The sequence below is a fragment of the Vogesella indigofera genome, from assembly GCF_028548395.1.
GTDB lineage: Bacteria > Pseudomonadota > Gammaproteobacteria > Burkholderiales > Chromobacteriaceae > Vogesella > Vogesella indigofera_A.
Map to the genome: position 1 here is coordinate 170,322 of NZ_JAQQLA010000007.1, position 84,511 is coordinate 254,832.

Annotated in this window: 77 protein-coding genes and 4 tRNA genes (1 of these 81 running past the window's edge); 26 read left to right on the forward strand and 55 right to left on the reverse strand. The window is 64.7% G+C overall.

Annotated features, from left to right (window positions below):
* From PQU89_RS12960 to gspG, 11 genes are all read right to left on the reverse strand, one after another.
* Positions 1–76 carry the 5' portion of a type II secretion system protein gene (locus PQU89_RS12960; protein ID WP_272766206.1) on the reverse strand. The gene continues 527 nt to the left of window position 1, outside the view, so the window shows 76 of its 603 coding nt (coding positions 1–76); the start codon lies at positions 74–76; its stop codon lies beyond the left edge, outside the window.
* On the reverse strand, positions 51–431 hold the full coding sequence (locus PQU89_RS12965; protein ID WP_202902741.1) for a type II secretion system protein: 381 nt from the start codon (positions 429–431) through the stop codon (positions 51–53). Before PQU89_RS12965 ends, PQU89_RS12960 begins: the two co-directional genes overlap by 26 nt.
* Before the next feature lie 52 nt (positions 432–483).
* A complete protein-coding gene (locus tag PQU89_RS12970; RefSeq protein ID WP_272766207.1) occupies positions 484–984 on the reverse strand; it encodes a type II secretion system protein in 501 nt (166 codons plus the stop codon).
* Between the two features lie 17 nt (positions 985–1,001).
* A complete protein-coding gene (locus PQU89_RS12975; protein ID WP_272766208.1) occupies positions 1,002–2,918 on the reverse strand; it encodes a secretin GspD/PilQ domain-containing protein in 1,917 nt (638 codons plus the stop codon).
* 65 nt (positions 2,919–2,983) lie between these two features.
* Positions 2,984–3,478, reverse strand: coding sequence for a hypothetical protein (locus PQU89_RS12980; RefSeq protein ID WP_272766209.1), 495 nt, complete (start codon positions 3,476–3,478; stop codon positions 2,984–2,986).
* 2 nt (positions 3,479–3,480) lie between these two features.
* Positions 3,481–4,029 carry a type 4a pilus biogenesis protein PilO gene (locus tag PQU89_RS12985; protein ID WP_272758262.1) on the reverse strand — a complete coding sequence of 183 codons (549 nt, stop codon included), beginning with the start codon at positions 4,027–4,029 and terminating at the stop codon, positions 3,481–3,483.
* Positions 4,026–4,550, reverse strand: a complete 525-nt coding sequence (locus PQU89_RS12990; protein ID WP_272766210.1) for a hypothetical protein — start codon at positions 4,548–4,550, stop codon at positions 4,026–4,028. The genes PQU89_RS12985 and PQU89_RS12990 overlap by 4 nt, the downstream gene beginning before the upstream one ends.
* A 1-nt stretch (position 4,551) precedes the next feature.
* Entirely contained in the window at positions 4,552–5,385 is an 834-nt protein-coding gene (locus PQU89_RS12995; RefSeq protein WP_272766211.1) for a hypothetical protein, read from the reverse strand.
* Positions 5,366–7,060, reverse strand: coding sequence for a GspE/PulE family protein (locus PQU89_RS13000; RefSeq protein WP_272766212.1), 1,695 nt, complete (start codon positions 7,058–7,060; stop codon positions 5,366–5,368). The genes PQU89_RS12995 and PQU89_RS13000 overlap by 20 nt, the downstream gene beginning before the upstream one ends.
* On the reverse strand, positions 7,057–8,238 hold the full coding sequence (locus tag PQU89_RS13005; RefSeq protein WP_272766213.1) for a type II secretion system F family protein: 1,182 nt from the start codon (positions 8,236–8,238) through the stop codon (positions 7,057–7,059). Before PQU89_RS13005 ends, PQU89_RS13000 begins: the two co-directional genes overlap by 4 nt.
* Positions 8,239–8,250: 12 nt before the next feature.
* Positions 8,251–8,676 (reverse strand): type II secretion system major pseudopilin GspG, encoded by a 426-nt coding sequence (gene gspG, locus PQU89_RS13010; RefSeq protein ID WP_272758257.1) that lies wholly within the window; start codon positions 8,674–8,676, stop codon positions 8,251–8,253.
* Positions 8,677–9,118: 442 nt separating this feature from the next.
* Here gspG and PQU89_RS13015 point away from each other — a divergent pair, with 442 nt between their 5' ends.
* The 4 genes from PQU89_RS13015 (at position 9,119) to PQU89_RS13030 (ending at position 15,569) form a co-directional block, all read left to right on the forward strand.
* Positions 9,119–10,774, forward strand: coding sequence for an AAA family ATPase (locus PQU89_RS13015; protein ID WP_272766214.1), 1,656 nt, complete (start codon positions 9,119–9,121; stop codon positions 10,772–10,774).
* A 2-nt stretch (positions 10,775–10,776) separates the two neighbouring features.
* Entirely contained in the window at positions 10,777–11,493 is a 717-nt protein-coding gene (locus PQU89_RS13020) for a general secretion pathway protein GspB (RefSeq protein ID WP_272766215.1), read from the forward strand.
* 98 nt (positions 11,494–11,591) lie between these two features.
* Positions 11,592–12,191, forward strand: a complete 600-nt coding sequence (locus PQU89_RS13025) for a lytic transglycosylase domain-containing protein (RefSeq protein ID WP_272766216.1) — start codon at positions 11,592–11,594, stop codon at positions 12,189–12,191.
* A gap of 348 nt (positions 12,192–12,539) precedes the next feature.
* Entirely contained in the window at positions 12,540–15,569 is a 3,030-nt protein-coding gene (locus PQU89_RS13030; protein ID WP_272766218.1) for a hypothetical protein, read from the forward strand.
* 69 nt (positions 15,570–15,638) lie between these two features.
* Here the strand turns inward: PQU89_RS13030 and PQU89_RS13035 are convergent, their stop codons facing one another.
* The gene (locus PQU89_RS13035) at positions 15,639–17,651 is read right to left on the reverse strand and encodes an Ig-like domain-containing protein (RefSeq protein ID WP_272766219.1); all 2,013 of its coding nucleotides are present in this window, start codon (positions 17,649–17,651) and stop codon (positions 15,639–15,641) included.
* A gap of 506 nt (positions 17,652–18,157) precedes the next feature.
* Positions 18,158–18,475, reverse strand: coding sequence for a hypothetical protein (locus PQU89_RS13040; protein WP_272766220.1), 318 nt, complete (start codon positions 18,473–18,475; stop codon positions 18,158–18,160).
* A 322-nt stretch (positions 18,476–18,797) separates the two neighbouring features.
* Between PQU89_RS13040 and PQU89_RS13045 the strand changes: the two genes are divergently transcribed.
* From PQU89_RS13045 to gltX, 3 genes are all read left to right on the forward strand, one after another.
* A tRNA-Ala gene (locus PQU89_RS13045) sits at positions 18,798–18,873 on the forward strand.
* A 5-nt stretch (positions 18,874–18,878) separates the two neighbouring features.
* Positions 18,879–18,953 (forward strand) — tRNA-Glu (locus tag PQU89_RS13050).
* 187 nt (positions 18,954–19,140) lie between these two features.
* The gene (gene gltX / locus PQU89_RS13055) at positions 19,141–20,526 is read left to right on the forward strand and encodes a glutamate--tRNA ligase (protein WP_272766221.1); all 1,386 of its coding nucleotides are present in this window, start codon (positions 19,141–19,143) and stop codon (positions 20,524–20,526) included.
* 233 nt (positions 20,527–20,759) lie between these two features.
* On the opposite strand, the gene PQU89_RS13060 is transcribed toward gltX, so the two are convergent.
* The 6 genes from PQU89_RS13060 to PQU89_RS13085 all read right to left on the reverse strand — a co-directional run bounded on the left by PQU89_RS13060 (position 20,760) and on the right by PQU89_RS13085 (position 26,398).
* Entirely contained in the window at positions 20,760–21,095 is a 336-nt protein-coding gene (locus PQU89_RS13060) for a hypothetical protein (RefSeq protein ID WP_272766222.1), read from the reverse strand.
* 208 nt (positions 21,096–21,303) lie between these two features.
* On the reverse strand, positions 21,304–22,113 hold the full coding sequence (locus tag PQU89_RS13065) for a MetQ/NlpA family ABC transporter substrate-binding protein (protein WP_272766223.1): 810 nt from the start codon (positions 22,111–22,113) through the stop codon (positions 21,304–21,306).
* A gap of 75 nt (positions 22,114–22,188) precedes the next feature.
* Positions 22,189–22,878: a methionine ABC transporter permease gene (locus PQU89_RS13070; RefSeq protein WP_272766224.1), complete on the reverse strand. Its 690-nt coding sequence runs from the start codon at positions 22,876–22,878 to the stop codon at positions 22,189–22,191.
* Entirely contained in the window at positions 22,879–23,616 is a 738-nt protein-coding gene (locus PQU89_RS13075) for a methionine ABC transporter ATP-binding protein (protein ID WP_272766225.1), read from the reverse strand. It lies immediately after the preceding gene.
* A gap of 340 nt (positions 23,617–23,956) precedes the next feature.
* The gene (locus PQU89_RS13080) at positions 23,957–24,733 is read right to left on the reverse strand and encodes a 2-keto-4-pentenoate hydratase (protein WP_272766226.1); all 777 of its coding nucleotides are present in this window, start codon (positions 24,731–24,733) and stop codon (positions 23,957–23,959) included.
* A gap of 78 nt (positions 24,734–24,811) precedes the next feature.
* Complete coding sequence (locus PQU89_RS13085) at positions 24,812–26,398, reverse strand: sensor domain-containing diguanylate cyclase (RefSeq protein WP_272766227.1); 1,587 nt, start codon at positions 26,396–26,398, stop codon at positions 24,812–24,814.
* Between the two features lie 252 nt (positions 26,399–26,650).
* Between PQU89_RS13085 and PQU89_RS13090 the strand changes: the two genes are divergently transcribed.
* The 5 genes from PQU89_RS13090 to PQU89_RS13110 all read left to right on the forward strand — a co-directional run bounded on the left by PQU89_RS13090 (position 26,651) and on the right by PQU89_RS13110 (position 31,197).
* Positions 26,651–28,078: a circularly permuted type 2 ATP-grasp protein gene (locus PQU89_RS13090; protein WP_272766228.1), complete on the forward strand. Its 1,428-nt coding sequence runs from the start codon at positions 26,651–26,653 to the stop codon at positions 28,076–28,078.
* 2 nt (positions 28,079–28,080) lie between these two features.
* Positions 28,081–29,004 (forward strand): alpha-E domain-containing protein, encoded by a 924-nt coding sequence (locus tag PQU89_RS13095; RefSeq protein ID WP_272766229.1) that lies wholly within the window; start codon positions 28,081–28,083, stop codon positions 29,002–29,004.
* On the forward strand, positions 29,001–29,507 hold the full coding sequence (locus PQU89_RS13100) for an arsinothricin resistance N-acetyltransferase ArsN1 family B (protein ID WP_272766230.1): 507 nt from the start codon (positions 29,001–29,003) through the stop codon (positions 29,505–29,507). Before PQU89_RS13095 ends, PQU89_RS13100 begins: the two co-directional genes overlap by 4 nt.
* A 152-nt stretch (positions 29,508–29,659) precedes the next feature.
* Positions 29,660–30,454: a transglutaminase family protein gene (locus PQU89_RS13105; RefSeq protein WP_272766231.1), complete on the forward strand. Its 795-nt coding sequence runs from the start codon at positions 29,660–29,662 to the stop codon at positions 30,452–30,454.
* Complete coding sequence (locus PQU89_RS13110) at positions 30,451–31,197, forward strand: proteasome-type protease (RefSeq protein ID WP_272766232.1); 747 nt, start codon at positions 30,451–30,453, stop codon at positions 31,195–31,197. The genes PQU89_RS13105 and PQU89_RS13110 overlap by 4 nt, the downstream gene beginning before the upstream one ends.
* Positions 31,198–31,212: 15 nt before the next feature.
* Here the strand turns inward: PQU89_RS13110 and PQU89_RS13115 are convergent, their stop codons facing one another.
* From PQU89_RS13115 to PQU89_RS13160, 10 genes are all read right to left on the reverse strand, one after another.
* Positions 31,213–31,962 (reverse strand): endonuclease/exonuclease/phosphatase family protein, encoded by a 750-nt coding sequence (locus PQU89_RS13115; RefSeq protein WP_272766233.1) that lies wholly within the window; start codon positions 31,960–31,962, stop codon positions 31,213–31,215.
* Positions 31,944–36,206, reverse strand: coding sequence for an ATP-binding protein (locus PQU89_RS13120; protein WP_272766234.1), 4,263 nt, complete (start codon positions 36,204–36,206; stop codon positions 31,944–31,946). Before PQU89_RS13120 ends, PQU89_RS13115 begins: the two co-directional genes overlap by 19 nt.
* A gap of 17 nt (positions 36,207–36,223) precedes the next feature.
* A complete protein-coding gene (locus tag PQU89_RS13125; RefSeq protein WP_272766235.1) occupies positions 36,224–36,958 on the reverse strand; it encodes a response regulator in 735 nt (244 codons plus the stop codon).
* Positions 36,959–37,062: 104 nt separating this feature from the next.
* Positions 37,063–37,524, reverse strand: coding sequence for a dihydroneopterin triphosphate diphosphatase (gene nudB / locus PQU89_RS13130; protein ID WP_272766236.1), 462 nt, complete (start codon positions 37,522–37,524; stop codon positions 37,063–37,065).
* A complete protein-coding gene (locus PQU89_RS13135) occupies positions 37,521–38,141 on the reverse strand; it encodes a response regulator transcription factor (protein WP_272766237.1) in 621 nt (206 codons plus the stop codon). Before PQU89_RS13135 ends, nudB begins: the two co-directional genes overlap by 4 nt.
* On the reverse strand, positions 38,138–39,466 hold the full coding sequence (locus PQU89_RS13140) for a mechanosensitive ion channel family protein (protein ID WP_272766238.1): 1,329 nt from the start codon (positions 39,464–39,466) through the stop codon (positions 38,138–38,140). The genes PQU89_RS13135 and PQU89_RS13140 overlap by 4 nt, the downstream gene beginning before the upstream one ends.
* A complete protein-coding gene (lolD, locus tag PQU89_RS13145; protein WP_272766239.1) occupies positions 39,463–40,161 on the reverse strand; it encodes a lipoprotein-releasing ABC transporter ATP-binding protein LolD in 699 nt (232 codons plus the stop codon). The genes PQU89_RS13140 and lolD overlap by 4 nt, the downstream gene beginning before the upstream one ends.
* Positions 40,154–41,401, reverse strand: a complete 1,248-nt coding sequence (locus PQU89_RS13150) for a lipoprotein-releasing ABC transporter permease subunit (RefSeq protein WP_272766240.1) — start codon at positions 41,399–41,401, stop codon at positions 40,154–40,156. The genes lolD and PQU89_RS13150 overlap by 8 nt, the downstream gene beginning before the upstream one ends.
* Positions 41,402–41,412: 11 nt before the next feature.
* Positions 41,413–41,625 (reverse strand): hypothetical protein, encoded by a 213-nt coding sequence (locus tag PQU89_RS13155; protein ID WP_047967896.1) that lies wholly within the window; start codon positions 41,623–41,625, stop codon positions 41,413–41,415.
* Between the two features lie 96 nt (positions 41,626–41,721).
* Positions 41,722–42,489 carry a C40 family peptidase gene (locus PQU89_RS13160; protein ID WP_272766241.1) on the reverse strand — a complete coding sequence of 256 codons (768 nt, stop codon included), beginning with the start codon at positions 42,487–42,489 and terminating at the stop codon, positions 41,722–41,724.
* A gap of 84 nt (positions 42,490–42,573) precedes the next feature.
* Here PQU89_RS13160 and PQU89_RS13165 point away from each other — a divergent pair, with 84 nt between their 5' ends.
* A complete protein-coding gene (locus PQU89_RS13165) occupies positions 42,574–44,232 on the forward strand; it encodes an ABC1 kinase family protein (RefSeq protein WP_308446597.1) in 1,659 nt (552 codons plus the stop codon).
* Between the two features lie 108 nt (positions 44,233–44,340).
* Positions 44,341–44,673 (forward strand): DUF2325 domain-containing protein, encoded by a 333-nt coding sequence (locus PQU89_RS13170; protein WP_047967893.1) that lies wholly within the window; start codon positions 44,341–44,343, stop codon positions 44,671–44,673.
* A 68-nt stretch (positions 44,674–44,741) separates the two neighbouring features.
* Here the strand turns inward: PQU89_RS13170 and PQU89_RS13175 are convergent, their stop codons facing one another.
* The 13 genes from PQU89_RS13175 to PQU89_RS13235 all read right to left on the reverse strand — a co-directional run bounded on the left by PQU89_RS13175 (position 44,742) and on the right by PQU89_RS13235 (position 55,539).
* Positions 44,742–46,541, reverse strand: coding sequence for a methyl-accepting chemotaxis protein (locus PQU89_RS13175; protein WP_272766243.1), 1,800 nt, complete (start codon positions 46,539–46,541; stop codon positions 44,742–44,744).
* A gap of 97 nt (positions 46,542–46,638) precedes the next feature.
* Positions 46,639–47,232: a methyltransferase domain-containing protein gene (locus PQU89_RS13180; protein WP_272766244.1), complete on the reverse strand. Its 594-nt coding sequence runs from the start codon at positions 47,230–47,232 to the stop codon at positions 46,639–46,641.
* 85 nt (positions 47,233–47,317) lie between these two features.
* On the reverse strand, positions 47,318–47,722 hold the full coding sequence (locus PQU89_RS13185) for a DUF1289 domain-containing protein (protein WP_272766245.1): 405 nt from the start codon (positions 47,720–47,722) through the stop codon (positions 47,318–47,320).
* A gap of 95 nt (positions 47,723–47,817) precedes the next feature.
* A tRNA-Pro gene (locus tag PQU89_RS13190) sits at positions 47,818–47,894 on the reverse strand.
* Between the two features lie 28 nt (positions 47,895–47,922).
* The gene (locus PQU89_RS13195; RefSeq protein ID WP_047967889.1) at positions 47,923–48,270 is read right to left on the reverse strand and encodes a MerR family transcriptional regulator; all 348 of its coding nucleotides are present in this window, start codon (positions 48,268–48,270) and stop codon (positions 47,923–47,925) included.
* Entirely contained in the window at positions 48,251–48,553 is a 303-nt protein-coding gene (locus PQU89_RS13200) for an integration host factor subunit alpha (RefSeq protein WP_047967888.1), read from the reverse strand. The genes PQU89_RS13195 and PQU89_RS13200 overlap by 20 nt, the downstream gene beginning before the upstream one ends.
* 63 nt (positions 48,554–48,616) lie before the next feature.
* Positions 48,617–50,977, reverse strand: a complete 2,361-nt coding sequence (pheT, locus tag PQU89_RS13205) for a phenylalanine--tRNA ligase subunit beta (RefSeq protein ID WP_272766246.1) — start codon at positions 50,975–50,977, stop codon at positions 48,617–48,619.
* A gap of 18 nt (positions 50,978–50,995) precedes the next feature.
* Positions 50,996–51,982 carry a phenylalanine--tRNA ligase subunit alpha gene (gene pheS / locus PQU89_RS13210; RefSeq protein ID WP_120811479.1) on the reverse strand — a complete coding sequence of 329 codons (987 nt, stop codon included), beginning with the start codon at positions 51,980–51,982 and terminating at the stop codon, positions 50,996–50,998.
* Positions 51,983–52,098: 116 nt separating this feature from the next.
* Positions 52,099–52,455 (reverse strand): 50S ribosomal protein L20, encoded by a 357-nt coding sequence (rplT, locus tag PQU89_RS13215; protein ID WP_047967885.1) that lies wholly within the window; start codon positions 52,453–52,455, stop codon positions 52,099–52,101.
* 11 nt (positions 52,456–52,466) lie between these two features.
* Entirely contained in the window at positions 52,467–52,664 is a 198-nt protein-coding gene (gene rpmI / locus PQU89_RS13220; protein ID WP_047967884.1) for a 50S ribosomal protein L35, read from the reverse strand.
* A 152-nt stretch (positions 52,665–52,816) separates the two neighbouring features.
* Positions 52,817–53,341 (reverse strand): translation initiation factor IF-3, encoded by a 525-nt coding sequence (gene infC / locus PQU89_RS13225; RefSeq protein WP_082133798.1) that lies wholly within the window; start codon positions 53,339–53,341, stop codon positions 52,817–52,819.
* Between the two features lie 35 nt (positions 53,342–53,376).
* Positions 53,377–55,278, reverse strand: coding sequence for a threonine--tRNA ligase (gene thrS, locus PQU89_RS13230; protein WP_272766247.1), 1,902 nt, complete (start codon positions 55,276–55,278; stop codon positions 53,377–53,379).
* A 184-nt stretch (positions 55,279–55,462) separates the two neighbouring features.
* A tRNA-Val gene (locus PQU89_RS13235) sits at positions 55,463–55,539 on the reverse strand.
* A 135-nt stretch (positions 55,540–55,674) separates the two neighbouring features.
* Between PQU89_RS13235 and tgt the strand changes: the two genes are divergently transcribed.
* From tgt to PQU89_RS13270, 7 genes are all read left to right on the forward strand, one after another.
* Entirely contained in the window at positions 55,675–56,790 is a 1,116-nt protein-coding gene (gene tgt, locus PQU89_RS13240; protein ID WP_272758217.1) for a tRNA guanosine(34) transglycosylase Tgt, read from the forward strand.
* 163 nt (positions 56,791–56,953) lie between these two features.
* Positions 56,954–57,256, forward strand: coding sequence for a preprotein translocase subunit YajC (yajC, locus tag PQU89_RS13245; RefSeq protein ID WP_120811475.1), 303 nt, complete (start codon positions 56,954–56,956; stop codon positions 57,254–57,256).
* Between the two features lie 45 nt (positions 57,257–57,301).
* Positions 57,302–59,149, forward strand: a complete 1,848-nt coding sequence (gene secD, locus PQU89_RS13250) for a protein translocase subunit SecD (protein WP_272766248.1) — start codon at positions 57,302–57,304, stop codon at positions 59,147–59,149.
* A 12-nt stretch (positions 59,150–59,161) separates the two neighbouring features.
* Positions 59,162–60,097, forward strand: coding sequence for a protein translocase subunit SecF (secF, locus tag PQU89_RS13255; protein ID WP_272766249.1), 936 nt, complete (start codon positions 59,162–59,164; stop codon positions 60,095–60,097).
* Positions 60,098–60,185: 88 nt separating this feature from the next.
* Entirely contained in the window at positions 60,186–60,824 is a 639-nt protein-coding gene (locus PQU89_RS13260) for a DedA family protein (protein ID WP_272766269.1), read from the forward strand.
* Positions 60,825–60,909: 85 nt separating this feature from the next.
* Positions 60,910–62,850 carry a DNA mismatch repair endonuclease MutL gene (gene mutL, locus PQU89_RS13265; RefSeq protein WP_272766250.1) on the forward strand — a complete coding sequence of 647 codons (1,941 nt, stop codon included), beginning with the start codon at positions 60,910–60,912 and terminating at the stop codon, positions 62,848–62,850.
* A 21-nt stretch (positions 62,851–62,871) separates the two neighbouring features.
* Positions 62,872–64,035 (forward strand): benzoate/H(+) symporter BenE family transporter, encoded by a 1,164-nt coding sequence (locus PQU89_RS13270; RefSeq protein ID WP_272766251.1) that lies wholly within the window; start codon positions 62,872–62,874, stop codon positions 64,033–64,035.
* 159 nt (positions 64,036–64,194) lie between these two features.
* On the opposite strand, the gene PQU89_RS13275 is transcribed toward PQU89_RS13270, so the two are convergent.
* The 3 genes from PQU89_RS13275 to PQU89_RS13285 form a co-directional block, all read right to left on the reverse strand.
* A complete protein-coding gene (locus tag PQU89_RS13275; protein ID WP_272766252.1) occupies positions 64,195–64,950 on the reverse strand; it encodes a substrate-binding periplasmic protein in 756 nt (251 codons plus the stop codon).
* Between the two features lie 90 nt (positions 64,951–65,040).
* Positions 65,041–65,754 carry an aspartate/glutamate racemase family protein gene (locus tag PQU89_RS13280; RefSeq protein ID WP_272766253.1) on the reverse strand — a complete coding sequence of 238 codons (714 nt, stop codon included), beginning with the start codon at positions 65,752–65,754 and terminating at the stop codon, positions 65,041–65,043.
* A gap of 1 nt (position 65,755) precedes the next feature.
* Positions 65,756–66,364: a LysE family translocator gene (locus PQU89_RS13285; RefSeq protein ID WP_272766254.1), complete on the reverse strand. Its 609-nt coding sequence runs from the start codon at positions 66,362–66,364 to the stop codon at positions 65,756–65,758.
* 165 nt (positions 66,365–66,529) lie between these two features.
* On the opposite strand from PQU89_RS13285, the gene PQU89_RS13290 reads away from it, so the two are divergent.
* A complete protein-coding gene (locus PQU89_RS13290; protein WP_272766255.1) occupies positions 66,530–67,957 on the forward strand; it encodes an aminotransferase-like domain-containing protein in 1,428 nt (475 codons plus the stop codon).
* A gap of 74 nt (positions 67,958–68,031) precedes the next feature.
* A complete protein-coding gene (locus PQU89_RS13295; RefSeq protein ID WP_272766256.1) occupies positions 68,032–68,613 on the forward strand; it encodes a cold shock domain-containing protein in 582 nt (193 codons plus the stop codon).
* A gap of 85 nt (positions 68,614–68,698) precedes the next feature.
* On the opposite strand, the gene PQU89_RS13300 is transcribed toward PQU89_RS13295, so the two are convergent.
* From PQU89_RS13300 to PQU89_RS13335, 8 genes are all read right to left on the reverse strand, one after another.
* A complete protein-coding gene (locus tag PQU89_RS13300) occupies positions 68,699–70,183 on the reverse strand; it encodes a carboxypeptidase M32 (RefSeq protein WP_272766257.1) in 1,485 nt (494 codons plus the stop codon).
* A 98-nt stretch (positions 70,184–70,281) separates the two neighbouring features.
* Positions 70,282–70,932, reverse strand: coding sequence for a hypothetical protein (locus PQU89_RS13305; protein ID WP_272766258.1), 651 nt, complete (start codon positions 70,930–70,932; stop codon positions 70,282–70,284).
* Between the two features lie 109 nt (positions 70,933–71,041).
* The gene (locus PQU89_RS13310) at positions 71,042–72,097 is read right to left on the reverse strand and encodes a malate/lactate/ureidoglycolate dehydrogenase (protein WP_272766259.1); all 1,056 of its coding nucleotides are present in this window, start codon (positions 72,095–72,097) and stop codon (positions 71,042–71,044) included.
* Between the two features lie 190 nt (positions 72,098–72,287).
* Positions 72,288–73,400 carry a bifunctional diaminohydroxyphosphoribosylaminopyrimidine deaminase/5-amino-6-(5-phosphoribosylamino)uracil reductase RibD gene (ribD, locus tag PQU89_RS13315; RefSeq protein ID WP_272766260.1) on the reverse strand — a complete coding sequence of 371 codons (1,113 nt, stop codon included), beginning with the start codon at positions 73,398–73,400 and terminating at the stop codon, positions 72,288–72,290.
* A gap of 40 nt (positions 73,401–73,440) precedes the next feature.
* Positions 73,441–73,896: a transcriptional regulator NrdR gene (gene nrdR, locus PQU89_RS13320; RefSeq protein WP_189373734.1), complete on the reverse strand. Its 456-nt coding sequence runs from the start codon at positions 73,894–73,896 to the stop codon at positions 73,441–73,443.
* 246 nt (positions 73,897–74,142) lie between these two features.
* Entirely contained in the window at positions 74,143–75,390 is a 1,248-nt protein-coding gene (glyA, locus tag PQU89_RS13325) for a serine hydroxymethyltransferase (protein ID WP_272766261.1), read from the reverse strand.
* A 188-nt stretch (positions 75,391–75,578) separates the two neighbouring features.
* Positions 75,579–76,688, reverse strand: coding sequence for a hypothetical protein (locus PQU89_RS13330; RefSeq protein WP_272766262.1), 1,110 nt, complete (start codon positions 76,686–76,688; stop codon positions 75,579–75,581).
* A 617-nt stretch (positions 76,689–77,305) separates the two neighbouring features.
* Positions 77,306–78,217: a LysR family transcriptional regulator gene (locus tag PQU89_RS13335; protein ID WP_272766263.1), complete on the reverse strand. Its 912-nt coding sequence runs from the start codon at positions 78,215–78,217 to the stop codon at positions 77,306–77,308.
* A 104-nt stretch (positions 78,218–78,321) separates the two neighbouring features.
* Between PQU89_RS13335 and PQU89_RS13340 the strand changes: the two genes are divergently transcribed.
* The 3 genes from PQU89_RS13340 to PQU89_RS13350 all read left to right on the forward strand — a co-directional run bounded on the left by PQU89_RS13340 (position 78,322) and on the right by PQU89_RS13350 (position 80,848).
* Positions 78,322–79,077, forward strand: coding sequence for a sulfite exporter TauE/SafE family protein (locus PQU89_RS13340; protein WP_272766264.1), 756 nt, complete (start codon positions 78,322–78,324; stop codon positions 79,075–79,077).
* Between the two features lie 114 nt (positions 79,078–79,191).
* Positions 79,192–79,962 (forward strand): sulfite exporter TauE/SafE family protein, encoded by a 771-nt coding sequence (locus PQU89_RS13345; RefSeq protein WP_272766265.1) that lies wholly within the window; start codon positions 79,192–79,194, stop codon positions 79,960–79,962.
* A 184-nt stretch (positions 79,963–80,146) separates the two neighbouring features.
* Complete coding sequence (locus PQU89_RS13350; protein ID WP_272766266.1) at positions 80,147–80,848, forward strand: substrate-binding periplasmic protein; 702 nt, start codon at positions 80,147–80,149, stop codon at positions 80,846–80,848.
* A 166-nt stretch (positions 80,849–81,014) separates the two neighbouring features.
* Here PQU89_RS13350 and PQU89_RS13355 read toward each other — a convergent pair whose 3' ends face one another.
* Positions 81,015–82,277, reverse strand: coding sequence for an MFS transporter (locus PQU89_RS13355; RefSeq protein WP_272766267.1), 1,263 nt, complete (start codon positions 82,275–82,277; stop codon positions 81,015–81,017).
* Between the two features lie 322 nt (positions 82,278–82,599).
* Positions 82,600–84,511 (reverse strand): VCBS domain-containing protein (locus tag PQU89_RS13360; RefSeq protein ID WP_272766268.1); only part of this gene is annotated, 1,912 nt, incomplete at its 5' end.

Consider the following 84,511-nt stretch of genomic DNA (forward strand, 5'->3'; position numbering starts at 1 on the left):
TGAAGCCGCGCTGGCCGGCAGCCGGCGCCGGCCGAGCGCGACGGCGCGCGCTACCACTCCTGATAGCGGCTGCCATCCTGTGCCTCGCCTTCGGCGCCGCTCTTGACGTCGAACACCCCGCCCTTGGCCGGATCGTCCGGCGGCACCACCACCCAGGTCGTGCTGCTCTCGGTAAACGGGTCTTGCGGCAGGCTGCGCAGGTACTTGTCGGTCACCAGCTGTTCCAGCGCGTCCGGATACCTGGCGCGGTCGCCATAGTACTTGTCGATGGCCTCGCGCATGATGAACAGGTCGCTGTGCAACACCGCTTCCTTGGAACGCTCGACGCTGCTGAGATAGCGCGGCACGGCGATAGTCAGCAACAGGGCGATGATGCTCATCACCACCATCAGCTCGATCAGTGTAAAGCCACGCGCTTGGTGCATTTTCATAGACACGCCCGATCTTCCCTGCCGCACGCGGCACACCACGGCGGCCGCGTTATCACCATTGCCGGTACGGGATGCCGTTCAACCCGTTGCCATCCGCCTTGGAATAGACATCAAACACATCCTCGCCCTCTTCCGGGGCGTCGGCCTCGCTGTCATAGCTGCGCAGTCCCCAGGTCTCGGCGGCGTCCTGCTGCGGGTCGGCCGCCAGCGGATCGCGTGGTAGCCGGCGCAGGAAGTAGATCTTCTTCTGCTTGTCCGGGTCCTTGGGATCGAGCACGCCCTCCACCAGCACCGCCAGCGTCTTCGGGTAGCCGCTTTCGTCGGCCGCCTTCAGGATGCGGCCGTCGTCGACCGCCTTCTTGTAGGCGTCGATGCCGTCGCGGATCTGGCGCAGCGCCACGCGCAGCTCCTGCTCCTTGCCGCGCTGCACCGTCAGCTCCGCCAGCGGCAGCGCGATGCTGGCCAGCAGCGCCACGATCGCCACGGTGACCACCAGCTCGATGAGGGTGAAGCCGCGGGCGCGGTGGCTGCCGGTTTGCGCTGGCGCCTTCATCTGTCCTCCTCGTCCGGCTACTGCGCCGGGGCCGGTGCGGCCGGTTGTGGTGTAGGTACAGGAGCCGGTGCAGTGATCGGTGCCGGTGTCGGCTGGAACGGCACGATGCCCGGTAACGGGATCATGCCCGGCACCGCCGGCGCGGCCGGTGGCACGCTGCGACTGCTCGCGCCCGAAGACGGGATCGGCGACGGCGCGCCGCCGACCGCGCCCATGCCGCCGATGCTGCTTTCGGTACCGGCGCGGAATTCGGAAATATTGCGTGCCGGCAGCGCCAGGTTGTGCACGATGTGCGGCGTGATCAGCAGCACGATTTCCGACTTGGAGCGGTTGTCGTTATTGGTGGAGAACAGGCGACCGAGCAGCGGCAGGTCACCCAGCCCCGGAATCTTGGTCACCGAGCTGCGGTCCTCGTCCTGGATCAGGCCGGCCAGTACCTGGGTTTCGCCGTTGCGCAGGCGCAGCATGGTGTCCACCGCGCGCGAGCCGATCTGGTAGGCGATGCTGTCGCCGAAGTTCACCTGCTTGACGATGCTGCTGACTTCCAGCCCGACGTCGATGGTGACGTCCTCGTCCAGGCCTATGGTGGGCTGTACCTCCAGCTTGACGCCGACGTCGAGGTAGGACACCGACTGCGCGATGCCGGCATTGACCACCGCGGTGCTGGTAAAGACCGGCACCTTGTCGCCGATGTGGATCTTGGCCTTCTCGTGGTTCTTCACGCGGATGCGCGGGTTGGCCAGCACGTTGGCGTTGGTGTCCTGCGCGCGCAGGTTGACCAGCAGCGCCGGGTTGGCGATGAAGGTGGTCAGCCGGCTGGGGTGGGCACGCAGGTCAATCACGCCCTGGGCCACGGTATTGCCCGGGGTGGTGACCTCGGAGATGGTGTTGCCACCGGTGCCCAGCACCGCGGTGGTGGTGCCGCCCTGCAGCAGGCCGTAGCCAATCTGACCCGGCCATTCGATGCCCAGGTTCTGCAGCCGGGCACGGTTGACCTCCAGCACTTCCACTTCCAGGATCGCTTCCGGCTCCGCCAGATCCTGCGACGCGATCAGTTTTTCCGCCAGCCGCACCGCCTCGGGGGTGTCACGCATCACCACCAGATTGCGCTTGTCGTCGACAAAGATGTCGCGCGTCTTCAGCAGGGTGCGGATCAGGTTGGCCGCATCCTTGGCCTCGGCATTGGCCAGGTAGAAGCTTTTCACCACCAGTTCCTGGTAGTCCTTCTGCTTCGCCGGGTTGTTGGGGTAGATCATGATGGTGCGGTCGTTGAGCACGCGGCGGTCGAGCTGGTTGGACACCAGCAGCAACTGCACCGCCTCCTCGATGGTGGTGTTGCGCACGAAGATGGTGGCCTTCAGGTCGGCGCGCACGTCCTTGTCGTAGACGAAGTTGACGCCGGCGGTGCGCGAGATGATCTCGAATACCGCCTTCAGCGACGCGTCGCGAAACTCCAGCGTGATCGGGCGGGCCAGTGCCGATTTCAGCTGCGGGCTGACGATGCTGTCGCCGACGCTCGACTCTTCCAGCCGCCGCAGCATGATCCGGGCGTCGCGATGGCGCGGGTTGTCGGCCAGCACCTGTCGTACCGTGGCCAGCGCCGGGGCCACCTCGCCTTTTTGCTGCTGCGCCTGCGCCTCGTCCAGCATCAGCCGGTGGCGCCGGTCCTGCACCAGGCCATCCAGCCCCGCCTGTGCGCGCTGGTTTTGCGGATCGAGGTTCAGCACGCGGCGGTACAGGATCTCCGCCTCGTCGAACTGGTTGTTAAGCTGCACGCTGTTGGCCTGCGCCAGCCACTGGTTGATGAAACGCTCGCGCTGGTTGTACAGGTAGCTCTTGTACTCGACATTGTCCGGAGACTGCTTGACGACCTCTTCCAGGCGGGCAAAGCCCTCTTCCGCCCGGCCGTCCAGCAGCAGCTGTTTGCCTTCCATGAAAGCCTTGTTGCTGGCACACCCCGCGAACACGGACAGGATGAGCAGCCGAAAGAGTAAGCGTTTCAATTTGCCACTCCGATCTCTAAGGTCTGTTGCATTTGCAGCGGCAAGTAGGTGAACGTCATCACCGGCGGCAGGATGCTGTCTGCCCGGTACACCCCGTCGATGACATCGCCCGTTTTCACCACCAGATTACGATCCCCTTGTGCCACGAACACGCTCACCTGGCCGTCGTCGACCGCCTTGCCCAGATAGGTGAACGGCAAGGGCGGTGGCTTCGGCGGTGCCGGTTTCGGTGGCGGCGGCGGCACATACCAGCTCTGCACCGGGAACAGGTCACGGACCTTGCCCGCGCCCAGGTCGCGCGGCAAGCTGGCCAGGCTGCCGACCTGCAGCTCGGCCGGCGGTGCGACACGGCTGCCGCGCGGACGCACCACCGCCGGCTCGACTACCGCCACCCCGGTCTCGCTCTCCGGCTGTCCGATGCCGGCAGCCAGCAGCAGGGTCAGCAGCAGTGCGCCCCCCAGCAGCAGCCAGCGTTGTCGTTGTGCAAGCATGGTCAGCTCTCCCTCAGCAGCAGCACCAGGTGGATGGCGGCATCCAGCTGCGGCTGACCGATGCTGTCACGCTTGAAGCGCAGATTGGCCAGCAACAGCGTCGGGTTCTCGGCCAGCAGCTGCGCCACAAAGGCACGCAGTTGCCGGTAACTGCCGCGCACCGGCAGCTGCACCTCGTAGCGCAGCAGCTGGCCGCTGCGGTCCGGCAGCACCTTGTAGTCGCCGCGCGGCAGCGCCAGCTGCTGCGCCTCGGCGGCGGCGTAGATCTTCTCCAGCCACAGCGGCGCGGTCTCCTGGTGCGGGAAGGCGCGATAGAAGCGCTGCAGCCGCAGTTGCGGGCTGGCCACCGGGTGGCTGCGCTGGTAGCGCAGGTGCACGATGTCGCGCTGCTGCTGCTGTGCCTGCTGTTGCAGCTGCGCCAGCTGGCCCTGCAACGGCCGCGTCAGCATGGTGTGGAACAGCAGCATGCCGATCACCAGCAACACCAGCAGCAGCAAGGGCCAGCCCGCGCGCTGGCGCAGGTAGTTCAGCCGGGGCCAGAACGTGTTCATGAGCCGGCCCTCCACTGTGCCGACAGCGAAAAGCGGATCGGCAGCTCCTTGTCCTGCTGGTTGACGTGGTGTTCCAGCAGGGTGATGTCGCCGAGCGCCGGCTGCTGGCCGAGACGCTCGATATAGGCCAGCATCGCCGGGCGCCGTTTCACCTCCGCGGTGATGCGCACCGTCTGCCGCAGGCTGTCCGGCTCCACTTCCAGCAAGGCGACCTCGTTGTTCTTGGCCGCCTCCAGCGCGTCGAACAGCTGCGGCCACGACTGGTTCAGCCGCGCCCACACCTCGTTGGCGCGGGCGATCTCGCGTTGCAGCGCCGGTGCCACGGCGGGGGCGGCGCGCGGTTGCAGCCGCTGCAACGCCGTCTCGTTGCGCGCGATCATCTGCTGCTGGCTGGCGACCTCCTGCTGCAGGGCCGCGTAGTAGCCGCCCTGCAGCAGCAACACCACCAGCGCGAGCAGCAACAGCAGGCCGCGGCCGTAGTGGTGGCGGGTTTTGACGTAGTCGAGATCGATCGCGCGCATTTCAGTCTCCCAGCAGCGCCATGCTGCAGGCAGCCCGGTCCGGTACGGACAAGGCCGCCAGTGCCGACGGCAGCGCCAGCGGGCGCAGGCGCAAGGTCTGCGGCTCGGGCCACACCACCGCGCTGCCGTCGCCGGCAAAGGCGTACACGTCCAGCGGCAGGGAGCTGCGCTGCAGGCGCAACAGCATGCGCGGCAACACCGTCGGCAAAGCGGTGGCGATGTCGCCGTCCAGCGGCTCGAACACCAGGTCGCTCCAGCCGCGCTCGTCAAAGCAGGCCAACCCCACCCGCCCCGGCTCCGCCAGCAGGAACGCGCCGCGGCCAACCTTGATCTGGCTGCGCCAATGGTTGCAGGCCGCCATCAGGTAGGGCTGCACCGACGCGAGCCGCAGGCCGGCCTCCTGCGCCAGCGCAGCGGCTTCCTGCAACAGTTCGCTGTCGATGGCGCTGGCCAGCAGCGGCCCGCCGTAGCCGCTGCCGCTCCAGCGGTACAGCCACTGCGCGGCGGCATCGCCGTACACCTGCTGGAAGGCGTGCTGCACCAGCGCCTGCCACTCTTCCGGGGTGTCCAGCCCCTCGCGCCACGGGATCAGCTGGTAGCGCACGAAGTGGTTGGACAGCACCAGCGTTGTCGCGCGCGGCGGCAGGCGCTGTTCCTGCAGCAGATCGCGCAGAGCAGCCAGTGCCGGGCGCCACGCCGGCCCCTGCTCTGCCGGCGGGCAAGCGGCCACCGCGCGCTCGACCAACCGTGGCCGCAGGCCACGCGACAGCCGCAGCCAGACCGCGCGTTCCGGCGCCAGCGACAAGCTGATTCGCTCATGCAACGAAAGTGACACGATTGATTTCCTGTAGTGTGGTTTCACCGCGCTTGACCATGTCGACCGCGGCCTCGCGCAGAAAACGGGTGCCGTTGCGACGCGCGGCTTCCTTGATGTGGCGGATCGGCTCGCGCGCCACGATCAGCTCGCGGATCTCGTCGGTCAGGCGCAGCATTTCGCCGATCGCCTTGCGTCCCTTGTAGCCGGTGCCGCGACAGTGGCCGCAGCCGCGCCCGCTGCGAAAGCCGTCGTGCGTGGCCAGCTCGGCCGGCAGGCCGGCGGCCAGCAGCTGCGCCACCGTCGGCTGTTCCGGCTGCGAGCAGAACGGGCAGTTCAGCCGCACCAGGCGCTGCGCGAAGATGCAGTTCAGCGCCGAGACAAAGCTGTACGGCTCGATGTCCATGTGGATGAAGCGGCCGATGACATCGAACACGTTGTTGGCGTGCACGGTGGTGAACACCAGGTGGCCGGTCAGCGCCGCCTGCACCGCGATCTGCGCCGTCTCGGTATCGCGGATCTCGCCAACCAGGATCTTGTCCGGGTCGTGGCGCAGGATGGAGCGCAGGCCGCGCACGAAGGTCAGCCCCTTCTTCTCGTTGACCTGGATCTGCAGCACCCCCGGCAGCTGGTACTCGACCGGGTCCTCGATGGTGATGATCTTGTCGCTGCCGGAGTTGATCTCGGTCACCGCCGCGTACAGGGTGGTGGTCTTGCCGCTGCCGGTCGGGCCGGTGACCAGCACCATGCCGTACGGCTCGCTGATGTAGCGGCGGATCTCGCCGATCAGCTGGCTGTCGAAGCCGAGGCTGTCCAGGCGCAGCTCCTGCTGGCTGTCGGTCAGCGTGCGCCGGTCGAGGATGCGCAGCACCGCGTCCTCGCCGAGGATGTTGGGCATGATGGAGACGCGGAAATCGACTTCGCGCCCCTGCATCGCAATCTTGAAGCGCCCGTCCTGCGGGATGCGCCGCTCGGCGATATCCAGCTCCGACATCACCTTCACCCGCGACACCATCTGCTCGGCCAGATCGGCGCCGTTGAGGCTGCCCACGGTCAGCAGCACGCCGTCGATGCGGTACTTCATCACCAGCCCGTTGCCTCCCGACTCCAGGTGGATGTCGCTGGCGCCCATCTTCAGCGCGTCGTAAATCACCGAGTGCACCAGCTTCACCACCTGGCTGGTGTCCTCGCTGATCGACTTGTAGGAAATGTCCTCCAGCGTCTGCGTGGTTTCGACATGGTTGGCCGCAGAGCCCAGCAGCACGTCGATGGCGCGCCAGGACTCCTCATAGCGGGTGAGGAAGGCGGCCAGATCGCCGCGGTGCACCAGATACCAGCTGGCGGCCGGCTGCACCGCGCAATGCACCCACTCCTGCAGCGCGGCATCGAACGGGTTGCTGAACAGGATGCGCAGCTCGCCATCGGCGCTACGGCAGGCCATGCACTCCTGGCGCACCGCGTCGGGATAGGCGATCACGTCGAAGGCCGGTTGCAGCTGCTCGATGTCGGCCATCGCCAGCGCCGGGTAGTGCGCGGTGGCGGCGAGGTGGCGCACGAAGGCATCCGGCGCCAGGCCGCTGCCCTCTTCCAGCACCGCCAGCAGCGGCCGCTGGTAGCGCTGCGCGTCATCGCGCGCCTGCTGCACTTGCCGGGCACTGAACGCCACCGGCTCGGGGATGGAAAGATCGCGGCTCATTGGATGCTCCCGGCCAGCTCGAAGATGGGGAGGTACATCAGCACCACCACGATGCCGATGACCAGCCCGATAAATACCATCAGCACCGGCTCGAACATGCGCATGAAGCGCTCCACCGCCAGTGCCATTTCTTCCTCATAAAAGCCGGCGATGCGGCCCATCATGCTGCCCATCTGCCCGCTACGTTCACCGACGCGCAGCATGCGCAGCGCCACCGGCGTGGTCAGCCCGTGGCTGTGCAGCGCGCCGGAAATCGGCTTGCCGTCGCTGATGTCGCGCGCCGCCTGCTGCAGCCGCAGCCGCAGCGAGGCCTGCAGCACGCCGGACACCATCGCCAGCGCCGGCACCACCGGCGTGCCGCCGACCAGCAGCATGCCCAGCATGCGGTACAGCCGCGCCAGCTGGTACAGCCGCATGCGCTCGCCCAGCGACGGGATCTTCCACAGCAACTCGCCCAGCCAGCGGATGACCTCGGGACGGGTCAGCAGGTAGCCGGCCGCGAGCAGCGACAGCAACAGTGCCGGCAGCAGGAACACGGCATAGGCCTGGAACAAATTGCCCCAGGCCAGCAGCAGCCGCGAGAACAGCGGCAGGTCGCTGCCCATCGTTTCGTAGACCTGGGCGAAGCGCGGCACCACGTAGCCAATCAGGAACAGCAGCACCGCGCCGCCGGCCAGAATCAGCAGCGCCGGATAGATGGAGGCGCTGATCACTTTCTTGCGCACCGCATCGACCTGGGTCTGGTAGGCCAGGTAGCGGCCGAGCGCATTCTGCAGGTCACCGGTTTTCTCGCTGGCGCGCACGGTGGCGACATACAGCGAAGGAAATGTCTCCGGGAACTGCTGCAGCGCCACCGACAGCGACAGGCCCTCGTGCAGGCGCTGGATGATCTGGCTCAGGATGCGGCGCGACTCCGGGCGCGACTCTTTCTCGTTCAGCGCCTCAATGGCCTCCACCAGCGCCAGCCCGGCCTCCAGCAGCGCCAGCAGTTCCTGGGTAAACAGCGCCAGCTGGAAACCGGAACGCGACCATGTCCACGAGAAGCTGCGCTGCCTGACCGCCAGCACGGCATAGCCCTGATCCTGCGCCTGGCTGACGGCTTCGCCATCGCTGCCGGCTTCCAGCACCAGTACCGCTACCTCGCCATCAGGGTTGATGGCCTTGATCTCGAAATACATGATGTTCCTGACCTAGCTGCCGATATCGGCATCCTCGCCCGAGCCACCGGACTGACCGTCCTTGCCGTAGCTGTACAAGTCATATTCGCCGCGCTCTCCCGGCTGGCGATACTGGTAGGGCCGTCCCCACGGGTCCGGCGGTGGCGCCTTCTTCAGATACGGCCCCTGCCACTTCGGCTCGTCGGCCGGGCGCGCATACAGCACCGCCAGACCCTGTTCGGTGGTCGGATAGTGGCCGGTATCCAGCCGGTACTGGTCGAGCGACTTTTCCAGCGCATCCACCTGGGCCTGCGCCGTCTTCACCTCTGCCTTGCCGACCTGCGCGAAATAGCGTGGCGCCACATAGCCGGCCAGCAGGCCGATGATCACCAGCACCACCAGCAATTCCAGCAAGGTGAACCCCGCGCTGCCGAATCGCTTCCGAGAAAGGCTATACATAGATTCACGCCTCGATCCGCCGGCCTGCCCTGCCCTGACGGTGGCCTGCCACGCAGTAAGCTACTTGACCCAGTTGTCAATTATGCTTACAACAGAATTTAGATAAATACATTTATAGAAGGACACGCCGGCTTTCGCCATCCATTCTTTAGTGCTAGATGCAATGCAAAGACAACGCATATGGCTTTCGCTAGCGAAAACGGATGGGAGGCCGACAGGGACAGGCCGGAAGCGCCGGGGATCAGTCCGCATGACGCGAGACCGGGGAAAAAAGCACTGCCGGCAGCTGTAACCGGAAACACGGCGGCAGCAGTGGCACACTTTAAGAAAAGTGCGGCAACCGGGGCGGCGGCGACAGGCAATTCGCGGCAAATGCCGGGCGGCAAACTATACTTTTTTTCAACCGTACTGAATCGGATAGCACATCACAACAGGTCGCGCCATGTACACCAGCCACTATGGCCTTGCCGACTCTCCGTTCTCGATTGCGCCCGATCCGCGCTATCTGTTCATGAGTCAGCAGCACCGCGAAGCGCTAGCCCACCTGATGTACAGCATCAGGGGTGAAGGCGGCTTCGTATTGCTGACCGGCGAAGTCGGCGCCGGCAAGACCACGCTGTGCCGCTGCTTTCTGGAACAGCTGCCCGCGCACTGCGATGTCGCCTTCGTCATCAATCCCAAACTCACGGTGCCAGAGCTGCTGGCCACTCTCTGCGAGGAGCTGCAGATCACGCTGCCCGCCGAGCACGGCAACAAGGCCTGCATCGACCTCATCAACAAGCACCTGCTGGCTGCACACGCGCAAGGGCGCACCACGCTGCTGATCATCGACGAAGCGCAGAACCTGAGCGACGAGGTGCTGGAGCAGGTGCGGCTGCTGACCAATCTGGAAACGCACGAGTGCAAGCTGCTGCACATCATCCTGCTGGGGCAGCCGGAACTGCGCGACAAGCTGGCACGGCCGGAATTGCGGCAACTGTCGCAGCGCATCGTCGCCCGCTACCACCTCGGCCCGTTACAGCGCGACGAAATCGCGCCCTATATCCAGCACCGGCTGAGCGTGGCCGGCAGCCATCTCGACCTGTTCCCGCCGGCGGTGATGCGGCTGCTGTTTGCCTGTACCGGCGGCGTACCGCGCAAGCTGAACGTGCTGTGCGACCGCGCCCTGCTCGGCAGCTACGCCCAGGGCAAGCCCCGCGTCGACCGTGCCACGGTGCGGCAGGCGGCACGGGAGGTGTTCAACAGCAGCCCGATCCGCCCGTGGCACAGGCTGGCCCTCGCCAGCGGCGCCCTGCTCAGCACCGTTGCGGTCGCCACCGCGCTGTTCTATGGCGCGCAACCGGCCGGCCAGCGCCCGATCCCCTCAGCTGCAAACAACGCCGCCCGTACCACGGCAACCCTTGCCACCGCACCGGCACAGCCAGCCGCCTCCGCCGTCGCTCCCCGCCCCACCGCCGCACTGGCGCGCCTGCCATCGCCGCTGCCGGCCGCCGGCCTCGCGCAGGCACTGGCGTACCGCACACTGCTGGGGCAATGGCGGATTCCGGCACCGGTCAGCGATGAAGCCGGTGCCTGCCAGCAGGCCGAACTGTTCGGCGCCCGCTGCCTGAGCGGCAGCGGCGATCTGGACAGCCTGCGCCGCCTCAATCTGCCGGCGGTGTTGCAGCTGCACCAGCCCGCTGGCCAATTGCAGCACCTGACCTTGCTGGCACTACAAGGCGAGCAGGCGCGGGTGACCATCGGCCAACAGGCGCACGTGCTGACGCGACAGGCGCTGGCACAGGCATGGAACGGACGCTACACCGTGCTATGGATGCCACCGCCGCACTATCAGCAGCCGCTGGCACCCGGCAGCCGCAGCCTGGCGGTCGCCTGGTTGCGGCAACAGCTCGGTCAGCTACCGGCGGCCGGCGGCAACACGTTAGCCGCAAGCTACGATGCCGGGCTGGCTGAGCGGGTACGCCACTTCCAGCTGCAGCACGATCTGCCCGGCGACGGCATCGCCGGGCCGCTGACCCTGATACGGCTGGCTCAGGCCGGCAATCCTGACTCGCCACACCTGAGCGCCACCGCGCCCGTCACCATCCGGAGGGAGTGATCATGTCCTACATACTCGACGCCTTGCTCAAGGCCGATCAGGAACGACAACGCCACAGCACGCCGACCGTGCACTCCATCCACGCCGCGCAGAGCATCCAGCCGACGCAGGGCAAACCGCGCTGGCGCTACCTGCTGCTGATCCTGCTGCTGGGCAGCGGCATCGCCGCGGCCGGCATGCTGTTCGGCTGGCAGGCGCTGGCGACGATCCGGCCGGCCACGCCCCATGCAGCCGACAGCAACAACCTTGCCCTTAACAGCAATACACCGCCGCCGGCCGAAGCGAAGGTGGCTTACCTGCCGCCAGCGGACAGCCTGCCGCCGGCCAGGCAAAGTGATGCCGAGTCGGAGCCGGCGTTGCCAGCCCCCCCCGCCCCGGCGCCCAGTCGCAAGGAAAACCGTGTCGCGGCGGCAAGCAAGCCGGCCACGCAAACGACAGTGGCCCCGGCGCCAGCGGCCGAAGCCACCATCAGCCGCATCGACAACCGCGTCTTCAACCTGCGCGAGCTGCCGGCAGCACTACAAAAAGAGATTGGTGACAGTGTCGTGATCTCCGGCTTCTCCTCCTCCGCCGAAGACTCGGAACGACTGGTAATCATCAACGACCGGGTACGGCGCGCCGGTGACGACGTCGTGGCCGGCATGACACTGGAAAGCATCCAGGCCGATGGCGTGATCTTGAACTACAAGGGCTATCGCTTCCGTAGCGGAAGTTTCTGACGTTTCACCCACCAGAGGAAACCATCATGGCACTCCTTGCTTGCTTGCCCCGGGCAGGGCCGGTTCGCTGCCGGCAAAGACCGGCGCTGCTGACCGTATTGCTGCTGCTCCTGGCGCCCATCGTCGACGCCAACATCTATGCCTTTACTGATGCCGATGGCACCACGCACTTCAGCAACGTGCCGCAGGACAAGCGTTACCGGCTGGCACTGAGCACGCCGCGCGACAACGGCGAAGTCACTGCCGGCAAGCGCGTGGCGGGTGCGCAGTATCGCGCCAGCCAGCGCGCGCGCTGGAGCCAGCTGATCGACAGCACCGCACAGAACCTGAACCTGGACGCCGCCCTGCTGCACGCGGTCATCGCCACCGAATCCGGTTACAACTGGCGCGCGGTGTCGCCCAAAGGTGCGATTGGCTTGATGCAGTTGATGCCGGCCACCGCCGGACGCTATGGCGTGACCAACCTGTACGACCCGGGACAGAACGTCCGTGCCGGCGCGCAATACCTGCGCGAGCTGATGGGCCGCTTCGACAACGACCTACGGCTGGTGCTGGCGGCCTACAATGCCGGCGAACAGGCGGTGGCACGTTACGGCAACCGCGTGCCGCCCTATCAGGAGACCATGCAGTATGTACCGCGCGTGCTAGGCAACTACGCACGCAATCAACAGCGACCCCAAGCCGCTCCCGAGTACTGATCAAACCCGGAAAATGCTGATGGCGGCAGGAAATTCTTGCCATTTTGCTGTCGCCATATTTTAAATATTTCGTTGAATCTATTATCACAATGACCTACGATACAGCGTACCAATCCGCCAAAGAAAGGAAGGAGGCAAACCACGGTTAGCGCGTTCTGTAATCGCACCGGCCACTCGCGGCAGACCCTGCCGGAGGGGGTCGAATCTGGCTGGCAAACTGCAGCCACTGGCATCGAACAAAAGCGGCAGAACAGTACTGGCGGTATTTTTTCTATATGTACGCAGGAGGGGATCTCGCGCGATTCCTAGGCAAGGAACCGCCTTTGATAGCTTCAAAGGAGGTGTAACATGAGTCCCAACGGCCTCGGGAAGCTGCATCAGGCTTCCGGAATACACATACCCGCCACCTGTAGTACGGCGGGCTTCAAACAACCCCTATTCAGGTTTTTCGCCCTGCTGTTCAGCACGCTGTTCCTGCTGCTGACCGCCAATCCGGCCTCCGCCGTGGCTCCCGACAGCATACAAAATACGCTGGAAGGCTGCCGCAACAATGGCGACATCACGCTGCCCAATGGCAGCGGCCAGTTCATCTGTCCCGATGCGGCCTACACTACCGGCAACCTCGGCAAGGGCTGGAACGAGCTGGATCTGGTGCCCTACCGGCTGACCGTCGATGCCGGCAACTCTGCACCGGCAACCCAGCAATACACCATCGCGGTGGTAGTCGATCATGAAGATGCCGGCAAACCCGGCTACGACGTGCTGTCGACACTGACCAAGAACGTGGCACTCTCCAGCGGCACCTGCTCGATTCAAAGCGTCGGCGCCCAGACAGTACTCAGCCCCGGCATCGGTGGTACCGACAAGTCGCTGTACCGGCTGGTCACCATCAACCAGAACAAGAACAGCACTTGCGTGTTTGACTACTATGCGCGGCTGGCACTGGGTTCGCACCTGTACCCGGGATCGTCGTTGCACGCCAACCTGACCAACGAGGCCTTCGGCACTGCCGGTATCGGCGCGCGTGACGTGTCCATCCCGGTGAAAGAAATCCTGCCGCAAGAGCTGCGCAAGGACATGACTGCCAGTCAGGACACCGACTACACCTGGAACATCACCAAACAGGCCAACCCGACCGATGTCTCCTTCGGCAACGTCTGCGCGGAAGGTTTTGATGACCAGCTACCGGTGGAAATCACCATCCAGTGGACGCGCTCGGCCGCCATCAACGGCATGATCACCGTCACCACCAACGTCTACGCCAAGAACCCGGCATCGCGCACCATCACCGTCAGTGTCTCCGACAAGATCTACAAGGGCCTGACCCCAACCACCCAGGTCGGCAGTACCGCGAACTCGGGCGAGGTTGATGTTGCTGCCAAGACCGAAGTACTGGTGCTCACCAACCAGCAGACTCTGCCAGCCAGTGATGGCGATCAGGGCGCCTTCAACGATGTGGCCACCGCGACCTACATCGACAAGGCTACCGGTATAGCGGTACCGGGTAACACCACCGCCACCGCCAGTGCCGCCATCAGCACCGGCACCACCACCAACGCCACCGCGGTCATCACCGACACCGAGTCGATCACTGGCAATTTCCTGCAGTTCTCGGTCGATAGCCTGGGCGGCAGCGTCGCCGGCAGCTTCAATCCGGCTTATGTACTGGGTACCAAAACTGTCGGTCCGGTTAACTGGACATCCGGTGAACAAAGCAGCAGCGGTTCGGTTGTGTTCAACAAGACCATTCACCTGAATGGCCAGAAAATCACTTCCGGCACCCTGACTGACACTGCGACACTGACACCGAAAGATGGCAGCCCGCAGGTCTCCGGCCCAGTCAATGTGGCCATCGTGTCGAGTTCGGCTGCAGAGCTGAAGATCGACAAGAGCATCGACGCGGAATCGATGTCGTTCCTGGCAGCGGGTGAGAAATACGTGATCCGCTTCACCATTACCCGCCTGGGTGATGCGACCTACCAGGACCACAAAGAGCTGACCTTCAACTTCGGCGATAGTGGTGCCACCAAATCGGTCTCCCTGACCGGACTGGTACCGGATACCTATCAAGTGGTTGAGGAAACCGTGTTCGTCAATGCGGCCAACGTTGAAGCGATCGGCGTGCTTGCCGATGCGACCAGCAACTCGCGCAGTGTCGACCTGACTGTCACCGACAGCACACCGATCTGCCTGGGCACTGCCGTGTTCGCCAACAAGCGGGCATTTGGTCCGGCCACCGCCGAAGTGCAGAAAGTCACCGATCCGGTGTTGCAGTCTGGTGATCCCGACTTCAAGTGGAGCTTTACCCTGACTGGCCCTGGCGCAGGCATTGGTGTAGTTGCCGAAGCTGATGCCGGTGGTGCTGCCGTCGCATTCGAAGCCGGCGGCCAGCCGTTCTCGCTTTCCGAAGGTGTCTACACCGTGACCGAAACGCTGAAGAGTGGCTGGGACTTGAACAGTGTCAACAGTAACCCTGCTGCCACCACCTGCACCTTTACCGTCAATTACCCAGCCGATGCCGGCAAAGTGTTCTCCTGCCTGTTCAAGAACACCAAGCGGGCCGAGGTCGAGGTAATCAAGACCTTCAAAGGCGCACCCATCACTGGTAGTGAAGTGTTCACCTTCAGCCTGCGTACCGGCGCATCGGCCGCAGCGGATGGCACCATCCTGCAAACCCTGCAGGCCAATGCCGGCAACGGTGGCACCATTACCTTTGACAAGGTGGTTCCCGGCAACTACCAACTGTGCGAACAGGGTATTCCGGTTGGCTGGACAACTTCTCTGTCCTCCATGCCAGGCGCCTTCTCGCCACCAAATGGCGGTGACAACAGCACCACTTGCGTCGGCTTTAGCGCCGCTGCCGGTCAGTCTGTGAGCTTCACCATCGACAACGTACCACCGCCGGAAGGCCAAGCCCGCACCATCGGCTACTGGAAAAACTGGGCTTCCTGCAAACAAAGTGGCGGCAAGCAAGCGCCTGTTCTCGACCGTACCATGGCCCTGGCTGAACCTACCGGTATCCAGGTAAACAGCTTCTACCTGCACGGTGATGTGGCCAACCCTGACGTGGCACCGGATTGCAGCAAGGCAGTCAACTTGCTCAACAAGTCCACCTTTGGCGGTACCAAGAAAGCCAGCGACCCGCTATTCAACATGGCGGCACAACTGGTAGCGGCTGAACTGAACTACGCGGCAGGGGCAGGTACCTGCGCCAAAGTCAGCACTGCCATTACACAGGCCAACGCACTGCTGACCAAGTACCAGTTCACTGGTTACGGCTACACCGGCAAGGTCAGCGCCACTGACGCCAGCCTGGCCAATAGCCTGGCCACTCGACTGGACAACTACAACAACAACCTGCCAAGCGCCTGCCTGTAACCCAGACTGGCGTATCAAAAAAAGCCCGGCGCAAGCCGGGCTTTTTGTTGCTGGTGCTGGGGCTCCGCCTTATCTGGCAACCTGCACCGATACCACTGCACTGGCGGTGGCGGCACCGTCGCTGATGCTGTAGCTGAAGCTGTCACTGCCCTTGAACTTGCCGTTCGGGGTGTAGGTGATGCTGCCGTCGCTATTGAGCACCGCCTTGCCACGCGCCGGCACGCCCACGGTCTTGACCTGCAGCGGCTTGCCCTCCGGATCGTAGTCATTGCCCAGTACGACTACCCTGATGGCGATACCAACCTTGGTCGCACCGCTGTCATTGACCGCTACCGGCGGCTTGTTGCTGGTGCTGGTCGTGCCGCTGGCCACCACATACGTGGCGCTGGCCGTGGCGCGATAGCTGCTGCTGCCAACGTTGGCCGCAAGCACGCTGAAGCCGTAAGAGCCGGCAGCCGCCGTCGCCGCCGAGCTGACGCTCAGCGTGGTGCTGGTGCTGGCACCCGGCGCCAGTGTCAGCGTCGACAGAGGCAGGCTGCTGCTCCAGCCGGCCGGCACCGTGGCCGCCAGGCTGAACTGAGAACTGCTGCAGGCACTGGAATCGGTATTGGTCACGCTCAGGCTGAAGCTTGCCGCCGTGCCGGCAGCCACCGACGGGCTTTGCCCCGGCGTCAACACCACACTCGGATTGCCACGGGTGCACACCGGCTGCACCGGCGTTTGCCCGCCGGTCGCCACACTCACCGTGGCACCGCTGCTGCTCAGCGACAGCAGCGAAATGCTCACCCCGCTACCGCTATCAGTGAAGGTCTTGCCCACCGCCAGCGGCGAATCGCTGATGTCATCGGTGGCCGAGCTGTTCGGCGTCAGGTCGAGCAGGTCGCTGGTGTCACCGCTGTTGTCGGTACCGGTACGCACCAGCACGCCATTGACCGCCTGCGGGAAGCGCGAGATGTCGCTGTCGAAGCCCAACGGCTGGCGGAACTCGACGTAGTACCAGCTCTTCTGCCCGGTTGTCGCATCCACCCCCTTCAGCACCTTCAGCGCCTTGATGCCACTGCCGGCTGCCGCGTACGGCGCCAGCGTGACGGTGGTGCTACCGCTTTCCACGGTGGCGATGGCGGGCGACAGATTGTAGTTCAGCCAGCCCAGACGCTCTTTCTGGAACGCGTTGTAATGCACGCCGCCATTACCCATGGTATCGAAGGCGTCGCCGTACTCGCTGCGGCTGCAGCTGCTGCCCAGCGTGGTCGCGCCGCAATCCAGCGAGTGCGAGTGCCACAGGCCCAGGTTGTGTCCCATCTCGTGCGTCACCACCCCGCGATACAGCGCGCCGTTCAGCCACGACGACGACGGCGAGCCGCCGACGGTCCCCATGCCGGACCAGGTGCAGGCACTGTTTTTCGGCATCACGTAGATGCGGCGCGGATACAGCGTCAGGTCGATGCCGGCGGCCTTGGCGGCCTGGTTGGCGTAGGCGGCCACGTTGTCCGGGCTGCAGGTCTGGTTGATCGGCAGCGTCAGCCAGCCGAAGACATTGCCGTTCAGCCACGTCTGCTGCGACGAGTTTTCCTTGATGAAATCGCTGCTGCTGCCAAACACGGTGGTGTTGGCCTGGCTCGCGGTATACGGCTGCGTCTGGTTGTCCTGGAAGTTGACCAGCAGCACCGCGGTTTTCTGTTCGCCAAAGGTATTCGGCGCGGCAAGTGCCAGCACCTGGTAGCTGGTGCTGCCGGTGCTGTCCAGCGCCAGCACATTATTGCTGAGCGAACCCTTCACCCGCACCTTGGTACCGCTCGGCTGGCGCGGGCCCTTGCCCTTGAACTTCAGCTCGACGCGGCCCTCTTCCGTCTTCAGGTAGTAGCGGTTGCCGGTGGTCTTGTCGAAGTAGTGAACGTGGATCACCTCCAGCTCACCCTCGCGCTCCACTGCAGCCGCTGCCGTCGCGGTGCCCTGGTTCTGCGGCAGGGCCTTGCTGCTCTGGGCCATGCCAGGGGCGGCAAACAGGGTCAAGACAAGTGACAACATGGTGCCGGTGCGTGCCATCAGGCGCGGCCAACCTGGCGCTGCTGCAATAGACATAATTTCCTTTCGTGTAACCCGGGCTTGTTGCCGACCGGCGGCGCCTAGCACCCTGCCCGATCCGGCAATACCCTTTTCCTGCGTGGCGGCGGCAGCCGGAAACGGCACCGCATCGTGTCCGCTCCCGGCCGCAGGCAACACGCCACAACCAAGCCTTGCTTCGTATCCGCCGATGGATCCGGCGTGCTGTCTTGATGACACCCACTACCCGCACAACAGGACGCGCCCCCTTTTTGGCATCCCGTCGCCAGGCGCTGGCGCCGGCCATTTACCTTGCTGACATCTGTTGCTTTACTTGCAACTGGTTCTTTTAAAAACAATAACCGAAAGATGTCAGATACAAACAGTCAAGTCAGTTCACATAGTCTGGCCACAAGGCCGACACCGTGATTCCACGTCCGAACCTATCGGATGACGTCGCTACTATACATAGTTGCTGAGGAGTTACCGCCCCGTTTTTCGGCTGATTCAAAAAATAGCACGCACGATATATGTCTTTGTTTTAATTAAACAAACATCATTTCATCAATCAGATAAATGACGGCTTTACCGGCGATATCTTTGGAAATTTTGCAACGGGTCATTCCGTTCATCTTTATCCCGTTCGAACGGCTAGCTGCGCTGAAAACCGGGCGCAAAATACCCGCCAGCACGGCGCCAAAGCACAGCACTGCCGCCAGCCATCGGCACGGTAAAAAGCCGTGCCGGCGGCAGCGCAAGCAGATAAACAGGGGAATGAAAACGGAGAACAGATGAAGGCGTAACCTGCATTGCCAGCGCGCGCCAGGGCCAGCGCGCAAGGCGCACACCACGATAAGCAGCAAGCAGAGCAACAGTGCCGGTGGCAAGCGCGCCACTGGCGGGGGGCAGCGAAACATCGGCGCCGGCGGCAAAGCGACAGCAATTTAACGATCCGCCGCGTTTTACACGCTTTCGCCACCGGCAACCACGCGCAAACCCCCATGGCACGGTCATCACCAATCGGCGCGTCGCAATGCGAATAGCAAAAACAACATTAAAATCAATAAGCTGTCATTTCAAACATGCCAAAAGCGCATATTTTTTTAAAAACAGGCTTGACGCGGTCAAAAGCAGACGTTAAAGTGCACGCCAATTCGTGATGCAGCACTGTGACACGAAGCCAGTGGGGGTATAGCTCAGCTGGGAGAGCGCTTGCATGGCATGCAAGAGGTCAGCGGTTCGATCCCGCTTATCTCCACCACTTCAGTCCCTATAGTTTAGCGGTTAGAACACTGCCCTTTCACGGCGGCGGCCGGGGTTCGATTCCCCGTGGGGACGCCAGAATATGAAAAGCCCGTTACCTCGGTAACGGGCTTTTTGCATTGGCGGCCAACCTTGGCCGTACCCCGCCCTCCTGCTCCAGGTACGAATCACGCGGCAAAAACGGCATCGGCTGTGGCGATGGTTTGCCCGCCATTTTGCCGGCAGCGTACAATAGCCGTTTTTCCGTATTCGCTGGCCAGCCAACATGATCCGCACTCGCTTTGCCCCCAGCCCGACCGGCTTCCTGCACATCGGCGGTGTCCGCACCGCGCTGTTCTCCTGGGCGTTTGCCCGCAAACACGGCGGCACCTTCGTGCTGCGCATCGAAGACACTGACCTAGAGCGCTCGACCCCGGAATCGGTCAAAGCCATCCTCGACGGCATGCACTGGGTCGGCCTCGACTACGACGAAGGCCCGTTCTACCAGACGCAGCGCTTTGACCGTTACAAGGAAGTGATCCAGCAACTGCTGGCATCTGGCCACGCCTACCCGTGCTACTGCAGCAAGGACGAGCTGGAAGCGCTGCGTGCGCAGCAGGAAGCCAACGGCGAGAAGCCGCGCTATGACCGCCGCTGGCGCCCGGAAGCCGGCAAGACCCTGCCGCCGCCACCGGCCGGCGTGCAGCCGGTGATCCGCTTCAAGAACCCGCTGGATGGCGTGGTGGCGTGGGATGACGCGGTCAAGGGCCGTATCGAATTCGCCAACACCGAACTGGACGACCTGATCATCGCCCGTCCGGACGGCAGCCCGACCTACAACTTCTGCGTGGTGGTCGACGACTGGGACATGAACATCACCCACGTGATCCGCGGCGACGACCACGTCAACAACACCCCGCGCCAGATCAACATCCTCAAGGCGCTGAACGCACCGCTGCCGGTGTACGGCCACCTGCCGATGATCCTCAACGAGGACGGCCAGAAGATGTCCAAGCGCCGCGACGCGGTGAGCGTGGTGGACTACGCAGACAAGGGCATCCTGCCAGAAGCGCTGCTGAACTACCTGGCGCGCCTGGGCTGGGGCCACGGCGACGACGAACTGTTCGACATGACCCAGTTCGTGGAATGGTTCACGCTGGAAGCGGTCAGCGGCTCGCCTAGCCGCTTCAACCACGAGAAATTCCTGTGGCTGAACGCGCAGTACATCAAGGCCGCCGACAACGCGCGCCTGGCCGAGCTGATCGCCGGCCGCCTGGCTGCGGCCAACGTTGACACCACCGCCGGCCCGGCGCTGGCTGACGTGATCGCACTGGTGAAAGAGCGGGTGCAGGATCTCAACGCGCTGGCCGTGGAAGTGGACTACTTCTACGCCAAGCGCGAGCCTGCCGCCGCCGACATCGACAAGCACCTGTCCGCCGACAGCCACGCGCGCATGCTGCGCTTTGCCGAGCGTCTGGCAGCACTGGACAGCTGGACCGCCGAGAGCATCCACGAGCTGTTCAAGCCGTTCTGCGCCGACGAGGGCATCAAGATGGGCCAGCTGGGCATGCCGCTGCGCGTGCTGGTGTGCGGCACCGCGCAAACGCCATCGGTGGACGCCGTGCTGGCGCTGATCGGCAAGGACGAGGTGCTGCGCCGCATGCGCGGCTAAGCCAGCGCCCCGCCGCTGACGCGCAACACAAAGCCCCGCCAGTGCGGGGCTTTTTTGCGGCTGCGGCCAAGGTTGGCCGCAACAAGTTTAGGGCGCCTCGAAAAGCCCTGGTTTCCAAGCGAGACAAGGTGCGAGCGAAAAATTCTGACGTTGCATATGGTTGATATGTAAGGAGGAATTTTACGTGAGCAACGCCATATCGCAACGAAAGCAGGGGTTTTTCGAGGTGCCCTTTATTCTTCCACCGTTACCACCGCGTCGTGATTCATGCGCGCCAGCATCGCCCACGCCGCCGCCAGCTCGCCGGCGCCGACGTGCGACACATCCAGCACGTATTCCTTGTGACTGCTGAGCAGCACCACGCAGGCACTGCCCCACACTACCGACAGCAGCCGCTCGTTGGGATCATCATCGTCCGAACTCACCACGATGCCGTGCTCGTCCGCCGACAGCCGGTCATCGACATGGCGCGACAGCACCAGACTGTTGCTGGCATACCGGCCGAGGGAAAAATCGAGACTAAGGCCATCGCCGTCATCGGCGGCAATGGAAGAAACAAACTGGCTCATGGCGGGGTCCTGCGGGCATTGACGATGATAGACATCATAGCGCGGGCCGCAGCGTACTGCAGCCGCGCGACCTGCGGCCAACCTTGACCTCAGGCGAAAAAAAATGGCGGATCGCAGGATCCGCCGAGCAGCCTTGAATGCCAGGAGTGTTTCAAGGAAATCCGCCGCGCCGCATGGCCCACAGGCCACCACGGCGCGGATAAAACGCTTACTTCCAGTTGGCCGGGAACTTGTAGCCGGCAAACTTCTGTTTCGCCCAGGCACGGAAGGCCGGCGAGTTGTAGGCGGCGATCACGTCCTTGGCCCACGGCTTGTTGACGTCAGCCGCACGCACCACACCCCAGTTGACGTAGGCATAGCTCTTTTCCTGGTACACGGCTTCGGTCAGCTTGATGCCGGAGCTCACGGCGTAGTTGCCGTTCACCACCGCGAAGTCAACATCGGCACGCGAGCGCGGCAGTTGCGCGGCTTCCAGCGGCACGATCTTGATCTTCTTGACGTTGACTTCGATGTCCTTTTCCGACGCGGTCAGCGGGTTGATGCCCTTCTTCAGCTTGACCCAGCCCAGATCGTTCAGCATCACCAGCGCGCGGGCGAAGTTGGACGGATCGTTCGGTGCTGCCAGGGTGCTGCCGACTTTCACGTCCTTCAGCGACTTCAGCTTGCCGGCGTAGATGCCCAGTGGCGCGGTCGGCACCTGGAACACTTCTTTCAGCTGCAGCTTGTTTTCGCGGGCGAAATTGTCGAGGTAAGGCTTGTGCTGGAACACGTTGACGTCCAGCGAGCCTTCCTGCAGCGCCAGGTTAGGACGCACGTAGTCGGTGAATTCCACCAGTTTCACGCTGTAGCCCTGCTTTTCCAGCAGCGGCTTGATCTGTTGTTTCACCTGGTCGCCGAAGTCGCCAACGGTGGTACCGATGACGATTTCCTTTTTCGCCGGGTCGGCAGCGTAAACGTTGGCCGCAGCGGTCAGGCCGATGGCGGCAACAGCGATGGATTTCAGTACGAGTCTGCGCATGGTGTTCTCCTTGTGAGAGGCTTTGTCCAATGGCGTGGCGTCTGCGTGAACGCCCGCCGCTTTAAATTAGGGTGCTTAACGTTTGTCGAGGCGGGCCGCGAGGTGGTTGCCGGCAAACTGGATGATCTGCACGATCACCACCAGCAGCAGCACCATCGCTACCATCACTTCGGTCTGGAAGCGGTAGTAGCCGTAACGGATGGCCAGGTCACCGATGCCGCCGCCGCCAACCACGCCGGCCACCGCCGAGTAGCTGAGGAAGCTGATGGTGAGGATGGTCAGGCTGGAGATCAGGCCGGCACGGGCCTCGCCCAGCAACACCTTCCAGATGATCTGTGCCGGGCTGGCGCCCATCGCCTCGGCGGCCTCGATCACGCCGCGCGGGATCTCGCGCAGCGTCTGCTCCACCAGCCGCGCAAAGTACGGGATGGCGGCAAACGACAGCGGCACCGCAGCAGCGATCGGGCCGATGGTGGAGCCGACCAGCACACGCGTCAGCGGCACCAGCGACACCATCAGGATGATGAACGGGAAGGAGCGCACCAGGTTGACGAACCAGCCGACCACGCCGTTAACGAAGCGATTGGCGAACAGCTGCCCCGGCTGGGTCAGGTACAGCAGGATGCCGAGCGGGCCGCCGACCACGATGGCGACGGTCAGGCCGATGGCCAGCATCAGCCCGGTTTCCGCGCTGGCTTGCCAGATTTCCGGCGCCAGATCTGACAGGTTGGCCAGTGCCTGGGCAAAAGTCAGTTGTTCATCCATTTATGCGGCCTCCAGCAGCGATTTGGCCAGCGCCGAGCGCGCCGCGACCTGTTTGTCGGTGACTTCCAGCAGCTCGACCACTTCGCCGGCGTCGAGCAGCGCGGCACGGTGGCAGATGGAGCGGATGACGTGCATTTCGTGGGTCACGATCACCACGGTGACGCCGAAGCGGGCATTGATGCCCTGCAGGCAGTCGAGAATCGACTGCGTGGTCTTCGGATCCAGCGCCGAGGTCGGCTCGTCGGCCAGGATCACATGCGGACGCGGCGCCAGCGCACGGGCGATGCCGACACGCTGCTTCTGGCCGCCGGACAGCTGTGCCGGATAGTGGCCGGCACGGTCGGCGAGGCCGACGATGTCCAGGCACTCCGCCACGCGCTGATCAATATCCGCGCGGCTCCAGCCGGCGATCTCCAGCGGAAAAGCAATGTTGGCCGCCACGGTGCGGTTGGCCATCAGGTTGAACTGCTGGAACACCATGCCGATATTCTGGCGCGCGCGGCGCAGCTCGGCGGCAGACAGGCCGGTCAGATCACGGCCGTCAACATTGACGCTGCCGTGGTCGGGGCGTTCCAGCAGGTTGATCAGTCGCAGCAGCGTCGATTTGCCGGCGCCGGAAAACCCGATCAGGCCGAAAATCTCGCCCGCCTTGATATGGAGGGTGGTGTCGCGCACGGCGTCAAACCAGCCGCCTTCAGGGCGACGGAAGCGCTTGTGTACGTTTTTGAGGTGAATCATCCTGGACTCCGAAGCAATAAAGCCCGCCGGGTTTGCGCTGGCGGGCTTTATCACGTGGAATCTTCGGTATCGAAAATTGGGAGAATCGTTTGATAAAACAATCCCCACGCTTTAGCTGTTTTACGCCCGCAAGCTGTGTTCAAATCGGCGTTAATCAAGTTGTTGTACACAATTGAACAATATACATTCGTTTGTGTCAATCGCTGCGATGCACCATATTACTCTTATGTCGCAAAATTGCAAACATTAGTTTTAATATAACTTTCAGCAATTTAAATATTGTATCCAGTGCCAGACACTGGCAGTGGCCGCCGACACGCGATCACGCTGCCATCTGCCCTTATCTCGCGCTAAAACAGGCGCTTAGCTGGCCCAGCTCGCCGTAGCGCAGGGTCGCCTCGCTGTCCGTCGCCAGCGTCAGTACGCCGGCATAGGAGCCGGTAATCACCACCTGCCCCGGCAGGATCGCCTCGCCGCGCGCGGCGAGGAAGCCCTGCAGCCAGTACAGCGGCGCCAGCGGATCGCCGGCCGGGTGCACGCCGGCCAGTGTTTCCTCGCGCTCTCCCTGGTTCAGCACCAGCGGCAACGTCGTGGCCGCAAAGGCGGCGTCGCGCTCGACCTGCGGCCCCAGCAGCAGGCCCTGGTTGACCAGACCGTCGGCCAGCGACTGCAGGAACGACGGCTTCGGCGCCGGCTGGTAGCGGCTGTCGATCAGCTCCAGCGCCAGATGCACGCGGGTGATGGCGGCGCGGATCTCGGCCTCGGTGTAGGGTTCGGCGCGCAGCGGCAGGCCGCCGTCGAAGACGAAGGCCAGTTCCGGCTCGACGCGCACCGCGCCGTCGCGCAGCCACACCGGGCACGGCGCGGTGCTGTGTATGCTGCTGGCGTGGATAGTGGTCGCGTAGATCGGCGCGGCAACGGTCTTGTCGCTGTCCGGCAGGCCGCACTTCCAGCCGCCGATGGCGTCGTTGAGCAGGCCGGAGACGGCCTGCTGGATCGCCAGCGCGTCGGCCAGCGTCTGCGGCGCCTGGACGTCGGCCAGCAGCGGGCCCTGGCTGCCGCTGAGGCGGCGCGCCGCGAGGGTGATGGCGGCGGCGCGGATATCGGATGGATTCATGAGCGAATGAAAACGGGTGGCAAAGCGCCGTTGTACCTGTCCGCGCGCGCGGCGGCAAGTCCGCCGCGCAGCCGGGGTTCACCCGCGATAGCGCACGCAGTTGCGGCCGGCGGCCTTGGCCTGGTACAGCGCGGCGTCGGCCTCGCGCAGCAGCGCTTCCTCGTCGCTGCCGTGCGCCGGATAGCTGGCGATGCCGGCGGAGAACTGCAGCCCCTGCAATGCGCTGCTGTCGCCGGCCACGCGGCAGCCGGCGTAGGCCTGCTGCAGCTCGGCGACGCAGGCGGCGGCGCCGACGATGTCGCAGCCGGGCAGCACCAGGCAGAACTCCTCGCCACCGTAGCGCACCGCGAAATCGGCGGCGCGCAGGCGGCCGGCAAACAGCGTCGCCAGCGCCTTCAGCACCGCGTCGCCCATGGCGTGGCCGTACTGGTCGTTGACCGCTTTGAAGTGGTCGAGGTCGATCAGCACCAGGCACAGTGACTGCCCGAGATGGCTGGCATGCTGCAGTTCGACCGGCAGCCGCTCGTGCAGATAGCGACGGTTATACAGTTTGGTCAGCGGATCGCGCCGCGCCTGTTCCTGCAGCTGTTGCTGCAGCTGCTCCACTTCGGCCATGCGTACCGCCAGCTCGCGATTCAGCGTCTGCAGCGCCTGATGCGCACGTTCCGCTTCCTGCTGCCGCTGCAGCGCCCAGTCGCGCTCGAAGGCCACGCTTTGCGCCGCCTGCTGCAGCTGCAGCGTGCGCTGGCGGAAGAAGCGGTAGCCGAGGAACACCAGCGCCAGCATCAGCACCGACAGCACCCAGTACACCGCCATCGCCGAATCGCGATACAGCATCGCACGCTGTTGCCACGCCTGCGCGCTGTCGCCGACCTGCGCCGCCACGCTGCGGTCCGCCAGCCAGAACGACAGCCACAGGAAGCCCAGCACGCCACACAACGCAAACACCGCCACCAGCCCCACCCAGCGCTGCGCCGGTGCCGCGGCGGCGCGCTGCGGCCAACGTTGCTCGCGCCAACGCAGCACCGCGGGCGTGCCCAGCAGCAACAACGGGCCGCAGGTCAGCACCGTCTGCAGGAAATTGCCCGACCACCAGCCCTGCCACACCGCGAAGGCGCCCATCGCCGACAGCTTGTTGCTGTAGCTCCAGATGAAGGAGCCGGTGGCGCTGGACACGGCGGAGATGAAGCAGATGGTGACGAAGAACAGCGTGGCCGGCAGCGACGACGGCACATAGCGCACCTTGACGTGACGGTACACCAGCGACATCACCAGCAGCCCCAGCGGATTGGAACAGGCAAACAGCAAGGCCCAGCCCAGTGGCAGCCCGGACAGGTAGGCGACCAGCAAGGTGGACAGATAGGCGAGGCTGGCACCCCAGGCGTAACCGAACCACAACACCCACAGGGTGGCGATGGTCAGCGGCGGGTAGATGCTGATCACGAAATCCAGCTCGCCAAAATGCACGCTGTAGCCGTACCAGCCGGCGTACAGTTCGACCACGCCCAGCCACAGAGACAGCGCCAGCGACAGCAGCCAGGCCAGCATCAGCTGCCAGCGGGCCGGCGAGCGCTGCAACAGCACCGCAAGCGGCAAGGCGTGGTCGCAGGCGGCCAGCGGATCGGCCGGCGTGGCAAGGTTGGCCGCAACAGGGGAAGCGTGCATGGCATGGCACTATCTTAATGTCGTGAGCAGCAGCATAAGAGCATGCCAGCAACGTTTCAAGCGCTGTCGTTGCGGCCGGCGCGGCACGCGAACGGGGCATGGCGCACCACCATGACACATGATTTGCGGCGCCACCGATGCCTGCATCATTGCGGTGCAGGCTGCCGTGGCGTAATGCACGTTTCGATAGGGCAAACACTGGCACGCGGCTTGCTGAACTGCTCATGACGATGAACAGCAGGAGACCGCGCCATGCATGCACTGACCTTGCCCGAAGCGCACCACTATGACGAAATGCTGCTCGCCAGCGGGGGTATCCGCCCGCACTACCGCGACTTTGCCCACTGGCTGCACTCGCAGTCGCCGCAGACCCTGGCCCGCAAGCGCGCCGAAGCCGACCTGATGTTCCACCGCGTCGGCATCACCTTCGCCGTGTACGGCGACGATTCCGGCGCCGAGCGGCTGATCCCGTTCGACAGCGTGCCGCGCATCATCCCCGCCAGCGACTGGCGCACGCTGGAAGCCGGCATGCGCCAGCGCGTCACCGCGTTGAACGCCTTCCTGCACGACATCTACCATGAGCAGCACATCGTGAAGGCCGGCATCATCCCGGCCGAGCAGGTGTTCTCCAACAGCCAGTACCAGCCGGCGATGCAGGGGCTGGACCTGCCGCACCGCATCTATGCGCACATCACCGGCGTGGACGTGATCCGCCACAACGACGGCAACTTCTACGTGCTGGAAGACAATCTGCGCGTGCCCTCCGGCGTGTCCTACATGCTGGAAAACCGCAAGATGATGATGCGGCTGTTCCCCGAGCTGTTCGCCAGCCACGCGGTGGCGCCGGTGCAGCACTACCCCACCCTGCTGCTGAACACCCTGCGCCACGCCAGCCTGGCGGAAAACCCCACCGTGGTGGTGCTCACCCCCGGCCACCACAACAGCGCCTACTTCGAGCACGCCTTCCTGGCGCAGCAGATGGGTGTGGAGCTGGTGGAAGGCCAGGACCTGTTCGTGAAGCACAACCGCGTGTACATGCGCACCACCGCCGGCCACAAGCAGGTGGACGTGATCTACCGCCGCATCGACGACGCCTTCCTCGACCCGCTGGCCTTCCGCGCCGACAGCATGCTGGGCGTGCCGGGGCTGCTGTCGGTATACCGCAGCGGCGGCGTGATCCTGGCCAATGCCATCGGCACCGGCGTGGCGGACGACAAGTCCATCTACCCCTATGTGCCGGACATGATCCGCTTCTATCTGAGCGAGGAGCCGCTGCTGCAGAACGTGCCCACCTGGATGTGCCGCCGCCCGGCGGAGCTGGACCACGTACTCAACAACCTGGCCGAGCTGGTGGTGAAGGAGGTCCACGGTGCCGGCGGCTACGGCATGCTGATCGGCCCGGCCGCCAGCAGCGCCGAGATCGAGGACTTCCGCCAGCGCATCCTCGCCGACCCGAGCAACTACATTGCGCAGCCGACGCTGTGCCTGTCGTCCTGCCCCACCTTCGTGGAGGCCGGCATCGCGCCGCGCCACATCGACCTGCGCCCCTTTGTACTCTCCGGCCGCGAGATAAGCATGGTGGCCGGCGGGCTGACGCGGGTGGCACTCAAGGAAGGCTCGCTGGTGGTGAATTCGTCGCAGGGCGGCGGCACCAAGGACACCTGGATTCTGGAGGACTGATCATGATGCTCTCGCGCACTGCTTCCCAGCTGTACTGGATGAGCCGCTACATGGAGCGCGCCGAAAACCTGGCGCGCCTGCTGGACGTGACCCACAGCCTGTCGCTGCTGCCGCAATCCCGCGGCGGCGCCGACATTGCCGCCGCGCTGGCCACCACCGGCGCGCTGGACGCCTGCCGCGCCCGCCACCCGCAACTTGCCGCTGCCGACGTGCTGCACTTCATGACCTTCGATGCGGCCAACCCGGCCAGCATCATCAGCTGCCTGAAATACGCCCGCGAAAACGCCCACGCCGTGCGCGGCAAGATCACCGGCGAGATGTGGGAGAACATCAACGCCAGCTGGCTGGAAGCGCGGCAGATGGCGGCCGAAGGCCGACCGCTGGCCGGCTTCTTCGACTGGGTGAAGGAGCGCTCGCACCTGTTCCGCGGCACCACCTACGGCACCATCCAGCGCAACGACGCGTTTTCCTTCATCCGCCTTGGCACCTTCCTGGAACGCGCCGACAACACCGCGCGGCTGATCGACGTGAAGTCGCACCTGGTGGGCCATGAGCTGGACGACAGCGCAGCGGATTTCTACCTGTGGGGCGCGCTGCTGCGCTCGCTGGGCGCCTTCGAGGCCTACCACGAGCTGTACCGCGACAGCCTCAGCGCGCGGCGCGTGGCCGAGCTGCTGATCCTGCGCCCGGACGTGCCGCGCTCGCTGCGCGCCTGCGTCGACGAGATCGCCGAGCTGCTGCCGCGCATCCAGGGCGACACCGGCCACCGTGCCAAAAGGTTGGCCGCCACGCTGCATGCCGAGCTGAGCTACGACCAGATCGACAGCATTCTTGGCGCCGGCCTGCACGCCTACCTGACACAGTTCCTCAGCCAGATCCACGCGCTGGGCGCGGCGGTGCACGGCGCCTACCTGGAGGCAGCATGAGCGAGCTGATCATCCGCGAGGCAAGCCCGGCCGACGCCGCCGCCATCTGCGCCATCTACAACCCGTACATCGAGTACACCACCATCTCGTTCGAGGAAAAACCGGTGAGTGTCAGCGACATGGCCGAGCGTATCGCCGGCACCCAGGCGCAGGGCCTGCCGTGGCTGGTGGCCGAGACCGAGGACGGCGAGCTGTTCGGCTACGCCTACGCCAGCCGCTGGCGCGCGCGCCCAGCCTACCGCCACAGCGTGGAGGCCAGCGTCTACCTGCGCCAGGCCACCGTCGGCCAGGGGCTGGGCAAGCTGCTGTACCGCGAGCTGCTGCAACGGCTGACTGCCTTGGGCCTGCGCACGGTAATCGGCGGCGTGGCGCAGCCCAACCCGGCCAGCGACGCACTGCACCGCGCGCTGGGCTTCAAGCAGGTAGCACTGTTCGAACAGGTTGGCCGCAAGTTCGGCCGCTGGCTGGACGTGGCCTACTGGCAACTCTCCCTTGGAACCTGACTTACGATCTCGCGAGCTAAAGCGAGACAAGGCGAAAGCAGCTGAGGAAGCGGAATTGACAAATCGTCAATGAGCATTTCGAAGATGCTTTCAACGCCGTATCGCTGACGCGCAGCAGATCGTAAACCGCTTAGCACTTCGCAGGAGGCTTTATGCAACTGACCATCGATCACGAAACCGTCTACCACTACGACGCCACCGTCAGCCACAGCACCCAGTACCTGCGGCTGACGCCGCCGCAAACAGCGCATCAGCGCATCATCAGCTGGCAGCTGGAGCTGCCGGTGGCGGCCAGCGAAAGCACCGATGCCTACGGCAACATCCTGCACGTGCTCACCCTGGACACCCCGCACAGCGAGATCCGCCTGCGCGCCCACGGTGTGGTGGAAACCAGCGACCACTGGGCGGACGAGGCCGAGGCACTGCCGCCACCGGTGTTCCTGCGCGGCAGCGCGCTGACCGAGCCGGACGACGCCATCCACGCGCTGGCGGCCGGCCACGCCGCCGTCATTGCGGCCACCCCTGAAACTGGGCTTGCCGCGCTGATGCAGGCGGTGGCCGACGCCATGCCCTACACCAGCGGCGTCACCCATGCGGAAACCACCGCGTCGCAGGCCCTGGCGCTGGGCGCCGGCGTGTGCCAGGACCACAGCCACGTGTTCATCGCCGCCTGCCGCAGCCTGGGGCTGCCGGCGCGTTATGTCAGCGGCTATCTGCTGACCGATCGCGACGCCCACGTCGCCAGCCATGCCTGGGCCGAGGTGTACGCCGCCGGCCGCTGGCAGGGCTTCGACATCAGCAACCGCCAGCAGCCGGACCGCCACCACCTGAAGCTGGCGGTGGGGCTGGATTACACCGACGCCAGCCCGGTACGCGGCGTGCGCCGTGGCGGCGGCAGCGAGGCGCTGCAGGCGCATGCACGGGTAACGGAGGCGGATCAGCAATGACTTACTGTGTCGGCATGGTGCTGGACGAGGGGCTGATCTTTGCCTCCGATTCGCGCACCAACGCGGGGGTGGACCACGTGGCCACCTTCCGCAAGATGAACGTGATCGCGGTACCGGGCGAGCGACAGATCGTGCTGCTGAACGCCGGCAACCTGGCCACCACCCAGAGCGTGGTCAGCCTGCTGAAAAGCCGGCTCAGTCACGATGCGGCCAACCTGCACACGGTCAGCAGCCTGTACCAGGCGGCGGAGCTGGTTGGCAGCACGGTGCGCGAGGTGATCGCCCGCGATGGCGACGGCCAGACCCAGTCGCAAGGCGTGGACTACGGCTGCAGCTTCCTGGTCGGCGGCCAGATCAGGGGCGAGCCACCGCGGCTGTTCCAGATCTACCCGCAGGGCAATTTCATCGAGGCCACGTTGGATACGCCCTATCTGCAGATCGGCGAGGCCAAGTACGGCAAGCCGATTCTCGACCGGGTGATCCACCACGACACGCCGCTGGCACAGGCGATCAAGTGCACGCTGATCTCGTTCGATTCCACCATCCGTTCCAACCTGTCGGTGGGGCTGCCCATCGACCTGCTGTGGCAGCAGCGCGACGACTTCGACTTCGCGCCGCGCCACCGCGTCACCGAGGACGACCCGTACTTTCTGGCGCTGCGCCAGGGCTGGGGCGAGGGGCTACGCAGCGTGTTCGGCCAGCTGCCGGACGCACTGTGGTTCAAGGGGGGTGACGCCGGGTGAGGTCGTACCGCCGGCTCAGGACGCCAGCGACAGGCTGGCAAACAGCGGCAGGTGATCGGACAGGTGCGACCAGGGTTGGCCGCGACACACCGCCACCTGGTGGACGCGCAGGCCGCGCACGTAGATGCGATCCAGCGGCAGCAGCGGCAGCCGTGCCGGGAAGCTGCGCGCGTGCTGGCCCTGCTGCTGCACGAACACTTCCTGCAGGCCGCAGCCGCGCCCCAGCCAGCTGTCGGCCTCGCCGCGCCAGTCGTTGAAATCGCCGGCCAGGATCAGCGGCATGCCAGCCGGAATGTGATGTTGGATGTAGTGCTGCAGCGTCAGGTACTGGCGGCGGCGGTCGCGCGCCAGCAGGTTGAGGTGGGCACAGAGGCAGGCCACCGCTTGCGGCCAACCTTGCGGCTGGATCACGGTGTGCAGGATGCCGCGCCGCTCCAGACGGTTGACCGAGATGTCGTGATTGGCGGCCAGCTGCTGCGGAAAACGTGACAACACCGCATTGCCGTGGTGGCCGTGATCGTAGCGCGCATTCATGCCATAGCTGGCGGAATGGGTCAGCGCCGCGGCCAGGAAGTCATGCTGCGGCCAGCCGGCATGGTGCTGCTCGCGCCCGGCATGACGGCCCTGCACCTCCTGCAGGAACAGCACGTCGGCGGACAGCTGCTGCAGTGCGCTGGCGATCTCCTGCATGTGGGAACGGCGGTTGAACGGCGACATCCCCTTGTGCAGGTTGAAGGTCACCACGCTCAGGCGCTTGCTTGGCACGAGGCCTGCTCCTCCAGCCAGGCGGCCACCGCCGCCTGCGCTGCATTGAACTGCTGCCATAGGGCCGGGATCGCCGCCAGTTCGGCGGCGCGTCCCGCTTTTTCCAGTGCTTCTGCCGCATCGCCCAGCGCCATGGCACCGACCATGCGGCTGGCGCCCTTGATCCGGTGCGCCGACCAGGCGATCTGCCCGGCGTCGCCGGCAGCCACCGCCCGCGCCAGGGCGGCGACATCCTCGTCGTTACCCTGCATGAACTCGTCCAGAATCGCCTGCTCCACCGACCAGTCTCCTGAGCTGTACATCGCCAGCGCCTGACGGTCGACCGCCGCCGGTGTGGCCGCAACCACCGCCGTTGCCAGCGACGCGGATGGCAGGGCAACGTCGCCCAGCCACTTGTGCAGCATGTCCTTCAGTGCCACCAGCCCCAGCGGCTTGCTGAGGAAATCGTCCATTCCGGCGGCACGGGTCTTGTCCAGTTCTTCCTTCGCCACGTTGGCGGTGCAGGCGATGATCGGCACCGGCGCGCGGCCCTGGGCCACCTCCTGGCTGCGGATCGCCTGTGCCAGCGCGTAACCGTCCATCTGCGGCATGTGGCAGTCGGTCAGCACCAGCGAGAAGGTGTGCTGCTGCCACAGGCTCAGCGCCATCAGCCCGTCCACCGCCGTCACCACCGGGTAGCCCAGCAGCTCGAACTGTTTGACGGTCAACTTGCGGTTGATTGAATTGTCTTCCACAAACAGCACCGGCGCCATGTCGCGCATCAAACCCGCAGTCGCGGCCACGATGGCGGCATGGTCCAGCTCGCTCGCCTGCGGCAGCTCGGCGGCGTCGCACAAGGGGAAGCGGATCTCCAGCGAAGCGACGGTGCCGCTGCCCGGCTCACTGTCCATCGCCACCACCCCGCCCATCAGCTCGGACAGGCGCCGACAGATGGTCAGCCCGAGACCGGTGCCGCCAAAGCGGCGTGCGGTGCTGCTTTCCGCCTGGGTGAACGGCTCGAACAGCCGTGCCAGCTGCTGGCGGTCGATGCCGATGCCGGTATCGGCCACCTCGAAGCGCAGCCACTGCTCGCTGGCGCTGCTCTGCAGGCAGCGCACACGCAACGTCACCTGCCCCTGCTGCGTGAACTTCAGCGCATTGCTGCAGAAGTTCTGCAGGATCTGGCGCAGGCGCAGCGGATCGAAGCGCAGCGCCGGCGCCACCTGCTCGTCGATGTCGAGCAGGAACCACAGCTGCTTGCGCTGCGCCAGCTCCGCGTACAGGTGATGCACGCGCTGCATCAGCGCGCTCACCGACGCCGGCTCGGGGATGATCTCCAACTTGCCGGCCTCGATCTTGGAAAAGTCCAGAATGTCGTCGATCAGGCGCAGCAGGGTGTGCGCCGACTCCTGTACCGTGTCCACCGCATCGCGCTGCGCTTCATCCAGCGTCGTCAGCGACAACAGCTCCAGCATGCCCAGCACGCCGTTCATCGGGGTGCGGATCTCGTGGCTCATCGCGGCAAGGAAGGCGCTCTTGGCGCGGCTGGCGGCGTTGGCCGCATCGCGTGCCAGCAGCAGATCGGCCTGCTGCTGTTTCAGCGCGCTGATGTCGGTCAGCACGCACACCGCGCCGCCGTCCGGCACCCGCCGCGACGCCTGCTGCAGCCAGCGCTCGTTCCAGCGCAGCTCGAACGACGACGCCTCGCGGCCGTAGCGCGCCAGCCGCTCCACGAACCAGCTGTGCTCCTCGTAGCCCGGCTCCGGCTGCTCGCCGGCGATCAGGCTGGCGCGCAGCACGCCGGCAAAGGACTGCCCCTTCAGCGTTTCCGGCGTGCTGCCGGCACCGGCGAGGCGGGCAAAGTGGCTGTTGCAGCGCACCAGCCGGTCGCCGGCGTCGAACAGCGCGAAGGCGTCATCCAGCGAGTCGATCGCCAGCTCCAGCTGCTGGCGCGACTCGGCGGCGGCGTCGCGCGCGCGCAGCACGCCCTCCTCCGCTTCGCGCCGGCCGGTGATGTCGAAACAGGCGAGGATCACGCCGTCCTCGGCCATGCCCGGGAACAGCAGCTGGCCGGCGAACAGCACCCAGATCGGCTTGCCGCTGACCTGTACGCATTCGATCTCGATATTGAGGTGGCGGTCGTGGTGGCGCACCTCTTCCAGCCGGCCCTGCAGCTGCTGCCACGCTTCGTCGCTGCCCAGCAGCTCGCGCAAGGGCACGCCCTGCAGCCCATCCTCGCGGGTGCCGAACAGTGCTTCGCCGGCGCGGTTGGCGCGCACGATGTGGTAGTTGTTGTCCAGTCGCACCAGCCCGACCGGCGACGCGCTGTAGATCGCCTCCTCCAGCTGCAGCACTTCGCGCAGGTTGCGTTCGCTGGCACGACGGCGGTCTTCCTCGGCATAGAAGCTGACGATGCTGCCGCAGGCGCCGAGCAGCGGCTGCAGCGCCTGGTAGTGGGCGTCGGCAATCGAGTCGATGGCAATGCCGGCCACCATCACCGTGCGGCTGTCGATCTGGATCGGCAGGAAAGTCCAGCCATCCTCGGAGATGGTTTGCTGCAGCTGCCCCTGTTGCAGGGCAATCGCCAGCGGCAGCTGACGGAAGCGCTCCACCCACGGCGGTTCCTTGCTGTTGCCCAGCCGCGCCTGGATGCGGAACGACGCCGACTTGTCGCGCGATGCCTCCAGCGACAGCACCAGACCCTCGGCGACGCCGAAGTAGTCCAGCAGGATGCGCAGCACCTCGCGGAATACCGTCTGCCGCGGGCTGCGGGCAAACAGCAGGCTCTCCACGCGCTGGATAGCAGATAGCAGCTGCATGCTGCGCGCCAGCGACTGCTCGGCGATGGTACGCTGGTGCTCGTCGCGGATGATCAGCAGCCGGCGGCTGTGGCGGCCGTCGCGGCCGTCCACCAGCGGGCTGACGGTAATTGCGGCAAAGAAACGGCTGCCATCGTGCCGGCGGCCGCTGCCGGCGCGCGACACGTCGAAGCGGCCCTCGTCGTCCAGCCAGTCGGCATCGGCGCCGTCGACGCTGAGGATGTCGTCCAGCGACAGCCCCTGCAACGCCGCCAGCGGCAAGCCGAACATCTTCTCGGCGCCGTAGTTGGCCACCTCGATGCGGTGGCTGGCATTGACGGTCAGGATCGCGTCTGCCGCCGCATCCAGCACCCGCTGCATGCGCTGCAGCGGGCGCAGGATGCGGTAGCGCATGCGCAGCAGCAAGTAGGCGTACAGCAGCAAGGCCAGCACGGCGAAGGAGATGTTCAGCGCCAGGCTTTGCGCGTAGCGCTGCTGCTGCTCGTCGACACGGTTGGCCGCGGCACGGGTCAGCTCGGCAAAGAAGACGCCCAGATTGCGGTTGACCTGTTGCGCGGCCGTCTTGTACTCGTGCACCGTGGCCGGCGCGGCACCGCCCTGCTCCAGCGCCAGCAGCTGCCGGTCGGCACTCTGGTGCAGCTGCCAGGTCTGGGTCGCCAGCGCTGCCAGTTGCCGGCGCAGCACGGCATCGCCGAGATAGCCGGTGTTGTAGCGCAACGACTCCAGCAGCAGCAAGGCGCGCTCGCGGCTGCGCAGCAGTTCGTATTCGTCGGTGGAATTGAGCTTGCGCGCCAGCTGCGCGCGGAGGATCAGCGCGTTGCCTTCCTGTTCCAGCGAACGGCTCAGCTGCCACAACTGGTACTTGGTTTCCGCCAGCCGGTTGAGGCGGTCGTCGGCGCCGTCAGACAGCAGGAAGGCGTCCAGGCGCAACACCTTGTCGATGGCATCCTGCCAGGTGCCGACCGACAGTTTCCAGCCGAAGATGGCATTCTCGTCGAACAGCACCGGCCGCCGCGCCAGCACCTTGTCCACCTCCTGTCGCCGCTGGCGCAGGTGCGGCTGCCGCTCCTGCAATTGCAGCAGCGCGGCATTGCTGTCATCGGTCAGCGGCCGCGCCAGGCGCCGCAGCGCGATCTGCAGGCGCTGGTCGGTGGCAGTGCGCGCCTGCTGCAGCTCGGCGCTTTCGCGGCCGCTGGCCGGTCGCGTCAGCGCCAGCAAACCGAGCTGCAACTGGTTTTCGCGGTTGATGGCCGAGGCCAGCAGGAAGACGTCAAGGTTGGCCGCATTGAGCGTGGCGTGCTGGCTGGCCTGACGGTAGTTGTACACGCCGGAGCGGATCAGCAGGCCGGAGGCCACCAGCTGCAATGAGCCAAGGATCACCACGATCAGGATCACCGCCTGGCCGATACCGGCGGTTTGCTGCTGCAGCTGGCCTTGCTTGCTCATGGCGGACCTCGCGTGGCTCAGGCGGTCGGGGGCGGTGGCGTGATGTCGCTGTCCGGTTCGCAGCTGATCTCGATATCGTCGACGCCGAAGCGCTCCGGAAACTGCCGCAGCACGCGCAGCTGCGTCTTGGTGATCTCGCTGCCGCGCAGCAACAGCAGCTGCCCGGTCTTGTTGTATAGATCACGCGCCAGCCGGCTTCCCGGTTTCACCGCGCCCACTCCGAGGCGTTGTACCGGCTTGTCATCCTCGTCCAGCAGCAGCGACGCCTGCGTCACCAGCTCGCCGAACACGTGGCGATCGAAGGCGGTGCCGGTGGCCACCTTGTAGTAGGAGAACGGGTCGATGTCCGGGCGCGGCCGCGTCAGCGCCAGGCGCAGGGTTTTTTCCATGTCGGCCGGCTTGGGCGGCTTGATGATGAAACCGTCGGCGTGCAGCTGCGCGGCGATGACGATATTGTTCTTTTCCGGATGGCCGGACAGGAACACGAACGGCAGGTTGGGCGGATTGTTGGTCCGGCCGCAGCGCAGGTCTTTCAGCACGTCGAGGCCGTTCATCGGCTCCATCTGCACATCGCACAGCACGATGTCGATCGGTTTGGCTTCCAGCGTGCGCTTGGCAAAGGAGCCGTCCACCGCCTGCGACAGGTTTTCCGGCGCAAAGCCCATGGTACGCAGTGCCTGTGCCACCAGCGTGCGCACCAGCATCTGGTCGTCGACGATCAGCGCCCGCAGCCGGGAGAAGTCAACAGTCATGACTTGGCCTTGCCTTTATGTTGGTTGGTACCATTCATGATGGCGAGTGGCGGCAAGGCCGGCAAGGCTTTAATGCAAAAAACTTGAAAATGGCATAGCCATTTTCAGTATTTGCCAGTGGTGGCCAGCCGTTGTCCCAGCGCGCGGATCGCCGCGGCATTGGAGGGCGAGAACACCTTGTCGGCCGCCTGCGGCCACGGCAGCCAGCACCAGGCCAGATGCTCGGCATCGGCCAGCCGCACCGCGCACGGTGCCGGCAACTGCAGGCTGAACACGTGCTCGGTGTTGTGCGTCACCCCCGGCGCGTAGCGGTGGCGCCAGTGCGGGTAGATCTCATACACGTTCTGCTGCTGCCAGTCGCTCAGCGCAAGGTTGGCCGCATCGATACCGGTTTCTTCGAACACCTCGCGTCGCGCGGTGTCGCACAGGTGCTCGTCGCCTTCGCGGCTGCCGGTCACCGATTGCCAGAAGCCGGGACGGTCGGCACGTTCGATCAGCAGCACCTGGCCGTCGGCGCTGTGGATCACCACCAGCACCGATACCGGCTGCTTCGGCGCCTTGCTCATGGCTTGCCCGCCGTGCCGGCAAGGCTGGCGATCAGGCCGGCCAGCTCCACCGCCGACTTGACACCCATCTTGTCGAACACCCGCGCGCGGTGCACTTCCACCGTCTTCATGCTGATGTGCAGCGCCTCGGCGATCTGCTTGTTGAGCAGGCCGGCCAGCACCAGCTGCATCACTTCCTTTTCGCGTTCGGTCAGCGTCGCCAGCGTCTGGTGCAGCCGCGATTCGCGCTGGTGCTGCTCGCGCGCGACGCGGTCCTGCTGCAGGCAGTGCTCGACCTGCGCCAGCAGGCGCTGGTCGTCGAACGGTTTCTCCAGGAAATCGACCACTCCCAGCTTGAACGCCGCCACTGCGTGCGGCACGTCGCCGTGCCCGGTCAGCATCACCACCGGCGGGCAGTACGCCCATGCGGCCAACGTTTGCAGCAGCACGATACCGCTCATGCCGGACAGGCGCAGGTCGACGATCAGGCAGTTGAAGGCGGCGTTGTCCGGCGCGGCGAGAAAGGCCTCGGCGCTGTCAAAACCGGTGACACGTAGCGTGTCGCTTTCCAGCAGCCACAGCAACGATTGCCGTACTGCGGCATCGTCATCAATGACGGCAAGTGTCTGACAGCTCATGCGTTGGCCTCGACCGGTGTTGCCACCACCGCCTGGTTGACCACCCGCAGCTCGCGTTGCGGGTACGGGATCTGCACATGGTGCTGCTTGAACAGCTGCCAGATGCGCAGGTTGATGTCGGAGCGTAGGCCGGCGATGCCGTTTTCCGGATCCTTCACCCACAGCCCGATTTCCAGATTGATGCCGGACTCGGCAAAGGCGGTGACAAAGGCGTTCGGTGCCGGCTCGGTCATCACCCGCGGGTGCTCGGCGGCCTCGCGCAGCAGGCGCTGCGCCAGTTCCAGATCGGTGTCGTAGGCGACCTGGATCGGCATGCTGATCCAGATCTGCTTGTCGGTATAGGACTGGTTGATCACGGTGTTGGCGATCAGCGCCTCGTTCGGCACCAGCACCTCGCTGCCGTCCAGCCCCTTCAGCACCACGTAGCGCGCGGTGATCTTGCTGACGTAGCCGACGCGGCCGTCGACCATCAACCGGTCGCCGATGCGGATGGAGCGGTCGAGCAGGATGATGAAGCCGGACACGTAGTTGCTGGCGATCTTCTGCAAGCCGAAACCGAGGCCGACACCCAGCGCGCCGCCGAATACCGACAGCACGGTGAGGTCGATGCCGACGATCGGCAGCGCCACCATCACCGCACCGATGATCAGCAGCGTGCGCGCCAGCTTGCTGATCACGAAGCGCAGGTTCATGTCGATGTCGCCGAGCTTCATCACCCGCTTCTCGATCAGCTTGCTGACCCACAGCGCACCGACCAGGATCACCGACACCCACAGCAGCGCCGACAGGATCATCAGCAGGTTCAGCTCGTTCTTGCCGACGCGGAAGCGCACCGACTCCAGCCAGCTCAGCGCCAGCGTATCGATGCCGGTCACCCACGCGGCAAAGGCCAGCCACAGCAGCATCGCCAGCAGGTGCTCCGAGTGGCGCTCCACTTTGCCCTCCGGCAGCGCGTGGCGCACGATGGCGGTCAGCACCCGGATCAGCGACAGCCAGAACAGCAGCGTCGCCGACAGCATCAGGATCACCGACGACTGTCCCTGCAGCAGCTGCCAGCCCAGCGCCAGCGCCTGGGTCAGCAACTGCGCCGACAGCGGATACACCAGCCGGTACAGCAGGTATTTGCCGAACGGCCACTCCTGCGCCTGCGCGGTCTGGAAATAGCGGCGGTACAGCTGCCGCGCCCACAGCCAGGCGCACAGCAAGGCGGCGACGCCGACCAGCAGTTCCTGCCAGCCGGTTTCGCCCTGGATCACCTGGCCCAGCCGGTGCAGGGTGACCCCCGGCGTCCAGCCGTCCAGCATGTCATTCACGGTATTGATCATGTTTCGTGCTCAAGGTTGGCCGCAACGCTCAGGCCTTGCGGCGTCAGGGTCAGCACCTTGCCGACGCGGTGTGCCAGCGCGTGATCATGGGTGACGATGATCAGGCTGGTACCCAGCGTGCGGTTCAGTTCCAGCATCAGCTCGAACACCGCCTCGGCATTGGCGCGGTCAAGGTTGCCGGTCGGCTCGTCGGCCAGCAGGCAGGCCGGATTGGTCACCAGCGCGCGCGCCATCGCCGCACGCTGCCGCTCGCCGCCGGACAGCTCGCCCGGTTTGTGCTGCAACCGCGCGCCGAGTCCGACGCGCTCCAGCATCGCCTGCGCCGCCAGCGCCGCTTCGTGACGCGGCGTGCGCCGGATCAACAGCGGCATCATCACGTTTTCCAGCGCGCTGAATTCCGGCAGCAGGTGGTGGAACTGGTAGACAAAGCCGAGGCTGCGGTTGCGCAGCTCGCCCAGCTTCTGCTCGGACAGGCTGCCGATCGCCTGCCCCATCAGCAGCACCTCGCCGCTGGTGGGGCGGTCCAGCCCGCCAAGCAGGTGCAGCAGCGTGCTCTTGCCCGAGCCGGAAGCGCCGACGATGGCCAGGCGTTCGCCTTGCTGCACCGACAGGTTGATACCGGCGAGCACGCTGACGTCGAGCTCGCCCTCACGATAGACACGCCCCAGATCGCGGCAGGACAGGACTTCACTCATAACGCAGTGCCTCCGCCGGGCGGGTACGCGCCGCGCGCCAGCTTGGATACAGGGTCGCCAGCAGCGACAACACCAGGGAAATGACGGCAATGGTGACCACGTCCGACAGCTGTACCTGCGACGGCAGGTAGTCGATCAGGTACACCTCGCTGGACAGCAGGCGCATGCCGAGCACGCTTTCGATCGCTGGCAGGATCACGTCCAGGTTGAAAGCCAGCAGCAGGCCGCCGGCGACGCCGCTGAGGGTGCCAAGCACGCCGGCCACCGAGCCCTGGATCATGAAGATCTGCATGATGCTGGCCGGGCTGGCACCCAGGGTGCGCAGGATGGCGATGTCGGCCTGCTTGTCGGTGACCACCATCACCAGCGTCGACACCAAGTTGAACGCCGCCACCGCCACGATCAGCGTCAGGATGATGAACATCATCCGTTTCTCGATCTGCACCGCGCGGAAGTAGTTGCTGTTCATGTCGGTCCAGTCGCTGGCCACCTGGTTGGCCGCCAGCTGGCCGTTCAACACCGCCTTGACCTGCGGCGCCTGCAGTGGGTCGTCCAGCTTCAGCCGCACGCCGGACACGTCTTGCCCCATGCGAAACAGCACCTGCGCGTCGCGCAGGTGGATCATCGCCAGCGACGAGTCGTACTCGAACATGCCGATCTTGAACACGCCGGTGACGGTGAACTGCTTCAGGCGCGGCATCATGCCGGCGGGAGTGACATTACCCTGCGGCGTGATCAGCGTCACCTTGTCGCCCACCTCCACTCCCAGCGCCCGCGCCAGCTCGTAGCCGAGCAGGATGCCAAACTTGCCCGGCTGCAGGTCGGTCAGCTTGCCGCGCTGCATCTGCTGGCCGAGGTCGATGACCTTGTCTTCCTGCTGCGGCACGATGCCGCGCACCATGGCGCCGCGTACCGCGCCGCCGCTGGACAGCAGGCCCTGGGCGTTGACGTAGGGTGCGGCGGCCAGCACGTGCGGCTGCCGTGTGAGCGTTGCGGCCAACGTTGGCCAGCCGGCGACGCGGCCGTCATAGCTGCCGACCTCGACATGCGACACCACCGACAGCATGCGACCGCGGATTTCCTGCTGGAAGCCGTTCATCACTGACAGCACCACGATCAGCGCGGCCACCCCCAGCGCGATGCCCAGCACCGACATCAGAGAGATGAAGGAAATAAAACCGTTACGACGCCGCGCGCGCAGGTAGCGCAGCCCGACAAACATCTCGAAAGGAAAAGACATCGATACCTTGCTCAGGATTGGTAGGGGTTTTCCAGGCGCTGCATCATGTCCACCAGGAACGCGCGCACCTGCTGTTCATCGCAGCCCATCAGGATGGCGTCCTCGAACGCGTCCTGCGCCATCTGGCCCAGTTCCTGCAGATTTTCCGTCATCACCTTGATCTTCTCGGTGCAGGACACCACGCTGCCGTCCGGGGCATACCAGGTGGGAAGTTGCAAACTCATGACCGTTTTACCTTGCTGAAAAAGCCTGCAGCCCGCAATCCGGGCTGCAATCTAGAAAGGGGATGGATAGTTGCCATCCCGAAATGTTCCGTCCGTTCAGTCCGGTTTTTTCTTTTTGCGCGTGTTCTGCTCGCTTTTCTTGCGACTGGCGGGCTTGCGCTCCGCTTCCTGCTCGCGCGCCGCCTTGCGCCGTTCGGCGCGGGTGCTGCTCCTGCCCTTCTTCTCCGCGGCCGGTTTGTCGGCCGATTTCTTGTCGGCAGCCTTCTTCTCGGCCACTTTTTTCTCTGCTGGCGGCCTGTCGTTCGCCGCGCGCGCCGGCACCGGTTCTTTCCACTCGCTACCGCCACGGTTCACCCGCCGGGCGCCATTGAAGCGTTGCGACCAGTAGCTGTTGGCCATGTTGACTACCTCCACCGACTTGCCGGTGCGGGGCGAATGAATGAACTTGTTGCCGCCCAGATAGAGGCCGACGTGGGAATACTGGAAACCGCGCGTGTTGTAAAACACCAGATCACCCGGCGCCAGCTCGTCGCGCTCGATCACGCGACCGGCGCGCGCCATCTCGGCCGAGGTGCGCGGCAGGTTGACGCGCAGGGACTTGCGGAATACGTACTGGATGAAACCGGAGCAGTCGAGGCCGGTTTCCGGACTGCTGCCGCCAAAACGGTAGGCCACACCCATCAGGCTCATTGCCTGCAGCAGCAGGTCACCCACGGCTTCTTCGCCCGGCGCGGCAAACTGGGCAATCGGATCGGCGAAAATACCCAGATTCGGCTTGTTGCCCGCCCCGGACTCCGGTTCGGCATGGGCAAACGACATAAATCCGGCCAAAATGATGGCAAACAGGTGAAGATGCAATTTCATAGGCTTGCACTGTAACGAAGCGATGCGGCACTGTAAAGCCGCCATAACGGGTCAGAAAAAATGCTCAGAGAAACATTGATAGCCATGCGCGACTTGCCCCGCCTGCGCGAAATCAGCGCGGTGCTGTTCAAGCACGGACTGGGTGAATTCGTGCAGCGCTTGCGGCTGCCGGCGGCGGTGGAAAAGGCCGGCGAGTGGTTCAACCTGCGCCTTCCGGACAGCGCCGACGCCATCCCCGCCCCCATCCGCGTCCGCCTCGCCTTCGAGGAGCTGGGCCCCACCTTCATCAAGCTGGGCCAGATCCTGTCTACCCGCGTTGACCTGTTCGCGCCGGAATGGATCAATGAATTCGAAAAGCTGCAAAATACCGTGCCGCCAATACCGGAGGCACTGCTGGCGCCCTACCTGCAACAAGTGCTGGGCGAGGCGCCGGAGACACTGTTCGCCAGCTTCGACATGGTGCCGATCGGTTCGGCCTCCATCGCGCAGGTGCACCGCGCCACGCTGCACGACGGCAGCGAGGTGGTGGTCAAGCTGCGCCGCCCCGGCATCGTGCAGAAAGTCGATGCCGACTTGCGCATCCTGGAGCATCTGGCCCACCTGATCGAGCTGGAGTTCCCCGACGCACGCCGTTTCATGCCGTCCGACATCGTGGCGCAGTTTGCCCGTTCGCTGAAGCGCGAGTTGGATCTGGCCGCCGAAGCCCGCAATATGGAGCGCTTTGCCCGCGACTTTGCCGAGGATCCCTATATCCGCATTCCCAAGGTGTACTGGGAGTACACCCGTGCCGACGTCAACGTGCAGGACTTCATCGACGGCTTCAGCGCCTCGCCGGTCAGCGCGCTGCCGGCGGCGGGGCTGGATCCGTCGCAGCTGGCGCGACGCGGTGCCGACGCGGTGCTGAAGATGATCCTGCTCAACGGCTACTTCCACGCCGATCCGCACCCCGGCAACGTCATCTTCCTGCCGGAAGACCGCATCGCCTTCATCGACTTCGGCATGGTTGGCCGCCTGTCGCACCGTCGCCGCGACGAAATCGTCGACCTGCTGGCGGCGATGGCGCAGCGCGACGAGCACGCGATGATGGGAGTGCTGATCGGCTGGACCGGCAGCGTGCCGGTGGACGAGGAGCAGTTTGCCGAGGACATCGGCGAGATTTTCTTCCAGTACGATCACGTAGTGCTGAAGGATCTCAACATGTCGCAGCTGATCAACGACCTGATGGCGCTGATCCGCAACCACGGCATCCTGCTGCCGGCGGACATGGCGATGCTGTTCAAGGCGCTGATCACGCTGGAGGGGCTGGGACGGCAGCTGGAACCGCAATTCCAGCTGGTGGAACACCTCACCCCGTTCGTGCGCAAGCTGATCATCGAGCGCTACCGTCCGGAGGCACTGCTCAAGCGGGGCCGCGAAACGCTGAGCGACGGCTTTGCCATGCTGGCCAGCCTGCCGCGCGACATCATCCGTATCGGCCGCGACATCAAGCACGGCAAATTCCGCATCAATCTCGACCTGAAGCGACTGGAGCAGTTCGGTCACCAGCTGGACAAGAGCGTCAACCGGCTGACGATGGGCATCGTCACCGGCTGCCTGATCATCGGCTCCTCGATCGTGATGACAGTGGATGGCGGGCCAACCCTGTTCGGCCTGCCGCTGTTCGGCTTTCTCGGCTTCATGGTGGCGTTCTTCAACAGCATGTGGCTGATCTGGTCGATCTGGCTGGCCGGCAAGGAGTTCTAGGCTACTGCTTTGGCATAAATGCAACGGAGGCGGCGGCCATGCAACTTTGAGTTGCATTTGCAAATGAGAATAAATATCATTGTTAAAAATACAGTGAAAGGTCTCATCATGAATGCAATGCTGGTCGGCGCCGATACACTGGGCAATATTCCTGGCGTACTGGACAACTTCGGTATCTCCATCAACAAGCACCTCAGCGGGCGCAACAGCTCGCACCAGCGCAAGGTGGACCGCCTGCCGGCAGGCACCGACCTGCTGATCCTGTTCACCGATTTCCTCGGCCACAACGTGATGAAGCATTTCCGCCAGCTGGCTAACGAGGAGAACATCCGTTTCATCGCCTGCCGCCGCTCGGTGTGCTCGCTCAAACAGTCGCTGGAATGTGTCGGTCTGTCCGAGCGCTGCGCCAGCTGTCCCAATGCCTGCCACCGCAAGCACTAGGCCCGGAACACAAGCCAAACAAAACGCCCGGATCGTCACGATCCGGGCGTTTTGTCATCGGTGGCGTATCAGTCTGCCTGCAGCAGCGCCGACGGGTCGAAACCGACCCGGATCGCGCCCCAGTGCCGGCCGGCCAGCCGGATCGGCAACGCAATCTCCGACAGAATCTCGCCGGTGTCGCGCATATAGGTCTGCAGCAGGAACGGCTGGGTGTTCTTCGCCGACTTGATGCCGGTCGGATCGTTGAAGATACGCTTGTCGCGGCTGCCGACCAGATCCTGCTGCAGGTCGCCGGTCAGCGGCTTGGAATAGAAGCTGTTGTGGGTCGGCGCATAGCCGTTGGTATCGACCAGCAGGCAGAAACGGCCGCCGTTGGTCTTCTGCACCACCTGGTCGTAGATCTTCTGCAGTGCCGGGGCCAGCTTGTCGTCGTAGGCGGTATGGAATTTCGCCGGATTGGAGCCGGGAATCGGCTGGTAGCGCTGGTCGAAGATGTTGAGACCCTCGCCCTGTGCCCGCTCCAGCATTTCCGCCAGGTTATCGCGGGCGTGACGGGCAACGCCGATCACCGCATCCAGCTCGCCCTCGCCGATCACGAAGCGCGACACCAGCTCCTGCACCTGCTCCGCCGCCACCGATAGCTTCACCGACACGTCTTCCGACTGTGCCAGGTGCGTGGACACCACCGTGCTCAGGCCGTGGATTTCCGAGACATTGCGGTTGACCTGCAGGTTGGTGCCGGCAAACAGCTCCATGGTGCCGGCGATTTCGGTCAGGCCGCTGGCCATGTTTTCAAAATCGCTCATCATGCGGCCGAAGTGCTGCGAGGAACGATTGACCACGTCCAGCGCCTGCGCGGTATCGGTATTGATTCGCGCGGTCGCCTCCTGGGTGTGCGACACCAGATTGAGCATGCCGTCGATGTTGCCGGAGATTTCCTCGGTCGCAACTCGTACCCGCTCCGCCAGCTTGCGCACCTCGTCGGCCACCACCGCAAAACCGCGACCGGATTCGCCGGCGCGTGCCGCCTCGATCGCCGCATTCAGCGCCAACAGGTTGGTCTGTTCCGAGATGTCCTTGATCAGGTCGACAATGGTCTTGATGCTGGCCGAGCGGTTGTTCAGCTCTACCACGGTGGTGTTGAAGGCGCCGACACGGCCGCTGATCTCGCCTATCCGCGTCGCGGCGTCCTGCAGCTCGGCGTAGGATTCGCGCGCCATCGCCAGGTTGCCGACGGTAGTGGTGGAAATCGACTGCGTTTCGGCCGACACTTGGTTGATGCCGGCGGTGGTCTTGTCGCTGGAATCACGCACCTGGCTGGCCAGCTCCGCCTGTTGCTGGGCGCTGCTCAGCGACTCGCCGATATTCTTGCGGGTGCGGGTGGAGTCCATCGCAATGCGGATGGTCATGATGCGCACATTGCTGATGATCTCGCGCATCTTCTTCAGGAATTCGTTATAGGACAGCGACAGGTCGCGGATCTCGTCGTAGGTGATGGTCGGGATCTCGCGCGACAGGTCGCCCTCGCCGGCGCCGATCTCGCGGAAGATGGCGATGATCATTTGCAGTGGCCGCACGATCAGGAAGCGCAGATACCAGACCATGAAGGCGATGAACACCAGCGACACGCACCAGATGGCAAACGACCAGATCATGGTCTTGTCCAGCAGCGAGAAGATTTGCTGGCGGATCGGCTCGGTCAGCTCCTGGCCACCGACCAGCTGGCGGATGTCGTCCAGCGCCAGGTAAACGTAGGCAATCAGGATCAATTGAAACAGGCTGATGAAGAAAAAGCTGCACAGTTTCTTGGTCAGCGAGTTCCAGAACGATTTTTCCATCAGGTAATAAGTCCGCCAGAACCAATTCATCCTTCATGTCTCCTGTTGCTAGCACGCGTGCTTATCTGCACTTATTGTCGGTCGTTTTTACACTGTTTCTGTGAAAAAATACAGCGGCCATCTTAAATCAAATGACCGTCGTCAAGTGTGCGTCGGATCGTTGCCAGCACAGCCAATACTCGTCCGGTGCGAACACCGGCAAGGAGCCGGTCACCGGGGTTTGCTGGTACAGGATGAACCAGGGCTGCAGCAGCGCCTGCAGCTGGGCCAGCGCGACACCGAAGGGCGGACCTTTTAAGGTTGGCCGCAAGAAGAAGTAGCCAGCGAGATAGCCGCCCGGCTTCACCAGCTGCGCCATTTTCTCGGCATAGGCCGGCCAGCGCGATGGCGGCAACGCGCACAGGAAGGCGCGCTCGTACACCCAATCCCAGCTGCCGTCGACCTCGCCACTGAAAAAATCGGCCTGCCGCACCAGCGGCGCCAGCGGACCGAGCTGCTGCCGCGCCCGCGCCACCGCCTCGGCACTGAAGTCGATCGCGGCCACCTGCAAGCCCTGGCGCTGCAGGTAAGCGACCTCGTAGCCGCTGCCGCAACCGGGCAGCAACACCGAATGAACCCGCGGCAGCAGCGTCGGCACCAGTGTGGCAAACCCGGCCGGCAGCTGACCGCTTTCCCACGGTGTGACCTGCTGCTGGTAACGGCTATCCCAGAATGAACTCAAGCTGCTGTCCTGCGCCATGCGGTATCCCCTACTCCCGATTGAGCCGCTATCTTGCCGCCGATCGACAGGCGAAGACAAGGAACGCTCAGTTCAGCGGCGCGCGGTCCGCATCAAACAGGCAGTCCCAGAACAGGCGCAGCCAGTCGTTGCGGTACACCGGCAGCAGATAGCTGCGACCGTCGTGGGTCAACAGCGGCACATAGCCGCGACCCTGCCGCTGCTGCGGCCACCCTAGGGTGACCAGCAGCGACGGCGTCAGCGCCAGCCTGGCCTGCCGCTCAGTCGGCAGGATTGCCTGCAGCCGGCCGCCGCTCTGCATCGCCATCTGCAGCCAGACCTTGCGTCGTGACAGCTGTGCCTGGATCGCCGCACGCTGGGCGTCGCTGAGCGTCAGCCAGTCGGAGACCTCGGCAAAACTCCGGCCGCAACCGAAGCAGACCTCGTCGCCAACGGCGGTGGAGCAGACTCCGATACATGGCGTGGCGATCATGATGGCGGCTCCCGGTGGCTGATGAGGGGAAGAAATAAACAGTGCGGAGAAATGATAAAGGCCACTTGCAAGCAAGTGGCCTTTGAATGATTTTTTGGTCGGAGTGAAAGGATTCGAACCTTCGACCCCTTGCACCCCATGCAAGTGCGCTACCGGGCTGCGCCACACTCCGACTCAAGGCAAAAATTATAAACAGTTATTCAGTCTTTGCCAAGGCTCAGATCCAGCCAGTCCAGGATGGCCTGCAGCTCCTTGCGCACTTCGCCGGCAGTAGCCGGGGCCGGCTGGTCACCTTCTAGGCGCTGGCGGGCACCATGCAGCGTAAAACCGTCGTCGTAGAGCAGGGAACGGATGCGACGCACCAGCAAGACCTCGCGGTGCTGGTAGTAGCGACGGTTGCCGCGGCGCTTGACGTTGCGCAGCTCGGAAAACTCCTGCTCCCAATAGCGCAGTACATGCTGCTTGACGCCGGTCAGCTCGCTGACTTCACCGATGGTGAAATAGCGTTTGGCCGGAATGGCAGGAAGCTCAGCCTTGGGTATTTGCATGATGTTGTTCAACCATTCCCTTGAGTTTCTGACTTGCATGGAAAGTTACCACGCGTCGGGCGGTGATGGGAATCTCTTCGCCGGTTTTCGGGTTACGCCCCGGGCGCTGCGGCTTGTCGCGCAGCTGGAAATTACCGAAACCGGACAGCTTGACGCTGGTGCCCGTTTCCAGGGTGGAGCGGATTTCTTCAAAGAACGACTCCACCATGTCCTTGGCTTCGCGCTTGTTCAGGCCCACCTTGTCGAACAACAGATCGGCCAGCTCGGCTTTGGTCAAAGTCATGATATTCCTCACTACAACATCGGATAAAACGCCACCCGCCCGGCGGGTGGCCAACAGGATGGATCAGGCGCGCAGTACGGCACCGGCCGCTTCGGCCGCGGCCAGCATCGCGGCCACCGCTTGCTCGACTTCATCGTCGACCAGGGTGCGGTCGGTCGCCTGCAGCACGATGCGGAACGCCAGGCTCTTCTTGCCCTCGCCCACACCCTTGCCACGGTAGAGGTCGAACAGCGCCAGCTCGCGCACGAACTCGGGCGCAACCGCCAGCATCGCCTGCTGCAGCGTGGCGGCACTCACCTCTTCCGCTACCACCAGCGCCAGGTCACGACGGACCGGCTGGAACTTGCTGACCGGTGCCAGTTGCACGCGGCCGACCTGCTCGACCGCTTCGACCGCCAGCTCGAACAGTACCGGCGCGTTGGTCAGGCCGTAGGCCTGTACCCACTGCGGGTGCAGCTCGCCCAGCACGCCGACCACGGCGCCATCCAGCAGCACCTCGGCGCAGCGGCCAGGGTGGAAGGCCGGATGGGCGGCCTTGCGGTATTCGGCAACGCGTGGATACAGCAGCGCCTCGACGTCGGCCTTGATGTCGTAGAAATCGACGCGCTCGGCCTTGCTGCCCCACTGCTCGTCGACCCGGCTACCGTGCGCCAGAGCGGCGACCACTTCCGGCTGCTGCACGCTGCCGTCGGCTTGTTTGTGGAACACGCGGGCGATCTCGAACACGCGCACACGGCTGTGCTTGCGGTTGAGGTTGGCCGCGAGGGTATCCACCAGACCGCCGATCAGGCTGGAGCGCATCACGCTCATCTGGCTGGCGATCGGGTTGATCAGGCGTACCGGATCGGTGTTGCCGGCGAAATCGCGCTCCCACTTTTCTTCCACGAAGGCGTAGCTGACGATTTCCTGGAAATCGCGGCCAGCCAGCAGGCGACGTACCTCGCTGCGCACGCGCAGGCCTTCCGGCTGCGGCAGCATGGTTTGTGCGGCAACCGGGGCGTTGGCCGGGATATTGTCGTAGCCGTAGACGCGGGCGATTTCCTCGATCAGGTCTTCCTCGATCGCGATATCGAAGCGGAAGCTCGGCGCGCTGACCACGAAGCCGTCGGTGTTCTGCTCGAACGACAGGCTGAGACGGGTGAAGATGGCGGCGATCTCGTCTGCAGCCAAGGAGATACCCAGGACCTTGGCGACGCGAGCGGTACGTACCGCCACGCTGGCGCGTGCCGGCAGCGCCGACACGGTTTCGGTCAGCGGGCCGGGCTCACCACCGCAGATCTCCAGCACCAGCGCGGTGGCGCGCTCGATGGCTTCGGTCTGCAGTGCGAAATCCACGCCGCGCTCGTAGCGGTAGCTGGAGTCGGAGCCGAAGCCCAGTGCGCGCGCCTTGCCGGCGATGGCTTCCGGCTGGAAGAAGGCGCTTTCCAGGAAGATGTCGTGGCTGGCGGTGGTGACGCCGCTGTCGAGGCCGCCCATGATGCCGGCGATAGCCAGAGGCTTGGCGGCATCGGCAATCACCATCAGCTCCGGCGTCAACTCGATTTCTTTTTCGTTGAGGCACACCAGCTTCTCGCCGGCAGCGGCCATGCGCACGGTAATGCCGCCGTCGATCTTGTCCAGATCAAACGCGTGCATCGGCTGGCCCTGCTCCAGCAGGATGTAGTTGGTAATGTCGACGATGGCGGAGATGGAACGCAGGCCGGAACGTTCCAGACGGCGCTTCATCCACTCCGGTGTCGGCGCCGCGGCGTTGACGTTCTTCAGCACGCGGCCAACGTAGCGGCCGCACGGTGCGCCATCGGCAATGCTGACCGCCAGCTTGCTGTCGGTTTGCGGCGCCACCGCGGCGATGTCCCACGCCGTCAGCGGGCTACCGGTCAGTGCCGCCACTTCGCGGGCGATACCACGCACCGACAGGCAGTCGGCACGGTTCGGCGTGATTTTCAGGGTGAACAGGCTGTCGTCCAGGCCCAAGTAGTCGCGGATGTTCTGGCCGATCAGTGCGTCAGCCGGTAGCAACATCAGGCCGTCGACCTCGTCCGGCACGCCCAGCTCCTTGCCGGAGCACAGCATGCCGCCGGACTCCACGCCACGCATCTTGGTCGGCTTGATCCGGAAGTCGCCCGGCAGGATGGCGCCCGGCAGTGCGCACGGCACCTTCACGCCCACGGCCACGTTCGGCGCGCCGCACACGATCTGCACCAGCTCGCCGGTGCCGACGTCGACCTTGGTCACGCGCAGACGGTCGGCGTTTTCGTGCTTTTCACACTCTTTCACTTCACCTACCACCACGCCGCTGAAGGCGGGGGCGGCGGCGTTGACTTCTTCCACTTCCAGGCCGGCCATGGTCAGCAGGTAGGACAGCTGGTCGGTGCTCAGCGACGGATTAACGCGGCTGCGCAGCCATTGTTCGGAAAATTGCATGATGAGTCTCCGTCGCGATCAGTTGAATTGTTTCAGGAACGTTAGATCGTTCTCGAAGAACAAGCGCAGGTCGTTCACGCCGTAACGCAGCATGGCAAAGCGGTCGAGGCCGATACCGAAGGCGAAGCCGGTGTATTTTTCCGGATCGATGCCGACATTGCGCAGCACGTTCGGGTGCACCATGCCGCTACCGCCGACTTCCAGCCAGCGGCCCTGCTCGTCCAGCACGTCGATCTCGGCCGAGGTCTCGGTGAACGGGAAGAAGGACGGGCGGAAGCGCACCTGCATGTCGTCGCGCTCGAAGAAGCGGCGCAGGAACTCGGTGATGGTGGCTTTCAGGTCGGCGAAGCTCACGTTCTGGTCGATCCACAGGCCTTCCATCTGGTGGAACATCGGCGAGTGGGTGGCGTCGGAATCCACGCGGTAGACGCGCCCGGGGGCCACGATCTTGATCGGCGGCTGGTTATCCAGCATGTAGCGCACCTGGATCGGGCTGGTATGGGTACGCAGCACGTCGCCGCCTTCGACGTAGAAGGTGTCCTGCATGGCACGCGCCGGGTGGTTTTCCGGAATGTTCAGCGCCTGGAAGTTGTGGAAATCGCTCTCGATTTCAGGGCCGTCGGCCACTTCGAAGCCCATGGTGGCGAACAGGCCGGTGATGCGCTCCAGCGTCAGTGTTACCGGGTGCAGCCCGGCCGGCGAGATGCCACGGCCCGGCAGGGTCACGTCCAGCGACTCTGCGGCCAACTGTGCCGCCAGCTTGGCGGCATTGAAGCCGTCGCGCACTTCGTTATGACGGGTCTCGAACGCCTGCTTGGCGGCGTTGATGGTTGCGCCGGCACTCTTGCGCTCTTCGGGCGACAGTTTGCCCAGCTGCTTCAGCAGCTCGGTCAGGGCACCGCTTTTACCAAGATAGCGGGCCTTGACCTGTTCCAGTTCAACGAGATCGGCAGCAGCATCGAGTGCCGCCAGACCTTCCTTGAGAATCACGTCAACATTGCTCATGGGTCGCACCAGTATGCGTAAGAAAACTGACCGGAACGGGGTGCGCTCGAGTCAGCCATCTTGGGGAAGATCGAAAAAAAAGGGAGGCATCAGCCTCCCTTTTTAGTATCCAGCGCTTAAGCGAGGGCGGCTTTTGCTTTTTCAACGATTTGAGCAAATGCCGGCTTATCGAACACGGCCAGATCGGCCAGGACCTTACGGTCGATTTCGATCAGCGCTTTCTTCAGGCCGTTCATGAACTTGCTGTATGGCAGGCCGTTTTCACGCGAAGCGGCGTTGATACGAGCAATCCACAGTTGACGGAACTGACGCTTTTTCTGGCGACGGTCGCGGTAGGCGTACTGACCGGCTTTCATCACCGCCTGTTTGGCGATGCGATAGACGTTCTTCCGGCGGCCGCGATAGCCTTTCGCCAGAGCTAAGATTTTCTTGTGACGAGCACGTGCGGTTACACCGCGTTTTACGCGTGGCATGAATTATCTCCTTAAGCGTAGGGCATCATTTTGCGAACGGAAGCCATGTTGGTGCTATCTACCATGGCAGTACCGCGCAATTGACGTTTGGTTTTGGTGGTTTTCTTGGTCAGGATATGACGCTTGAACGCCATAGAGCGCTTGACACCACCGTTGCCCAATACTTTGAGACGCTTCTTCGCGCTCGACTTGGTTTTCATTTTCGGCATGGAATGCTCCTGCTGAATTTTCGTTAGATTAGACTCAGGGTGGCCATCGGCACTTAAAACCACTGCGTCACGCTTTTGTGCAGGCCGTTTCCGGCCTACAAAATCAACACGGCAGGCGAGCCTGCCGTGAAGAAGTCGATGATTATACCCGATTATTTCTTTTTCGGGGCAATCATCATGACCATTTGGCGGCCTTCCAGTCGCGGGAACTGCTCGACCGTACCCACTTCCGCCAAATCGGCTTCCACGCGCTTGAGCAGCGCGAGACCGATATCCTGGTGAGCCATCTCACGACCACGGAAACGCAGGGTTACCTTGGCTTTGTCACCTTCAGTGAGGAAGCGGATCAGGTTACGCAGCTTGACGTTGTAGTCGCCATCGTCAGTACCCGGACGGAACTTGATTTCCTTGATCTGGATCTGCTTCTGCTTCTGCTTCGCTTCGTGGCGCTTCTTGGACTGCTCGTACTTGTACTTGCCGTAGTCCATCAGCTTGACCACCGGCGGCTGGGCCGTCGGCGAAATCTCCACCAGATCAACGTCGCGTTCTTCCGCCAGCGCCAGACCTTCACGCAGACTGACGATACCGAGCTGCTCGCCTTCTTCTCCTACCAGACGGATCTCGCGGGCGGTAATTTCGCCATTGATCCGTGGTTCGCGTTCCTGAGCTATAGCCAATACTCCTGTAGTTTAGTGATCGTACCCGTAGGCACTCAGACCTGCGCCATCGCGGCTTGCAGGTGTTCGGCAAAGGCTTGCAGTGTCATCTGACCCAGATCCTCGCCGCGAGCACGTACGGCCACCAGCCCGCCCTCTTTCTCCTTGTCGCCGATGACGACCTGGTAAGGGAGCTTCTGCAGGCTGTGCTCGCGGATTTTATAGCCGATCTTTTCGTTTCTCAAGTCAAGATCGACTTTGTAACCCAGTTTACGCAAACTGGTTGCCACATCCGCAGCATAATCGGCCTGTGCGCTGGTGATATTCATCACCACCATCTGCACCGGCGCCAGCCACAGCGGAAAAACACCGGCGTGGTTTTCGATCAGGATGCCGATGAAGCGCTCCAGCGAACCCAGAATCGCACGGTGCAGCATCACCGGACGGGCACGACCGTTATCCTCGGTGACATACTCGGCGCCGAGACGTTCCGGCAGCACGTAGTCCAGCTGCAGGGTACCGCACTGCCAGGAACGGCCCAGCGCGTCCTTGATGTGATACTCGATCTTCGGACCGTAGAACGCGCCCTCGCCCGGCAGTTCTTCCCACTCCACGCCGCAGGCGCGCAGCGCCTCGCGCAGACCTTCTTCGGCGCGATCCCAGGTTTCCAGCGTGCCGGCGTACTTTTCCGGACGCAGCGACAGCTTGATCGCCACCTTGTCGAAGCCGAAGCGCTTGTATACCGCCATGGTCAGCTCGTTGAAGGCACGCGCCTCTTCGATGATCTGCTCTTCGGTACAGAAGATGTGGGCATCGTCCTGCACGAAGCCGCGCACGCGCATGATGCCGTGCAGCGCGCCGGACGGCTCGTTGCGGTGACAGGCACCGAATTCGGCCAGCCGCATCGGCAGGTCGCGATAGGAGCGCAGGCCCTGGTTGAATACCTGCACGTGGCCCGGGCAGTTCATCGGCTTCACCGCGTAGTCGCGTTTTTCCGACTCGGTGGTGAACATGCCTTCACGGTAGTTTTCCCAGTGGCCGGACTTTTCCCACAACACGCGGTCCATCACCATCGGGGTGCGGATTTCCTGGTAGCCGGCTTCGGTCAGCGTCTTGCGCATGTATTGCTCGATGCTCTGCCACAGTGCCCAGCCCTTCGGATGCCAGAACACCATGCCCGGTGCCTCGTCCTGCAGGTGGAACAGGTCCAGCTGACGACCCAGCTTGCGATGGTCGCGCTTTTCCGCCTCTTCCAGCATGAACAGGTACTGTTCCAGGTCTTCCTTCTTCTGCCAGGCGGTACCGTAGATACGTTGCAGCATCTCGTTGTTGCTGTCGCCGCGCCAGTAGGCACCGGCCACCTTCATCAGCTTGAATACCTTCAGCTTGCCGGTGGACGGCACGTGCGGGCCACGGCACAGGTCGGTAAAGCCGCCTTCGCGATACAGCGACAATACCTCGCCCTGCGGAATGGACTCGATGATCTCGGCCTTGTACGCCTCGCCGATGCTCTTGAAGTAGGCAATCGCCTCGTCACGCGGCAGTTCGTAGCGTTCGACCGGGATGTCCTTCTTCGCCAGCTCCGTCATCTTCTTCTCGATCGCCACCAGGTCTTCTGGCGTGAACGGACGCTTGTAGGCGAAATCGTAGTAGAAGCCGTTTTCGATTTCCGGCCCGATGGTGACCTGCGCCTCCGGGAACAGCTCCTTCACCGCATACGCCAGCAAGTGGGCGGTGGAGTGGCGGATGATGGACAGACCGTCCGCGTCTTTCTCGGTGATGATGGCCAGATCAACGTTGGCCGCAATCAGATGGGAAGTGTCAACCAGTTGGCCGTCCACGCGACCAGCCAGCGCCGCACGCGCAAGACCGGTACCGATGGACGCAGCCACTTCGTGCACCGTTACCGGCTTGTCGAAGGAACGGATGGAACCGTCGGGCAGGCGAATGTCAGGCATAGCAACTCCAGCTTTAAAGTGAAGGTGGACGACAAAAATCCAAAAAAAAAGTGCGGCTTGAGCCGCACTTTTTGGTTTGCTTGGAGTATTCCTTTAATTTTAAAGGTACCCCGTATGGCTCGGTTTTATCGCGAGATACGGGTAGTGGTAGTTCGCTTGAACATTTAATACTCCAAACTGAATTTGGTAGGCACGATCGGATTCGAACCAACGACCCCCACCATGTCAAGGTGGTGCTCTAACCAACTGAGCTACGTGCCTGCAATCAAGGCTGCCGATATTACCAACCGGCGCCGGCAAATGCAAGCCATTTGCGTGCAAAGCTCACACGCCGGGCGCACGCGGGGTGTATACTGCGCGGCTAAATTTCCGATTCCAGCCATTATTATCAAGCACATGCTGAAGTTTACCCTGCACAAAACATCGGGTGGCGCCCGCCGCGGCACCCTGGAACTGAACCACGGCAAGGTCGAGACCCCGGTGTTCCAGCCGGTGGGCACCTACGGCTCGGTGAAGGCGATGAGCCCGCACGAGCTGCACGACATCAAGGCCCAGATCATCCTGGGCAACACCTTCCACCTGTGGCTGCGCCCCGGCCTCGACATCATCGAGAAGTTCGGCGGCCTGCACGAGTTCATCGGCTGGGACAAACCCATCCTCACCGACTCCGGCGGCTTCCAGGTATTCAGCCTCGGCGCACTGAACAAGATCACCGAGGAAGGCGTCACCTTCCAGAGCCCGGTCAACGGTGACAAGCTGTTCCTGTCGCCAGAAAAGTCGATGGAAATCCAGAAGGTGCTGAACTCCGACATCGTGATGATCTTCGACGAGTGCACCCCGGGTCAGGTCGACCACGCCACCGCGGCCAAGTCGATGCGCATGAGCCTGCGCTGGGCCGAGCGTTCTCGCCGCGCCTTCGACGAGCTGAAGAACCCCAACGCGCTGTTCGGCATCGTGCAGGGCAACCTGTACAAGGATCTGCGCCAGGAATCGCTGGACGGCCTGATGCAGATCGGTTTTGACGGCATCGCCATCGGCGGCCTGTCGGTGGGCGAACCGAAGCCGGAAATGTACCGCATGCTGACCGAGCTGAAGGACATGCTGCCGGCGGAGAAACCGCACTATCTGATGGGCGTCGGCACCCCGGAAGACCTGGTACACGGCGTTGCCAACGGCATCGACATGTTCGACTGCGTGATGCCGACCCGCAATGCGCGCAACGGCTGGCTGTTCACGCAGTGGGGTGACCTGAAGATCAAGAACGCGCGCTACAAGGATGACAAGAAGCCGCTGGACGAGCAGTGCGAGTGCTACGCCTGCCGCCACTTCAGCCGTGCCTACCTGCACCACCTGCACCGCACCGGCGAGATCCTCGGCGCCCGCCTCAACACCATCCACAACCTGCACTACTATCAGGTGCTGATGCAGGAAATGCGCGACGCCATCGACGCCGACCGCTTTGAGGACTGGAAAGCCGGCTTCCACGAGCGTCGCGCCCGCGGTGTGAACTGACGCGGCCAAGCGCTGTCTGTGTAATGTCGTGCCACGCGCCGTCATGCCGCTTGCAAAAGCGGCATCTCGGCACAATGGTTGGAAATCAGCCGCAGCGTGGCTACAATCGGCCACTTGCACACGTAATACCCGCATTCATCCTAAAACAAGGGAGACTCAATCGATGTTCAATACTTCCGCCGCCGGCGGCCTCGACCTGATGGGCTTTTTGCCCATGATCGTGATTTTCGTTTTGTTCTGGTTCCTGCTGATCCGTCCGCAACAGAAGAAAATGAAAGAACACCAGAAGATGCTGGCCGAAATCAACAAGGGTGACGAAGTGGCAACTCAAGGTGGCATCGTTGGCCGCGTGACCAAGGCTGGTGACCAGTACCTGGCGATCGAGATTGCCAACGGCGTGGAAATCAATGTCCAGCGTGGCGCCGTTGCCGCCAAGCTGGAAAAAGGCACCATCAAGTCCCTGTAATCCCAATGGGCCGCCCTGGCGGCCCTTTTTCCTGTTACCGCCTCCATGAACCGCTTCCCGATCTGGAAATACCTCGTCATTGCGGTAGTACTGATTGTCTCGACAATCTACACCCTGCCCAATTTCTTTGGCGAAACCCCTGCCGTGCAAATCTCCAGCACCCGCCAATCGGCCACCGTCGATACGGCACTGATGGCGCGGGTGGAGACCGTACTGCAGCAACAGGGCATCAAGCCTGCCGGCCTGTTCCTTGACGGCAACAGCCTGAAAGTGCGCTTCAACGATCCCGATACGCAGATCAAGGCGCGCGACATCATCCAGCAAGCGCTGGGCGACACCTACATCATCGCGTTGAACCTGCTGGCGGCCTCGCCGGAATGGCTGAGCAAGCTGCACGCCAACCCAATGTTCCTCGGCCTCGACCTGCGCGGCGGCGTGCACTTCCTGCTGGAAGTCGACATGCAGGCGGCCGTGGACAAGACCATGGAACGCTACGCCGGCGACATCCGCCGCGAGCTGAAAACCGCCAAGATCCGCTACGGCGCCATCAAGCGCACCGGCAACACCGCACTGGAAGTGCAGCTGCGAGATCAGGAAACGCTGAACGCCGCCGCCGACAAGCTGGCGCGCAGCCTGCCGTCGCTGACCTTCAGCAGTGACGACCAGCTGTTCCGCCTCAGCCTCGCGCTGAAGCCGGAAGAGATCACCCGCATCCAGAGCGATGCCGTGTCGCAGAACATCACCACCCTGCACAACCGTGTCAACGAGCTGGGCGTCGCCGAACCGGTGATCCAGCAAGCCGGCCCGAGCCGCATCGTGGTGCAGCTGCCGGGGGTGCAGGACACCGCCAAGGCCAAGGACATCCTCGGCCGTACCGCCACGCTGCAGGTACGCATGGTGGAAGACGATCCGTCACGTGTCGCCGAGGCGATGGCCGGCAACGTGCCGACCGGCTACGAACTGCTGGACGAAGCCAGCTCGCAGGGTATCCAGAAGATCCTGCTGAAGAAGGATGTCGAGCTGACCGGCGACAACATCAACTCGGCCCAGCCCGGCTTTGACCAGAATGGTGGCGCCTCGGTGGACATCGGCCTGGACAGCACCGGCGCCGAGATTTTCCGCAGCCTGACCGCGGAAAACATCGGCAAGCGCATGGCGATGGTGCTGGTCGAGAAGAACAAGAGCGAAGTGGTGACCGCACCGGTGATCCGCAGTGAAATCGGCGGTGGCCGCGTGCAGATCTCCGGCAGCATGAACCCGGCGGAAGCCAACGACGTGGCCCTGCTGCTGCGCGCCGGCTCGCTGGCGGCGCCGATGAACATCATCGAGGAACGCACCATCGGCCCGAGCCTGGGCAAGGAAAACATCGAGAAGGGCTTCAGCGCCACACTGTGGGGCTTTGCCGCCATCGCCGTGTTCATGGTGCTGTACTACCGCGTGTTCGGCCTGATCTCGGTGGCCTCGCTCGGCGTCAACCTGTTCATGCTGATCGCGCTGCTGTCGATGCTGCAGGCGACGCTGACGCTGCCAGGCATCGCCGCGATCGCGCTGACGCTGGGCATGGCCATCGACGCCAACGTGCTGATCAACGAGCGCATCCGCGAAGAGCTGCGCAACGGCGTGCCACCGCAGTCGGCGATCCAGGCCGGTTACAGCCACGCCTGGGCGACGATTCTGGACTCGAACGTGACCACGCTGATCGCCGGTATCGCGCTGCTGGTATTCGGCTCCGGCCCGGTACGCGGCTTTGCCGTGGTGCACTGCCTCGGCATCCTGACCTCGATGTTCTCCGCGGTGCTGGTATCGCGCGGCATCGTCAACCTGTGGTACGGCCGTCGCCGCCGCCTGACTACCGTGTCCATCGGCCAGGTGTGGAAGCCGGAAACCAAGTAAGGATCAAGAAACATGGAGTTTTTCCGCATCAAACGGGACATCCCGTTCATGAGCTACGGCAAGCTCACCACCGCGATCTCGCTGGTGACCTTCATCGTGGCGGTGTTCTTCCTGTTCAGCAAAGGGCTGAACCTGTCGGTGGAATTCACCGGCGGCACGGTGATGGAAGTGCAGTACCAGCAGCCGGCTAACCTCGCCGACATCCGCCATCGCGTGGAAACGCTGAAAGTGGGCGAAGTGCAGGTGCAGAGCCTGGGCACCAGCCGCGACGTGCTGATCCGCCTGCCGAACAAGGAAGGCACCAGCTCCGCCAAGCTGTCGGAACAGGTGATGAGCCAGCTCAAGGCCGGTGATGCCGGCGTGCAGCTGCGCAAGGTCGAGTTCGTCGGCCCCAGCGTGGGCGAGGAACTGGTCAGCCACGGCCTGACCGCGATCCTGCTGGTCTGCCTCGGCATCGTGATCTACCTCGCGCTGCGCTTCGAGTGGCGGCTGGCGGTGTCGGCGATCATCGCCAACATGCACGACGTGGTGATCATCATCGGCTGCTTCGCGCTGTTCCAGTGGGAATTCAGCCTGACGGTACTGGCCGGCGTGCTTGCAGTACTGGGCTACTCGGTCAACGAATCGGTGGTGGTGTTCGACCGGATCCGCGAGAACTTCCGCAAGCCGGGCATGCGCGGCCGCAGCACCGCGGAAGTGATCGACAACGCGATCACCTCCACCATCAGCCGCACCATGATCACCCACGGCTCCACCGAGACGGTGGTACTGGCAATGCTGGTATTCGGCGGCCCGGCGCTGCACGGCTTTGCCATGGCACTGACCATCGGCATCGTGTTCGGCATCTACTCCTCGGTGCTGGTCGCCAGCCCGCTGGCGCTGGCGCTGGGCGTCAAGCGCGAGCACATGATCAAGATCGTGAAGCCGAAAGAAGAAGCGGTGGTCTGACGCGTCGCGCACCGGACCTGAGCAAGGTTGGCCGCAGGCAATGCGGCCAACCTTTTTTGACTTTTACCTGCCCCGAGTCGCCATGGAACTGATCGCTTTTCTGCTCGACTTCATCCTGCACATCGACGTGCACCTGACCCAGCTGGTCGCCAGCTACGGGCCGTGGATCTACCTGATCCTGTTCCTGATCGTGTTCTGCGAAACCGGGCTGGTGGTGACACCGTTCCTGCCCGGCGATTCGCTGCTGTTCGTCGCCGGCGCCCTCGCCGCGATGGGCGAGATGAACGTGCAGCTGTTGGTCGGCCTGCTGATCGTGGCCGCCATCCTCGGTGACGGCGTCAATTACGCCATCGGCAAACATGTCGGCATGCGGCTGTTTGCCCGCTTTCCGCGGCTGCTGAAACCGCAATACCTGGACAAGACCCACGCCTTCTACGAGCGCCACGGCGGCAAGACCATCATCTTCGCCCGCTTCGTGCCCATCGTGCGCACCTTCGCCCCCTTCGTCGCCGGCGTCGGACGCATGGATTACCGCCACTTCCTCAGCTACAACGTGATCGGCGCCGTGCTGTGGGTGGTCGGGTTCAGCTACGCCGGCTACTTCTTCGGCAACCTGCCCTTCGTGCGCAAGAACCTGGAGTACATGATCTTCGGCATCATCATCGTGTCGATGCTGCCGGGCATCATCGAAGTGATCCGCCACCGGCGCGCCGCCGGCAAGGCGTGACGGGCCACCACAACCGTTTTAATTTTCACCAGGGCCACACGCGACCTCCGCTTGCCGTGTGGCCACGGCCAGACCAGTGCATACCATGAAACGCATCCAGAAACTGCCCGACCACCTCGTCAACCAGATCGCCGCCGGCGAGGTGGTGGAGCGACCGGCGTCGGCGCTGAAGGAAATCCTGGAAAACAGCCTCGACGCCGGCGCCGACCGCATCAGCGTCGACCTGGCGCAGGGCGGCATCAAGCTGATCCGCGTCACCGACAACGGGGGCGGCATCGCCGCCGCCGACCTGCCGCTGGCGCTGGACCGCCACGCCACCAGCAAGATCGGCAGCCTCGACGATCTGGAAAACGTCGCCACCCTCGGCTTTCGGGGAGAGGGGCTGGCCAGCGTCGCCTCGGTGTCGCGGCTGACGCTGACCAGCCGTCCGCACGACGCCGAGCACGCGCACCAGATCGTCGCCATCGACGGTACGCTGCACCCGGTGGAGCCGGCCGCACACGCGCCCGGCACCAGCGTCGAGATCGTCGACCTCTATTTCAACACCCCGGCGCGGCGCAAGTTCCTGAAGAGCGAGAACACCGAGTACGCGCACTGCGAGGCCACCTTCGAGCGCATCGCGCTGGCGCACCCGCAGGTCGAGTTCATCCTGCGCCACAACGGCAAGGTGGTGTGGCGCCTGCCGCAGCAGAGCCTGGCCGAACGCGTCGGCGCGCTGCTGGGCCGCGACTTCGTCGAGGCCTCACTGCCGATTGAGACCGGCGCCGCCGGACTGACGCTCTCCGGCTTTGTCGCCAGCCCGACCTACTCCAAGGCCAGCCGCGACGCGCAGTACTTCTACGTCAACGGCCGCTTCGTGCGCGACAAGATCGCGCAGCACGCGCTGCGCCAGGCCTACCGCGACGTGCTGCATCACGACCGCCATCCCGCCTACGCGCTGTTCTTCACGCTGGACCCGGCCAACGTCGACGTCAACGTGCACCCGACCAAGATCGAGGTGCGCTTTCGCGAAAGCCAGGGCATCCACCAGTTCCTGTTCCACAGCGTCCACAAGGCGCTGGCCAGCACCACAGCCGGCGCCAGCCCGGCGGTGACGCTGGACGGTCCGGCGGACAACGACGCCGCCGTTGCGGCCAACGTTGGCCGCAACGAGGACACGCTCGCCGCCTTCGGCACGGCCGCCGCAGCTGCGCGCGCCGCTGACAGCCCGCCGCGGATGCCGTTCCAGCAGCCGCGCTACGAACAGCAGGCGATGCCGCTGCACGTGGCGCGCGAGGCAATCGGTGGCTACCAGCGCCAGTTCGCCGGGCTGCGCGAGGAAGAACGCAGCCTGACACCGGATGTCAGCAGCACACCGCCAGGCAGCACGACGACCAGCAGCACCCTGGCCGCGCCGCTGGCTGCGGCCAAACTTACCGCCCTGCCCGACGCCAGCGACGGCATCCCGCCGCTCGGTTTTGCGCTGGCGCAGCTGCACGGCGTCTACATCCTCAGCCAGTGCGAGGACGGCCTGATCGTGGTCGACATGCACGCCGCACACGAGCGCATCGTCTACGAGCGGCTGAAAAACGCGCTGGAGGCGGACGTGATCCCGATGCAGCCGCTGCTGCTGCCGGTATCGTTTGCCGCCGACCGCTTCGAGGTCGCCACCGCGCACGAGCACGGCGCCGAGATGCAGCGCCTCGGCATCGAGCTGGCGCCGCTGTCGCCGACCCAGATCGCGGTGCGCGGCGTGCCGGTGTGGCTGCAGGACGGCAACCCGGTGGAGCTGGCGCGCGCGGTGCTGAAGGACGTGCGCGAGATCGGCCTCAGCCAGGTGCTGACCGAGCGCCGCAACGAGCTGCTGGCGACCATGGCCTGCCACGGCGCAGTGCGCGCCAACCGCCAGCTGACGCTGACCGAGATGAACGCGCTGCTGCGCGACATGGAGGCCACCGAGCGCTCCGGCCAGTGCAATCACGGCCGGCCAACGTGGTCGCGGCTGTCGATGCGCGATCTGGACAACCTTTTCATGCGCGGCCGCTAGCCGCACCCTCACGGAGTCTCCATGCTGCAACGTCGCGATCTGCCCGCCCTCAGCGCCGGCTTTGTCACCGTCCTCGTCGGCTACACCAGCTCGGCGGCGATCATCTTCGAGGCGGCGCGCAGCGCTGGCGCCAGCCAGGCGATGATCGCCTCGTGGCTGATGGCGCTGGGCATCGCGATGGGCATCACCTGCATCGGGCTGTCGCTGCGCTACAAGGTGCCGGTGGTGACCGCGTGGTCGACACCGGGTGCTGCGCTGCTGATCACCTCACTCTCCGGCGTCAGCATGCCAGAGGCCATCGGCGCCTTCGTGTTCTCGGCGGCATTGATCGTGCTGGCCGGCGTCACCGGCTGGTTCGAGAAGGCGCTCAACCGCATCCCGTTGCCAATGGCGGCGGCGATGCTGGCCGGCATCCTGGTCAAGTTCGGCATCAACGTGTTCGGCGCGATGCAGACCGAGCTGGCGCTGGTGCTGGCGATGTTCGTCGCCTACCTGCTGGCCAAGCGCCTGCTGCCGCGCTACGCCATCGTGCTGGTGCTGCTGCTCGGCTGCGCCATCGCCGCGGCACAAGGCCTGCTGCAGCTGGGCGACATCACGCTGACGCTGGCCATGCCATTGTGGACCACGCCGCAGTTCAACCCCGGCGTGCTGCTGGGCGTCGGCCTGCCGCTGTTCATGGTCACCATGGCGTCGCAGAACATCCCCGGCGTCGCCACCCTGCACGCCAACGGCTACCGGCCGCCGATCTCGGCGCTGATGACCGGCACCGGCGTGGTCAACCTGCTGCTGGCGCCGTTCGGCTGCTTTGCGGTGAACCTGGCGGCGATCACCGCCGCGCTGTGCATGGGCAAGGACGCGCACGAAGACCCGGCGCGACGCTATCTGGCCAGCGTGGCGGCCGGCGTGTTCTACCTGTTGCTGGGGATTTTCGGCGCCACTGTCGGCGCGCTGTTCGCGGCCTTTCCCAAGGCGCTGGTGCTGGCCATCGCCGGGCTGGCGCTGTTCGGCACCATCGCCGGCGGCCTCGCCACCGCGATGAAGGACGACGCGATGCGCGAGCCGGCGCTGATCACCTTCCTGATTACCGCCTCCGGCGTGTCGCTGGCCGGCATCGGCTCGGCATTCTGGGGCTTGGCGGGCGGTGTACTGGCATTACTGATCCTCAACGCACGGCGCAAGGCCTGAGCCGTTAACGTGGTCCCACGCTCTCGCGAGCGATCGCGGGACAAAGCGAACGCGGCGGGGGAACGCGACGTCGGCCGAGCGGCAAGTCCGCATGCCGAAACCGTTTGCCACACTGGATCACTCAGGTGTGCGCCATCACAATAGCGCGTGGAGCGGTGCTTACGGGCTGGCGGCATCGGCGCTGACCTGTGCCAGCGTGCTGCCGAAATGGCGCTGGTAGAAGCGGTCCAGCTCGCCGCTGGCCTTCAGCCGCTGCGCCTCGCCATCCACCGCGTCGCGCAACAGTTCGAGGCCGGGGCGGAAGCTGAACGGCTGCGCGACACTGGCCACCACCGGCTGCAGACGCCGGATCTTGCCGTGCAGCGCCGGATCAACATCCTGCAGCGCCACCGCATCCTCGAAGATCACGTCCACGCGCCCGGCCGCCAGCTGCCGCACCGCGGTGGTGGAATCGTTGGCCGCCACCCGCTGCCAGTCGCGTTTCGCCGCGATCGCCAGCGGGTAGTCGTAGACGTCGACAAAGGCCACCTTGTGCGCGCTGAAATGGCCCAGCCCCGGATAGTGGTGCAGCGGATTGTCGGCGCGCACCCAGGCGTTGAGCACCCAGTACACCAGCGGCTGCTGCGTCTGCAGCCAGCCCGGCGGGCTGCCCTCGGCGGTGGCAAAGGCCATGATGTCGATGCGCTGCTCCTTCATCAGCCGCAGGCAGGAGGCCGGTGCCAGGAACAGATAGCGGATGCGGTGCCCTTCCGCGCGCGCGGCACGGCCCAGCGCGTCCACCGCCAGCCCCACCGGCTGCCCCTGCGCAGTCTGGTAGATGAACGGCTGCCACGCCTCGGCGCACAGCGTGAACACCGCGGCCGTGGCCGGGGCGGACAGGGTGATGGCGGCCAGCGCCAACAGTTTGCGGAACATGCACGACTCCCCGGCAATGACGACAAGCCTCAAGCGTAACAGCATGACGTACGCTTGGCCGCACCCGCTGGCGGCAAAGCCGGCTTGCGCTCAGCGCACGGCGTTGTCTGGCTGCAACAGCCAGTCGGCCGCCGCCGCGCTATGCAGCGCGGTGGTGTCCAGCAGTGGCAATGTGGCCTGGCAGCCGTCGAGCAGCATGGCGATCTCGGTGCAGCCGAGTATCACCGCCTGCGCCCCCGCCGCCTGCAGGCCGGCGATGATGTCGAGATAGCGCGCCCGCGACGCCGGCAGCACTTGACCCTGGCACAACTCGTCGAAGATCACGCGATGCACCTCGTCGCGTTCGGCCGCCGGCGGCAGCAACACCTGCAGCCCGGCCGCCTGCAGCCGCTCACGGTAGAACGCCTGCTCCATGGTGAAACGGGTGCCGAGCAGGCCGACGCGGCCAACGTTGGCAGCAAGCAGCGCGGCGATGGTGGGATCGGCGATGTGCAGCAGCGGGATGCCGGCCATCTCCGCCACCGGCGCCGCCACCCGGTGCATGGTGTTGCTGCAGATCAGCAGCGCCCCGGCACCGGCCCGCGCGAGGCCACGGCCGGCCTCGCCCAGCAGCACGGCGGCCTGCGCCCAGTCGCCCTGGCACTGCAGCTCGGCCAGCGGCGCGAAATCGATGCTGTGCAACAGCAGCGGCGCCGAATGCAGCCCACCACGGGCGTCGCGCACCCGGCGATTGATCTGCGCGTAGTAGTGCGCGGTCGATTCCCAGCTCATGCCGCCCAGCAGCCCCAGCAGTTTTCCACTCATGTCACAGCACCCCGGCCAGTTGCAATTCGTCGTACAGCAGATACAGCGCGGTCAGCGCCATCAACAAGGCCATGATGCCATTGAACCAGCGCCGTGCCGCCGCTTGCGCCAGGTGGCGGCGCAGCACCTCGCCCAGCCCCGCCCACAGCGCGATGCAAGGGAAGTTGATCAGCGCACAAGCCAGCGCCAGCAGCATGGCGTGCGACAGCTGCGCCTGCAGCGGCAAAAACAGCAAGGCGGTGTTGATCACCATCACCCACGCCTTGGGGTTCACCCACTGGAAGGCAGCGGCGGCGACAAAGCCCATCGGCCGCACCAGCTGTTTCGCCTGCGGCTCGCCCGCCAGCCACACCTGCCACGACAGCCACAACAGATAGCTGCAGCCGGCCAGCGTCAGCAGCAGGCGCCAGTCGTCCAGCCACGCCATCACCCAGCCTAGCAGCAGCGACACCAGCAGCACCTGCACACCATGGCCGATGCTGATGCCGAGCAGGTGCGGCACGCTGCGGCGAAAGCCGAAGTTGACCCCCGATGCGGCCAACATCAGATTGTTCGGCCCCGGCGTGATCGACATCAGCGACACATAACTCAATAAAGGCAGACCCAGCATCACACGCTCCCGCAACAAGTAGTAGACCGTTCCATCGTAGCCAACAGCAGTTGCCGGATACAGTGCCAAGAATTTATTATTGTCATGGTGACAGTTGCAGCATACTGGTAACTGTCACCCCCCGTTCTCCCGCCCACTGTCATGCCCGCGTTACGGAAAGCCGCCATGGATAGCGCCACCCTGTACCAGCAACTCGCCGACGACCTGTCCGGCGCCATCAACCTTGGCACCCTGCCGCCCGGCTCGCGCCTGCCCTCGGTGCGCAAGACCGCGCACAGCCGTCAGCTGTCGCTCAATACCGTGGTCGCCGCCTACCGCGTGCTGGAAGACCGCGGCCTGGTCGAGGCGCGGCCGCAGTCCGGCTACTACGTGCGCTCGCGGCTGCCGTCGCCGGCGCGCAGCAGCAGCCAGGCCGCCGGCCCGGCGCAGGGCACCGACGGCGCGGTGCTGGACCTGATCGGCGCCGCGCTGAAGGCACAGCAGACGCCGGGCTATATCGACATGGCACTGGCCTGCCCACGCGGCGGCGACTTCTACCCCGCCGGCAAGCTGGCGCGGCTGATGGGCCAGGTGCTGCGCAAGAATCCGGGACTGGTCAGCAACTACGCGCTGCCGCCGGGCTCGGAACGGCTGCGCACCCAGATCGCACGCCGCGGCCTGGAGCTGGGCATGGCGCTGCAGGCCGACAACATCATTCTCACCCACGGCGCGATGGAAGCTCTGAACCTGGCGCTGCGCGCGGTGTGTCGCCCCGGCGACACCGTGGGCATCGAATCGCCGACCTACTTCAACCTGCTGCCGCTGTTCGCCAGCCTCGGGCTGAAGGCGCTGGAGATCCCCACCGATCCGCAATCCGGGCTGTCGCTGGAGGCGCTGGAGATGCTGCTGGCGGAAAAGCGCCTCAACGCCATCATCGCGATGCCCAATGTGCACAATCCGCTGGGCTGCAGCATGCCCACCGAACACAAGAAAAGGTTGGCCGCACTGGTCAATCGCTACCAGGTGCCGCTGATCGAGGACGCGCTGTACGCCGAGCTGCAGTTCGGCGACGCGCTGCAACCGGCGGTGAAGGCCTACGACAGCGACGGCTGGGTCATCGTCTGCGCCAGCTACACCAAGACGCTGGCGCCGGACTTCCGCGTCGGCTGGATGGAAGGCGGCCGCTTCACCGAGGAGCTGCGCAAGCTGAAGTTCGCCACCTCCATCGCCGAGCCGCTGGTGCTGTGCGAGACGCTGGGCGCGTTCCTGGAATCCGGCGGCTACGACCACCACCTGCGCGCGCTGAAGCGGCGCTACACGCTGCACATTGACAAGGTGCGCGCACTGATTGCCGACCACTTCCCGGCCGGCACCCGCGCCACCCACCCCAGCGGCGGCTTCCTGATCTGGGTGGAGCTGCCGGACGGCTACGACACGGTGAAGCTGTTCGACCTGGCGATCCAGCAGCGCATCAGCATCTCGCCGGGGCCACTTTATTCGCCGAGCGGCCGCTACCGCAACGCGCTGCGGGTGTCCTGCTGCCAGCCACTGGACGAGCGCTTTGTCAGCGCGCTGGCACGGGTCGGCGAGCTGGCCGCCAGCTGTGGCAAATAATGACAAAGTAAACACATAAAGCATAAATGACATTAAAATATTGGATTGGCCACCCACCTGACCAGGCAAATCCCATGCTTTATCACGGCACCATCAGCCGCTGGCACGACGACAAAGGCTTCGGCTTCATCACCCAGGATCACACTAGGGAAGAACTGTTCTTCCACCTCTCCGATTGCCCGCCGGATGGCGTGCGGCCGCAGGTCGGTTTTGTCGTCTACTTCCAGCGCCAGCAGGGTACCAACGGCAAGGTGTCCGCCTGCCAGGTGCAGGGCAAGGTGTTCACCGCGCCCCCCGCCGCCAGCCCGCCGCTGCAGCCGCTCGACTACGTGCTGACGCCGGCCGCGCCGCGTCATAGCCACAGCCGCGTGCACGGTATCGTGCTGCTGTTGCTGCTCACCGCCGGTGTTGCCGGCTACGCCAGCTTTGCCAGCCGCAGCAGCGCGGCACCGGCCAGTAGCGTAATCGGCACCGTCCGGCCCGTCGCGACGCCGGCAGCGGCCACCGCCACAGCCGGCTTCCGCTGCGATGGTCGCCAGCACTGCTCGCAGATGAATTCGCTGCAGGAGGCCGCCTACTTCCTGCAACACTGCCCGGACACCCGGATGGATGGTGACGGCGACGGGCAACCGTGCGAAACGCAATTCGCCAACTGAGCCGGCAGCAGCGTACCAAAAACAATGCGGCCAACCTTGTCACCAAGGTTGGCCGCAATCACATCCCGCTCAGGCGTCGCGCCGCTTACAGGTAGCGCGCCTCCAGGTGCGCGCGGAAGTGCGCTGGGTTCAGCGCCTCGCCGGTGGCGCGACGCACCAGTTCGCCGGTTTCCCAGCGGCTGGCCTGCGACCAGATATTGGCGTCCAGCCAGTCGAACACCGGCGCCAAGTCGCCGGCGGCGATGCGCGCATCCAGATCCGGCACACTGCGGCGGAGGGTGGCGAAATACTGCGCCGCGTACATCGCGCCCAGGGTGTAGCTGGGGAAGTAGCCGAAGCTGCCGTCGGTCCAGTGGATGTCCTGCAGGCAGCCGTCGCGGTAGTTGCCGCGGGTATCGACGCCGAGATAGGCCTGCATTTTTTCGTCCCACAGCGCCGGGATGTCTTCCGCCTCGATGTCGCCCTCGATCAGCGCGCGCTCGATCTCGTAGCGCAGGATCACGTGCGCCGGGTAGGTCAGCTCGTCGGCGTCGACGCGGATGTAGCCGGGGCGCACGCGGGTGTACATGCGCGCCAGGTTGGCCGCATCGAAGGCGCCCTGCTCGCCCAGATGCTGCTTCACCAGTGGCGCGATCAGCTGCAGGAAGGCCGGGCTGCGGCCCAACTGCATTTCGAACGACAGGCTCTGGCTTTCGTGGATGCCCATCGAGCGCGCCTGCCCCACCGGCAGCTGCACCAGCGCACGCGGCAGGCGCTGCTCGTAACGGGCGTGGCCGGTTTCGTGCACGATGCCCATCATGCTCTGCATGAAGTCGTCGTCGCGGTAGCGGGTGGTGATGCGCACGTCCTCGGCCACGCCGCCGCAGAACGGGTGTACCGACACGTCCAGCCGGCCGGCGTCGAAATCGAAGCCGAGCAGGCCCATGATCTCCACCCCCAGTGCACGCTGCCGCTCCACCGCGAACGGCCCCTGCGCCGCGATCAGCGTCTCGCCAGCCTGCTTGTCCATCACCTGGCGGATCAGGCCCGGCAGCCAGGTCTTGACGTCACCGAAGATGCGCTCCAGCTCGGCGCTGCTCATGCCCGGTTCGTACTTGTCCAGCAGCGCGTCGTAGCGCGACTTGCCGCTGGCATCGGCCAGCAGCTGCGCCTCTTCGCGCGCCAGCTGCACCACTTCGCGGAAATTGGCCAGAAAGCCTTGCCAGTCATTGGCCTGGCGCTGCTCACGCCACGCGTGCTCGCAGCGGCTGCCGGCCAGCGACTTGGCCTCCACCAGCCGTGCAGGCAGCAGGTTGGCACTTTGCCACACGCGGCGCATTTCGCGCAGCGAGGCCTGCTCGGCGTCGGACAGGCTTTCCTGCGCTGCCGCCTGCAATGCCTGCTGCAGCGCCGGCGCGGTCAGCAGGCCGTGCATCAGCAGCTGCAGTTCGGCCATCGCCGCGCCGCGCGCCTCGTTGCCGCCGGGTGGCATCATCGCCGCCTGATCCCAGCCGGCGATGGCGGCCAGATGCTGGTAGCGGTACAGGCGGGTAAAGGCGGCAACGGCTTGCTGGTAGGCAGATGTGGTCATGGCGTGGCTTTCTTGGAATATTATGCCCAATGATGCCAGCACAAGCGGCAGCAATCAATCATCCAGCCAGGTGGTGACACATAAAAGACCCTGATGACTCAGGCGAGCGTGGCCTTCTTGTGGCGCACGCCGGCGTCGGGAAAGGTCATCCAGTAGTAGAAGAATTCGCGGGAGATGGTGAGGAAGCTGTCACGTGCGTAGTTGTCGGTGAGGTGCATCAGCATGGCGTCGACCGCGGTGCGGAAGCTGTCCGGGTGATGCGCCTGGCCGTGCAGCAGGTAAAGCAACGGCTTGATCAGCCCGGCGCGTTCGGCCAGCACTTCTTCGTCGGCGCCCAGCTCGTACAGCTTGCCCAGGTAGATGTCGAGCGACGGCGGGAAGCTGGCAAAATTTTCTTCGCTCATGCGCTGTTGCAGCTCGGCGAACGAGGCCAGCACCGGCAACCGCACGTGGTGGGTGGTGAAACCGGCGCGGGTATTCATCTGCGCCAGCTGCTGCAGGTCGCCGAGCCAGAAATAGTAGTACTCGCGCGCCGCCGTCATCGCTGCCGGGCGGTCGCCGGGCGGACAGATCGACAGCAACGCATTGATCGCGCTGCGATAGACATCGCGGTTGCGCGGCTGGCCGCGCAGGATCTGCACCAGCCGGCGCAGGATGTTGCGACGGAACAGCACCACCTCCACCGCCGCGCCTTTTTGTTCGAGCAGATTCAGGTACGCATCCAGCGCCCTGACAGCAATATCACCCACAATGACAACCTCATTTATGACAACAGCAGCGCCAGATACAGCACTGGCCTTGTTACCGAAGCGGGCAACAAGGCCAAGTGCGCCAAGCATAACGTGTTTTCAGCCGCCACTACTGATCGGCATCAATGACCCCGGCACGCCGGGCCGCCGCCACGATGGCCGCCCACTCATTATCGGAAATTTCCACCCCCGCGGCCAACCTTTGCGCCTCGCGCAGCCGCTCCGGTTCGCCGGCCAGCAGCAATGGCGGCTGTCCGGGTGGCGGCGGCGAGCTGCGGATGTAGGCGGCCATCGCGTCGTACTCGGCGCGCAGCCAGTCCAGATCGCTGACCGCCTCCGGATCGATCAGGATCGCGGTCAGGTTATTGACGATGCCGCCCGCGCGCGCGTTGTCCGGCTGCAGCGTGCCGCCGCTGGACAGCAGCCCGGCGAGGAACTCGATGGCCGCGACCAGCCCGCCGCCCTTGTGGGCGGCGATCGGACGCAGCGCACCGCTCGGCGCTTCGTGCATCGCGGCCGGATCGGCCGTCGGCTGGCCGGCGGCATCCAGCATCACCGCCTCGTCAAAGTGCTGGCCGGCGAGATAGGCCACCCGCGTCTTGCCGTAGGCGACCATGCTGGTGGCGAAATCGAGGATGAACGCCGGCTCGTGGTGGCCGGCCGGAAACGCGATGCACAGCGGATTGGTGCCGAAGCGCGGCGCCGAGCCGCCGAACGGCGCCACCAGCGGCTGGGGGAAATCGGTGACGTTGACGAAGAACAGCGCCACCTTGCCGGCGGCGGCGGCCTGTTCGCCGTAGCTGCCGATGCGGCCCATGTGGTGGCTGTTGCGCACCGTCAGTAGCACGATGCCGCTGTGGCCGACGCGCTCGATGGCGGCGTCCATCGCCTCGCGCACCACGCGCTGGCCGTAGCCGCGCTCGCCGTCGAACTGCAGGATGGCGCCGCAATCGTTGAGCAGCCACGCCGGCTGGTTCGGCTGCAGCGTGCCGGCGGCGACGCTGTCGACGTAAAACGGCAGCATGCCGACGCCGTGGCTGTCGTGGCCCTTGAGGTTGGCCGCAAGCAGGTGGTCGGCCACCACGCTGGCCTCGTCGGCGGTGGAGCCCAGTGCGCACAGGGTGGCGTGCGCCAGGCGGTGAAGACGCTCGGCCGGAATCAGCATGGCATACCTTGTCGGGAGAAAGTGGGTTGCAACAGCATAGCGCTCAGAACCTGTTCAAGGTCTCGCGCGCTTACGCGAGACCAGGCAAAACGACGGGGCAGCGGCGTTTGGCCGGATAGAAACCAGCCTGCCGCAGGCGTTGTTAACGCCGTATCGCCCCGATCCGTTGCCGCAGACATTGAACCGCTTCTTAGCGCGGCGGAAAAGTGAGGGTAAGCCTGATATCGCGCCCGACCAGGCGCAGGTCGCGCACCGCCAGCGGCACCTTGTCGTCGAGCGAGGTCAGCGCCGGCCAGGCAAACAGGCCGCGTGCGGCGTCGCCGGCCAGATACGGCGCCAGGTACAGCACCGCCTCGTCCACCAGCGCGGCGGCGACCAGCGCGCCGCCAAGGCCGGCACCCGCCTCCACCATCAGCTCGTTGACGCCGTCGGCGGCCAGCATTTGCAGCAGCCGCACCAGGTCGACACGGCCGTCGTCCGTCGCGCACGGCAGCAGCCTGACGCCGCGCGCGAGATACGGCGCATGGCGGGCTGCATCGCTCACCGCCGTCGCCAGCCAGGTCGGCGCCACGGCGGTGTCGTAGATCGCGGCGCTCGCAGGCGTCTGCAGCGTGCTATCCACCACCACCCGCAGCGGCTGGCGCGCACACGCCACCTCGCGCACCGTCAGCTGCGGATTGTCGGCCAGCACCGTGCCGCTGCCGGTGAGGATGGCGCAGTGCGCGGCGCGCAGGCGATGCACGTCGCGGCGCGCGTCGGCGCCGGTAATCCACTGGCTGACGCCATTGAGCAGCGCGGTCTTGCCGTCCAGCGTCGCCGCGCCCTTCAGCGTCACGAACGGGCGCTGCCGCGTCACCCGCGACAGAAAACCGCGATGCACGCGCTCGGCCTCGGCCTGCAGGCAGCCGGCGGCGGCGGCAATGCCGACGGCATTCAGCATCGCGATGCCGCGGCCGGCGACCTCGTGGTAGGGATCGACCATCGCCGCCACCACGCGGCCAACCTTTTCCGCGATCAGCCGTCCGGCACACGGCGGGGTGCGGCCGTGGTGGCTGCACGGCTCCAGCGTAACGTAGGCGGTGGCACCCGCAGGCGTCAGGCCACGGCGGTAGCAATCCTTGATCGCCTGGATCTCGGCGTGGTCCGATCCCACCGCCAGCGTGGCACCCTCGCCAATGACCTGCCCATCGCGCACCAGCACGCAGCCGACGCCGGGATTGGGCGCCGCGCGGCGGGTGGCGGCGGCGGCTAGGCGCAGCGCCTGCTGCATATAGTGGTGATCGGCGGCACTGAATACGGTCATCTGCAATTCCATGGCAATGCCGCCATTGCGGCGGCGACACTCAGTCGCGCTTCTGGATTTCCTTGATCGCGTCGCTGAACTCGGCAATATCCTGGAAGCTCTTGTACACCGAGGCAAAGCGCACGTAGGCGACCTTGTCCAGCCGGGCCAGCTCGTTCATCACCATCTCGCCGATCTGGCGGCTGGACACCTCGCGCTCGCCCAGCTGCAGCAGGCGCTGGCAGAGGCGGTCGATGGCGTCGTCGACCAGCGGCGTCGGCACCGGCCGCTTGTGCAGCGCGCGCAGGAAGCTGGTACGCACCCGCTCGACGTCGAATTCGGCGCGGTGGCCGCCGGATTTCACCACCTGCGGCATGCGCACGTCGGCAGTTTCAAAGGTGGTAAAGCGCTTTTCACAGCCCATGCAGCGGCGGCGGCGGCGGATGCTGTTGCCGTCGTCACTGACACGCGAATCAACCACCTGGGTATCGGCACAGCCGCAGAACGGGCATTTCATGGCTTTACAATCCTGCTTGTTTCAATAGCCTGATGTTATCAGCAATCGGCACTGCCGCGCAGCCCGTGCCGCAGCGCAGCGTAAGCGGCGGCGGCTCCTCTGCCACCACCGTCAGTGGCTAGCCGGCGACAGCTGCCCGCCACTCCCAACCTGACACCACTATGCCGCCCCGTGCTGCGGCCAACGTTGGCCGCATGAAAAAAGCGGCCCGCAGGCCGCTTGGTGTCTACCGTCGGAAACGGTGACTTACTTCTTGCCGTACACCGGGAAACGGTGGCACAGCTCGGTGGCTTCCTTGGCCACGCGCGCCAGTACCGCTTCGTCGGTCGGGTTGTCCAGCACATCGGCCACCAGGTTGGCGACGATGCGGGCTTCTTCTTCCTTGAAGCCGCGGGTGGTGATCGCCGGCGAACCGATACGGATGCCGGAAGTCACGAACGGGCTTTCCGGGTCGTTCGGGATCGCGTTCTTGTTGACGGTGATGTGCGCCTTGGTCAGCGCGGCATCGGCTGCCTTGCCGGTCAGGCCCTTGGCACGCAGGTCAACCAGGAACACGTGGCTCTCGGTACGACCGGACACGATGCGCAGGCCGCGCTCGGCCAGGGTCTTGGCCATCGCGTCGGCGTTCTTCAGCACCTGTTCCTGATAAGCCTTGAATTCCGGAGTCAGCGCTTCCTTGAACGCTACCGCCTTGCCGGCGATCACGTGCATCAGCGGGCCGCCCTGCAGCGTCGGGAACACGTTGCTGTTCAGCGACTTCTCGAACTCGGCCTTGGCCAGGATCAGGCCGCCACGCGGACCGCGCAGGGTCTTGTGGGTGGTGGAGGTCACGAAGTCGGCGTGCGGCACCGGGTTCGGGTACACACCGGCGGCGATCAGGCCGGCGTAGTGCGCCATGTCGACCATGAAGTAGGCGCCGCATTTCTTGGCGATCTGGCCCATGCGCTCGAAGTCGAAACGCAGCGCGAAGGCGGAAGCGCCGCCGATGATCAGTTTCGGCTTGGTTTCCATCGCTACGCGCTCCATGTCGTCGTAGTCGATTTCTTCGTTCTCGTTCAGGCCGTAGGCCACGATGTTGAACAGCTTGCCGGACAGGTTGGCCGGGCTGCCGTGGGTCAGGTGACCGCCGTGGCCCAGGTTCATGCCCATCACGGTGTCGCCCGGCTTCAGGATGGAGAAGTACACCGCCTGGTTGGCCTGCGAGCCGGAGTGCGGCTGCACGTTGGCGTACTCGGCGCCGAACAGCTGCTTCACGCGGTCGATCGCCAGTTGCTCGACGATGTCAACGTGTTCGCAACCGCCGTAGAAGCGCTTGCCCGGGTAGCCTTCGGCATACTTGTTGGTCAGCTGGGAGCCCTGGGCTTCCATCACTGCCGGGCTGGTGTAGTTCTCGGAGGCGATCAGCTCGATATGGTCTTCCTGGCGCTGGACTTCCGCGCCGATCGCAGCTGCGAGTTCCGGGTCAAACTGGGCAATTTTCAGATCAGCAAACATCGTTGACTCTTCCATCTGGAGGGTTTGAACTAAAAGGCAGTCTTGACGTTTAGCCTGTCGCGCGGCGGCGGCAGGGCAAACGTCAACACTGCAGGCAGCTATTTTACCTCATCCGGCGCGGCGCCGTGATGAACAAATGGCAGGTTCGGCATGAAAGCGGTTCATGCCGGACCTGCCATTTCAATGACTTACTGCAGTGTCACAGGCTGCGGCGGCCAGTCGTCGGCGGTGAAGAACAGCGGAATGCCGTCGCGGCTTTCCGGCTGCACCCCGTCCACCACGCGCACGTCGCCGACCTGGCACTCCGCCATCAGCAGGCGGAAGTTGGTCTCGATCTGCGCCACGTCGTCCTGTGCCGCCAGCGGCCACACGAAGCCGCCCCAGTCCTTCTCGTTGCCGGTGGCCGACACGGTGATGTGCAGCTCGCCGTTGTCGTGTGCCGACATGATCGCCACCGGCTCCTGGCCCAGGTCGCGCAGCTGGCGGATCTGGGTGCTGGCAAACACCTGCAGCGCCACTTCCAGCCGTGCAAAGTTGGCCGCAACGATCGCCTGCATCAGCGGCATCGGCGGACGCGGAATCGGGAACAGCGTCACGCCCTCGGTCTTCAGTTGCTCGCCGATGAACTTCATCACCGGCACGCCCCAGGCGCCGACATTGCCGCCCAGTTTCACCGGCGGCTCGGCACCGTCTTCACGGATGGCGACACCGAGCAGGTAGCGCAGGAACACGCCCTCGTCCTTGGCCACGATCGGCGCCGCCGGCAATTCCAGCGGCAGGCCGCGCGCAGCGTCCACCAACTGGCGGGTGTAGCGGTAGATCTGGGCGGAATGGATGCCGACCACATTGTCCGGGTGCAGCAGCTTGCCGGACAGGAATACCTCGGCGCCGTCGGCGAACAGGCCGTGCTGGCGGAACAAGGCATTGAGGGTATCGACGTCGGCGATGCGCTCCGGCAGCGTGGCCTTGCCCTTGCTGCCGATCACCAGCACCAGCGGCACGGCGAAGATCACCGCGTGGCGGCCGCTGTCCGGACGCTCGGCGGCGTCGCGCAGCGCGTCCCACAGCTCGCGGTAGATCTGCTGCGAGGTCACCATCGCCAACGCAACGGACAGCGATAACAGTTCTTCGCGTTCCAGCATCTCGATCAGCGCGGCGCGCAGCGAGGCACGCCACATGGCACGGTCGTCCTCGCTACGCGCGTTCACGATCGATTGCGTGTAGTGGATCAACATATTGGAAGGGGAAGATTCGGGGTACTGACGCGGATCAGGCAACTGCAGGGAAATATCGCTCATCACAGGCAACCGGACAAATCTGGCAAAGGCGATATTGTGGCACAGCTTGGCGTGATGCGCCGCATCAAGCGCAGCAAGCAAGCGCTAGATTTTCACTTTCCAACACGCGATGTGTTCAAAGCGCGACAAAATGTTATATTTTTTGCGTTATTGCAGATTGTATACATTGACAGCGACAAACACGATCCGGATAATCCGTACTCGTTGGGATGCAGCAATTGCTTCTTGATAGTTTCTCCTCTATTTCTCCTTTGTAGACTTGGCGCGGGCGTAAAACCCCGCGCAATTTTTTTGCCCGTTTTCCTCCCCCAGCAAAATCAAACACTTGTTCCGTTCGCCGGCCGTTTGTCGCCGTCGCTTGCGCACGCGCACCAATAACGCCAATGGCATGGTCGTGACGTGGTCCCGGCAGGCCCCCTGCGTTCGGCTTGTCACAGCGCCGCAATCAAAAACGAACATCAAAAGTTCGGTTTCACTGAAAACTGAACAAAAAAAAGCCGCGCCAGCTTGCGCGGCGCGGTCAAGTCAATGCGAAACAATCAGAGGAGAAAACGTCAGGACGACGCTTGCTACGGCTTGGTCACGCCCGCTGCTGAAAAGTTCAGCCGGCTGCCAATTTATTTGCCGTCACGCCTGGCGACGCCGGCGGCCTGGTCCGCAAAATGCCGGCACAGGAAATCGACAAACAGCCGCACCCGCGCCGACAGCGTCAGCGCCGGCGGGTACAGCGCGTAGATGTCCGCCGGCGTGCCCTGCCACTGCGGCAGCACCCGCTGCAGGCGGCCGTCGGCCAACGCCGCGCCGACATCCCACTCCGAGCGCAGCATCACGCCGTGGCCGGCCAGAGCCCAGCCGACCACGCTCTCACCGTCGTTGGCGCTCAGCCGGCCGCTGACCCGCACCAGTTGCTGCTGGCCGTCGCACTGCAGCTGCCACTGGCCGTAGACGGCATCGTTCTCGCGCACGAACAGGCACTGCTGCCGGCTGAGGTCCTGTGGCTGGCGGATCGGCGCGGCCTGCTGCAGATAGGCCGGCGCCGCGCACAGGATGCGGCGGTTGTGCACGATGCGCTGCGCGCACAGCCGCGCATCCGGCGGCGGACCGAAGCGGATGCTGACATCGAAACTGCCCTCCCCCGGCGCCGGCATGCGCTCGGTCAGGCTCAGCTGCACCGACAGCTGCGGATGACGGGCGGCGAACAGCGCGATCGCCGGCGCGATGTGGCGGCGGCCAAAGCCGAAGGTGGCGTTGACGCGCAACAGCCCCTGCGGCTCGGCGTGGCTGCCGCGCAGCGAGCGCTCCAGCTCGCCGATGTCGTCCAGGATGCGCCGCGCCGCCTGCAGGTAGCGCTCGCCCTCCGGCGTCAGCGCCAGCGTGCGCGTGGTGCGGGCAAACAGCGCCACGCCCAGCCGCTGCTCCAGCGCCGCCAGCCGGCGGCTGATCGCCGGGGTGGTGACACCCAGCTCCTGCGCGGTCGCGGTCAGGCTGCCGCAGCGGGCAATGCTGGCGACCAGGGTCAAATCGGCCATCGCGTCCATTATTGCTTTCAGGTAAAGAATGGATTAATTCAATCTGAATTATAAACACGAATGGCGAACGCTAAACTGGCGTCCTCACTTCAATGGAGCCAGCCATGGACCTGCTTTTGCTGTTTGCCACCCTGCTGCTGGGCGCGCTGCTCGGTGCCGTCGGCGGCCTGTTCGGCATTGGCGGCGGCATCATTGCCATCCCGCTGCTGGTGCTGGCCTATCACCAGCCACAGGCACTGGCGCAGGGCACCGCGCTGGTGATGATCGTGCCCAATGTGCTGCTGGCGTTCTGGCGCTACCGCCAGCGTCATCCGTTCCCGCTGCGCACCGCGCTGGCGATGGGCGCCGGCGCCATGCTGGCGACCTATCCGGCGGCGCGGCTGGCGGTGGCGCTGGACCAGCAGCGGCTGCAGCAGGTATTCGCCGCCTTCCTGCTGTGGCTAGCCTACTACTTCTGGCGCCAGGGCCGCCGCGCCCGGCCGCAGGCGGCGCAAGCTTGGCCGCAACGCTACCTGCCGGCGGTCGGCCTGCTCGGCGGTGCCTGTGGCGGCTTGTTCAGTGTCGGCTCCGGCATCATCGCCGCGCCGCTGCTGGTGCGCGGTTTCGGCCTGCCACAGGCGGTGGCACAAGGTATGGCACTGGCGCTGGTGGTACCCAGCGCGCTGGTGGCGCTGCTGACCTATGCCGGCGCCGGCCAGGTGCAGTGGGCCACCGGCATCGCCCTCGCCGTGGGCGGCCTGTCGACCATCTCCTGGGGCGTGGCGCTGGCACACCGCTTGCCGGAGGCGCGGCTGAAGCAGTGCTTCGCCGCGATGCTGCTGCTGACCACGCTGTTGCTGTGGCGCAGCAGCGTGGCGTGAGTCGCGGCTAGCTTATTCATTTACCGAATAACTAATCTCTTAAAACATCTAAGCGGTTATAAACCCTTCGGTTAGCATGGCTGCCTGATCACGATTTGGCAGAAAGCAGACGGCATGGATCCGGGTTACATCATTGCAGGCTTGGCAGTAGGCTTCATCGTCGGCCTGACCGGCGTCGGCGGCGGCTCGCTGATGACACCGATCCTGCTGTGGTTCGGCATCAATCCGGCCACCGCGGTCGGCACCGATCTGCTGTACGCCTGTATCACCAAGATGGGCGGCGTGTGGGTGCACCACAAGCACAAGCACATCGACTGGCGCATCACCAAGCTGCTGGCGATCGGCAGCGTGCCGGCGTCGTTGCTGACCGTGATCGTGCTGCACTACCTGCAGCTGGACACCCAGGCCGCCAACAGCCTGATCAAGGTGATGCTCGGCTTTGCGCTGATCCTCACCGCGCTGGCGATCCTGTTCAAGCCGTGGATCCTGCACCAGATTTCCCGCTTCATGCCGGCACGGCCGGAGGGTTACATCCCGACCAAGGCCACCGTGTTCACCGGCGTGGTGCTGGGCGTGATCGTCACCCTCAGCTCCATCGGTGCCGGCGCGCTGGGCACGCTGGCGATTTTCGCGCTGTACCCGCTGCTGCCGACCGCGCGCCTGGTCGGCACCGAGATCGCCCACGCGGTGCCGCTGACCCTGGTCGCCGGCCTGGGCCACGCCAGCATGGGCAATATGGACTACGGCCTGCTGGTGCAGCTGCTGATCGGCTCGCTGCCCGGCATCTGGCTCGGCAGCCACCTGACCCGCCGCGTCGCCGAACGCTGGCTGCGTCCGGCACTGGCGCTGATGATGGCGCTGATCGGCGCCAAGCTGGTGCTGTAACGCCCCGCTTCGCTCCCGCTGCATGACATTGCGGCCAACCTTGAACCCAAGGTTGGCCGCAATGCCGTTGTGGCGCCGGCGGCGCGCATTGCCGGCTTGGGATATCGCCGTTATCTTCTTATCATCAAGAATGCCGGCGATCCCTTTTTCGGCCGCCCCGTCGCCATCAGCCAAGGATTCCGCGATGTCTGCCTCCCGCCTTGCCACCGCCGTATTGCTATTGCTGTGCAGCCTGAGCCAGGCGCGCGAGGTGCTGCGTTTTGCCATCGACGCCCACAACCCGCCGTTCATGTACGTCGACAGTCAAGGTGTGGCGCAGGGGCTGTACGCGCAGACGCTGCGCGAGTTGGGCCAGCGAGCCGGACTGACCCTGCGCATCGAGGCGATACCGTGGAAGCGGGCGCTGGCCTATCTGGAACAGGGCAGCCACGGCGTGGCCGGCATCTACCGCAACGAGGAGCGGCAACGCAAATACCTGTTCTCCAGGCCGATCTACCGCGAGGAACTGGTGGTGTATGCGCGCAAGGGCCACGCGATGGCACCGTACAGCGGCATCGCCTCGCTGTACGGCAAGCGCGTCGGCGTGCTGTCCGGCTGGTTCTACAGCGAGGACTTCAGCCGCGCCCGCGACCAGCGGCGGCTGCTGGCCGACGAGGCGGCGCGCGACGCGCAGAATGTTGACAAGCTGCGGCTGGGGCGGCTGGACTATCTGATCGGCATCCGTGAAAGCATCGCCGCGCTCAATCACGGCGAACTGGAAGAAGCCGGCATCCTCGCCAGCAACCTGACCTATATCGCACTGCCCGACAGCCCGCGCTCGCGGCGGCTATTACAGCAGCTCAACCCCTACATTGCCGACCTGCCGGACAAAGCGCGCGCACCGTAAACACCCGCACGCTCAGAGCCTGTTCAAAGTCTCGCGCGCTCACGCGAGACAAGGCGAAAACGACCGAGCAAGCGGCGTTTAGCTGGATATAAGCAGCATGCCGCAGGCGTTTGTAGCGCCGTATCGCCCCGTTGCGAACAAGTCGCAGCAGACATTGAACAGCTTCTCACCCCCCGGCGCCGGCCAGCTGCGGCATGCGCGCCGCCTGGCGGATCAGCCGGTTCAGGCGCACCACCGCCAGCACGCACATCACCGCGCCCAGCGCCAGCGTCAGCCGCGTGTCCAGCAGCGTCAGCAGGCCGCCGATCACCGCGATCAGCACATTGCTGATGCAGAAGATGGTCGACAACAGCCCCATCACGCTGCCCTGGCCGTGGTGCTCGAAGCGCTCCGCGCACCAGCTGGGCAGCACCGCGTTGTAAATCGCCAGCGGCAGCCCCAGCAACACCACCAGCACCACGCCGGGGCCATCCGGCAGCAGTGACAGCAGCAACAACCCCAGCGCGAAGATCACCGCCGACTTGCGCGCCTGGCGCAGCGGATCATGGTGCAGGCCGCGCTTGCCGGACACGGTGCTGGCCAGCGACATCATCAGGCACAGCCCGGCGGTGACCCAGGCAATGCCGCTGCTGCCCAGGCCGGCGAACTCCACCAGCCACAGCGGATAGAACTCGTAAAAGGCGTTCACCCCCAGCGCGAACAGCAGCTGCATCCAGAACAGCCCGGCCAGCAGCGCATCCTGCTGCAACAGGCGGAACGCCTGCTGCTGCCGCACCGTCTGCCACAGCGACACGCCTTGCAGCCCGGCGGCGCTACCGGTTTCCGGCAACACCCACAGCAGGATCGCCAGACACGGCAGCAGCGTCAGCGCGCCGATCAGGAACGGCACCGGCTCGCCCAGCGGCAGGGTGAAGCCGCCTATCATCGGCCCCACCAGCCAGCCCATGTACAGCACCGCGTTGAGGATGGCGAAGCTGCGGGTGCGATCCAGCTGCGGGTGCAGGTCGGCGACGATGGCGCGCGCCACCGCGACATTGCCCTCGGTCAGGCCGGTGAGGAACCGCGCGAACACGAACAGCGGATACCAGCGCAAATCCAGCGCCCACGCCGTCAGCAGATAGCCGAGCAGGGTCAGCGACAGCGTGCTGAGCAGCACGCGGCGCCGGCCGAGACGATCGGACAACGCGCCGATGAAGGTGCTGCCGATCAGGATGCCCAGCGGATTGGCGGCCAGCGCCATGCCCAGCAGCAGCTTGGGCGGCAGGCCGGCAAAGTGGTTGAAACCGTCGGCGGCGGCATCGACGAAGATCGGCGCCAGAATCGGGTACGGCATCGCCACCCCGGCGGTACTCATCAACGCCACCAGGCAGATGGCCAGCAAGATCAGGCGCGGATGCGCCACGCCGGAGGGCGTCACGGGAAGAGCCATGCTTGTTTATCCAGGAAACGGCCCACCCACCGCGGCAGCGCGCCGCCGGCATCAGGCCAAACGCATAGCATATCGCCAGCGCGGCCATATCCAAACCGCTTTGTTGCGCGCGCAGCGCAGGCGGCTTGCGGCCAAGCTTGTGCCGCAAGCCGCCGCCACAGCCGCGGCAAGCCCGCCAGCCGGGCATTCTGCCAAGACAAAAAATGAAAAGGTTGGCCGCAACACTGCGGCCAACCTTGTTCTCCCCTCGTGCCGGGCAGCGCCCGGCGGCAAAGTCCCCTCTACCACAGCAGGCCAGACGACAGCCCCGTCCTGCCCTCACTCAGACATCGACCACCAGCTTGTTGCTGGTCAGCAGATTGCTGATGATGGCCTGATCGTCGGCGCCGGCCAGCTGGATACTCTCCAGCACGATGGACTGCGTCACCGCCGTGCCGGCCCCGGCGGAATGAACCGCGATGGTGGTATTGCCATTGGCGTAGCTGAAATCCAGATAGGCATCCAGCGACAGCGCATTGGCATGCTCACCCTGCAACAGGTCGCGCAGGTCCAGCTTGTCGGCGGTACCGCCGGCGCCCCAATCCTTGACGGTGTCGGTGTAAGGCCCGCCGGAAATGTCGGCCAGTGACCAGACGAAAGTGTCGCTGCCTGCTCCGCCGGTCAGCGCATCGTTGCCGCTGCCGCCACGCAGCATGTCGCTGTCGCCATTACCAAACAGCTGGTCGTTGCCGGCACCGCCAAACAGCTGGTCGGCCTTCTCGGCACCGGTGGTGGTATTGTCACCATGCAGAATGTCATTGCCGCCATCGCCGAAGATCACATCCGCCTGCCCGCCAGCTGAAACCGTCTCAATACCCGAACCTCCATCGATATAATCAGAACTATTGCTGGCACTGACGGTATTGACATCCCTAACCTCGATATACAGGGTAGTCGTCACCGGAGCGGTAATCCCGTCGCTGACCGCCACCTCCAGCGCATAGCCCCTGGCATCACCGCCGCCCGGAATCAGCGCCGCCGACTCGTAATCGAGCAGCGACAGATCCTTGACCGACACCACCCCACCCGCCGAAATCTGGAACGCACCGCCGGACGCATCCGACAGCAGGCTATAGCTCAAGGCATTGCCATCGGCATCGCTGGCCAGAACACTGCCCAGCAGAGCGGAAGCAAAACCGGTCGGGTTTGTTGCCGAGTTCAGCAAATGCTCAAACATGCTGACCAGCACGCCACTGCTGAGGAATTGCGGCGCCGAATTATCGGTCGCGCCCTGGATCGATACCGTGATGGTCTGCTGCGCCGTGCCATCGTACGACTTCACCAGCAGCGTATCGTAGACCGTGGTGCCGCTATTCAGCGCCTGAGTGGCCGCCCTGTTGTTGTCCAGCAGATAGCTCCACACCCCGCTGCCGGTATCCAGCGTGAAACTGCCGTACACCCCGTCCAGGCTGTCCGGTTGCTGGAACACCGCCTCGCCGTCATCGACATCGTTCAGCAGCAGCGTACCACCGGTAGTCGGCACGCCGGCAAGCGCGGCAGTCGCTTCCTGCACCGCACCACTGGCAGTACCACTGATGCTCGCCAGATCGTTGGTACCGGTGACGGTGATGGTCAGCGTCTGCACGTTGGAGTCGGCGGTGCCGTCGTTGGCGGTGAAGTTCACCACCACGTCCTGGGTGACACCGGCTTTCAGGTGGTCGTAGGCGCCGACAGTCGGGTCGAAGCTGTAGCTGCCATCGGCATTGAAGGTCAGTCCTACCGGTGCCGGAGCGGTCAGGCTGTAGCTCAGCACGGCATCGTCGTCCAGGTCGCTAGCCTGCACCTGGCCGTTGATCGTCGCCCCGCCCTCGGTGGCGGCATCGAGCTTGGCCACCGCCAGCGGCGCATCGTTGGTACCGGTGACGGTGATGGTCAGCGTCTGCACGTTGGAGTCGGCGGTGCCGTCATTGGCGATGAAGTGCACCACCACGTCCTGGGTGACACCGGCTTTCAGGTGGTCGTAGGCGCCGACAGTCGGGTCGAAGCTGTAGCTGCCATCGGCATGGAAGGTCAGCCCCGCCGCTGGCGCCCCGGTCAGGCTGTAGCTCAGCACGGCATCGTCGTCCAGGTCGGTGGCCTGCACCTGGCCGTTGATCGTCGCCCCGCCCTCGGTGGCGGCATCGAGCTTGGCCACCGCCAGCGGCGCATCGTTGGTGCCGGTGACGGTGATGGTCAACGTCTGCTCGTTGGAGTCG

Coding starts and splice junctions, on each gene's coding strand:
- PQU89_RS12965 (WP_202902741.1), bottom strand. CDS start 431: ATGAAAATGCACCAAGCGCGTGGCTTTACACTGATCGAGCTGATGGTG.
- PQU89_RS12970 (WP_272766207.1), bottom strand. CDS start 984: ATGAAGGCGCCAGCGCAAACCGGCAGCCACCGCGCCCGCGGCTTCACC.
- PQU89_RS12975 (WP_272766208.1), bottom strand. CDS start 2,918: ATGGAAGGCAAACAGCTGCTGCTGGACGGCCGGGCGGAAGAGGGCTTT.
- PQU89_RS12980 (WP_272766209.1), bottom strand. CDS start 3,478: ATGCTTGCACAACGACAACGCTGGCTGCTGCTGGGGGGCGCACTGCTG.
- PQU89_RS12985 (WP_272758262.1), bottom strand. CDS start 4,029: ATGAACACGTTCTGGCCCCGGCTGAACTACCTGCGCCAGCGCGCGGGC.
- PQU89_RS12990 (WP_272766210.1), bottom strand. CDS start 4,550: ATGCGCGCGATCGATCTCGACTACGTCAAAACCCGCCACCACTACGGC.
- PQU89_RS13000 (WP_272766212.1), bottom strand. CDS start 7,060: ATGAGCCGCGATCTTTCCATCCCCGAGCCGGTGGCGTTCAGTGCCCGG.
- PQU89_RS13005 (WP_272766213.1), bottom strand. CDS start 8,238: ATGTATTTCGAGATCAAGGCCATCAACCCTGATGGCGAGGTAGCGGTA.
- gspG (WP_272758257.1), bottom strand. CDS start 8,676: ATGTATAGCCTTTCTCGGAAGCGATTCGGCAGCGCGGGGTTCACCTTG.
- PQU89_RS13015 (WP_272766214.1), top strand. CDS start 9,119: ATGTACACCAGCCACTATGGCCTTGCCGACTCTCCGTTCTCGATTGCG.
- PQU89_RS13020 (WP_272766215.1), top strand. CDS start 10,777: ATGTCCTACATACTCGACGCCTTGCTCAAGGCCGATCAGGAACGACAA.
- PQU89_RS13030 (WP_272766218.1), top strand. CDS start 12,540: ATGAGTCCCAACGGCCTCGGGAAGCTGCATCAGGCTTCCGGAATACAC.
- PQU89_RS13035 (WP_272766219.1), bottom strand. CDS start 17,651: ATGTCTATTGCAGCAGCGCCAGGTTGGCCGCGCCTGATGGCACGCACC.
- gltX (WP_272766221.1), top strand. CDS start 19,141: ATGATCCGCACTCGCTTTGCCCCCAGCCCGACCGGCTTCCTGCACATC.
- PQU89_RS13060 (WP_272766222.1), bottom strand. CDS start 21,095: ATGAGCCAGTTTGTTTCTTCCATTGCCGCCGATGACGGCGATGGCCTT.
- PQU89_RS13065 (WP_272766223.1), bottom strand. CDS start 22,113: ATGCGCAGACTCGTACTGAAATCCATCGCTGTTGCCGCCATCGGCCTG.
- PQU89_RS13070 (WP_272766224.1), bottom strand. CDS start 22,878: ATGGATGAACAACTGACTTTTGCCCAGGCACTGGCCAACCTGTCAGAT.
- PQU89_RS13075 (WP_272766225.1), bottom strand. CDS start 23,616: ATGATTCACCTCAAAAACGTACACAAGCGCTTCCGTCGCCCTGAAGGC.
- PQU89_RS13080 (WP_272766226.1), bottom strand. CDS start 24,733: ATGAATCCATCCGATATCCGCGCCGCCGCCATCACCCTCGCGGCGCGC.
- PQU89_RS13085 (WP_272766227.1), bottom strand. CDS start 26,398: ATGCACGCTTCCCCTGTTGCGGCCAACCTTGCCACGCCGGCCGATCCG.
- PQU89_RS13090 (WP_272766228.1), top strand. CDS start 26,651: ATGCATGCACTGACCTTGCCCGAAGCGCACCACTATGACGAAATGCTG.
- PQU89_RS13095 (WP_272766229.1), top strand. CDS start 28,081: ATGATGCTCTCGCGCACTGCTTCCCAGCTGTACTGGATGAGCCGCTAC.
- PQU89_RS13100 (WP_272766230.1), top strand. CDS start 29,001: ATGAGCGAGCTGATCATCCGCGAGGCAAGCCCGGCCGACGCCGCCGCC.
- PQU89_RS13105 (WP_272766231.1), top strand. CDS start 29,660: ATGCAACTGACCATCGATCACGAAACCGTCTACCACTACGACGCCACC.
- PQU89_RS13110 (WP_272766232.1), top strand. CDS start 30,451: ATGACTTACTGTGTCGGCATGGTGCTGGACGAGGGGCTGATCTTTGCC.
- PQU89_RS13120 (WP_272766234.1), bottom strand. CDS start 36,206: ATGAGCAAGCAAGGCCAGCTGCAGCAGCAAACCGCCGGTATCGGCCAG.
- PQU89_RS13125 (WP_272766235.1), bottom strand. CDS start 36,958: ATGACTGTTGACTTCTCCCGGCTGCGGGCGCTGATCGTCGACGACCAG.
- nudB (WP_272766236.1), bottom strand. CDS start 37,524: ATGAGCAAGGCGCCGAAGCAGCCGGTATCGGTGCTGGTGGTGATCCAC.
- PQU89_RS13135 (WP_272766237.1), bottom strand. CDS start 38,141: ATGAGCTGTCAGACACTTGCCGTCATTGATGACGATGCCGCAGTACGG.
- PQU89_RS13140 (WP_272766238.1), bottom strand. CDS start 39,466: ATGATCAATACCGTGAATGACATGCTGGACGGCTGGACGCCGGGGGTC.
- lolD (WP_272766239.1), bottom strand. CDS start 40,161: ATGAGTGAAGTCCTGTCCTGCCGCGATCTGGGGCGTGTCTATCGTGAG.
- PQU89_RS13150 (WP_272766240.1), bottom strand. CDS start 41,401: ATGTCTTTTCCTTTCGAGATGTTTGTCGGGCTGCGCTACCTGCGCGCG.
- PQU89_RS13155 (WP_047967896.1), bottom strand. CDS start 41,625: ATGAGTTTGCAACTTCCCACCTGGTATGCCCCGGACGGCAGCGTGGTG.
- PQU89_RS13160 (WP_272766241.1), bottom strand. CDS start 42,489: ATGAAATTGCATCTTCACCTGTTTGCCATCATTTTGGCCGGATTTATG.
- PQU89_RS13165 (WP_308446597.1), top strand. CDS start 42,574: ATGCGCGACTTGCCCCGCCTGCGCGAAATCAGCGCGGTGCTGTTCAAG.
- PQU89_RS13170 (WP_047967893.1), top strand. CDS start 44,341: ATGAATGCAATGCTGGTCGGCGCCGATACACTGGGCAATATTCCTGGC.
- PQU89_RS13175 (WP_272766243.1), bottom strand. CDS start 46,541: ATGAATTGGTTCTGGCGGACTTATTACCTGATGGAAAAATCGTTCTGG.
- PQU89_RS13185 (WP_272766245.1), bottom strand. CDS start 47,722: ATGATCGCCACGCCATGTATCGGAGTCTGCTCCACCGCCGTTGGCGAC.
- PQU89_RS13195 (WP_047967889.1), bottom strand. CDS start 48,270: ATGCAAATACCCAAGGCTGAGCTTCCTGCCATTCCGGCCAAACGCTAT.
- PQU89_RS13200 (WP_047967888.1), bottom strand. CDS start 48,553: ATGACTTTGACCAAAGCCGAGCTGGCCGATCTGTTGTTCGACAAGGTG.
- pheT (WP_272766246.1), bottom strand. CDS start 50,977: ATGCAATTTTCCGAACAATGGCTGCGCAGCCGCGTTAATCCGTCGCTG.
- pheS (WP_120811479.1), bottom strand. CDS start 51,982: ATGAGCAATGTTGACGTGATTCTCAAGGAAGGTCTGGCGGCACTCGAT.
- rplT (WP_047967885.1), bottom strand. CDS start 52,455: ATGCCACGCGTAAAACGCGGTGTAACCGCACGTGCTCGTCACAAGAAA.
- rpmI (WP_047967884.1), bottom strand. CDS start 52,664: ATGCCGAAAATGAAAACCAAGTCGAGCGCGAAGAAGCGTCTCAAAGTA.
- thrS (WP_272766247.1), bottom strand. CDS start 55,278: ATGCCTGACATTCGCCTGCCCGACGGTTCCATCCGTTCCTTCGACAAG.
- tgt (WP_272758217.1), top strand. CDS start 55,675: ATGCTGAAGTTTACCCTGCACAAAACATCGGGTGGCGCCCGCCGCGGC.
- yajC (WP_120811475.1), top strand. CDS start 56,954: ATGTTCAATACTTCCGCCGCCGGCGGCCTCGACCTGATGGGCTTTTTG.
- secD (WP_272766248.1), top strand. CDS start 57,302: ATGAACCGCTTCCCGATCTGGAAATACCTCGTCATTGCGGTAGTACTG.
- secF (WP_272766249.1), top strand. CDS start 59,162: ATGGAGTTTTTCCGCATCAAACGGGACATCCCGTTCATGAGCTACGGC.
- mutL (WP_272766250.1), top strand. CDS start 60,910: ATGAAACGCATCCAGAAACTGCCCGACCACCTCGTCAACCAGATCGCC.
- PQU89_RS13270 (WP_272766251.1), top strand. CDS start 62,872: ATGCTGCAACGTCGCGATCTGCCCGCCCTCAGCGCCGGCTTTGTCACC.
- PQU89_RS13275 (WP_272766252.1), bottom strand. CDS start 64,950: ATGTTCCGCAAACTGTTGGCGCTGGCCGCCATCACCCTGTCCGCCCCG.
- PQU89_RS13280 (WP_272766253.1), bottom strand. CDS start 65,754: ATGAGTGGAAAACTGCTGGGGCTGCTGGGCGGCATGAGCTGGGAATCG.
- PQU89_RS13285 (WP_272766254.1), bottom strand. CDS start 66,364: ATGCTGGGTCTGCCTTTATTGAGTTATGTGTCGCTGATGTCGATCACG.
- PQU89_RS13290 (WP_272766255.1), top strand. CDS start 66,530: ATGGATAGCGCCACCCTGTACCAGCAACTCGCCGACGACCTGTCCGGC.
- PQU89_RS13295 (WP_272766256.1), top strand. CDS start 68,032: ATGCTTTATCACGGCACCATCAGCCGCTGGCACGACGACAAAGGCTTC.
- PQU89_RS13300 (WP_272766257.1), bottom strand. CDS start 70,183: ATGACCACATCTGCCTACCAGCAAGCCGTTGCCGCCTTTACCCGCCTG.
- PQU89_RS13310 (WP_272766259.1), bottom strand. CDS start 72,097: ATGCTGATTCCGGCCGAGCGTCTTCACCGCCTGGCGCACGCCACCCTG.
- ribD (WP_272766260.1), bottom strand. CDS start 73,400: ATGACCGTATTCAGTGCCGCCGATCACCACTATATGCAGCAGGCGCTG.
- nrdR (WP_189373734.1), bottom strand. CDS start 73,896: ATGAAATGCCCGTTCTGCGGCTGTGCCGATACCCAGGTGGTTGATTCG.
- glyA (WP_272766261.1), bottom strand. CDS start 75,390: ATGTTTGCTGATCTGAAAATTGCCCAGTTTGACCCGGAACTCGCAGCT.
- PQU89_RS13330 (WP_272766262.1), bottom strand. CDS start 76,688: ATGAGCGATATTTCCCTGCAGTTGCCTGATCCGCGTCAGTACCCCGAA.
- PQU89_RS13335 (WP_272766263.1), bottom strand. CDS start 78,217: ATGGCCGATTTGACCCTGGTCGCCAGCATTGCCCGCTGCGGCAGCCTG.
- PQU89_RS13340 (WP_272766264.1), top strand. CDS start 78,322: ATGGACCTGCTTTTGCTGTTTGCCACCCTGCTGCTGGGCGCGCTGCTC.
- PQU89_RS13345 (WP_272766265.1), top strand. CDS start 79,192: ATGGATCCGGGTTACATCATTGCAGGCTTGGCAGTAGGCTTCATCGTC.
- PQU89_RS13350 (WP_272766266.1), top strand. CDS start 80,147: ATGTCTGCCTCCCGCCTTGCCACCGCCGTATTGCTATTGCTGTGCAGC.
- PQU89_RS13355 (WP_272766267.1), bottom strand. CDS start 82,277: ATGGCTCTTCCCGTGACGCCCTCCGGCGTGGCGCATCCGCGCCTGATC.